Raw genomic sequence first — 115343 nt, 5'->3', positions numbered from 1 at the left:
AAGGGGTTGTGCTATTCTTCGCCATTGCAATTGCTTTTACTTTCATTATGGTTTGGTTGTTTTGTGGTAGCTTAAAGCTGACTATATTGCCTATTGCTTGCTCAATAATTGCTGTGGTGTGGCAATTAGGCTTGCTCTCAAGCTTAGGGTTTGGTCTGGATCCTATGTCAATCTTAGTGCCATTTTTAGTCTTTGCTATTGGTGTGAGCCATGGTGTGCAGATGATAAATGCGATAGGCAAAAAGGTCGCTGAGGGAAGTAGTACCCGTATTTGCTGCCAATCAAGCTTTAGGGCGTTACTGGTACCTGGTGGTATTGCTTTGCTGTCTGATACTGTTGGCTTCTTAACGTTACTTACTATAGATATTGGCATAATCCGCGAGCTTGCAATTACTGCTAGTTTAGGCGTTGCTGTTATTATTTTTACAAATTTGATTTTACTCCCTGTTTGGGCGTCGTACATGCACTTTGAGAACACAGTGAAAATTAAAGCGGGCAGTACTGATAAGCCAAACATGTTAGACACTCTACGTGAATTGTTAGTCAAAGCGACGGATCCTAAAATTGCAAAAGTCATCATTGCATTGACCTTGGTGCTGTTTGCGGTTGGTTATTGGCAAGCAGACAAAATGCGCATTGGTGATTTGCATGCTGGCGCGCCGTCGTTACATCAGGATGCTCGTTACAACCAAGATACCTTTTTAATATCGGACAAATACACAATTTCATCGGATATATTAAAAGTTATTGTTGAGGCGTACCCAGCAGCTTGTACTGAGCATGATGTAATGGAACGAATTAGTCGATTCCAATACAAGGTTGAGAACTTAAGCGGCGTTCAATCGGCTGTCAGTTTAAGTTCGGTCGCGCAATCAGTAAATGCAGGCTATAACGAGGGCAATTTAAAATGGCAAACCTTACCGCGCAATACCGCAAGCTTAGTTCAAGCCAGTGCGCGAGTAGAAACAAGCACAGGTTTATTAAATGGTGATTGCTCAGTTATGCCGGTTATTATCTTTTTAGATGATCACAAAGCAGAAACGATTGATAACGTAATAGCCCGTGTTAAACAATTTGCTGCTGAAGAGAAAACAGATAAATTGCAGTTTAAATTAGCCTCAGGTCCAGTAGGGGTGATGGCTGCAACTAATGAATCAGTTTCAGCTGCTCAGCTGCCAATGATGATTTATGTTTATGGTGCGGTCATCATATTATGTTTGATCAGCTTTAAGAGTATTAAGGCAACGATAGCAGTTGTTTTACCTTTGTATATTGTATCGACATTAGCGCAAGCGTTAATGGTGCAATTACAAATAGGCCTAACGGTATCAACATTACCGGTTATCGCGTTAGGTGTTGGTATCGGGGTTGATTACGGGATTTATATCTTGTCATCAATGATGGGGCAATTAAAACAAGGAGTCGCGTTACCTATAGCTTACCGTAATGCTTTAGCTGAACGTGGTAGTGCGGTTTTATTCACCGGCATAACTTTAGCGATTGGTGTGAGCACATGGATTTTCTCTGATTTGAAGTTCCAAGTCGATATGGGCATCTTGCTAACCTTCATGTTCTTGGTGAATATGTTGGGTGCTGTGTTGTTATTACCTGCAATAGGGAGTTTACTCTGGACTGACCAGAAAAAATAATGTGAATAATTTTGCTCCTAAATGGCCAGTAATGGCCATTTATATCTATATTTTGTGAATAGATGACCAAATAGCTGAAATGCTTAAAATGTTTTCATCGAAAGGGCTGTTTATTCGTTGTAAAAGGGTTAGAATTTAGCTGACTCCACACAATATAAATTGCTGTACAAATTTCCCCTCTGTTTTAGAAGGGTATAGATTTAAGGAACATGTAATGACACAAAATGAAGGGCAAGCCTCGGTTATCCTAGATAATGTCTGCAAGCTAATCCAGAAAAAAAGTTCACGCTGATAATGTGTTACTCGTTGAGAAATTTGCCAAGTCCTTGTACAGCAATATGTCTAGAGAAGATTTGGCACATCGCAACGATAGTGACTTATATGGCGCTGCACTTAGCCTATGGAACTCGCTAGAAAAAAATAACTCTGATGATGCGGTGATCCGTGTTTTCAATCCTGAAGTAGCAAAAGATGGTTGGCAGTCGTCTCACACGATTGTTGAAATCATTGCTAAAGACATGCCGTTTTTAGTAGATTCTGTTCGTATGGCCATGAATCGAGCAAATATCGCTTCGCACTTACTTTTACACTCTCCATTAAAAGTAAAACGTGATAAAAATGGTAAAATATCTGCAATTTCCAGTTTAAAAGCCGATCAAGAATCAACGTCTACTAAAACTGTTTTCTTTATTGAAATTGATCGTCAAACGGATTCGTCAGTGATTGACTCATTTAAGCAAGAGCTTGAATCGGTCATGGTTGATGTATCAACTGCTGTGGAAGATTGGCAGCCAATTCGCGAAAAGCTAATTGCAGTAAGTAAAGAGCTACCAAAGCGTAAAAATACTGATAATAAAGTAGAAGTTGAAGAAACCGTTGAGTTTTTAGATTGGTTAGTAAAAGATAATTTCACTTTAATGGGTTATCGCCAATACGACTTAGAACCTGTACAAGGCGATTACAAGCTTCAAGGCAAAATGGATACCAGTCTGGGTTTAATGAAAAACACCACAGATGAGCATGCCCGATTATTATCGGAGCTTCCTGAAGCCGCTCGTCTTGAGGCGCGTAGCAGTAACCATCTTATCTTAACCAAAACCAACTCGTTATCACGAGTGCATCGTCCTGCGTACATTGATTATGTAGGTGTTAAGCGTTTTGACGATAAAGGTAATGTGATTGGTGAAGACCGTTTTATCGGTTTATTTTCTTCTAGTTTTTATAATAACAGTGCCGTTGATGTGCCTGTATTAAAAAGCAAAATTAATCGCATAATGGATATGTGTGATTTTGCTAAAGGTACTCATGCGTATAAAGCGGTTTTAAATATTTTAGAGACCTACCCACGTGATGAATTAGTTCAGGCTCGTGAGCATGAGCTGTTAGAAGTTGCAATGGGCGTATTGCAAGTACAAGAGCGTGATATGTGTCGCTTATTTGTACGTAAAGATGCATACGGGCGCTTTTTCTCGTGCATGGTGTATGTGCCCCGTGAACGTTATAACACGGCGTTACGTCGTGAGACCCAATCAATATTAGCGAACGCATTTAATTCTGACGAAAAAGTCGAATTTACTACTTTCTTCTCTGAGTCTACATTAGCACGAACTCATTACACTGTGCGTGTGACTAACAACAATATCGAATATAAAGTGAAAGACATCGAAAACAATTTAATTGAAGCAGCCCGTACATGGGAAGATAAACTGCAAGCAGCGTTACTAGAATCTGCAGGTGAAGCTCGTGGAAATGACTTGAACCGTAAATATTGCAGTGCATTTGCACGCTCTTATAAAAGATGAAGTATTACCTAGTGCTGCGGTAGTTGATATTGAAAAGCTTGAATTATTAAACGATGAAAACAAGTTAGAAATGTTGTTTTATCGTCCTCAGGAAGAAGCGAATAGCAATATTGTACGTTTAAGTTTGTTCCATAAAGATGAGCCTATCCATTTATCAGATGTAATGCCAATGCTTGAAAACTTTGGCCTGCGTGTAATTGGTGAAACACCTTATTCAGTTAAAACCAGCGATGGTAGTTTAAACTGGATCATGGATTTCTCTATGTTACTTGATAATCAAGGAATTGCTGATTTTGATAAAGTGTCAGCCCGTTTTCGTGCAGCGTTAACCAATGTATGGGGTAATCGTTTAGAAAATGATGGCTTTAATCGCTTAGTGTTAATGGGTGGCTTAACAGGTCGTGAAGCGTCTATTTTACGTGCATACGCTAAATATATGCGCCAAATCGGTGTTACTTTCTCCCAAACTTATATTGAAAGTACATTTGCAAATTACCCGCATATTGCTACTCAGATTGTAAATCTATTCGCGAAAAAGTTTTCTGTTAAAAGTCCTGCGAGTGAAAAAACACTCGAGAAGCTTGCAGCGCAAATTTACCTTGAGCTTGAAAACGTCGCTAATCTAGATGATGACCGTATCATACGTTTATACGTTGATATGATCATTGCAACATTGCGCACCAACTATTTCCAAAAAGATGAAACTGGTCAGTTTAAATCATATGTTTCGTTTAAAGTTCAACCAAGCTTGATCCCAGATATGCCATTACCATTACCGGCATTCGAAATCTTTGTTTACTCACCGCGCGTGGAAGGTGTTCATTTACGAGGTGGTAAAGTTGCTCGTGGTGGCTTACGTTGGTCAGACCGTCGTGAAGATTTCCGTACTGAAGTACTTGGTTTGGTTAAAGCGCAACAAGTTAAAAATACAGTGATTGTACCCGTTGGTTCTAAAGGCGGTTTTGTTTGTAAGCAATTACCGAGCGAGCGTGAGGCATTCTTCAAAGAAGGCCAAGAATGCTACAAAATCTTCATCCGTGGTTTATTAGATATCACAGATAACATCATTCAAGGTGAAATTGTGCCGCCGGTTGATGTAACTCGTCATGATGAAGATGATGCTTATTTAGTGGTTGCTGCTGATAAAGGCACTGCAACTTTCTCTGACATTGCAAACGGCATTGCGAATGAATATAACTTCTGGCTCGGTGATGCATTTGCATCAGGTGGTTCAGTGGGTTATGACCATAAAAAAATGGGTATTACAGCCCGTGGTGCTTGGGAGTCGGTTAAACGTCATTTCCGCGAAATGGATGTTGATTGCCAGACAACCGATTTTACAGTGGTTGCCATTGGTGATATGGCGGGGGATGTATTTGGTAATGGTATGCTGTTATCTAAGCATATCCGCTTGCAAGTGGCATTTAACCATATGCATATTTTTGTGGATCCTACGCCAGATGCAGCTGCTACTTACCCAGAACGAGAGCGTTTATTTAACTTACCTCGTTCGTCGTGGGAAGACTTTAATAAAGATTTAATCTCTGCCGGTGGTGGTGTTTTCTCTCGTGCAGCAAAATCAATTACACTAAGCCCTGAAATGAAAAAAATGTTGGGCACTAAAAAAGCCAGCATGACACCAAACGAGCTGATCAAAGCATGCTTAATGATGGAATTCGATCTGTTATGGAATGGCGGCATTGGAACTTACATTAAGAGCAGCAAAGAAAGCGATGCTGATGTAGGCGACCGTGCAAATGATGCCTTACGTATCAATGGCGGCGAGTTAGGTGCTAAAGTATTGGGCGAAGGTGGTAACTTAGGCGCAACACAATTGGGCCGTATTGAGTTTGCAGCTAAAGGTGGTCGTGTTAATACGGACTTTATTGATAACGTTGGCGGTGTGGCGTGTTCAGATAACGAAGTTAATATTAAAATTTTACTGAATGGTTTAGTGACTGCGGGTGATTTAACACGCAAACAACGTGATGAATTACTTTACTCAATGACAAATGAAGTATCTGAATTAGTATTAGATGATTGTTATCGTCAAACACATACGCTTTCAATTACTCAATCTAAAGGTTCTTCAACTCTTAAAGAGAAAGTACGCTTTATTCATGCCCTCGAAAAAGAAGGTAAACTTAATCGTGCTATCGAATTTATTCCTACAGACGAAGAGCTTGCGGAACGTGCTGCAGCGGGTAAAGACTTAACGCGTCCAGAGTTATCAGTATTAGTGTCATACTCTAAAATGGTACTAAAAGAATCTCTAGTAACAGAAGAAATCACTGAAAATCCTTATTATCGTCAACTTTTAGTCAATTCTTTCCCTGTTCCACTGCGAGAGAAGTTTAATGACGCAATGGATAATCATCCACTGCGTAAAGAGATCATCGCCACTAAATTAGCCAATAATATTGTTAACGATATGGGCTTGAATTTCATGGTACGTATGCAAGAAGAAACAGGTGCAAACGAAGCTGAAATTGCTCTGTGTTATTCTGTTGCGAATGAAATTTTCCAAATGAGTGATACATGGGATGCGATAGTAGCGCTTGATAATAAGATACCTGCGGCGGTGCAAACAGAAATGTTATACCAACTTCGCCGTACTGTTCGTCGTGCTACACGTTGGTTCTTACGTCACCGTAATAAAGCGTTAAATATAGAACAAACCATTGCCTTCTTTGCACCAACATTTAGCGATTTAAGCGAAAATTTAAATAGCTATATGGTAGAAAAAGAAAGCGAGCGTTTAGTTCAATCTGCAGAAAAATTAACCCAAAGTGGTGTACCTGCTGATTTAGCAGCACGAATTGTTGCACTATCAAGCTTATTCTCAGTTATGGATTTAGCAGAAGTAGCGAATAATTCTGGACGCAGTATTGATATGGTGTCTAACACCTACTTCAAACTAGGCGCACGAATGGGGTTACATTGGTTCTTAGACCAAATAACCAACCAGCCCGTGGCAAATCATTGGCAAGCCCTTGCTCGTGCATCATATCGTGAAGAGCTCGATTGGCAGCAACGTACACTTGCTGAAGTGGTACTTAATGGCTTTGAAGGCGATGACAAAGACGTTGATAGTCAAATAGATCATTGGATGGACAGCCAAGATTTATTACTTAAGCGTTGGAAGCAAATGTTAGCTGAGTTTAAGACTTCGCAAAGTCATGACTTTGCCAGGTTCTCAGTGGCATTACGTGAACTTATGTTACTTAGCCATAACTGTGATACACCGGCAAAATAACTTACGCGTTTTCTAACGTGATAATAATGAGTTAATAGCTTACAATACCCCAGCCTAGTCTGGGGTATTTTATTATATAGAGGATTTTTTTAATGTTTTATGATCTTGCTCGCCGTTTTATGTTCACCCGTGATGCGGAATGGGCCCACGAGTTTGCATTACATAATTTACGCCGTTTTACTAATACACCATTTAGTGCAGCGTGGTCGCAATCAGTGGCTGATCGCCCAGTTGATTTTTTGGGGCTAACGTTTAAAAATCCCGTAGGTTTAGCAGCAGGACTTGATAAAAATGCAGAGTGTATTGATGCATTTGCGCAAATGGGTTTTGGTTTTATTGAAGTAGGTACTGTTACACCTCGCCCGCAAGCGGGTAACGATAAACCACGTATTTTTCGTTTACCTGAATCAAACGCAATTATTAACCGTATGGGTTTTAATAATAAAGGCGTTGATAATTTAGTAAATAACGTCAAGGCGGCTAAATATGATGGAATTTTGGGGATAAATATTGGTAAAAATAAAGATACCCCAAATGAGCAAGGCAAAGACGATTATATTCACTGTATGCGTAAAGTATTTGAACATGCGTCATATATTACAGTAAATATCTCTTCACCGAATACACCAGGGTTACGTGACTTGCAATATGGCGAAGCACTTGATGACCTTTTACAAAGTCTTAAAAACGAGCAGCTTGATTTAATTGCTAAATATAATAAGCAAGTACCTATGTTAGTTAAGATTGCACCGGATCTGGATGAGGTGCAAATTGGTCAAGTTAGTGAGTCTTTGATCAATAATAAGATCGATGGTGTGATTGCCACAAATACAACTCTTGAGCGTACAGCAGTGCAAGGACAGCAATACGCTAATGAGGCAGGAGGCTTATCTGGTCAACCTGTGCGCGCACGCTCAACCCACGTGGTTAAAGAGCTTAAGCGTCTTACTGAAGGGAAATTGCCTATTATTGGGGTAGGTGGGATTGACGATGCTGCCAGTGCAAAGGAGAAGTTTAGCAGCGGGGCTGACCTTGTACAGGTATACACAGGATTTATATATAAAGGCCCACAATTGGTAAAAACGATCGTCTCAGGCTTATAAGGATCAGTTATCTAAGCTTTTGATCGTTCAATAAATGTTCTAATAAAATATTTATTAAATGGTCAAAAGCCGCTATAATCCTCATTCATGCAGTAAATTTTAGGAGCAATGGGGAAGCACATGCTACAAGCATCAAAACAATGGAAATGGATAGCTTGTCCTACAAATAATCGCTTATTGGTCGACTTAGATCAAGATATGCAATTGTGCACGCCTTATAAACTTCGACAACTTACCGACAGTGTTTTATCTGAGCCTAATTTTAGTTTAGAAGATGCAGCCTTTTATCAGCAAGTCTATCAATACCTTGATGGTTTTAATTTATGGCAACCAGCCCAGCTTTGCCAGATTGCACTCAATGCAACTGCGGCAAAATTTCATTTAAAACCTGTTCTTGCTAAAAGTTGGTTTTTTGAACCCTACACAGGCCATGAGCCAAGTGTAGAGGCAATAATTAAGTTACAATCTCGTATTCAAGTGGGTGAGTTTTTAATAATCGACCACAGTGATGACGCATCTTTATGTATTAGTTTGTCTGAGCATTATCAACTAGATGAAAATCTAAGCTTGAACCAGTTTGAAGCTATTCGTGTACTTAACAATCGCGTACACCCAATTTATACCCACGCACAAAACAGTAAAACAGCCTAAGCAAATTTTTTATTGTTAATCCCTTTATCACGTGTTTGTCTGCCAACCTATGTTATAATCCCGCGTAATTAGCTACTAAGGGTTTTTACTTTGCAATTTATCGCGCTTACTTCTATCGGAATCGAAAATTTATTGGTTGATGAACTTACTGAAATTGGGGCAACTGTCACCAAGCAAACAGTGGGCTCTGTGCGTTTTGACGCGGATACAACACTAGCACAAAAAGTATGTTTAATGAGCCGTTTCGCGACCCGCGTTATGATGTTGATTGAAGAAAAAGAAGGCGTTAATGACAAAGATAGCCTGTACAAATTTGCCCGTTTACAACCATGGCAAGAATGGTTTGGGCCGACTCAGACTTTTGCTGTTGATTTTAACGGCACGAATGATTCATTGAAAAATACACAGTTCTCTGGCCTTGTGATCAAAGATGCGATTGTTGATTACTTCAATGATTTATATGAACAGCGTCCTAATGTTGATAAGCAAGATGCTAATGTGCGTGTGGTAGCGCGTTTATCTCGCCAAGGTGTAGCAATGTACATCGACTATTCTGGCCCGCGTTTGTCTGAACGTGGCTACCGTGAAGGTCAAGGTAAAGCACCTATCAAAGAGCATTTAGCTGCAGCACTTATTAAGCGCAGTGGTTGGCTTGATAATGTACAACAACCTCTATTTGATCCATGTTGTGGTGCTGGCACTATTTTAATTGAAGCTGCAGGTATGGCTCGAAATGAAGCTCCAGGCTTATTTCGCGAAGGATTTGCCTTTGAAAGATTACCAAGTTTTCGTGTTGCGAAATTCAATGCATTAAGAGAAGAGCTTATTGCTCAAATTACAGATCCTAAATTATGGTTAATTGGTCATGATTATGATGGGCAGGTGTTAAGTAAAGCTGTTGATAATGCAAAGCGCGCAGAGCTGGGTGATATAATTAAATTTAAGCAAAGTGATGCCACTAAGCTGACATCTGTTGCAAAATTACCCGGTGTAGTCATTTCAAACTTACCTTATGGTGAACGTATAGGTTCAATGGCAGAGTTGGTTGATTTACATCGTAGTCTAGGTACGGGGTTTAAAAAGCACTTTAATAATTGGAAGCTGGCTCTTCTGGGCATGGATGAAAGCCTCTTTAAGCTTTTAAAATTAGTTAAGCTTAAACGTTATAAATTTAAAAATGGACCGCTTGATGTGGTATTAAATTTATATCAGTTAGACGACAAGCAAGTCAGTCAAACAAGTGAAGATAAGCCTGCGCTTAATTTTGAAGGCTCAATGTCTTTTGCCAACCGTGTTAAGAAAAACAAACAAGGTTTAAAAAACTGGCTCAAGCAAAATGATGTGCAAGCGTACCGCGTATACGATGCCGATATCCCAGAATATAATGTGGCAGTAGACGTATATGGTGACTCAGCTGTTATTTTCGAGTATGCCGCGCCAAAAGAGATTGATGACGCAACAGCGCATAAACGCCTGCAAGATGTGATCACTTTAACCGCTCAGCAGCTTAAAATTGCCCCAGAAAATATCGCTGTAAAAGTTCGTAAAAAACAAAAAGGGGAGGAACAATACACCCCAATGGCTAAGCAAAACCGGACTCAAGTAATTGAAGAGTTTGGTGCTAAGTTTAAAGTCAATTTGTTTGATTATTTAGATACAGGTTTATTTTTTAGATCACCGCTTAGCGCGTCGATATATTCAACAAAATGCTAAAGATAAACGCTTTTTGAATTTATTTGCCTATACCGGAACCGCTTCTGTACATGCCGCCCTTGGTGGTGCTAAAGCGATTACGACTGTTGATTTATCTAAAACTTACTTAAAGTGGGGACAAGATAATTTTGAGTTGAACAATATTAGTAATACTCGCTACCGTTTTGAGCAAGCTGATTGTCTAAAATGGTTAGAATATGCAACAAGCCAGTATGATTTGATCTTTTTAGATCCGCCAACATTTTCAAACTCTAAACGTATGAAAGATGCATTTGATGTACAGCGAGACCATATCAAGTTACTAACCTGGGTTAAAAAGATTCTTAGCCCATCAGGCACGCTTATATTTTCAAATAACAAACGTGGTTTTGCGATGGATGAGGTTGGCTTAATCGGTTTAGGGCTCAAAGCGGTTAATATTTCAGAACAAACATTATCGCCAGATTTTAAACGTAATAAGCAAATTCATAATAGCTGGTTAATTACGCATGGCTAATTGGACTTTATACCATACTGATGGCTGTCATCTTTGTGAGCAAGCCCATGAGTTAATCGTCCCATTATTGCAAGACGAGCAGAATTTAAAGCTGGTGGATATAATGAGTGACGAAAAGCTCATTGCAGAATATCAAATCAGTATACCCGTTTTAAAAAGCGAAAAAGGCCAAATGTTATTTTGGCCATTTACTGCGCAACAAGTGCGTCAGTTATTTACGCAAACAGCATAAAAGAGTACTTAAACAACATGGATTTAATTAGAATTTCAAAAGCGCAGTTAGCTTATGGTACCCACCCACTATTAGATGACGCTGATGCGGTAATAGAAACCGGTGAGCGAGTGTGTATAGTCGGTCGTAACGGCGCAGGTAAATCAACCTTATTAAAAGTGTTAGATGGCCAAGTTATTTTAGACGATGGTGAAATCAACCAACTTGGCGGCATCAAAATTTCTCGTTTAGAGCAAGATCCGCCAAAAGGTGCCAGTGGCACTGTTTTTGATTATGTTGCTCAAGGTATGCCTGAAATTGCAAACTTACTTATTGATTATCATCATGTCAGTACTCAACTACAAACTGAATGCACCGATAAGTTACTAAATCAATTAGAGCGCTTATCTAATCAGTTAGAAGCAGCAGACGGTTGGCGGTTCGATAGCCGTATTCAGCTTGTTCTCACTCGTTTAGAACTTTCACCTGAAGCAAAACTTGAATCGCTTTCAGGCGGTTGGTTACGTAAAGTTGCATTAGCTCGTGCTCTTGTGAGTGAGCCCGACTTATTATTACTTGATGAACCGACTAACCACTTAGACATGGACAGTGTTATGTGGTTAGAGCAATTTTTAAAAGAGTTTAAGGGCGGAATTGTCTTTATTTCTCATGACCGTGCATTCATTCGTGCTGTTGCGACGCGTATTTTAGATTTAGACCGAGGTAAATTAATCTCTTACCCAGGTGATTACGCGACTTATCTTGAGCAAAAAGCGCATGATTTAAAAGTTGAAGAAACACAAAATGCGCTTTTTGATAAGCGTTTAGCTGAAGAAGAAGCGTGGATCCGCCAAGGTGTTAAAGCACGTCGTACGCGTAATGAAGGGCGAGTACGTGAACTTAAGCAATTACGCGTTGAACGAAAGCAACGTGTAGAGCAGGTAGGTAAAACTGACTTTAATATCGAAACTGCGGATAGATCAGGCAAGCTTGTATTTGAAGCGAAGCACATTCATCATGCTTTCAAAGATAAAGTGATTGCTGATGACTTTTCTACTCTAGTAATGCGTGGCGATAGAATTGGACTGGTTGGCCCAAATGGTATCGGTAAAACGACACTATTAAAGTTATTATTTGGTGATTTAGCTGCTGATAGTGGTGATATCAAACAAGGCGTAAACTTAGAGTTTGCCTATTTTGACCAATATCGTCAAAAACTTGATGAAGAAGCAACAGTACAAGATAACGTTGCTGAAGGTAAGCAGGAAGTTATGATGGGCGGTCGTTCGCGACATGTACTGGGCTACTTACAAGATTTTTTATTTCCACCTGCACGCGCACGTACACCCGTTAAAGCATTGTCTGGTGGCGAAAAAAACCGCTTATTACTTGCTAAATTATTCTTAAAACCTTCAAATATCTTGGTATTGGATGAGCCAACCAATGATTTAGACATCGAAACTCTTGAATTATTAGAAGATATTATTAATCAATATCAAGGGACAGTGCTTATTGTAAGCCATGACCGTGAGTTTATTGATAACACATGTACCAGTGTATGGGCGTTCGAAGGAAAAGGCAAAATCACAGATATAGTAGGTGGTTACAGTGACTATGAAGCCTATGTAAACTACCTTGCGCAAGAGCAAAAAAAGCAAGCGGCGGCACCCGTTAAAAAAGCTGAAAAGCCTGAGGTTAAAACAGCTAAAAACGACGAAAGTAAGGGCAATAAACTCTCTTACAAATTAAAGCTTGAATTAGAACAATTACCCAGTAAGCTTGAGCAACTTGAACAAGCAATAGATGATCAGCAAGCGGTTGTTAATGATGCAGACTTTTTCAAACAAGACGCAAACATTACGTCTCAAGCATTGAACCATTTAGCACAACTTGAGTCTGACCTTGAAACCGCGTTAGAGCGCTGGGAAGAACTTGAAGATTTAAAGAATCAGTAGTAAGGACTAAAATGAAATATAAATTACTCGCTGCCAGTATTTTAGCGACGATGAGCACATCAGCTTTAAGTGCTACTTACGAATTAACTGAACTTGGTTCATTTGATGAAGCAAAACATAGATATGTAACAGACGTAAGTGAAAACGGCCATATGATTGGCCTAGTAAATGGTTTATATAATTTACCTATTGATGTTAGTTATATTGATTTTACAGACAGTTTAATTGAAAGTGCTTATGAACAAGAAGAAGCCTATTTTGAGTTAATTAAGAAAGAAATTACTTTTACACTTGATGATATTCAAAATAAAAACGCTGCGGCAACGAACCCAGATGCACATAGCTTTATGCTTTCGTTTCTTACCGGTCAAGCAAATAACTCAGAATATCAAAAGCTCGCTAACCTTGCTGCAATAAGATTTTCAGAGGATGGTTCACCAGCACAAGAGCAAGTATTATTTGATACAGGCTCTGTCGATTTTGATGGTTTAACTCGGTCAGTCAGTAATATTTACAATGCAATTTCCGATGATGGTGTATCTGTTGGGTGGGGCAGTGCGCCCTATGATAAAGTGCTTTTTACCCCTGATGGTGAAGATGATGAAGAAACCCATTATGAACGAGAGTTTATTTCTCGCGGTGTTGTTATTTCTGACTCAGGTGTAGCGTTCCCATTGACTCCTGATTTTGATGAATATGGTGGTATTAGTTCAGCCGGTGATATTGTAAAGACGAATAGTGGTTACACAGTAGTAGGCCAGGTTTCAACGGGGATACCTGAAGATAGACAAGAAAATATTGATGATAACTGTGATGGAGAAGATGAATTAATCAGTGTTTGTATAGAAAATATACACAGAGGTTCATCGTCACAATTATTTGACTTACGTGCAGTCAAGTGGAAACTGGATTCTAGTTTGAATATCGTTGATACTGAAATACTCGGCCTTGGATTGACACCGGATGAAGATGAGGGTGCTGCATTTATAAGTAATGCGGTAGGGGTTAATAAAAACGGTATAGCAGTAGGCTATTCTTCAGTTCGATATGTAAAAGACTCTGACACCATTTTATCGTTACCCGTTTATTTTAAAGATGGTAATGTTACTGAGATAGTCGATCAAGAAGATGATTGGTTTGGTGGTAAAGCTATTAGCATCAATGAGAATGATGTAATAGTTGGCTACGCGACTAAATATATTGAAGGTGCCTCACGGTTTAAATTTTTCTATCATGATATAGCATCTGGTAGCACTGTGTTTCCTACAGATTATTTTAGTAGTTCTGCTTCAATTGCAAATGATATCAACGATAATGGCTATATTGTTGGTGAAGGTGAGACCGATGTTTTCAATGTTGGTTCTCGTCGTCGCGAAGGCTTTCTGTATAAGATAGGTGAAGACAGTATCACCAACCTGAATGATTTATTACCTTGTTATGAAGACGACGGTGAAACGCGATACAAATACGTTATTTCAGAGGCGAAGTCTATTAATAACAACAATGAAATCTTTGGTGTCGCAACGAAAACGGTTGAAAAAACAGATTCATTAGGCGGTGTTGTAACAGATATTAATGGTGACATTGAATACGAAAGTGTTGCTGTTGCGGTTAAGCTAACCCCAACTGATGGTGAAGTAGAACAGTGTTCAGATCCTGAAACAGAGACCTATGAGCGCCAGTCTGCTAGCTTCCCGTGGTATACGTTATTATTGCTTCCACTGGTTGGTTTGCGTCGTGTATTTCGCTAATTTTAACCAGTACTAAAAACAAAAGGCACGCTATTTAGCGTGCCTTTTGTGTCTCTAACCCTGCTATCTAGCGGCTCAGTTCACCACGTAAGTTATCTTGCATTAAATGGCGAATGGTTTCCACTTCAAGTTGTTGGCTAAATAAGTAATGTAGCTTTGTTAAACATGCTTCTAATGTCATATCATAGCCGCTTATTACCCCAATATTTAATAAGGCGTTTCCTGTCGCATAGCCACCCATATTAACATGACCTTTTAAACACTGAGTCAGGTTAATAATGACCATACCACGTTTACTGGCACTAGATAGTATGTCTAAAAATTCAGGATCCTGAGGGGCATTTCCTACACCGAAACTTAATAATACCAAGGCTTTTATGTTGTCGTTAACCAAGCTTTTAACTACTGCATGGCTAATACCTGGATAAAGGTATAAAACACCAATAGGTTGTGGGGTAATATTGGTCACTTGAAGCTCATTTTCAACATAAGGGCTAAGCTGACCTTTTAACAGTTGAATATTAATACCCGACAATGCTAACGGCTCTAAATTAGGTGATGCGAATGCGTCAAATCCATCAGCGTGTGCTTTAGTGGCACGGTTGCCACGAAATAGCTGGTTATTAAAAAATAAACTCACTTCTGCAATAGGGTAATTAGCTGCTAAGTACATGGCATTAAGCAAGTTCACTTGTCCATCAGAGCGCAATTGAGACAAAGGGATTTGTGATCCAGTCACTATAATTGGCTTAGTTAGATTCTCAAACATAAAAGACAGTGCTGATGCGGTATAGGCCATGGTATCAGTGCCATGAAGAACAACAAAACCATCATAATCGTGGTATTTACTTTTGATATCATCGGCAATGAGCTGCCAATGTTCAGGAGACATATCAGAGGAATCTATCAAAGGGCAATATTCGTGAATGTCAAAAAGAGGCATTTCATCACGGTTAAATTCTGCGTTATTAACCACTGTTTCGGTCAAAAAGCCTTCGGCAGGAATATAGCCGCGGCTTGATTTTTTCATTCCTATGGTACCGCCAGTGTAAGCGATATAAATACGTTTACGTTTCATAAAAAAAGCCCAGTAAAAAAACTGGGCTTAGTATAACCTGTGTAGGTATAGAGTACAGTCGAGAAGGACTGATTTACTGAATAACGTTACATACTAAACAACGAGAATAAATATGCTGTGGATCATTATAATCTTTTAAATCATTGATCTCAGTACTTAACTTTTTCACTATAGAGTTAAGATCTGTTTGACTCGCTAGCACACTTTGGGTGGTGGTTGAGCCGCCAATAAATGCTTTAACAGAGGCATTGCCAAAGATGTCCTGCATCATTTGTTCTTGTGGTGTTAAGCTATGTTTAATCGTTTTAACTTCATAAAAGTCGAGCTTTGCTAGGGCTGCGGCAGCTTCAATGGCATCTTGTTTGTTACCTAACTTATCAACTAGGCCTAGTTCTTTTGCTTGTGAAGCAATCCAAACACGCCCTTGTGCGATACTATCAACTTGTTCAGGTGTCATGTTACGTGCATCGGCTACAACATCTAAAAAGCGGCGATAAGCATCTTCAACGCTTAATTGAATAACCTGGGCCATTTTTTCGTTTAGTGGGCGAGTGATTGATAAACCAGCCATTTCAGTGGTCGCGACACCATCAGAATATACGCCAAGTTTAGCCATACTGTTTTCAAATGTCATAAAACTACCAAATACACCAATAGATCCAGTAATCGTACTTGGTGCAGCCCAAATTTCATTAGCGGCAGAGGCAATCCAGTAACCTCCTGATGCCGCAACAGAGCTCATTGAAGCAATAACAGGCTTACCAGCTGCTTTAAGTGCAAGTACTTCGGCACGAATAACTTCAGATGCAAACATGCTACCGCCACCTGAATCAATACGTAGTACCACTGCTTTTACTTTATCATCTAGGCGTGCTTTACGAAGTAGGGCTGCCGTTGAGTCACCACCGATTTCACCCGCTTTACGTTCACCATCCACAATAGTTCCTTTAGCAACAACAACAGCGACTTTTTCCGTAATTGGGTTGTCAAACTCCATGGGTGGTTTAACTAACGATAAGTATTCATGGAACGACACTTGATTGAATGTTTTACCGGTTTCTTCAGCGCCTACAATATCAATTAACTGTTGACGAATTTGCTGATTGGTTTTTAATGAATCAACCCACTGATTTTCTAATGAGTATTTACCAGAGTCACCATTGACCGCTTGCATTTTAGTAAGTAATTCATCCATCGTTTCATCAAAATTTGATTCATCAAAAGGGCGTACTGCTGCAACATCACGCTTATATTCTTGCCATAAAGCACCTAACCATACACGGTTAGCTTCTTTTGCTGCATCAGACATGTCATTGCGAATAAAAGGTTCAACAGCTGATTTAAACGTACCAACACGGAAAATATGTTGAGTGACGGCAAGTTTTTCTAAGGCATCTTTAAAGTACAGTGGGTACATGCCATAACCTTCAATTGCTACTCCACCATAAGGGTGCATAGCAATCTCATCAGCATGAGCGGCAATGTAATACTGCGCTTGGGTGTAATAATAACCTGTTGCAATAACTTGTTTATTTTGCGCTTTAAAACGTTCAATAGCGTCAGTGATTTGTTTTAACTTATTAAGGTGTGCACTGGGCATTTTTTGAAGATCAAGCAGCATTACGCTAATTCGCTCGTCTTTAGACGCTTGATCAATGACTTCAATAATGTCATCTAGTAGTATTTCAGCCGGAGCTTCGTTACCCATAGTGGCATCATTAATCGCAGCTTCAACAGGGTCGACATAGGTTTTCTCTTCAACGATTGGTCCGTTGAGGTTTAACCGTAATACAGACGTATCTGCAACTTTAATTTCATCCTCATCACTTGTTATTGCAACGATAAAAAGAATAACAAGTAATACGAATAATAAATTGAGAACTAAACGGCGGGAAAAATTTAACCCAGTCCAAAGTCCTTTAAATACCTTTGCTATCAAAATAAATCCTTAATTTGGTACAGCTTATAACTAGCACCATCTTAGCTCAGAATAAAAAATAATTTAACTGTTAAATCGTAACTAAGTATTTATGAAAGGCAAAACTAACCTAAACTTATTGACATATTTTACATTTATTACCTGATTTGTTGCTTATTGCTTGCCAATCAAGCAGAATTCACTAATGTATAGAGGTTAGACCAGTTGATTGGGGCACAGAATGTTAGAACAACAATTACAATTAAAGCACACACAATTACGCAATCGTTTAGTTATGGGCTCGATGCACACAGGCCTTGAAGAAGGTTGGCACAATCGAAAGCGTTTAAAAGCGTTTTACGAAGCACGGGCGAAAGGCGGCACAGGTATGATCATTACTGGTGGTTACAGCCCTAACCTAAGAGGTAAATTAACACCTATATCGTCTTCATTTAATAATTTTTATGATGTGATCAAACATAGAGCATACACCGATGTTGTGCATCAACATGGCGGAAAAATTTGCTTACAATTATTACACGCAGGGCGTTATGCATATCACCCCTTTAATCAAGCACCGAGTGCAATTAAAGCGCCTATTAATCCGTACAAGCCAAAAGCAATGTCATTGGGCTCAATAAAAAAAACCATCAAAGATTTTGCTCACTCAGCAAAACTTGCTGAAAAAGCAGGCTACGACGGTGTTGAAATCATGGGCTCAGAAGGTTACTTAATTAATGAATTCATGGCTCCTCATACAAACAAGCGGATTGATGAATACGGTGGCAGTTTAGAAAATCGAATGCGATTAGCAATCGACACCGTAAAAGCTGTACGTGAAAAAGTGAGTGATAAGTTTTTAATTATTTTTAGGTTATCAGTGGTTGATTTAATTCCTAATGGCTCGACTCCTGATGAAGTGGTAATTCAAGCAAAAGCTTTAGAGCAAGCGGGTGTAGACATATTAAACACAGGTATTGGTTGGCATGAAGCAAGGGTACCTACCATTGCCAGCATGGTTCCAGCAGGCGCGTTTAAAGAAGCATCTAAACGTTTAAAAGAAGCTGTTAAGTTACCTGTAATCGCGGTAAATAGAATTAATACTCCCGATATAGCTAATGATATCTTAAATGCAGGTGAGGCTGATTTGATCTCCATGGCAAGACCATTACTTGCTGATCCTGACTTTTTTTAATAAATATAAAACCCAACAAAGCAAGCAAATAAATATTTGTATTGGTTGTAATCAAGGCTGTTTGGATCATGTATTTAAAGGTAAACGCGCAACGTGTTTAGTGAATCCACAAGCCGGATTTGAGCTAGATTATCCACTACACAAAACTAATAAAACAAAAAATGTATTGGTGGTTGGAGCGGGACCAGCAGGACTATCTGCTAGTTGTTATTTAGCGCAAAAAGGTCATCAAGTAACCCTTATTGATAAGAAGGCAGACATGGGAGGGCAGTTTAACCTAGCAATGCGTATCCCTGGTAAAGAAGACTTTAACCATACACTGACCTATTTTATAAATGAACTTGAACGTTTGAACGTCACAATTGAACTAGGAAAAGCATATTCTCAGCAGATGCTAGAAGATTACGATGATATTGTTTTCGCAACAGGGGTAAGACCTAGAGAAGCTTCCTTTGAATGTACTGATGGTATGCGTGTTTATGCCTATGATGAAGTGATCAGAGGTGAAGTAGAATTAGGTAAATCAATTGCAATATTAGGTGCTGGAGGTATTGGTTTTGATATGGTCGCTTTTTTAACAGAAAAACGCGAGCAATCTATTAGTGAGTTTAAATCACAATGGGGCATTGAATGTGAACCATCGCCGCACAAAGATAGTCGTCAATTGTATATGCTCAAACGAAGTGCAGGGCGCTTTGGCAGTGATTTAGGCAAAACAACCGGCTGGATCCACCGCCAAGTAGCTAAACAACATGGCGTAAAACAAATTGCTGATTGCCAATATTTAGGCTTCAATAAGCATGGCTTAACTATTAGCGTAGGTGGAGAAGAGCAAGTATTACCTGTAGATACTGTAATTGCTTGTATAGGGCAGGTTTCAAATAATGAAGAGTTGAGTTCGCTTAGTGAAAACCCTAAGGTGCATGTAATTGGTGGTGCAAAGTTGGCTGCCGCTATAGATGCTAAACGCGCAATCTATGAAGCATTACAGGTTGCCCGTAAAATTTAACTGAAATAATCTCTCGTTTATAGCGGTCTTGTTGTTAGTACAAGTTAAAAAGGCGCGACCGCTATGATAAATACACTTCTCACTAGTTATAACTATTCAATTAAAAAATTAGCTATATTGGATGGTATACCGTCATTATTATTTCGCTTAATTCTCGCACCAGTGATGATTATTGCCGGCTATTCTAAACTTAACCTAAGTGGTGATTCAGTAGGGTTTAGTGAGCTGTTCCTAGCATCGCCAGATGTAGTTGCATGGTTTGGCAATGAGCAATGGGGTTTAGGTTTACCGTTTCCTGATTTACTTGCCTTCTTAGCTGGTTGGAGTGAGTTTTTAGGGGGATGGTTTTTATTACTTGGCTTATTTACTCGCGTTATTACGATTCCACTCATGTTCATTATGGTTGTCGCAGCAACCACAGTGCATTGGGGTAATGGTTGGTTTGCTATAACACCAACAAACCCACAAACGAGCGCAGCACAAGTATTAGATTGGTTGTCTATACCTGGGGCAAAAGACAGCTTAGCCAATTCTGTTGAGGCACAGCAACGTATTGATAAAATTAAAACCTTGGTTAATGAGCATGGCTACCCAGAGTATCTTTATGAAACAGGAACCCCCGTTATTTTGAATAATGGCATTGAGTTCTCCGCAATTTATTTTGTTATGTTACTCAGTTTATTCTTTACCGGCGGCGGCCGTTTTGTCAGCTTAGATTATTGGTTGTACTCAAAATTTAAGGCAAAATAGAGCTTAAACAAAGCGACTGTGAGTAAACTAATCATTAAGAAAAGGTAACCATGATTTAACGCCATACACTATTATTTGCTTTACTATTATTTGGTAATAATTATTTTACCGATAAGTCGTATTTGAGCACGAGCGCATCAATATATCGCGAGCGCAGAGTATGTTGCTTTTCATGATCAGCACCATGGCTCAATGCACGGTTTAATAACTTCATGGCGGGGTGTAGCCGTGTGCGTTCATCTTGATTAAGACACGCCTTAGTGCGAAGCTCGGTTATGTCGTCTACCACTAAACGGCCAATATCAACAGCCGCTATTTCGTCAATTAAGCCGTTTTGTGTTAGTACACCATACTTACTGCATAAAAACTGTTGCCATACTTGTTGTAGGTGTTTCTTCAACTTCACTACCAAATAGTTCCTCGTTAAACTCAAAACCTTGCTGTGCAAGCTTATTCAGTGCAGCCATATATTGCTGAGCAAAGTAATTAAATGCTTGGCTTGATGACGTTATTTTTTGCTTTGCTAAGCCTTGGCCCCAATTAACACACCCGCGCGGGTAATAGTCGTCATACTCTTCACATTCATAAAGGCCGGAATATGAGCTACAACTTAACTGATTTTTAATGCAATAGCTGGGTTTAGGAAATAGTCCCGACTCCTGCCATAGTAAGAGCGTGTCTTCGTCGATTGCTAGGGCCTGACAAAGCTCTTCACTGTGATAAAAATGGGTTGCTAAAAATCGTGATAAACGCATAAATTGATACTCGAAGTAAAAAAACAATAGCACTGTTTATTTGTACAGTTGTTTTATTTTGTCTTACACTCGGTCATAACACAAGTTATTTTATTAATTAGGCTTTGCAAAACTCCCAAAATAAGTTCATTTATGTTACAAATACGGCAAGTTTTTTTAAGAATATATTTTTATGCGCAGCCTAGAACAAATTAAACAAGCAAGTCTTATCACAGCAATTAAAACCCCATACTTATCAACGGGTGAAATTGACCTTGCAACCTATGATCAATTAGTTGAGCAGCAAATTGCTGGTGGCGTTGATGGCATCGTGGTCGGCGGCACAACCGGTGAAGGCCAGTTAATGAATTGGGAAGAGCATTTGATGCTTATTGCGCACAGCGTTAATAAATATTCAGATAAATTAATTATTGTAGGTAATACAGGAAGCAATAATACCCGTGAAGCAATAAAAGCAACGGAGTATGGTTTTGCTAGCGGTATGGATGCAGCGCTGCAAATTAACCCTTATTATGGTCGTACATCAATTGCGGGTGTTAAAGAGCACTTTAAACGAGTGTTGGCGATTGGACCTGCATTTATTTACAATGTTGCAGGGCGTACAGGGCAAGACTTGACCCCCGATATTATTGAACCTTTAGCTCAGCATGAGCACTTTATTGGTGTTAAAGAGTGTGGTGGTAATGAACGTATCGAACATTATGAGCAACAAGGAATAGCATGTTGGTCAGGTAATGATGATGAAGCTCATGATGCTCGTCATATTTATAAAGCACATGGTGTAATTTCAGTCACATCGAACCTAATACCAGGGTTGTTCCGCCAATTAATGGATACAAAAAACGTTGAGCTCAATCGTTCATTACAGCCATTAATGAATTGGTTATTCTGTGAGCCTAACCCAATTGCAATCAACACTGCATTGATGATGACAGCGGCGGTTAACCCAGTATTTCGTTTACCGTATGTACCATTAAGCGCCCAGCAACAAGCTGAAGGTATTGAGCTGATCAATGCACTATCTGTTGAAGACATTGTGGGAAACACGGCTAAGCTATTACAGCAAGATGATTTAATTATTGGTTAGTGATGTTTATGCGATTATTTTAAAAGTCACCTAAGGTGACTTTTTTGTACCATGCTGATTAGCCGTGTGGTTAAATCTGAATTTTGAATATAAAAAAACCAGCTGAATGAGCTGGTTTTTAAAATAAACAAATTACTTATTTAGTAAGTTGCACTGCCTTTGGTACGTGGGAAGGCGATAACATCACGTACATTGCCCATGCCTGTTACATAAGCAACTAAACGCTCAAAGCCTAGACCAAACCCTGAATGCGGAACTGAACCGTATTTACGTAGGTCGCGGTACCAGCTGTAGTCTTCTTTATTAAGACCCATTTCGTCTAAACGTGCATCAAGTACATCTAGGCGTTCTTCACGTTGTGAACCACCAATGATTTCACCGATGCCAGGTGCAACGACGTCCATAGCAGCAACCGTTTTTCCGTCTTCGTTTTGACGCATGTAGAATGCTTTAATATCACGCGGGTAGTTTTTAATAACTAATGGTGCTTTAAAGTGCTCTTCTGCAAGGTAACGTTCATGCTCAGACTGTAAATCTACACCCCATTCAACGGCATATTCAAATTTCTTACCGCAAGCTTTTAGTATTTCAACAGCGTCAGTGTAATCAACTTGAGCAAAGTCTTTTTCAACAAACTCTTCTAAGCGCGATATAGCTGTTTTTTCTACACGTTGTGCAAAAAATTCCATATCATCACGGCGCTCTTCAAGTACGGCTTTAAATACATACTTCAGCATGTTTTCAGCAAGCTTTGCAATATCTTCAAGATCTGCAAACGCAACCTCTGGTTCAACCATCCAAAACTCAGCAAGGTGGCGAGATGTATTTGAGTTTTCAGCGCGGAAAGTAGGGCCGAATGTATAAATCTTAGACATCGCAGATGCATAGGTCTCACCATTTAACTGACCAGATACGGTAAGGAATGCTTCTTTACCGAAAAAAATCTTCGCTGTAATCAACATCGCCTTTATCTGTACGCGGCAAGTTTTGCATATCAAGCGTAGACACGCGGAACATTTCACCAGCACCTTCACAGTCACTTGCCGTGATGATAGGTGTACTGATCCAGTAAAAACCTTGTTCGTGATAAAAACGGTGAATAGCTTGTGCTAAACAGTTACGTACACGTGTTACGGCACCAATAATGTTAGTACGCGGGCGTAAATGGGCGTGTTCACGTAGGTATTCGATACTATGGCGTTTAGCAGCCATAGGGTATGAGTCTGGGTTTTCTACCCAACCTAATACTTCAACCTTATTCGCTTGGATTTCGAATGACTGACCTTTGCCTTCAGATTTAACCAGTACACCAGTGACTGATACAGAGCAGCTTGCTGTTAAGCGGGTCACTTCTTCGTAATTATTCAGTGAATTAGGCACTACCGCTTGAATTGCGTCAAAACATGAACCGTCATGAACGGCTAAAAATGAAATTCCTGCTTTTGAATCGCGGCGAGTACGGATCCAGCCTTTTACTGTTACTTGGCTGTCTACCGCAACCTTGCCTTTTTAATAGCTCTGAAATCGCTAAGTGGCTCATCTTCACTCCAATGATATAAGTTGCCTACATTAATAAATGTGTGCTTTGTTGCACTTGAACCATGTATCTTACCTTTGAACGGAAAATAAAAAAACATGTGGATGCAACTCTTTGTCGTTTCTTTATGCTTTTTTTGTCGAAATTTGATATTTTTTTATAAAGCGGCGGATTATTAATCACCATTGTAAATTAATGTCTCTTAAATGTGCGATTAATGTCGCTTTTGTGGCATTATAGGTTTTTGATAATCTAGCTAATTAACCAACTAACAATTATAGGTTCCATGAAACAAGTTTTTATTTTACGCGGACTACCAGGCTCAGGTAAGTCTTATTATGCGCAAAACCTTGCTGATGAGCTCGTGCTGGGCGATCAAAGCCAATACTTGATATGCTCAACTGACGATTATTTTTACAACGAGCAGGGTGAGTATAAGTTTGATAAATTTAAATTATCACAATTTCATAATTTAAATTTAGCGCGCTTTATAAATGCGCTTTCGCAGTCAATTCCCTTGGTTATTGTAGATAACACCAATATAAAAAAATGGGAATTCATCGCCTATAGCCAAGCTGCGATAGCGCTTGGGTATCAAGTCAAAGAAGTGATTGTAGGCGAGGTGAAAGATAAATCGATGCAACACTTATATGCAAAACGCAATGAACATAATATTCCACTTCGTATGATCAGCAAAATGGCTTACATGTTTGAATGGTAAGCCATTCAAACATGGTAATTTTAAGCTATTTAAAGTGGCTGCCCTCTATCGCACAATAAATAGCGTTGCTGAGTGTGTTTATATCTGCTTTTGTGCTGATATACGGTGGCATTAAGTAAATAAGTTTACCAAATGGCCGTACCCATACCCCTTGACTGATAAAGTAAGCTTGAATTTTTTCAACGTTCACAGCATTTGTTAATTCAACAACACCAATAGCACCTAGTGTACGTACATTTTTAACGTGAGTTAGCTCAGTACATTTATGCAAGGAGCTTAATGCATCGTTTAAAAGTGCAATCTGCTTTGCCCAATCCTGTTCGATTAATAAGTCAATGCTTGCACAAGCGACCGCACAGGCCAGTGGGTTACCCATAAACGTAGGGCCATGCATTAATACACCTGCTTCTCCTTCACTTATACCAATAGCAATTTTGTCCGTGGTGAGTGTCGCTGAAAGCGTCATTGTGCCACCAGTAAGTGCTTTACCTATGCACATTATATCAGGCTCAATTTGGCTATGCTCAACGGCAAACATTTTACCTGTACGGCCAAATCCTGTGGCTATTTCATCGCAAATCAATAAAACGTCATACTTACTGCATAATTGGCGAACTGTTTTTAAATACTCAGGGTGATAAAAGTTCATGCCTCCAGCATTTTGCACAATAGGCTCAATAATAAACGCTGCTACATCTTGGTGGTGAGCAGCGAAGTACTCAGCTAATTGATGTGCCTCATGATGATCAAAGGTCTGGCCAAATTGACTAACAGGGGCTGGTACAAATACATGCTCAGGTAAAAAGCCGCAGTATAAGGAATGCATTGAATTTACTGGGTCGCACACACTCATCGCAGCAAAGGTATCGCCGTGATAGCCTTTAAGCGGAGTCATGAGTTTTTGCTTTGTTGTAATGCCTTGGCTTAACCAATACTGTAAGGCCATTTTAATGGCAACTTCAACGGCTACAGAGCCGCTATCTGCTAAGAATACTTTTTGTAAGCTATTTGGCGTAATTGCTACCAGCTTTTTACATAGCTCAATAGCAGGTTGATGGGTAATACCACCAAACATAACATGACTCATTGTATCGATTTGGTGATGCATAGCGGCTTTTAATACCGGGTGACCGTAGCCGTGAATAGCACTCCACCACGATGCCATGCCATCAATTAAACACTCACCGGTTGCTAAGTAAATTTTATTATCTTGAGTGTGGGTTACCGGATATACCGGCAAAGGCTGCGTCATAGATGTATAGGGGTGCCAAATGTGCTGACGATCAAAATCAAGGTCTATAGTTTGTTTTTTGTTCATTGGTAAACTTAATTGCGCTTCGGTTCGTTGACAATGTTACGCCAAGTCGTAGACTAAGCCAATATCCACCGTCATGAAAATAAAAAGAGAGAATTATGGAATTTGCAGCCGTTCGCCACGATTGGACACACAAAGAGGTAAAAGCACTTTTTGAGATGCCATTTAATGATTTATTATTTAAAGCTGCGTCAGTTCATCGCGCTAACTTTAACCCGAATGAAGTGCAAATATCGACTCTGCTCTCTATTAAAACAGGCGCCTGCCCAGAAGACTGTAAATACTGTCCGCAATCAGGCCATTACAAAACAGATTTAGAACGCGAACGCCTGCTTGAAGTGGAAAAAGTAGTTGAGCAAGCTCGGGTCGCAAAAGAAAAAGGCGCAACCCGTTTTTGTATGGGCGCTGCTTGGTCAGATCCAAAAGACAGAGACATGCCATACATTTCTAAAATGGTTAAAGAAGTCAAAGAGCTCGGCCTTGAAACATGTATGACACTGGGCATGCTTGATAATGACAAAGCCCATGCATTACGCGATGCAGGTCTTGATTACTACAATCATAACCTTGATACATCGCCTGAATATTACGAGCAAATTATTACCACACGAACATATCAAGACCGCTTAGACACCATAGGAAATGTGCGAGATGCAGGTATGAAAGTATGTTCTGGCGGAATCGTTGGCATGGGCGAGCAAGCTTCGGACAGGTTTGGCTTATTAATGGGGCTGGCAAATTTACCACAGCAACCAGAAAGCGTGCCTATTAATATGTTGGTTAAAGTAAAGGGCACGCCGCTTGAAAATGTTGACGACTTAGATCATTTTGATTTTATCCGTACCATAGCAACTGCGCGTATTATGATGCCACATAGCTATGTGCGTCTATCAGCAGGGCGCAACGCTATGAACGAACAAATGCAGTCAATGTGCTTTTTTGCAGGCGCAAATTCAATTTTTTATGGGGATAAACTGCTTACCACAGAAAACCCTGAAGCTGATGCCGATATGAACCTAATTAAAAAGCTGGGTATGAACCCTGAAAAACGCCACGATTATTCAGATGAAGCACATGAAGCCTCATTGATTTCACAAGTGGCAGACAAAGCTACGTCTGAGCTGTTCTACGAAGCATAATGGCCTTTACATACCTTAAAACGCATCTTCAACAACGCCAAGAAGATGCGCTCTTGCGTGAGCGACAGTTAGTCAGCCAATCTAATGCGCGTGAAATTACAGTCAATGGTAAAACGTATCTTAACTTTGCCAGTAATGATTACTTGGGCTTTGCTCAATTCGATACGCCAATTGAGGCTGCTCAGCTGGGCAGTCATAGCTCACCGCTTGTAACAGGGTATACTGATACAGCACAAGAGTTGGAAGCATTTTTATGTGGCAAGCTTGGTTATGAGTCGGCCTTATTATTTAACAGCGGGTTTAGTGCTAATAGCAGTGTATTAAAAGCGCTATTTCAAGATAAACACGCTGCGCAGCAAAGTGTGATGTTTCATGACAAATTAAATCACGCCAGTTTACTTGACGGTGGCTTGGGCTCTCACGCTGCAATGATGCGATTTAACCACAATGACATGCAACACTTAACATCACGCCTTGAAAAATCAAAAGCGATAAATAAATTGATTGTCAGTGAAGGCGTGGTTCTCAATGGATGGCGATAAAGCCCCCATAGCTGAGCTCGCTGCAATAGCTAAGCAGCATAATGCTTGGTTGATGATTGATGACGCTCATGGGTTTGGTGTGCTAGGTGAGAACGGACTAGGCAGCTGCGAGAAAATTAAACCCCAGCTTTTAGTTATTACGTTTGGTAAAGCCGCTGCAACTAGTGGTGCGTGTGTGTTAGGAAGTAAAGAAGTGATTGATTATATGCTGCAATATAATCGTGATTATATTTATTCTACTGGTATGTCACCCCTCATTGCACAGCACACATTGGCGAGGTTAAAACACATCACATCTGAGCGTGGTAATAAACAACGCGCAAAATTAGCGGCTAATATTAATCAATTTAAAATGCTTGCCAAACAACACAAAATTGCACTGATGCCATCATCTACAGCGATTCAACCGATTGTACTTGGTTGCGCCGAGCAAACCTTGCACGTGGCTAATAAGTTAAAACAAGTTGGTATTTGGCTCAGTGCTATTCGCCCCCAACGGTGCCATTTAATACAGCGCGATTACGAATCACACTCACGGCCGGTCATAATTGTGATGACATAGAACGACTTGTTAGTGAATTGGTGAGTAATTTATGAGTGCATTATTACGCAATCAAATATTGCAACCTTTGCAAGGCGATACATTAGCAAAAGTAAAACAGCCGTGAGGTTTTCTCAGGCCGTAACTAACTATGCTTTACATGCAAATGTGCAAAAGCGCGCCGCAAATGAATTATTTAAAAAAATTAATCCCCAGCATACACATACCTGTATAGACTTAGGTGCAGGGCCGGGGGTTAATCTTGTAAAAGCTCAATAAGCATTTTGATTACGTATTACCATTTGATTTAAGTATCGCTATGTTAAAACAAAGCAATGCAGATAAAACTGCTGTATGCGGCGATATGGATGCTTTGCCTTTTCAGTCTTCATCAGTTGATGCATTATTTAGTAACTTTGCTGTGCAATGGTCTGCTAATTTAGGCTATTTACTTAATGAGGTTATGCGAATATTAAAACCGGGTGGGCGGGTATATTTAAGCTGCGTGTGCGATGGTTCATTAAACGAAATAAAAACAGCGTTTAGCGCTGTTGATAACCAAACCCATGTTAATGAATTTCATTCGTTTGAACAAATAAAGCAGTTTGTTGAAAATACAGGTTTTATTATTGAGAATGCAGAACTAAAATGCTACCAAGACGTTTACCCAAGTCCTTTACATGCATTACGATCAATTAAAGCAATTGGGGCAACACACTTACACAGTCAAAATAAACGCCAAGGTTTACTGACTAAGTCAGCATTAAAAAAAGTGTGCGAACAATACCCATTGATAGCAAATCAGGTTGCGGTTAGTTACCAAGTAGGGTTGTTGAGCTTACAAAAAGAGTAACAAATTTATGAAACAATTTTTTATCACCGGTACTGATACCGATGCAGGTAAAACCCACGTTACCAGCTTGCTATTAAAACTACTTGCTCAGCATAAAAAAAATGCTATCGGTTTCAAGCCGCTAGCAGCTGGGTGTGAAATGGCCTTTGATCAACTGGTCAATGCTGATGCACTGATGCTGATGGAAAGCGCAACAGTGAGTGCTAAATATGATGTAATCAACCCCTTTGCATTTGCTCCACCAATAGCGCCGCACATAGCAGCTGAGCAAGTCGGTGTGACAATCACGCTTGATAAGCTTAGTAGTGCGTATACAACCCTTAAGCAACAAGGGGCAGAATATTTACTTACGGAAGGGGCTGGTGGCTGGGCATTACCAATTAATGACACCCATTATCTGTACGATTGGGTTAAAGCTGAGCAACTACCGGTTATATTAGTGGTTGGTATGAAGTTAGGGTGCTTAAATCATGCATTATTGACCGCTGCTCATATGCAAAGTTTGGGGATAAACTGCGTAGGCTGGGTTGCTAATCAGGTAGACCCGACGATGGATCAATACCAGGCAAACCTGGATTCACTTAAAGCACGTTTACCGTTCCCAATACTTGCTATTTGCCCATATAGTGAGCAAACACCTAAGTTACAAATATATAAAACCTTACTTAATACCTTGTCACTCAATGTTTAAGTGTTAAATGACAAAATGCTGGAGTGCAAATCTTGAAATAGCCTGCCTTAGTACACATATTAAGTCTATGACTACATTGCTATTGTTACTACGGAAACGACAACGAACATGACACACCCATTTATTCAAGGCCATGCTCAAAATACGCACGAAAAAGCCGATTTACAAGCACACACAAAAGCTATGCCTAAAATGCGGGTGGGTATTTTAGGTGGAGGCACTGCTGGGGCAACAATAGCAATAAGATTAGCTGCATTGGGTATTCATACCACTGTTTTTGAGAAAAAAAGTTCACTGATTGATGGCCCGCCTATGTGCCATTTACATGCAGGGGGAAATTTATATCGCGAAATCCCTGATGAGGACTGCATAGAATTACTCAAACAGTGTATAGATATTTTACGCCTTTACCCTTACACAATAGATGTACGCCCCACAGTATTTGCCGTGCCAACACGAGATGACGACTCACCAGATGATTTACTCCCTCGATTAGATAAGCTTACGCAGGTTTACAAAGAGCTGATAAAGCAAGATAGCAATAACCAAGTACTCGGTGAGCCTGAGGATTATTATCAGCTTTTCAGCTACGAACAAATGGTTGCGCTGTCAAAAAAGCAGCAAGTCACTGAGCCCAAAACACTTGAGCAATGGATGATCCCTGTTGCAAAACACTTAGACTTAAACAAAGTTAAATACCCACTTATTGTTGCCCAAGAGTATGGCTGGAATATATTTCGTTTATCAGCCAGTGCGCAACTTGCGCTTGCACAATATGATAGCGCAACAATACATACAAACACTCACGTCAAACAGGTAACAAAGGTAATTCCACAAGAAGGTGCTAAAAACCAAGCAATAAAGTGGAACATTGAATACCAAAGAGATCACAGCCACAACAGTGAAACCATTGAGGTTGATTACCTTATTAATGCCTGTGGGTTTCAAATCGGAGAAATCGACGATATGGTGGGTGTTGATACTAAACGTATGGTTGAGTTTAAAGCGTCGTATATTTCTCATTGGCAGGGTGCTGGTGGACAAATACCAGAAATTATTATTTATGGTAACCGCGGCACACCTCAAGGCATGGCACAGTTGACGCCATACCCTAATGGCTATTATCAAATACACGGTATGACCAATGCCATAACGTTATTTAACGATGGTCTTGTTGAAACACCCGCTAATAGTGCACAGCCTAAGCTGCCACATAAATACATAAATTATATTAGTGAAGGCTGGGATGAAGCGGCACTAAAAGCACGCAGTCAAAAAGCCATCGATTACGTGGCTGAGTTTGTTCCTGCGTTTAAAAGCGCAAATATACAAAATAATGCACTGTTTGGTGGCCAGCAAATTCCAGGAGAAGACGATACACTGCGAGTAGCCGATGTGAGTTTATATTCGCACTTAAGCTATGCTCGTGCAGAAAATGTAAAAGCTTCATCAACGCTCACAGCCGCAGATGAAATTGTTGCTGAATTTACACAGCTAGGCTTAGTTGGCAGTGAACCTGATATTAATCATCATCGAGTCAATCATCAATGGCCTTACTTAAAGCAAAGTAGTAATGAAGAAATAACTCACATTGCGCAAGTACTCGCAAAAAGAACGTGGATTTCCTGTTGCGATGGCAGGTATAAATAACAGCCTAAAAAATTCAATTTAAATAAAAGCTAACATGCAGTTAGCTTTCATCACTTCTAACTTCAATCCACCTAAAATATCTATTTATAAAGTGATAAATAACTCTTGCGTTATGACATAGTTTGTCACAGAATAGCCCAGATGTTGTGACATAATCTGTCATTACGCAGTAATTGCTATGGTCGATCAACAACGATTAAATCGCTCAGCAATAAATATTATTTTGGAGAACATGTATGAAACGTGTATTTTTGTTTTTATTAACTAACCTAGCGGTTATGTTGGTTTTAGGTGTTGTACTTTCAATAATAATGAGTGTGCTGGGCTTAAGCCATCGTAGTCTAGGTGGAATTTTACTGATTGCAATGGTATTTGGCTTTGGTGGCTCGTTTATTTCGTTGTATATGTCGAAATGGATGGCTAAAAAATCAACTGGTGCGCAGGTTATTGATCAACCACGCAACGAAACAGAACATTGGCTAGTAAATACGGTAGCTGAACAAGCAAAAAAAGCCGGTATAAAAATGCCTGAAGTAGCCATATACGACAGCCCAGAGATGAACGCATTTGCAACAGGCCCAAGTAAAAACAACTCGCTGGTGGCGGTAAGTACTGGTTTGTTACATAACATGAGCCAAGACCAAGCCGAAGCTGTACTCGCCCACGAAGTATCGCACGTAGCTAATGGCGATATGGTAACCCTTACGCTGATACAAGGTGTGGTTAATACCTTTGTTATTTTTGCCGCCAAAGTACTAGCAGGTATTGTTGATAACTTTATTAATAGCGATGAAGAAGAGGGCGGCAGTAGCTGGACTTACTTCTTATTCGACATGTTATTCCAAGTGTTATTTGGCGTGTTAGCGAGTGTAGTTGTGGCACATTACAGCCGTAAACGTGAATTTGCAGCCGATAACGGTGCAGCGCATTTGGTAGGTGCAGATAAAATGCGCTCAGCGCTTGAGCGATTAAAGCAAAACCACCCATCGCAATTACAAGGCTCAATGATGGCCTTTGGTATTGCAAGCGGTAAAGGTATGGCAGAGCTATTTTCATCTCACCCACCGCTTGATGCACGCATAGACGCACTTCGTCGTTAAGCTTATACTTTAAAAAATATAGATAAAAGCCTGCATGAGCAGGCTTTTCATATTTAAAACTGACTATTGTGCTTGAATGATTTCAGTAATCCCTTCAGGCGAGAGTATTTCAATCCAATAACCGTCAGGGTCTTTTATAAAAGCTAAGCCTTTCATCGAGCCATCATCTGGTTTTTTAACAAATTCTACATCAAACTTGGCAAAGCGCTCACACGCTGCGTACACGTCAGGTACGCTAATGCCAATATGGCCAAAACCTTTGGGTTCTTCATTACCACTTACATAGCCGGTAAAGCTATCATCGTTTTCAGTGCCCCAATTATGAGTAAGCTCAATAAGTGCAGGGCGGCCAAATACCCACTCGGTCTTTTCTTTATCATCACCCTTTGGCATGTCTTGTTCGTAGCCTAAAAAAAAACAGTGTAAATTTCATCGCAGGGAAGTCATATTTACCTAGTAGCTTCATACCTAATACGTTTTCATAAAATTCAAGTGATGGTTTGGGATCTTTAATACGCAACATAGTTTGTTGCATCACATAGCCCTCGGTGGCCTGTGCAACTTGCTCTGGCGTTTCGTTATAGCTCGACATACTTATCCTTAGTGAAATTACTTAAAAAACCTTAATGAATATTAAAAAGGTAGGGAATACGCACATCATAAGCAACAGCAGCAAAAATTAAAACCACCTAGCTAAATTTCTTGCCAATGAGTTGGATGTTCTATAAGCGAAAAATGGCATGCCTATCAAGGCTGGTTATTTATACAGTACTTGGTGTTTTGTCCAATAACATTATTAAAAGTCGTTTTGGTGTATTTTAGCAGCGGTGATTTTATAACATACGTAATTGCCTGTTTACATTGGAGTTGTTTAGTGGAATTATTAAGTCATGTAATATATGCCACTTTGGGGTGTTATAACCCCCAAAGTGGTGTTCAATAAGTTGTTAGGTGATTTACATGGATGGTTGGCAGTATCACGATATTGGATTTGAATCCCAAACTAAAAAAAATCAATGGTATTAATATTTGGAAGTATCCTTGGAACGACATGGACGAACCATCATTTGAAGTGCCTCATCCTCAATATCCAGATCAACGTCATAAAATCACTCCTTACTTTATTAAAACTAAAGGTGAAACTCTCACATTTGCTGCGGGTGAAGTTAGCAATTGCGTTTGGTGTATTTATGTAGCAAAATCAATCGCCTAATCGGGTAGCCGGAGGTCTCCTCCAGCCCCCATACCACCCATTATGCGCTTTTTATTAATAGGAGATGCAATGGGCGGTTCATCTCCCGTAATGAATACTGATCCAAATATCTCTCAATGACACTAAACCTTGTGATGCTAGATAGTCATTGCCTAGCGCAATGTTAATACTTTTTGTTTTTGAACTTCGACAAGGGCCCTCGCTTCCTAGCGCCTACTTTTGGTGCTAGTGATACCACAGGCTATGGCGAGTCGTTCGCTAACACCCAATTTCATTAAACTGCGTACTTTGGTGCGGGCTATTCCTTAATAGAGAGCGCCACTGCCGCCAGTAGCATATTCTTATCCTACCTCTCCAAATAAGCCACTCAAACACCTGTTATACCTTCCAAAACACCCATTAAAACAACAGCAAATCCTCTTTTTATATTTTATGTAAAAGTCAGTTGTCGATTGAATCAAAATAGGAACTCGGCTATGGTTAATCCATCAATAAAAATAAATTAAAAAACGAGTTATTCTACCAGCTTGTTAGGCATATACAGGACGTATTTTGATGGATTCAAATATTAATAAACCACTTATGTTTGGCGCTTTCTTTAGTGCAATTGCTGCTTTAGCTCATTTGGGGTGCATTATATTTGGTGGTGATTGGTACCGTTTTTTTGGTGCGGGTGAGCAAATGGCTAAAATGGCAGAAGCAGGTGAATCATATCCAGCCATCGTTACATCCGTATTAGTTTTAATCCTTTTTACTTGGTCTGTTTACGGGTTATCTGGCGCAAGGGTTATCGGTAAACTTCCACTTGTTAGAACCGCTTTAGTTCTTATTTCCTCTATTTATATTTTACGTGGTGTTTCATTTATTATATTAATGCCTATGTTCCCCGAAAATAGCATTGTTTTTTGGCTAGTCAGTTCAACAATATGTTTATTTATCGGTCTGTTATATTCTGTCGGTACTTACCAGAACTGGTCAAACTTACGTGTGAATATACTCAATAGATAAACTGCAGAGCTAAAGCTAGGCTTCAAATTAAAGCGACAACTTTATGAGCCATCATTTCACGCTGTTGGCTCAAAAGTGACACAATAATGAAGTTATAATTGGCTAATTATTTAGAATGCTTCAAAAATAGCGGCTATTCCTTGGCCACCACCTATGCACATAGTAACTAACCCATATTTACCATTAGTACGTTTAAGTTCGTATAGGCATTTGGTAGATAAAATAGCCCCGGTTGCACCAACTGGGTGGCCAAGTGCAATTGCACCGCCATTTGGGTTTACTTTATCAGCAGGAAAATCAAGCTCGTTAGCTACGCAAAGCGCTTGCGCTGCAAAGGCCTCATTTGATTCAATGACATCCATTTGCTCAATAGTTAAGCCTGTTTTTGCCATTACTTGTTGTACCGCAGGAATAGGGCCTATGCCCATTAAAGTTGGATCAACGCCTGCTCTGGCATAACCGATGAAACGCCCAAGTGGATTTAAACCTTGTTGAATGGCTTTTTTCTCCGACATCAGTACCAACATGGCTGCGCCATCATTTATGCCTGATGAGGTAGCGGCGGTCACTGTGCCATCATGTTTGAAGTACGGTTTTAGTGTGGCGAGCTTTTCACATGAGGTATCGGCGCGTACGTGCTCGTCGGTATCAAAAAAGTGCGTTCCTTTGCGTGTTTTTATTTCTACAGGCATAATTTGCTCTTCAAAGTATCCTGCGCTAATGGCTTTAGCGGCTTTATGATGGCTTTGTGCGGCGTATTCGTCCTGTTGTTCACGCGTTATGGTGTATCTATCGGCAATGTTTTCAGCGGTTATGCCCATTGGGTTGTTATCCCAAGGGGTCTTGTAATGTGGTTGTGAGCTCATCAATCATTATACTGTCACCCATTTTTTGCCCCCAGCGATTGCTGGTCAGGGTATAACTTGAGCTACTCATGCTTTCTGCACCACCTGCTAAAGCAGCATCTACATCTCCCAATTGAATTTGCTGCGCAGCTTGTATTATAGCCTCCAAGCCAGAGCCACATAAGCGATTTAGCGTAACTGCATGGCTGCTAATTGGTAGCCCTGCATCTAAACCTATAACTCTTGAGAGATACGCGTCCTTTGGCCCATTGTGGATCACTTTACCCACAATACAAGCACCAATTTTATCTGGTGAGAGTTGAGATCTGGTTATGGCTTCTTTTGCGCATAGGGTGCCTAGTTCAGCAGGCGTGAAATTTTTAAGACTGCCGCCAAAGCTACCGATGGCGGTACGTACCGCACTTACAATTACTACGCTGTGGGTATTTATTGTTGTCATGGTGATCACTTATTTGGTTAGCGATATGTGTCTAAACACTGATTAAGGTATTAATAAAACCACAATTTACCTTTAAACAAAAGGGAAGGAATCTTTTCGCTGATTATTAACCAAGAGTATTGGTTGTGTATCCAAAGCGCATATTGGGGTAGAAAAATGAGTGAAATTACACGGTGGTTAATCTTTGTTACACGACAGTTAATGTCGCAATATGTGCTCAGTGAACTAGTTAGAAGTTTTGTTGAGTTCCCTTGCTGCTTGGTTTGGTAACAGTACTTCAATAATTTCTCTTGCGGGGAGGGTGTAACGTACACCGTCAAACATCACCGAAGTGAATTCGTCGATACTGGTAATGCCAGTTAGGGTCCAGCCTTCACCTCTTTTTGGACAGTATACAGTTGTTGTTGGTTGAATAACTTTAAATTCTTCACTCATGGCAGTTACCTTAATACTTGTTAGTTGGCTATCTTAAGGTAATAATTAGCTTTGATAAAGTTTATTAACCCTTTTACTATGCAAAACCCTGTACTTTTAGAACGAGTCTCTCTTAGTTTAATTGCCCACAAACATGCTCCAGCACTTTTGGCTATTTTAACACAACCCCAAGTCGCACAATATAACGATTACGCGTTGCCTCTTAGCAGAGAGGAGGTTAAGCAAATGATCCAAAATGACATATCAAGTTATTACAATCAAACAGGCTTACGTTTAGCTATTTTAAATAATTTAGATGATTGTCTCATGGGCAGTGTTGGTTTTTACGATATAGGTGATGCACAAGCCTGGTTAGGTTTTGAATTATCGCACCAACATTGGAATCAAGGCTATATGTATGAGGTTTTAATTAACCTGATCAATAAGCTGGTATACACAAATTGGTTGGAAACCCCAATTACGACAATTTTTGCTCGTGTCGCAGCTGCCAACTGCAAATCTATACAGTTGTTAACTAAAATTGGCTTTAAGCAAATCGATGACGAAACTTGGGGTTTTGTTCAACAGCCCATGGAACAGTTTTAAATCAGGCTTAGCCATTTAGCTTAGAAATAATAAGCTCAGAAGCGATAACTTTTTGAGTTGAAAAAAACGAGGACTAATTGAGCTATAAATATCTAGTGTGTTTGCAATAGTTGATCATGCTAAAGTCGTGAGGTGGTTTATCTATGTAAGTACTGTGTCTTATTAGCTAGTTATCATTTGTTGGTGGTCAGTTTATGGAAACGTTCAGATTAGTTATTCTTATTTTAGCATGCCTTAGTATTCTTTTTGGTTATTTGCGTTTGCTCAGTGATGAAAATGGAAATGTGGATTTAAATAATTACCGCTTTACTGGTGGTCTTGGTAAAGTTCTTTATGGCGTATTTGAAGGCACCTGTGATTTATGTGCTTGCGAGCTCTCTAAAGAAGCTATCTGCGCAATAGCGATATATATGGGCGTTATACTTTTTGTATTTGGTTTTAACATTTAATAGAAGAAATGGTAGTTACCACTATACCGATTTTATTAGGCTTTGGTATAGCGCTATTCTCTGGTTAAACGCTTTGTATAGAGTGTCGAATGTAAAAATTTGAGGAGCTAATTAAAGCTCCTCTATAAAGCATAAAAGGCTGAAATAATTATATGACCCTAATGCCTAATCTAGCAGGGCATTCTTAAGAAAAAGCAGTTTCTTTTATGTCTTGTTGCATTTGCTCGCGCATTTTAAATTTTTGTAGTTTTCCGGTTACTGTCATTGGGTACTCATCAACAAAGCGGATATGCTTGGGGATTTTGAAGTAGGCAAGTTTGTCTTTTAAAAACAAACGAATCGCTTCCTCATTGAGTACTGCTCCTTCACTTGGTTGGATCCAGGCACAGACTTCCTCACCATATTTTTCATCACTAATACCAAATATAGCGGCATCTTGTATGCCAGGGTACGTATAGAGTACTTCCTCGATTTCCCGTGGGTAAATGTTTTCACCGCCGCGAATAATCATGTCTTTAATTCGCCCTACAATGGTTACAAAGCCTTCTTCATCCATAACCCCTAGATCGCCAGAGTGTAACCAGCCTTCATTATCAATAGTCGTTGCTGTTTTCTCTTCATCGTTCCAGTAGCAACGCATAATTCCTGCGCCTCTACTACATACTTCACCAGGGAGGCCTATTTTTTGAATTTCACCGACTTCATTAATAATTTTAACTTCAGTGTGGGCTAAGGCGCGACCTACTGTACTTACTTGTTTTTCTATCGGAGAGTCTGTTTCGGTGACATTGTTTATAGGGCTACATTCTGTTTGACCATAGCCAATCACTACCTCTTTCATATGCATTAATGTGTGTACTTTACGCATGACCTGCTCAGGGCAGGTTGACCCAGCCATAATACCAGTGCGTAAGCTAGACAGGTCGTAATTAGCGAAGTCTTTATGCTCAAGTTCTGCAATAAACATAGTTGGCACACCATGCAGTGCTGTGCAGCGTTCTTTTTCAACAATATCGAGTGTGGTTTTTGCATCAAATGAGTCACTTGGAAAGACTGCGGTGGCCCCTTTACTAATACACACTAAATTACCCAACACCATACCAAAGCAGTGATACAAAGGCACTGGGATACAAAGTTTGTCTTTTGCTGTTAGCTTCATCGCCTCGGCCATTAAAAAACCATTGTTAAGAATATTTTTGTGCGTGAGCGTGGCTCCTTTAGGGTTACCTGTTGTGCCTGATGTAAATTGTATATTGATATCCTGATCTGCATTAAGAGTGGCTGCAATGGCGTCTAGTTCATATTTATGCGTAGAGTTAGGCATTGATAAAACATCTGCAAAACTGAACATACCCGGCGCTGACTCGTTGCCAATACGAATTATATTTTTAAGATGAGGCAGGTTATGGCTATTTGTTTTTCCGGCGTCGGTGTTTTCAAGCTCAGGGATGAGTTCGTTAAGCATTGCAAGGTAATTGCTTGCTTTAAAACTGGACGCCGTAATAAGCGTAGAACACTCGACTGTATTGAGCGCATATTGTAATTCGTTCGGTCGAAATGCCGGGTTGATGCACACCATGATTGCGCCAATTTTAGCTGTAGCAAACTGGGTTAAAGACCATTCAAGGTTGTTAGGAGACCAAATACCAACTCTGTCGCCAGGTTTCACACCTAAAGCCAGTAAACCTTGTGCTAACTGATTAATTTGCTGTTGGTATTCTTTATAGCTGAGTCGAACATTCTGATGGCTTACAATTATGGCTGGGTGATCTGGGTTATTGTCGACAATGCTATCAAGATAGTCACCAATTGTTTGATTAATTAAAGGAGACGACTGTGATCCTTTATAGTAGCTGTGTTGTAACGGTAAACTGTTCTGTGTAACTGAGCCAGATTCAGTGGCGACTTTACTTACTTGCATGTGTGTGCTCCATGTCATTGTGTGAGAGTGTACAATGTTAGAAAAGCACAAATTGTCGACAAATAAAAGTCAGTTAAGACCAATGTCTCAATTATTATTTGTTAAAAATAAAAAACGCGAGGAACAAAACACTCTGTAAGTGGCTTATTCTCTCGCGTTTTAATGGGTAGCTTGAAAAAAATATTTAGCTATTTTTTATACATCATCACTGCGGTATGTTTTACGCATAATATAAACATAGGCATTAATAAATGCATTTTCCTGATATTTTTTAAGGCCGGTATCTTCAAAATCAATTGGCACAGGGTTACGTTTAAGCTGCTCTTTAATTGTGGTCGGGCTAAACACTTGAACGTCAAGGTTTTCAATTAGCTGGATGGCAGTTTCCATTTTGAAGCCTTTTGCACTACCTGCGAACTTACCTTTTGGCTGGCGTTCACGAATGGCGACAGAATCAATTTGATAATCTTGCATTAATTTAGCAAAATCAAACTGAAATTTACGCATGATCTCTGTGTCATTGCCATTACCAAGGGTAAAGCGTGTTTGGCGTACATCGCGAATATCAAATACGTCGTTGTCTTTACTTAAAATACACAGGAGTACGTCGCTACCTGTTATTTCTACACCGCATGTTCTCATTGGTTTTTCTCTAAAAATCTAGTTACTGTCATTATATCAATTAACTTTATTAAAAGCAGTGCATTTAATAAATGATTTCGATGCCAATTCCACCGTGGTCGCTTGAGCAAATATCTTCAGCCATTTGATCTGGTTTTAAGTGGTCGTTAAAACTTAAATAGTTTAATGAAGTTATATTTGATAACGCACAGTGGGTATTAAAGTGACCAGATAACAGAATGTAATCAAGTACGTTTGCTCTGCCACGATAATAGTGGCTCGGTGCTCGGGCTTTGTTTTGCCGATGTTGCTCACTTAAATTAAATGCATCAGTTAAGCCTACAATCGGTTGTGCTAACTCTTTACATGGCTCGCAACTGATAGGATGAAAGCCTTGTGTCATAAATGATAGAGCAGGGCTATCTATAGAGTCATTAAAGTCACCAATCACGATTGTTGCACAGTTTTGCTCTCGTTGGGTTTTAAGAGCATCGTAATAGATAATTGATGCCTCTAGTGAGCGGGAAATTTGCGATTGCATCATCCCAACTGTTTGCTGTAATAAATTGAGTAAAGGGTCATCTTGGTTGTGGATGTTTAACATATGGGCCATGGAATTGACCCGTTGTGATTTAAAGTGCACCACATAAAAGTACACTTTGCCAAGTCCTTTTAGTTCAACATAGCATTTTATGGGTGTGCGATTAAATTTAAATTCATTTTGATTATTAAGGTATTCGAGCAGCTCAGGACAAGGGCTAAGAGCTTGGCATTGTTGCATTGGGAACCTTGCTGCAATAGCGACTACAGGATTAAATAATACTTGTGGGTAAAGGTTATCGCTTTTAGGTGTTGCTACGGTGGTAAAATAATTGTAGCCGTGCTCTTTGCATAAGGTTTCCAATGGTTTAATACTGAATACTTCTTGAAAAGCCACAATATCAGCCTGACTGTTACTTAAAAAATCACTTATAAACGTTTGTTTTTGCCGCCATTGTGTTGCGTTATAGCGTTCATGTAATTGGTAAAAAGAATAGGGTGGGGCTGCAAAGTTTAGTAAATTGAGGCTGGCGATGCGTATCGATTTTTGACGACTCATAATGATTTCTCACAGCAAAAATTAGTCTAAGTATGAAATGCGCGGCTTATTTGTCAATTTGTCGGGTTAAATACTTGTATTTCATTGTTTCAGGCGCGACAATAGTGCTGCACTTAGCAAGACTCAACAGGTGCATTAACCGTAAATGGTTAACGATAACAATGCTTATTCGTAAAAGCGTTGTGGAGTTACTTATTTTTAATTTATTTAAATACATGTGATGCATTGTAGGCGTCACCACTGTACAAAGGATTTATAATGCCAGTTATTACCCTCCCTGACGGCAGTCAGCGTAGTTTTGAAAACCCCGTTAGTACTCTTGATGTAGCAAATGATATCGGCCCAGGCCTTGCTAAAGCGACCATTGCTGGTCGTGTTAATGGCGACCGTGTTGATGCATGCGATTTAATTTCTGAAGATTCACGCTTAGAAATTATAACCGCTAAAGACGACGATGGGTTAGAGATCATTCGTCACTCATGTGCTCACTTAATAGGTCATGCTGTTAAACAGTTATTCCCTGAAGCAAAAATGGCAATTGGCCCAACAATCGATAATGGTTTTTACTATGATATCGATATGGAACACTCACTAAGTCAAGAAGACTTAGATGCCATTGAAAAGCGCATGTTACAACTTGCTAAAACAAACTACGACGTAGTGAAAAAAACCGTCAGCTGGCAAGAAGCGCGCGATGCATTTGAAGCGCGCGGCGAAACATACAAAATTGAAATCTTAGACGAGAATATCGGCAAAGATGACCGCCCAGGTCTGTATCATCATGAAGAATATGTTGATATGTGCCGTGGCCCTCACGTACCAAATATGAAATTCTGCCAACACTTCAAAATTATGAAAGTGGCGGGTGCTTATTGGCGTGGTGATTCAGAAAACAAAATGCTACAACGTATTTATGGCACCGCTTGGGGCGATAAAAAACAACTCAAAGCGTATTTAAAACGCTTAGAAGAAGCTGAAAAACGTGATCACCGTCGTATTGGTAAAGCACTTGATTTATGGCACTGGCAAGAAGAAGCGCCAGGCATGGTATTTTGGCACAACGATGGTTGGAGCATTTACCGTGAGCTTGAAGAGTTTGTACGTGAAAAACTACGTGAGTACCAGTACGAAGAAGTAAAAGGTCCAATGATGATGGACCGCTCGTTATGGGAAAAATCAGGTCACTGGGATAAATATTCAGATGCGATGTTTACCACTGAGTCTGAAAAGCGTGAGTATGCAATCAAGCCAATGAACTGCCCAGGTCATGTGCAGATTTTTAATCAAGGTTTAAAATCTTACCGCGATTTACCACTTCGTATGGCTGAGTTTGGTTGTTGTCACCGTAATGAACCGTCAGGCGCATTACACGGACTAATGCGTGTTCGTGGTTTTACCCAAGATGATGCCCACGTTTTCTGTACAGAAGACCAAGTGATGGATGAAGTATCATCATGTATTAAAATGGTTTACGACACGTACGAAACGTTTGGCTTTGAAAAAATAGTTGTTAAGCTTTCGACACGCCCTGAAAAGCGTATCGGCGAAGACGAAATTTGGGATAAAGCCGAACAAGCGCTGGCTGATGCACTTAAAGCAAATGACATCGAATTTGATTATTTACCGGGTGAAGGTGCCTTCTACGGTCCTAAAATTGAATTTACTTTGTACGATTGCTTAGACAGAGCGTGGCAGTGTGGTACAGTGCAACTAGATTTTGCATTACCGGGTCGTTTAGGTGCTACCTATGTTGCTGAAAACAACGAACGTCGCACACCAGTAATGATTCACCGTGCTATTTTAGGGTCAATTGAACGCTTTATTGGTATTTTGACCGAAGAATATGCAGGTTTATTCCCAACGTGGCTTGCGCCTAAGCAAGTGGTGATTATGAATATCACCGATAAACAAGCGGATTATGTGCACGAAATTGTACAAAAAATTAAATAAACTTGGAATTAGAGCCGCTGCTGACTTGAGAAATGAGAAGATTGGCTTTAAAATCCGAGAACATACATTAAAACGTATTCCTTACTTACTTGTTGTTGGCGATAAAGAAGTTGAACAACAAGAAGTAGCAGTACGTACCCGCACAGGTGAAGACTTGGGCAAATTTAACGTTGATGATTTCGTCGCTAAAATTAGTGAAGAAATTAAAAATCGACAATAAAAATCCGGTGTGCAGGGCATTAACACAACTGCTAACTGCACACTTATTATTTGATATTCTTGGAGGAACGTACCATTAGAGGCGGCAAGAAAGGGCAACAAACAGCTCAAAAAAATCGTATCAACGATGAAATTACAGCTAAAGAAGTTCGTTTAATCGACATCGACGGCGAGCAAGCTGGCATTCAAACATTAAGAGATGCGCAAGCTATGGCTGATGAAGCAGGTGTTGATCTAGTAGAGATCAGCCCAAATGCTGAGCCGCCTGTGTGTAAGGTCATGGATTACGGTAAGTTCATCTTTGAAAAAAGCAAAGAACTAAAAGAACAGAAGAAGAAACAAAAGCAAATCCAGATAAAAGAAATCAAATTCCGTCCGGGTACGGATGAAGGTGATTATCAGGTTAAGCTTCGTAACTTACGTAAGTTCTTAGAAGCGGGTGATAAAGCTAAAATCACTATTCGTTTCCGTGGCCGTGAAATGGCGCACCAAGAAATTGGTATCGAACTACTAAACCGTATTAAAGCTGATTTAGAAGAACTTGCACAAGTTGAGTCTTTCCCAAATCGTGTTGAGGGACGTCAAATGGTTATGATGATGTCTCCTATTGCTAAAAAGTAATAAACGAGCTAGAATACGCACCGAATTTAGCTCAGGTCTACAAGTAATATGCAAGTATTCACCTGAGTTAACCGGTTTTAAAGTAAAACTGCAGCATTTATGTTGGGTTTTCACCGGAATATGGCAGTAAGTTAGGCCTAAAAGTGGAGCTATAGCAATATATCTCACGCCTGCTTACTAATTTTAAAGCAATACATTTGGAGTTATTGCAATGGCTTATAAGCTAAAAAGTCACAGAGGCGCTGCTAAGCGTTTCAAGAAAACTGCTTCTGGCGGTTTCAAGCGTAAACAAGCGCATCTTCGTCATATTCTGACTAAGAAAACTTCTAAGCGTAAGTTACACCTACGTCCTAAGATGATGGTTCATAAAAATGACCATGGTCTAGTTTCACGTATGTTACCATTCGCTTAATAGGGGTTTTTAGAAATGGCAAGAGTTAAACGCGGCGTTGTCGCACGTGCACGTCACAAAAAAGTTTTAAAACAAGCAAAAGGTTACTACGGAGCACGTTCACGTGTTTACCGCGTAGCTTTCCAGGCTGTTACTAAAGCGGGTCAATACGCTTACCGTGACCGTCGTGCTAAGAAACGTACTTTCCGTCAATTATGGATTGCACGTATCAATGCTGCTTCACGTCAAAATGGTCTGTCTTACAGCCGTTTTATCAATGGTCTTAAAAAGACTTCTGTAGAAATCGATCGTAAGATCCTTGCAGATATCGCTGTTTATGACCAAGTTGCATTCGCAGCGCTTGTTGCAAAAGCAAAAGAAGGCCTAGCGGCAGCTTAAGCTTTACATATAAGTAGTGAAAAGGAGCCTTAGGCTCCTTTTTTTTGTGCCTGAAAGAAAATTTTTTTGCGGTAAGCCTCTTGAAAAGCAAGACAAGAAGTAGTGATCATCACCTTGCTAAACCGATATAATAATTACAAATAATTGAGGTAAAGATAAATTTTGAATTGGCAATCATTAGTCGATAACCGTCAACGTTTTTTCTGGCTATTACAAGTAGCCGGTTGGATTGGTTATGCGCTGGTAAATTACATTGGCTCCAAAGTATTTGAAATGCGCGATATATACGTTTTTGTTATTTTGCTAAATGCGTACGCGGGTTGTTTAATGACTGTGCCACTTCGTTATATGTATCGCAAGGCATGGAATGCATCGCCTTGGATACTCATGTTAGTGGTATTTAGTGCGTCTTATGTTACCGGTACATTATGGGCGGTTGTGCAAAAGTTTAACTTATGGGAAATATACCGCCATGGCTATAGACCCAATGAGTGGTTTTATTATTTCCAACAAGGGCTTGACTCGGTTTACATCATTTTGTGTTGGAGCGGTTTATATTTTGGCATTAAATATTATCAGTTATTACAAAGTGAGCGCCAAAAAGCATTAAAAGCCACCACAATGGCCCACGAAGCACAATTAAAAATGCTGCGCTATCAGCTTAATCCTCACTTTTTGTTTAATACGCTCAATGCTATATCTACACTTATATTGGTCAAAGAAAATAAAGATGCCAACTTGATGGTATCAAAATTGAGTGACTTTTTACGTTATACACTTAATACTGATCCGATTAAAAAAGTCCCCCTCGAGCAAGAATTACATGCGCTAATGCTGTATCTAGAGATAGAGCGAGTACGTTTTGATGAACGTTTGAAAGTGAATATAGATATCAGCGATGAAGCAAAGAATGCATTGGTGCCAAGTTTGATATTGCAACCGATCATCGAAAATGCAATTAAATATGCCATAGCTCACTTATCTGAGGGCGGTGAAATTGACATCAAAGCACAAGTTTTTGCTAATGAACTATTATTGGAAGTAGGCGATAATGGACCAGGTACGGAGTTACTCAATGGTCAATTGGTTAATTCACAGGGTGTGGGTGTTGCAAACACCAAAGACCGTTTGAAAACCTTGTATGAGAATAACTATTCGTTTGTGTTATCACACAATACGCCAAGTGGATTAAAAGTGAATCTGCGCGTTCCGTTTGAAAAGGCTGTTAAGAAATGAGCAAGATTAAAACCCTGATTGTCGATGATGAACCGTTAGCCCGTAGAGGTTTAGCGGTAAGGCTTGAAGAGTTTGACGAGATAGAAGTCGTTAAGCTGTGCAGTTCAGGCCAAGAAGCGATTGATGAATGCCAAGCAGGGCAAATAGATTTAGTTTTTTTAGATATTCAAATGCCAGGTATGAATGGTTTTGAGGTTGCACGCGCACTCAGTGAAAGTGTTAGAGCATTACCTGCTATTGTCTTTGTTACGGCATTTGATCAGTTCGCGGTCAAAGCATTTGAAATACATGCTTTAGATTATATTCTTAAACCAGTCGATGACAACAGACTAAAACAGGCGGTAGAAAAAGTGCATACCTATTTAAAAACGCAACAAGACAACGCCCATAAAAAGAAATTAGCGAGTTTTGTAGCGGGAATAACCGGTAATAATTGCGAAGAGATCTTAAAAAAATTAGCCACCGGGGATACCTTATCAGATAAGCGTTACCCAGAGTCATTAGCTGTAAAAGAGCAGGGGGAAATTATCCGTGTTCCCGTAGCGACTATTCAATGGGTTGATGCAGCAGGCGATTATATGTGTTTGCACTGTCAAGACGGGCAGACTCATATATTACGCAAAACCATGAAAGAGCTAGAGCAAGAGTTAGATCCACAATTATTTGTGCGGGTTCACCGCAGTGCCATTGTTAATACAAAGCAAATCAGTAAATTGGTCACTCAAGTAAGTGGTGAGTATCTGTTAGTGTTAGATAACGGGCAAGAGCTAAAAGTGAGCCGAAGTTATCGTGATAAGGTAAAAGCTGCATTAGCAAGTTAGTATTGCTCAAAGCAAGTTAGTTTATAACGCGACTTTTAGTTAATTAAAAACGCGAGCATTTATGTGCTCGCGTTTTTTTATTTGAACTAATAGTTGAAGTGGCTAATTAAGCCACTGTTACTATTTTCATGGTGTTAGTTGCACCTACAGTTTCCATTGCATCACCATGAGTGATGATCACTGTGTCACCTGATTTTAATGAACCGGCAGTCACTAACGTATTTAGCGCATCTTTTACCATGTTATCTTTTTCACATTGTGTTGAGTCAAAAAACACAGGGTAAACACCACGGTACAGTGCCGTTTGTCCTAATGTACTTGCATGACGAGACAGTGAGAAAATTGGTAAGCCAGAGCTAATACGTGACATAAGCTTAGCTGTGCTGCCTGATTCAGTTAATGTAACAATTGCTTTTACTGAATCTAAGTGATTAGCAGCGTACATTGCAGATAATGCGATTGACTCAGCGTTTGAAGAAAAACGGCTGTCTAAACGGTGTTTAGATACATGTGTCTCTTTTTGTGATTCAGCACCTAAACAAACACGTGCCATTGTTGCAACGGTTTCTTCAGGGTAATCACCGGCAGCAGTTTCAGCTGAAAGCATTACCGCATCAGTGCCATCGAGTACCGCATTGGCAACATCCATAACCTCAGCACGCGTTGGCATTGGATTATCAATCATTGATTCCATCATTTGAGTTGCAGTAACGACCGTTCGGTTTAACGAACGTGCACGACGAATAATCAGCTTTTGTTTACCCATAAGCGCGGCATCACCGATTTCAACCCCTAAATCACCACGTGCAACCATAACTGCATCTGAAGCAAGTACGATGTCATCAACGGCTTCAACGGTTTCAACCGCTTCAGCTCGTTCAATTTTAGCTAGTAATTGTGCTTTAGAACCAGCAGCTTCAGCAAGTGAGCGTACATAACGCATGTCATCACCACTGCGTGGGAATGATACGGCGATGTAATCAACATCGATTTCAGCGGCTGTAAGTAAATCTTCTTTATCTTTTTCAGTAAATGCAGGGGCTGTTAAACCACCACCTAAACGGTTGATACCTTTATTATTCGATAAAACGCCGCCAACGGTAACCGAAGTATGTACGAGGTGGCCTTCAACACTTTCTACTGTTAATTGAATTAAGCCATCGTTTAATAAAAGTAGATCGCCAGGTGATACATCTTGCGGCAATTCTTTATAGTCGATACCAACGGCATTAACATCGCCTTCACCTTTTTCCATTTTTGCATCAAGGATAAACTTAGCACCTACATCTAAAGTTACTTTACCTTCTTTGAAGGTAGAGACACGAATTTTGGGGCCTTGTAAATCGGCTAAAATTGCGATGTGCTTGCCTAAATTTTTTGCGATATCACGAACAGCTTGTGCTCGGTCTTTATGATCTTGGGCTACGCCATGTGAGAAGTTCAAACGCACTACGTTTGCACCAGCACGGATTATTTTTTCTAGGTTGTTATCACGATCGGTTGCAGGTCCAAGGGTAGCGACTATTTTTGTGCGTCTAAGCATCAAATTCTCCTGTAGGCTTACAAGGTAAGCAGGTTGACGGTTATATTCGTTTTTAAATATTTGCGTTTATACACAAATATGGGGTTTTAAGGCAGTGTGAACACATTATATAAACAAAGTGTTATTTAATTGCTGCCAATATTTATACAAAATTAATATTACGACATTATGACACCGGTGTCAGCGTCAGTCAATGTTCTAATTGATGTTAAATAATCCCTGTGTTGCTCGTTGTTTGATATAATACCTAGGCGTGTATTTAGAGCGGTTACTTTAACTCAGGCTCGCATTTTTGAGCGGCTTGGGTATAATGCGCGCGGTATTATTTTCATTTACTAACCAATAGTTGTTACCGAGGAGGACACTAAATGCAAGTTGCATTAGTAGGGTTAGGCGTTATGGGTAAAAATCTGGCTCTAAACCTGATAGAAAAAGGGCTGACACTCGTAGCTTATGATAAAAACCCCGATGCGGGCGAAGAGTTATTAAGTTGTGCTAAATCTCAAGGCATGGCGGATCGTCTGCATATTGTGTCTGATTTAAATGACATGGTTAAAAGGTTAACAGCACCTCGTTCAATTTTACTGTTAGTACCTGCTGGTGAATTGGTTGATAAAGTGTGTACTGAACTAGTAGAAGCTGGTGTTGATTGTAACGATATTATTGTTGATTGTGGTAACAGTAACTACAAAGATGGCATAACTCGTAAATTAAAGTATCAAAACAAATTTGAGTTTGCCACGATGGGGATTTCTGGCGGTGCCGAAGGTGCGCGTCACGGGCCTGCTATGATGGCCAGTGGTTCCAGAGGGCGGTTGGGAGCGTGTCGAGCCATGGTTTGAAAAAGTGGCTGCCAGTTATAAAGGTGACTCATGTTTTGCTCGAGTAGGTCAATCAGCAAGCGGCCACTTTGTGAAGATGGTTCATAATGGTATTGAATATGCGTTAATGCAACTTATTGCTGAAATGTATCAGTTGCTTCGTTTAGGTACGAATCGTTCCCCAAAGGAAGTAGCTGCTATTTTTGAGCAATGGGCAGAAGGCGACTTAAACAGCTATTTATTATCCATTTCTAGCCATATTTTATCTTTAGAAACAAATAATGATGAGTCATTAGTTGATTTAATTGATAATAAAGTCGGTGCTAAAGGCACTGGACTTTGGACTGCACAAAACGCTCTAGAGCTTGGTATTGCAGTGCCATCGTTAGTTGCTGCTGTGCAAGCTCGTCACTTAACTAACACCTGCGATACTCATGCTGCAAAAGAAATGACTTACGCTGCAAAATCTACCACTGAGGTTAAGCTTGATTTAGATGAGCTTAAAGAAGCATTTCTACTGGCTAGTTTATTGGCTTATCGCCAAGGTCTTGCGTTAATCAAAGGGGCATCACGTGCGCATCAGTGGAAAGTCGATTTATCGAAAACGCTACAGACGTGGCGTGCTGGTTGTATTATTCGTGCCGATTACTTAGATAATATCGCACAAGGCGTCGAGTTCATTGATACACTTGAAAAAGAAGCTAATTCATTACGTAAAATTACAGGTCAAGCAATGATGACTGGCTTAGCATTCCCAGTTTTAAGTTCAACACAAACTTATTTTGCAACACTAACGACACCAAGTAATGGACATTTAGTCCAAGCTCAGCGCGATTATTTTGGTGAGCATGGCATTAAAACTCATGGTGGTGAAATCTGTCATTTAACTGATTTAGTCGAGATTGACGCTAAAGTACGTTAATACACTTTGAAACTCTAGCATCGCGGAGTCTACTAAAAAGCCAGCTAATTTAGCTGGCTTTTTTTGATCTTGTTCTATATTTGGTACAAATGTAGCGTTTGACTATAATTTATTAACTTAGTCTTTTAAGTGACGATTTAGCCACGCCTTACGTACTGAGCGTCGCCAAAGTAAATCAATGCCAAAGTAGCCTATTACCGAAGCGGCTGTTGCACATATCACAGAACCCAATAAAAACGCGGGACCAATAGTGGTAAGGCTTTCGATGAACCATTGCCAACTTGGTTCAAAAAGCAAAGTGTTGCTCAGGCTGTCCAAGTGCAATGGTACCAACTAAGTATGAACAATAAAAAATAGGCGGCATTGTTAATGGGTTGGTGATCCAAACAACGGCAACAGATATAGGCAGATTGACCCTTAAAGGAATAGCGAGAGCTGCAGCTAAAACCATCTGAAAAGGAACAGGGATGAAAGCAAAGAATAAACCGACAGAGAATGCGCCTCGCGCGGAACGTCGATTTAGGTGCCACAGGTTGGCATCGTGGAGTAAACGGCCAAAAATTTGTAAAAATTTATGCTGTTTAATCGTATTGTGATCGGGTAAAAACCGTTGGATCGTTTTCTTAGCCATTTAAAGCAACCATTTACATCAGTGTGGTTAAGCATTGGGTTTGTTATTGGCTGCGTTACAACCGTTTTTTATTATCAGACCCTTGTATTTACTCTCTTAACATTATCTATAGTGATAACGAGCGTGTATTTTAAGCCGTTTTTGCCCGTATTGTTAGGTTTTATTTGCGGGATTTTATCTGTTTGGGTACATTTTTCATGTTTTTATTCGATTTCTTATTCCAGTGTGACTGAAAATCAATCAAAACTTGTGACATTTGACGTTGTTGAGATTATTTCTAAGCGTGATAACTATTATTTAAAAGCTAAACTTCATAACCCACGAAACATAATTAGCTTTAAAGCTCCACAGGCATTAGTGAGTCTAAAAACCGATGCAGACATCGCTATAGGTGACAGAATAACTACTCGGCTTAAATTAACTAAGTTTCGCAGTCAAAAAAATTTTCATGGCTTTGATAGAGAGCGTTACTCGTTCAGTCAACGGTTATTTTTTAAGGCAAAACAAGCTTCCTCATCTATGCAAATAATAAAGCCGAATAAAGCCAGTAGCATTAAAGCATATCGTCATTTTATTAAAGCCACTTACGATGATACTCAGATGAGTTGGCTTTACTATGCTCTATTGACTGGAGATAGAGCATTAATGTCGTATGAACAAAAACAAACCATACAACAGTTTGGTTTAAGTCATCTGTTAGCTATCTCTGGTTTGCATATTGGTCTGATGTTTGGTATTGGCTATTTTGTAGCCAAACACATAGTGTATCTTTTTATAACTTTAATAAATCAAACCGTTAATCTTTCACTCATTTATAGCACAGGAGGGTTCATTTTTGCGTTTTGTTATGTGTATTTGAGTGACTTTTTAGTTTCAGCCACGCGTGCGTTAATTATGTTGGGGTGTTATTTGCTCGTCTATTTTTATTCTAAGCAAGCTTTGAAGTGGCATAGTCTATTATATGCGCTGGTACTTACCTTAGCGATTGATCCATTTAGCTTGCTAAATCCTGGGCTATATTTTTCATTTTGTGCCGTTGCGATTATTTTTTTAATTTTAAATATGTTATCAAGCTTTCGTGGTGGTTTTTTCGCATTATTGAAAAATTTAACTGTTATACAATGTGCGCTGTTTGTAGGTTTACTACCATTATCTTTATATTTTTTTAATGGGGTTAGCTTAATCGGTTTAGCAGTTAACTTGGTTGCGATCCCTTTATTGAGTTTTGTGATCATGCCATGTTTAGTACTGTTCACTTCGCTTAGTATTTTCATCAGCATTGAGCCAATAATTCAAATTTTAGATAGCTTATTAAACCTTTGTTTCAGCGTTCTTTTGAATATACCTAATGAATACCGCTGGCTTAGTTCGCATACATTGAGTTTGGTGTTAGTGCAGACATTTTATCTTAGTGGGATTATTTTCTACCTCTTACCTACAAAAAAATTATTGGCGTTAATTCCTTTGTTTTTAGCGTTAGTTGATACTCTTTTGCAAGTAAAGCCTACTTGGCAACTCGACGTGTTTGATGTGGGCCACGGCACTATGGTCTTGATAAGTAAAAATGGTAAAGGCTTTGTGTATGATTTAGGCCCTATTTATTTTAACCAATATACTCGTGTCCATTCGTATTTGTTACCCCACATTCAAAACAACGCCATTACAGTTGAGCATTCTGTGGTTAGCCATATGGATAAAGATCATGCAGGGGGGCTAAAGCCATGGTTAGCGCAGGGGTATTTAGAAACGTTTAATTTATTACAACCTAAAGGACCTGAGCAAGGGTGTTTAGCTAAACAGTTTAGGTTTCAAGGTTTAGAGTTTACAGTGAGCAAAAACTTAGGGAATTTTACTTCAGATAATGATAACTCATGTGTGATCCATATCTCAGATGGCGCATTTAGTGTGTTGTTACCTGGAGATATTACAATGCAACGGGAACATGAATTAATCAAGCAAAATGAAGACTTGAAAAGTACCATATTGTTAAGCCCTCATCATGGCAGTAAAACATCATCAAGCGACGAGTTTGTGAACGCTGTAAGCCCACAGGTTGTATTGCATTCAACATCCTATAAAGGGCAGTGGGGTTTACCCCATGAAGAAGTTGTAAAACGTTATCAAAAAAAACACGCTCAGCAGTATTCAACAGCTATACATGGCCAAATTAGTATCAAATTTTATCAAAGTGAATACAAAATTGACTACGCACGCGCACAAAGTTATTGGTTTCTAAAAGATTGAGTTTAGTTTTGTGTTGCTGGAGGCTACAATAGCCCCAGACTATGAATTAGAGAGTGTTATGGATCAAACTACATCGCAAATCTACAAGCGCTTATTAACCTATGTGGGTGATTATAAGAGTATCGCAATTTTAGCTGTGGTGGGCATGATTGGCTATTCAGCCATGGATGCTTTATTTATTCAACTAATGAAGCCTTTTATTGATCAGGGCTTAAATGAACGTAATAGTGACGTACTAAAATATGCACCATTTGTTGTGGTTGCACTCGTGTTTGGTCGTGGTTTTTTCAATTACATGTCATCATATTGCTTGAGTTATGTGGGCTCGCAAGTGGTGCGCTCATTACGGCAACAATTATTTGAGCATATTCTGCATTTACCAGTCTCTTTTCATGATAAAAATTCTACAGGTGATTTAATATCGAAAATCACCTTTGATACTGAACAAGTACAGCAAGCGATTACTAAAGCTATGTTAATCGTGGTACGTGAGGGCGCTTTTGTGGTGTTTTTACTTACTGTGATGTTCTACACCAGTTGGAAGTTGTCTTTAATATTTTTGATCATTATTCCATTAGTGGCGGTTATTGTCAGCGTGGTGTCAAAACGCTTTCGTCACATATCTAAAAATATACAATCAGCGATGGGGCAAGTGACCCGTAGCTCAGAGCAAATGCTCAGTGGCCATAAAGTAATACATGGCTTTGGCGGCCAAAAGCAAGAGATTGATCAGTTTGCTACTATCAATAACCACAATCGCCAACAACGAATTAAAATGGATGCGACAAAAGCGCTGAGTGTCTCAGTGATTCAAATTTTAGCTGCCAGTGCTATGGCCGTTATTTTATTTGTTGTTTCTATGCCATCGATGATCGACACTATCAGCTCTGGTGATTTTGTTGTGCTTATTTCATCAATGATGATGTTGTTACGTCCACCTAAGCAACTAGCTAACGTCAATAGCGATTTACAACGGGGTATTTCTGCTGCACAAAGTATTTTTTTAGTACTGGATGAAGAAGTAGAAAAAGATACCGGCTCAGTCACTGTTGATAAAGTAAAAGGGTTAATCGAAGTTAAAAATGTGACTTTTAATTACCCAACGAAAGAAGAGCCCGTGTTACGCGATTTATCGCTGACTATTAAAGCAGGGGAAAGTATTGCTTTAGTTGGCCGGTCAGGTTCGGGCAAGTCAACTATCTCCAATTTACTACCGCGTTATTATGACTTACAAGCACCTAGCGAAATATTATTAGACGGTATTGCACTGAGAGACTATAAACTTGCTGATTTACGAAGACAGTTTGCCTTGGTATCGCAACAGGTGGTTTTATTTAACGATACCATCGCCAATAATATCAGTTATGGCATTTCAAGAGAGTTAGCTGACGATGAACTGTTAGCGGTTGCTAAACAAGCCCATGTATGGGAATTTGTAAAAGATTTACCTGAAGGCCTAAATACCATGGTGGGCGAAAATGGGGTGATGCTCTCTGGCGGGCAACGCCAGCGTATCGCTATTGCCCGTGCTATTTTAAAAGATGCCCCTATTTTGATTTTAGATGAAGCAACATCAGCCCTTGATACTGAATCTGAAAAGCTGATTCAACAAGCGCTCGATAAATTAATGAAAGATAAAACATCAATCGTAATTGCCCATCGCCTATCAACAATTGAAAAAAGTGACCGTATTTACGTGATTGATAATGGCCAAGTTATCGAAAGTGGCGATCATCAGGCGCTACTAGAAAATGACGGCACTTATGCCGCTTTATGCAAAATGCAGTTTGGTGAGCAAGGGTGAGTAAAATAGAACAAAGCTGGTATAAAAGCTTTAGCTTATTAACCTTATTATTATTACCATTGAGCGGGCTTTTTTGGCTTATTTCAACGTTGCGAAGTTTATGCTACAAAGTCGGTCTATTGGAGCAATTCAAAGGCGAAGTACCGGTCATTGTAGTAGGTAATATTAGTGTGGGTGGTAATGGTAAAACACCGTTTGTTATTTGGCTTGCTCAATATTTACAGCACAACGATTTAAAGGTTGCCGTTATTAGCCGTGGTTACGGTGGCTGTTCTGAGATTTACCCTTTAATTGTTGATAATTCAACCACAACAGCACAAGCAGGGGATGAGCCTGTACTTATTCAGCGCCGATTAGGTTGTCCGGTTGTTGTGGGCCCTGATCGAAAAGCCAATATAAAGCTTTTAAATGCAAAATACGATTTAGATGTCATTATCTCCGATGACGGTATGCAGCATTATAAAATGGGTCGCGACATAGAGTGTTGCATAGTGGATAGCGAGCGCCGCTTTGGCAATGGTTTTTTGATGCCAGCAGGCCCACTGCGAGAAACTAAAAAACGTTTAAAAACGGTTGATTTAGTCATAGAAAACGGAGGTGCTGATAACTTTAATTATCAATTAGAAGCATCGGCGTTATTAAATGTGGCCACGGGTGAAAATGTGCAAAGTAAACTACATAGCGGCCATGCAATAAGTGCAATTGGAAACCCAACGCGATTTGAAAATACTCTGCAACGCTCGGGTGTTAAGTTACTTTCTACGGCTCATTATCGTGATCATTATGCTTATACAGCAGCTGATTTTGAAAAATATAACGATGAAGTTGTCATTATGACAGAGAAGGATGCGGTAAAATGCCGCGTTTTTGCTAAACCAAATTGGTACTTTTTACCCGTTGATGCAAAGCCATCAAGCGCGGTAATTAATAAACTCAATCTATTACTCAAAGAAAAAGGGATCCTCGATGGCCTTTGATACAAAATTACTTGAAATTATCGCTTGCCCAGTATGCAAGGGTAAGTTACGTTTGGACAAAGAAAATAATGAATTAATCAGCACGGCAGCAAAATTAGCTTACCCAGTTGTTGATGATATTCCTGTATTGCTTGAAAACGAAGCGAGAGAGCTAAGCCAAGAAGAGGTAGAAAAGTGGAATTCGTAGTTGTCATTCCTGCGCGTTACGCATCGACCCGACTACCAGGCAAGCCCCTTGCGGATATTTGTGGTAAGCCGATGATCCAGCACGTGTATGAAAAGGCACTTGCGTCCGGCGCAAGTAAGGTTGTTATTGCAACCGATCATCAAAAGGTTTTCGAGGCGGTCAATACGTTCACTAGTGATGTATTAATGACACGTGAAGATCATCAGTCTGGAACAGAGCGCTTAGCAGAAGTAATGGATTTACTTGACCTCAGCGATGACACCATCGTAGTGAATGTACAGGGTGATGAGCCATTACTTGCTGGCGAAAATGTTAGCCAAGTCGCTGCATTGTTAGCTGGTTCGGTTGCGCCAATGGCTACATTGAGTGTTGCAATTGAAGATATTGAAGAAGTATTTAATCCAAACGCAGTAAAAGTAGTGAGTGATGTTCATAAAAATGCGCTTTATTTTTCCCGTGCGAGTATTCCTTTTGATCGTGCCAACATGATGAATTCAGCTAATAATCATCTTGTAGATAAAGCAAGCTACCAACGTCATGTTGGTATATATGCTTATCGCGCAGGGTTTATTAAACAATACATTGAACTTAGCCCTTCACCGCTTGAACAATTAGAGTCTTTAGAACAGTTACGTGTACTTTATCATGGTCATCAGATAAAATTGAGCAGGCACACGTTGCACCTCATGCAGGTGTTGACACCCCTGAAGATTTAGCTCGCGTTGTGCACTATTTAAAAAGTAATTCTTTGAGTGAATAAGTCGTTACCTTTAACAGTTATTGCTGAACATAATGACTTTTATGTTATTGAAAAGCCGGCAGGGCTCAACTTCCATAGTGAAGAGGGGCCAGGTTTTGTGGTTTTAGCTGAGCAGCAATTGGGTGAAAAGTTATTTGCCGTCCATCGGTTAGATAAAGTTACCTCAGGGTTAATTATATTAGCGCGAAGTAGCCAGGCCGCTGCTGAGTTTACTCGGCTTTTCACCGCGCATGAGGTTGATAAATTTTATTTGGCTTTGTCAGATGCTAAGCCAAAGAAAAAGCAAGGCTGGATAAAAGGGGATATGGCTAAATCTCGCCGCAGTAGTTTTAAACTTTTGAAAACGCATACTAACCCAGCAATCACACGGTTTTATTCATTTAGTGTAGCAGCTAATTTACGCGGGTATATTTTAAAGCCGTACTCAGGTAAGACACATCAATTGCGCGTTGCATTAAAAAGCATTGCCGCGCCGATTTTAGGTGATGCATTGTATGGTGGTACTGAATCCCAGCGCACCTATTTGCATGCATATGCACTGTGCTTCACATGGCAAAGTGAGCACTTTGAGTTTATTTGCGAGCCAAACAGCAGCACGCAGTTTGGTCAATTAATAGAACATGATAACTTTCAATCTTGGCAAACGCCTTGGAACTTGGACTGGTAAATGACAGATTCTGTAACAGATATTCGTTTTGGTGGTATAAAGCGTTTATACGGACAACAACAATTTGAATGGCTCCAAAATGCGCACTTTTGTGTTATTGGTATCGGTGGTGTAGGCAGTTGGGCTGCAGAAGCATTAGCACGAACGGGCGTTGGTAAACTTACACTGATAGATCTTGATGATATATGCGCAACTAACGTAAACCGCCAAATTCATGCGCTAACTGGCACTGTTGGTGAAGCTAAAGTTGATGCAATGAAGGCGCGCTGTCAGCTTATTAACCCTGAATGTGATATTGAAGTTATCGATGATTTTATTACTGTGGATAATATTCGCGAGCACATCCAAGGTTTTGATTATGTAATTGATTGTATCGATGCAGTAAAAGAAAAAGCGGCGCTAATTGCTCATTGTAAGCGCAATAAACTGCCTATAATTACAACCGGTGGTGCAGGTGGACAAACAGATCCGAGCCAAATTACCTTTGGTGATGTGGCAAAGTCTACTCAAGATCCCTTACTCGCTAAAGTACGTTATATTTTACGTAAACAGTACAATTTTAGTAGCAACCCAAAGCGTAAATTTAATATTGATTGTGTGTACTCTACAGAGCAGTTAGTTTATCCGGGCACAGATGGTAGCGTGTGTCATGCAAAACAAAATGCTGATGGCTCTATGAACATGGATTGTAATAATGGTTTTGGCTCAGTGACTATGATCACAGGCAGCTTTGGTTTTTTTGTGGCAGCCAAAGCTGTTCGTAAATATTTAGATAAAAAACAACGGTTAGCTAAAGCTTAAAGCACCTTTTGTTTAGCCATTGTTTGAATACGTTCGACAATGGCTTTTATACCATTGCCACGTGATGGGCTTAAGTGAGATATCAAACCTAGTTTTTCAAACTCTTCAAATGCATTAATGGCTAAAATTTGGCTTGGAGTTAAGCCATTATATAATGATAGAATAAGCGCCAACAGGCCTTTTACAATACGTGTATCTGAATCCCCAATAATAACTAAACAGTTTTCTTGTAGATCAAAGTCTAGATATAGCCAAACTTTACTCTCACAACCAGGTACAAGCGCATCTGGTGTTTTTAAAACCTCGGGCATGGCAGGTAATTGTTTTCCTAGCAGCATAATTTCGCGGTATTTTTGTTGCCACGCAGGGGAATTATTTAGTGTTATAGTGAGTTCTTTAAACGTTTTATTCATGTCATATCTACTTTTAATCTAATAAAGCGATGGATTCTTGCAGTGCTTTAATAAAAGCATCAATATCTTGGACTGTATTGTAAAAGGCAAAGCTTGCTCTAACGCTGCCATTAATTCCTAAATGCGTCATCAATGGTTGGGTACAATGATGGCCGCTGCGAACTGCAACGCCATAGCCATCTAATAATGTTGCTAAATCAAATGGATGTTCGTCTTTATAATTAAAGCAAATTGTGCCTATGTTATTGTCTATATCACTGTAAATTTTGATGCCGTCAATATTTTTAAGTTTACTTATAGCGTAACTAAACAGCATTTGTTCATGTGCATGTACTGCGGCTTTATCTAAGCTATTTAAATAATCAATTGCGGCAGCAAAGCCAACTACACCGGCAATATTTGGGGTGCCTGCTTCAAATTTACCAGGTGCATCGCGAAATTTACTGTGCGTTAAACTAACACTTTCAATCATTTCTCCACCAGTTTGATAGGGAAGCAGCGCATTTAGTTGTTCATATTTCCCATAGAGCCCGCCAATACCTGTAGGGCCAAGCATTTTGTGAGCGGAAAACACATAAAAATCACAGTTAAGGCTTTGCAAGTTAGGTTGTAAATGCATTGCACTTTGCGCACCATCAATCAAAGTAATGGTATTAAACTCATCAACAGCGCGCAGTAATGGGACCAGATTAGTAATGTTCCCTAAGGCATTGGATGCGTGAGTGATAGCAAAAACAGTAGGTTTAACTGATTTTAGAAATTCCACACAGGTATTAATGTTAATTGTTGCATTACTTTGAATTGGCAGCACATGTAAGGATGCCCCTGCTTTCATGGCGAGTTGTTGCCATGGAACGATGTTAGCGTGATGTTCTAGTGGACTAATTACGATACTTGAATTTTTATCAAGTTGTTGACTAAGTCCATTGGCAACAAGGTTAATCGACTCGGTAGCGCCTTTGGTCCACACAATTTCACGACTGTGGACATTAAAATAACCGGCTATTTTGTCGCGGGCTGCTTCATAGGCACTGGTCGCTTGCTCGCTAAGTGTATGGCGGCCACGATGAACATTGGCATTTTGCTGTGTGTAAAATCGTTCAGTCGCCGTAATAACTGACTGGGGCTTTTGTGTTGTTGCAGCAGAATCTAAATAAACTAAGGGTTGGTTGTTTATCTGTTGAGTTAAAATGGGAAAATCAGCACGAACTTTTTCAACAGCAAACATAGCAAAACCAAACAATAAAAAGTAGCGGGAATTGTAATGGCTTTACGATATTTCTCAACCATTAATAATTGAAATAGGAATAAAAAAGGCCGCAAAAGCGGCCTTATAAACGATAATAATTAATTAGCGCTTGTCAGTTGATACGTAATCACGTTGTGTGTGACCAGTATAAAGCTGACGTGGACGGCTGATCTTATGACCAGGTTGAGAAAGCATCTCGTCCCAGTGCGTGATCCAACCTACAGTACGTGCCATTGCAAAAATTACAGTGAACATGCTTGTAGGAATACCGATTGCTTTTAAGATAATACCTGAGTAGAAATCTACGTTAGGGTAAAGTTTCTTCTCAACAAAGTATGGGTCTTCAAGGGCAATTTGCTCAAGCTTCATAGCAATATCAAGCAGTGGATCTTGAATGTTAAGCTCTTCTAATACTTCATGACACGTTTGACGCATTACTGTTGCACGTGGATCGAAGTTTTTGTAAACACGGTGACCAAAGCCCATTAAGCGGAACGGGTCCGCTTTATCTTTTGCTTTAGCAACGTATTCGTCGATACGATCAACTGAACCAATTTCTTCTAACATGTTCAAACATGCTTCGTTTGCGCCGCCGTGTGCAGGGCCCCAAAGTGATGCAATACCTGCCGCGATACATGCATAAGGATTTGCACCTGAAGAACCAGCAAGGCGAACAGTCGACGTTGAAGCATTTTGTTCGTGGTCAGCGTGAAGCATGAAGATTTTATCCATTGCTTTAGCTGTTACTGGGTTAACTTTATATTCTTCAGCTGGTACAGAGAACATCATGTGTAAGAAGTTTTCAGCGTAGCTTAGGTCGTTACGTGGGTAAACAAATGGTTGACCAATGTTTGTTTTGTAAGCCATAGCAGCAATAGTAGGTAGTTTTGCAACTAATTTAATTGCGCTTGTTTTACGTTGACTTGCATCAGTAATATCAAGATCTTCATGGTAGAAAGAAGACAAAGCACCAACAACACCACAAAGCATTGCCATTGGGTGTGCATCAAAACGGAAGCCTTGGAAGAAATTTGCAATTTTCTCATCAAGCATGGTGCTGTGAGTAATTTGTTTAGCAAATTCAGTGTATTGTTCTTTAGTTGGTAACTCACCATTTAATAGTAAGTAACATAGCTCAATGTAATCTGAACCTTCAGCTAACTGTTCAATCGGGTAACCACGGTGAAGCAGGATACCTTTGCCACCGTCAATGTATGTGATTGAAGATTCGCAAGAACCGGTCGACATGAAACCTGGGTCATAAGTGAAGTGGCCATGTGAACCTAGGGTACGTACGTCAATGACATCTTGACCTGCAGTACCTTGGTAAATCGGAAGTTCGATTGGATCTAGACCATCAATATGGACTGTGGCTTTTTTATCCGCCATCTATTTATCTCCTATTAAGATAACAACTCTGATTGTTATGTTCTGAATCTGTTTAAGCACATTCTTTTCATTTTAACGTGAAAGAGGGGGTTAAAGTCAATTTTTATAAACATTATGCACAAATGTATAATAAATATTCTGCTAGGATTAAATATTATACCATTGGCTAATTCGCAAACGTCTCTAACTAAACAAGAATTGTAAAAAGACCTTTGGCTATATATACTATCAAAGGTTTTATACCGTATTGTCTGTAGGTAAATGTTATTTTTACATGTAATTTTTGCATAAATGTGAACTTTACTCGTATTAAAAGGGTTTACTTAGATAGTTCCATTAAAAAAATTATTTTTTAGTGGGTTTTAGAAAAACAAGTAGATGAGCCCCTATGTGGGCAAGATGGGCAAGTAACTGTGAAAAAGCAAAGACCTGTAAATCTAGATCTAACAACTATATCTATGCCGGCAACGGCTAAAGCATCAATTTTTCACCGCGTCACCGGTGTTGCATTATTTTTTGCTTTAACGTTTGTCATTTGGGCTTGGTCTGAGTCTCTTTCTTCTGCTGAAGGTTTTGAATTCGTCAAGGGTCTGTTTAGCGGATTCATTGCCAAATTTATAGCTTGGGGCACCATTTCTGTATTGGCATACCACCTTATCGGCGGTATTCGTCATATCATTATGGATATGGGACATTGGGAAGAACTTGAATCAGGTAACTTCAGCGCTAAGATTGCTATGGCACTTGGCGTTGTTGCTTCTGTACTAGCAGGAGTTTGGATATGGTTTTAAATCAAGCAACTCTTAAACGTGATGGTGTACAAGATTTTGTCTCATTACGTACCACGGCACTAGTAATTACCGCGTATGCGATTTTTATTATTGGCTATTTTTTAGCGACGCCTGAAGTCACTTACGAAGCATGGCAAGGCCTGTTTTCAAACCTAGCAATGAAAGGGTTTACTCTCATCACCCTGGTTTGCATTATGGTTCACACCCGTATTGGCCTTTGGCAAGTACTAACAGACTATGTTAAATGCGCAAAGTTGCGTGCAGTTTTAGGGTTTGTTTTAAACCTTATGGCAGCAGCGTACGTAGCTATTGGTCTAATCGTTTTATGGGGTGTTTAAGTGAAATATTCTGTTCGTGAATTTGATGCCGTCGTGATTGGCGCAGGTGGTGCGGGTATGCGCGCTGCACTTGCAATCACTGAATCAGGTAAAACCTGTGCACTTATCTCTAAAGTTTTCCCAACGCGTTCTCACACTGTGTCTGCACAAGGTGGTATCACAGTTGCTTTGGGTAACTCACACGAAGATAACTGGGAATGGCACATGTACGATACTGTTAAAGGTTCCGATTTCATCGGTGACCAAGATGCTATCGAATATATGTGTAATACAGGCCCTGAAGCTATTACTGAACTTGAAAATATGGGTCTACCATTTTCTCGTTTTGAAAATGGCCGTGTTTACCAACGTCCTTTCGGTGGTCAATCGAAAAACTTCGGTGGTGAACAAGCTGCACGTACTGCAGCAGCAGCTGACCGTACTGGTCACGCATTATTACACCTTCTTTACCAACAAAATGTTAAAAACAAAACTAACGTATTCTCTGAGTGGTATGCGCTAGATTTAGTTAAAAATGACGAAGGTAATGTTGTTGGTTGTACTGCAATCGAAATAGAGACCGGTGAAGTTGTTTACTTCAAGTCTAAAGCAGTTGTATTAGCTACAGGTGGTGCAGGTCGTATTTTCGCATCAACCACTAATGCACACATTAACACTGGTGACGGTGTTGGTATGGCGACTCGTGCTGGTATTTCTATGCAAGACATGGAAATGTGGCAGTTCCACCCTACGGGTATTGCTGGTGCCGGTACACTTGTAACTGAAGGTTGTCGTGGTGAAGGTGGTTATCTTTTAAATAAAGATGGCGAACGTTTCATGGAACGTTATGCACCGAATGCCAAAGATTTAGCGTCACGTGATGTTGTTGCCCGTTCAATGATGACAGAGATTCGTGAAGGTCGTGGTTGTGATGGTCCTTGGGGTCCTCATATTAAACTTAAGCTTGATCACCTAGGTGAAGAAACGCTTAATCTACGTCTTCCAGGCGTTTGTGACCTTGCTAAAACATTCGCACACGTTGACCCAGCTAAAGAGCCAATTCCAGTAATTCCTACTTGTCACTATATGATGGGTGGCGTGCCAACTAACGTAAATGGTCAAGCACTACACATCGATGCCAATGGTAACGAAAAAGTAGTTGAAGGCTTATTTGCAGTTGGTGAGATTGCCTGTGTATCTGTACACGGTGCAAACCGCTTAGGTGGTAACTCATTACTTGATTTAGTGGTATTTGGTCGTGCTGCAGGTAACTTCCTTGGTACTTACCTAAATGATGTTGAAGTATCAAAAGATGCCTCAGAATCTGACCTAGAAGCGTCACTTGCACGTTTTAATCGTTGGGAAAACTCAACGCCAGGTCAAGGTGAAGACCCAGTACAAATTAAGAAAGACCTACAACAATGTATGCAGCTTAACTTCTCGGTATTCCGTGAAGGTGACTCTATGGCGTCAGGTCTACAAGAGCTTAAAGAAATTCGTGAACGCTTACAGCATGCGCGTCTTGATGATAAATCATCAGATTTCAATACTGCACGTATCGAATGTCTAGAGCTAGATAACCTTATGGAAACAGCTTACTCAACAGCAGTAGCTGCAAACTTCCGTACAGAAAGCCGTGGTGCACACTCTCGCTTTGACTTCCCAGATCGTGATGACACGAATTGGTTATGTCACTCAATCTTCAACCCTAATACGGATGAAATGAGCAAGCGTGATGTAAACTATGCGCCAAAACTGCGCGAAGCATTTCCACCTAAAGCACGTACATACTAGGAGCGAGACGATGGCACAAGTACAATTTTCTGTTTATCGTTACAATCCAGATGTTGATAATGCCCCACGTATGCAAGAATATACTTTGCAAACGGAAGAAGGCCACGACATGATGGTATTGGATGCACTTTTACTTTTAAAAGAGCAAGATCCAACACTTTCTTTCCGTCGTTCATGCCGTGAAGGTGTGTGGCTCTGATGGCGTCAACATGAATGGTAAAAATGGTTTAGCATGTATTACTCCTTTATCTACGCTACAAAAAAATGGCAAAGGTAAAATAGTAATTCGACCGCTACCAGGTTTACCTGTGGTACGTGACCTTGTTATTGACATGAGTCAGTTCTACACTCAATACGAAAAAGTAAAACCCTATCTAATAAATGACACGCCAGCGGCGGGTGAACGTCTTCAAACTATCGAAGAACGTGATAAGTTAGATGGTCTTTACGAGTGTATTTTGTGTGCATGTTGTTCAACATCGTGTCCTTCGTTCTGGTGGAATCCAGACAAGTTCATCGGTCCAGCTGGTCTTCTTCATGCTTATCGTTTCTTGGCTGATAGCCGAGATACAGCAACTGAAGAACGTTTAGCCGATTTAGACGATGCGTTCAGCGTGTTCCGTTGTCACAGTATCATGAACTGTGTTAGCGTTTGTCCTAAAGGTCTTAATCCGACTAAAGCAATTGGACAAATCAAATCAATGTTACTAAACCGTTCGGTTTAATAGTATTGTATAAATGTAAGATGGCTAATTCAGATTAGCCATCTTGTTATATAACAATTAATTTCTGCGCTAAAGAAAAGGGCTTATAAATGCACGAAGGTGTGATGAAGGCATGGCTAGAATCTTCACATTTAAACGGCGGTAACGTTGCTTATGTAGAAGAGCTTTATGAAGCGTATTTAGACGATGCGACTTCTGTGCCAGAAGAATGGCGAGAAGTGTTCGAACAATTACCAAAAGTAGATGGTGTGGATGTTGACGTAAAGCATTCAGAAGTTCGTTCACAGTTTGCGGCGCTTGCTAAAAACAAGCATAGAGAAGTAGTGGTAGCAGAAGGTGGAAGCGGTGACCCTAAACAGGTTAAAGTGCTCCAGCTTATAAATGCTTTCCGTTTCCGTGGTCACCAAAATGCTAACCTAGACCCATTAGGTATATGGCAGCGTGAACGCGTTCGAGACCTAGAATTAGAATACCATGACTTATCTAAAGCTGATTTTGACCGTGAATTTAACGTGGGATCGTTTGCCGTAGGGCGCGATACTATGCCTTTAGGTGATTTATATCAGGCACTCAAAACTACATATTGTGGTTCTGTAGGTGCTGAGTATATGCACATCACATCGACTGAAGAAAAACGTTGGTTACAACAACGTTTAGAATCGGTGCAATCACGACCAACATTCAGTAAAGAAGAAAAGTTGCGTATCCTTAAAGGTCTTACCGCAGCCGATGGTCTTGAAAAGTATTTAGGTGCTAAATTCCCGGGCGCTAAACGTTTCTCACTTGAAGGTGGTGATGCGTTAGTCCCAATGCTTAAAGAGCTTATTCACCGTGCAGGTGAAAGTGGCCAACAAGAAGCCGTTATTGGTATGGCTCACCGTGGTCGCTTAAATGTGCTTGTTAACGTACTTGGTAAAAACCCATCAGAGTTATTTGATGAGTTTGCTGGTAAGCACAAAGAGACGCTAAGCTCTGGTGATGTTAAATACCACATGGGTTATTCGTCTGACTTTGCGACTTCTGGTGGCAATGTACACATGGCGCTTGCATTTAATCCGTCTCACCTTGAAATCGTAAACCCTGTTGTTATGGGTTCTGTACGTGCTCGTTTAGACCGTTTAAATGATTCTACGGGCTCAAAAGCATTACCGATCACAATTCATGGTGATTCTGCTGTTGCTGGTCAAGGTGTTGTACAAGAAACCTTCAACTTATCGCAAACTAATGCGTTTAGTTGTGGTGGTAGTATTCGTATTGTTGTAAATAACCAAGTTGGTTTTACAACAAGCAAAACAAGACGATGTGCGTTCTACAGATTACTGTACCGACATCGCAAAAATGGTTCAGTCACCAATCTTCCACGTGAATTCTGATGATCCTGAAGCGGTTGCTTTTGTAACGCAAATCGCCCTTGATTTTAGAAATAAATTTAAACGTGATGTGGTTATTGACTTAGTTTGTTATCGCCGTCATGGCCATAACGAAGCGGATGAGCCAAATGCGACTCAACCGATCATGTACCAAAAAATCAAAAAACACCCAGTACCACGTTTGATCTATGCCGATCAACTTATGACTGAAGGCTCGTTTACTGAAAGTGAAATAAAAGCACTTGCTGATGACTACCGTAATGGGTTAGACGACGGCAATTGTGTTGTTGAAGAGATACAACCTGAAACATCACATTCATCTGATTGGGCTAAATATGTAGGTCATGAATGGAGTGTTGATTACGACGCCAGTGTTTCAGTTGAAAAACTAAAAGAATTGGGCGAAAAAGTAGCTAACTACCCAGAGCAATATAAAGCGCAATCACGTGTTAAAAAGATTTACGACGACCGTAAATTAATGGCAGCAGGTGAAAAAGCATTAGATTGGGGTATGGCTGAAACACTTGCGTATGCGACGATTGCAAGTGAAGGTACCGATATACGCTTAACGGGTCAAGACTCAGGGCGCGGAACTTTCTTCCATCGTCATGCTGTAGTTCATAGCCAAAGTGATGGTGCAACTTACACGCCGTTACAACACTTAAGTGAAGACCAAGGTACGTTCCAAGTATTCGATTCTGTGTTATCAGAAGAAGCAGTTGTGGCGTTTGAGTACGGTTATGCAACAGCAGAGCCAACGTCATTAGTACTATGGGAAGCACAGTTTGGTGATTTCGCCAACGGTGCACAAGTCGTATTTGACCAATTCTTAAGTTCTGGTGAGCAAAAATGGGGCCGTTTATGTGGTCTTACAATCTTGCTCCCTCATGGTTATGAAGGTCAAGGTCCTGAGCATAGCTCGGCACGTCTTGAACGCTTCTTACAGCTGTGTGCTGATCACAATATGCAAGTGTGTGTGCCTTCAACACCAGCACAAGTATATGCCATGCTACGCCGTCAATCTGTGAGACCACTGCGTCGTCCATTGATTGTTATGACACCTAAGTCTTTATTACGTCATCCATTAGCGACTTCTAGCTTAGAAGAACTGGCTGAAGGCGTGTATCACAATATGATTGATGAAATCGATGATATTAATGCTGATAAAGTAGAACGCGTTGTATTTTGTAGTGGTAAAGTTTATTACGAATTACTGCAAGAGCGTCGTAAGCAAGAAATTGATAACATTGCCATTGTACGTGTTGAGCAGTTATACCCGTTCCCACATGATGAAATGGATGCGATTATGTCGCGTTACCAACATGTGAAAGATTTTGTTTGGTGTCAGGAAGAGCCGCAAAACCAAGGTGCTTGGTATTGTTCACAACATCACTTTGTAGAAGCAATTCCTCAGGGTGCTAAGCTTAAATACGCAGGGCGTAAAGCGTCAGCATCACCGGCATGTGGTTACATGTCAGTGCATACTAAAGAACAACAAGCGCTCGTTGCAGATGCGCTTACTATTGAAAATAAAGGATAAGCAATGAGCACAGAAATTAAAGTTCCTGTTCTTCCTGAGTCGGTTGCTGATGCTTCCGTTGCAACATGGCATGTGAGTGTTGGCGACAAAGTAAGCCGTGACCAAAACTTAGTAGATATTGAAACAGATAAAGTTGTTTTAGAAGTTGTTGCACCTAATGACGGTGTGATCACTGAAATTTCACAAGAAGAAGGTGCTACGGTACTTGGCGACCAAGTTATCGGTCTAATTGGTGATGCTGATGCAGCAGCACCAAGTGACGAAGCTAAAGCCGACGCACCTGCTTCAGATAAACAAGAAAGCGCGCCAGAAGAGGCGCCATCAGCTCCAGCATCAGAAGGTAAAGAAGTGGACATTAAAGTACCTGTACTTCCAGAATCAGTCGCAGACGCGACAGTAGCTACTTGGCACGTTCAACCAGGTGACGCGGTTTCTCGCGACCAAAACTTAGTTGACATTGAAACTGACAAAGTTGTTCTTGAAGTTGTTGCTCAAGAAGACGGTGTTATGGGTGAGATCATCCATGATGAAGGCGATACAGTACTTGGTGAGCAAGTAATTGGTAAAGTTAAAGCCGGTGGTGCTCCAGCAGCGCCTGCAGCAAAAGAAGAATCTGCACCTGCTGCTGATTCTAGCGACAGCTCAGATGTATTAACACCATCTGTTCGTCGTTTAATTGCTGAAAAAGGCTTAGATGCATCTAAAATTAAAGGCACTGGTAAAAATGGCCGTGTAACTAAAGAAGATGTAGATACATTCTTAAAAGCGCCTGCACCAGCGGCTAAGAAATCTGAAGCTGCTGCTCCAGCGGCACCAATGGGTGACCGTACGCAAAAACGTGTACCAATGACGCGTTTACGTAAAACCATTGCTAATCGTCTTCTTGAAGCGAAAAACTCGACTGCAATGTTAACGACATTTAACGAAGTTAACATGAAGCCAATCATGGACCTTCGTAAGCAGTATCAAGAAGTATTCGAAAAGCGCCACGGTATCCGTTTAGGTTTCATGTCTTTTTTATGTGAAAGCGGTAACTGAAGCACTTAAGCGTTTCCCTGAAGTAAATGCTTCAATTGATGGCGACGATATCGTATACCACAACTATTTTGATATCAGCATTGCTGTTTCTACGCCGCGTGGTTTAGTGACACCAGTACTTAAAGATTGCGATAAGCTGTCTGTTGCTGAAATTGAAAAAGGTATTCGTGAACTAGCACTTAAAGGTCGTGATGGTAAGCTTTCGCTTGACGATATGACCGGTGGTAACTTCACAATTACTAATGGTGGTGTATTTGGTTCATTACTTTCTACACCTATTATCAACTTACCACAGTCGTCAATTTTGGGTATGCACAAAATCCAAGACCGTCCAATGGCTGTTAATGGCAAAGTTGAAATTCTTCCTATGATGTATTTGGCGCTTTCTTATGATCATCGTCAAATAGATGGTAAAGAATCTGTTGGTTTCTTAGTGACAATTAAAGAGTTACTTGAAGATCCAACTCGCTTATTGCTAGATGTTTAATCTAGTTGTATAAAATCTAAGCTGTGAATGTACATTCACAGCTTTTTTTTGCGCCTTTGGTCTAACTGGGGTTTTCATGTTAAGCCTTGGGATCTATACTAAGTGCGCAATTTGGGATAGCTGTCTATTTGCATAAATATTCAGCTCTTTTAGTATAAAAAATTGGATAAAGCATCATGAATTTGCATGAGTATCAGGCAAAACAACTTTTTGCCGAATATGGTTTACCAGTTTCTCAAGGTTTCGCTTGCGATACACCTGAAGAAGCTGCAGCAGCTGCTGAAAAAATTGGCGGCGATATGTGGGTTGTTAAAACTCAGGTTCACGCAGGTGGACGTGGTAAAGCTGGCGGTGTAAAGCTAGTTAAAACTATCGACGAAGTAAAAGAATTTGCTGCAAACTGGTTAGGTAAAAACTTAGTTACTTACCAAACAGACGAAAATGGTCAGCCTGTTGCTAAAATTTTAGTAGAAAGCTGCACTGATATCGCCAACGAATTGTACCTAGGTGCAGTTGTTGACCGCGCTTCTCGCAAAGTTGTTTTCATGGCGTCTACAGAAGGCGGTGTTGAAATTGAAACTGTTGCAGAAGAAACTCCAGAGCTTATCCACAAAGCTGAGATCGACCCATTAGTTGGTCCTCAAGCTTACCAAGCACGTGAACTAGGTTTCAAATTGGGTCTTAACCCAACACAAATGAAACAGTTCGTTAAGATCTTTATGGGTCTTGGCAACATGTTCAACGATTTCGATTTCGCACTTTTAGAAATCAACCCGTTAGTAATCACAGACGAAGGTAATCTTCACTGTCTTGACGGCAAAATCGGTATCGATGGTAATGCACTTTACCGTCAACCAAAAATCCGTGAGTTCCACGATCCATCTCAAGAAGATGCACGTGAAGCACACGCAGCAAGCTTTGAGCTTAACTACGTAGCGCTAGACGGTAACGTAGGTTGTATGGTTAACGGTGCGGGCCTAGCGATGGGTACTATGGACATCGTAAACCTACACGGCGGCAAGCCAGCTAACTTCCTAGATGTTGGTGGCGGCGCGACTAAAGAGCGTGTTTCTGAAGCATTCAAAATCATTCTTTCTGACGACAATGTTAAAGCTGTTTTAGTTAACATCTTTGGCGGTATCGTACGTTGTGACATGATTGCTGAAGGTATCATTGGTGCAGTTAAAGAAGTAGGTGTTAGTGTTCCTGTAGTTGTACGTTTAGAAGGTACTAACGCTGAACTAGGTCGTGAAGTACTTGCTAAGTCTGACCTTAACATCATTGCTGCTGAATCACTAACAGATGCTGCTGAGAAAGTTGTAGCTGCTGCGGAGGGCAAATAATGTCTGTATTAATCAATAAAGATACAAAAGTTATCTGTCAAGGTTTCACTGGTGGCCAAGGTACTTTCCACTCAGAGCAAGCGCTTGAGTATGGTACACAAATGGTTGGTGGTGTTAGCCCAGGTAAAGGCGGTCAAACGCACCTTGGTCTTCCAGTATTCAACACAGTTCGTGATGCAGTACAAGAAACTGGCGCTACAGCTTCAGTAATCTATGTACCAGCACCTTTCTGTAAAGATGCAATCTTAGAAGCTATCGATGCTGGCATCGAGCTAATTGTTTGTATCACTGAAGGTATTCCAACGCTTGATATGGTTGACGTTAAAGTTAAGCTTGACGCAACTGGTACGCGTATGATCGGTCCTAACTGCCCAGGTGTTATCACTCCTGGCGAAACTAAGATTGGTATCATGCCTGGTCACATCCACAAGCCTGGTAAAGTAGGGATTGTTTCTCGTTCTGGTACTTTAACGTACGAAGCGGTTAAGCAAACTACAGATGCTGGTTTTGGTCAGTCTACGTGTGTTGGTATTGGTGGCGACCCAATTCCTGGTACTAACTTTATCGACGTTTTAGAAATGTTCGAAAAAGATCCACAAACTGAAGCAATCGTAATGATTGGTGAAATCGGTGGTACTGCAGAAGAAGAAGCTGCAGAGTACATCAAAGCTAACGTAACTAAGCCTGTTGTTTCTTACATTGCTGGTGTAACTGCACCAGAAGGTAAGCGTATGGGTCACGCTGGCGCAATCATCGCAGGCGGTAAAGGTACAGCTGATGAAAAATTTGCTGCACTAGAAGCTGCGGGCGTACAAACTGTACGTTCACTTGCTGATATCGGTAAAGCACTTAAAGAAAAAACAGGTTGGTAATAACCTAGTTATTCTTTAACAAAAAGGCTCACTTAAGGTGGGCCTTTCTTCATTTTGGTGCAATAAAATAGATTCAATAGGTACACTAGTAATAATTTGTTCTAACGTTATAATAGCAATTGTATTAACAATTCTAAGCTTATGATGACATGCGGACAGTCAATTTATTTATTCTCATTTTATTTGCCTTTCTTCCGCAATATCTCTTGGCAGCTCCAGACGCTTATAAGCAGTATTTAAAACTAGAGCAGCAAGCACTAATAAATCCTAATAATTTTTTGAAAGTTTCATCTGCAGAGTCACCAGGTCCTAAAACCGTTACAGAACTCACTATATTTAGAAGAATATTAGTTGCGCGGCTTTATTATTTTCATGGTGATGTCACACTCTCCAAAACAACCTTTGAGCAGGCCTACCAAATAATACCAAAAAATAACGATTGGCTGCTTGGATATTGGATGCTTTATCGCAGTAGTTTATCTTTAGAAGAAGGACTGTTACCGGAATCTTTGACTCAAATTGAGCAAGCGATAGTTCTTTTTATACGTGCAGGAGATACTCAAATGCAAGTAAGAGCACGTGCAACAAAAGCCATTTTATTACTTTGGCAACAAGACTATGCTAAATCATTAGCCTTATTAGAAGATGTCTATTTAACGGCTAAACCAGCACAAATGTCTATCACGACCATGAACTATATCTATGAGGGATTAGCTGTTTATTATGGGGCTATGTCTTTATTTGATGAAGCAATAAAGTTTGCTGAACTAGCAAAGGATAATGCAATTAATAACGGTGATATAGTTGATGGCCTACAAGTGATCTCCACTCTTTGTTCTACATACGCTCAAGCGAATAAATTACAACGTGCCATAGCCTGCTATGATGAGTTAATTGAGCTTTCAGTAATGGTGAAAGCCCCGCGTTTTTTATTTTGGGCGCCAGCTGGTAAAGCAGCGGTTTCTCTAAAAATGAAAGACTACATTGAAGCTTTAAGGCTGCTTTATTTGGCTAAATCTTATTTAGATGAAGTCGTGATTAATCCTGCACATGTGGTTGCATTTTATAATAATTTTGCAAAGACGTTTTTGGGTTTACATCAAGCAGATGAAGCGTTGGAGTATTTAGCACTGTCACAAGGTATCCTTGAAAATTACGATCGACCATTAAACAATCGCTATAAACGTCAAACCTTTATTTTGAAAGCAAAAAGCGAAGAGCAAAAAAATGATTTTAAAGCAGCAAATACATCGCTTTGGCAAGTTATAGAACTTGTCGAACAAGCAAAACAAACGACGCAGTTTAAGTTGGAGCAAGAAGCACAGTCTAAGTTTGAATCAAAACAGCAAGAAATTAAGCTACAGTTGGCGGAAGAAAAATTAAAAAATCAACAAATCGAACTTACACAACTAGCTAAAGATGCTGAGTTACAAAATGCCTATTTATTAATAGGGTTATTAGGGTTTGTTTCAATATCCATTTTCGCAATTAATCAGCGTCGTGCCTATTTTAAGAGCCAACTTTCTGCTAATACAGATACGTTAACGGGTATATACAATCGTCGCTATATTTTAAATTATACCCTGAAACATTTAATTGATAAAAAGAAACCATTTTCATTAGCGATACTCGATATCGATCATTTTAAATATGTAAATGATAATTATGGCCATGATATTGGGGATCAAGCTTTAGTAGGGCTTGCACAGATAGTTACTAAATTTATTCAAGGTACTGATTGTAAATTTGCTCGCTATGGTGGTGAAGAGTTTTTGATTGTGATGCCGCAGTTTAGTTTAAACTCAGCACATGAATTTATATTTGCCTTATGTGGTGCTATTCGAGAGGCACAGTTCACTGATAAACAAATTTCAATTACAAGCAGTGCAGGGGTTGCAGAATTTAAGCAGAGTTTAACTCTAAACACGATATTAAAACATGCTGATACCAAACTTTACTTAGCTAAAAATACTGGGCGCGACAAAGTCTGTAGTTGATAAACCTTTTTAAATCCCGTACCTAAATAAACAATATTTAATTTCACCTCATTGTTTTGCTATTTAATCGTACTAACCTATTTATTGATCATAGAGCTGTTACACTTCGTACAATAACGGAAATAATAATTAACTAGGTGATGTTTTGAAATTTCGAGTTCTTTTATTTAGTGTCTTTTGTACTTTTTCTGGTATTAGTACACAAGCATTTAGCGCTAATGTTATTGCTGAGCATGTCACAATGGAGCGAGCAAAAGAGCAAGTACAAGCTGTCGGAAATGCTGAAGCAATCCGATCGGTTACCCTGTATCCAGCCGTGGGTGACAAAGTGACTGCGGTTCATTTTAAGCCTGGCGATAAAGTCACTGCAGGACAAGTGTTACTCGAGTTAGATTCACGCAGACAAAAAGCCGCGTTGCAAGAAGCAAGAATAAAATTAGCAGATAGCCAACGAATTCAAACTCGATTAATGCAAAGTCATGCAAAAGGGGCTGTACCTCAAAGTGATTTAGACGATGCTAAAACAATAACTGAATTGGCTAAAGTGACTGTTACTCAAGCCGAAACTGAGTTTGAAGACCGCCAAGTACGTGCACCTTTTGATGGCATTATGGGCCTTACTGATATTGAGGTAGGAGATCGGATCACACCGCAAACAGCAATCGCTACTATTGATGATACTCGCGCGTTGTATATTAATTTTAACGCACCTGAGTCTGCTATTAGCATGTTAAGAAACAAGGGCAGTGTGCGTGTTTTACCATGGCAAAGCAGCCAGTCAGTGGATGCTGAAATTGCGTATTTAGATTCTCGAATTGACCCGCAAACACGTACTCTTCGGGTCAAAGCAAAACTAGATAATTCAAATAATGAGTTTTTACCCGGAATGAGTTTTCGTGTTCACATTGAGGTGCTAGGACAAAGTTTTGCTGCTGTACCAGAAGCTGCTTTATTGTGGGGCGCAACAGGACCCTATGTATGGACAAGCGTTGATGATAAAGCAACACGGGTAGATGTTAAAATTGAACAACGTCTTGCAGGGCGCTTATTAGTATCAGGATCACTTGGGAAAGACGATATTTTAGTTGTTGAAGGTGTACAGCGTTTACGATCACAACAAGCGCTTAGTTTTCAATCGCCACTTGCAAACACTCAGGAGTAGCTATGAAACAGCAACCTATGATGCAAGATTTGCCTTCAATGGCAATACGTCGGCCTGTTTTAATCGTTGTCCTTAATTTATTAATTATAATTGCCGGTATAGCGGCAATTGCAGGTGTTGAAGTCAGGGAGTTGCCAGATGTTGATACACCTAGGATCACTGTCTCTGCTTCGTTCCCGGGGGCTCACCTGAGACCGTAGATACAGAGGTCACAGGTAAGCTTGAAGGAGCTGTTGCCCGCGTTAGTGGGGTTAAAACCATTCGTGCGCAAAGTGAAGAAGGTAACGCGCGTATTGTTGTTGAATTTAGACCGGGTATCAATTTAGATGATGCAGCAAATGAAACGCGTGAGTCTGTTGCACGTGTACAGCGAGAGCTTCCTGAAGAAGTCGAGCGAGTATCGATTATTAAAGCAGATAACGACGCCGAAGCCGTTGTTTCTTTAACTGTCTCGAGCGAATCCTTACCGCTTGAAGCTTTAACAGAATTGGTCGAGGTTGATTTAGCACCACAATTTTTAACCATACCAGGTGTAGCTGATGTGCGATTAAATGGTGACCGTCAACGGGTTCTGCGTGTTCGTCTTGATCCACTAAAACTCACCAGTTTTAATTTAACCGTGCCTGATGTAGCAGAAGTCCTGCGCCAAGCGCCGTTTGATGTACCTGCCGGGAGTTTAAAATCCACGGATCAGCAAGTTATTGTCCGCGCAGATGCAACTTCTATTACGGCTGAGCAAGTGGCAGACATTATAATAAGAGAAGATACTCGCATTGGTGACATAGCCGCGGTTTATTTTGGTCCTGCTGATCCACGCTCTATGGTACGTTTAAATGGCAAACCCGTCATCGGTATGGAAGTTATCCGACAGGCACAATCAAATACTATCGAAATTTCAGATGAAGTCCTTAGGTTGCTAGAAAAAATGAAAGTTCGATTTCCTGAGCTTGAGTTTACTTTAACATCCGATGACGCGCAGTTTATTCGTAGTTCTGTAGACGAAGTGATCAGTTCACTGATTTTAACCATTTTGTTGGTGGTGATTACCTTATGGGTATTCATTGGCTCATGGCGTGCAACCTTAGTGCCTGCTTTTGCCATTCCTGTTGCTTTAGTGGGCTCTTTAGCATTAATTTGGCTGCTTGGTTTTTCAATTAATATTCTTACTTTATTAGCTCTTGTGTTAGCTACTGGCTTGATTGTGGATGATGCCATTGTGGTCAGTGAAAATATTCAGCGTCAGCGAGGGTTAGGCCTTGGCCGTCGAGCAGCGGCTGTAGTGGAACGCGAGAAGTATTTTTTGCTGTTATTGCAACAACAGCTGTGTTGGCGGCGGTGTTCGTGCCGATTGCGTTTTTACCTTCTACAGCAGGGCGTTTATTTAGAGAGTTTGGTGGTGTGTTAGCCGGCGCAGTGATCATTTCTAGTTTTGTTGCGTTATCTTTAGTGCCTGCGCTGACTTCTAAACTTAAATTAAAGCAGGGGGCTGGCACCCATTTGCAAAATTTGGTCATTGGCTTGCGAGTATTTATACTAAAACTATTCACTGGGTGCTTGATCACGCATGGTTGACGTTTGTTGCATCTTTATTGGTCGCGGCAGGATCTGGTGCACTCTATTTAAATTTAGACAACGAATTATTGCCAAGTGAAGATCGCGGTAAAATCAGAATCTTCTCTCGAGGTCCAGATGGCGTAGGCCTAAACTTCATGGACCGCCAAGCTATTCAAATGGAAGATATTCTACTCCCTTATGTTGAAAGTGGTGAGATTGAATCTATTTATACAGTGGTGGGTCAATGGGATCCAAATATTGTGTTTATAACCGTTCCATTAAAACATTGGGATGAGCGTCATTTTACACAGCAAGAAATCATCGATAAAATTCGTGAACCGCTCGGCGCTATTCCTGGCGCTGCTGGTCGGCCTAATGGCTCTAATAGCTTAAATCTACGTGGCCAAGGTGGGGGTATTGAGCTTGCTTTATTGGGGCAAGATTACAAACGTATTTTTGCTGCTGCACAAGACTTTGCTGCACAGATTGAGCAAGCATTACCAGGTGTAGGCTCAGTACGAGTTTCTTATCAACCATCGCAACCTCAATTAAGAGTGAACATCGATAGACGCCGAGCTGAAGAGCTTGGGGTTGCACTGAGTGATATTGCCATAACATTACGTGCGGCTATTAATGGTGACGATGTTGCGGATTTGAACATCGGGGATCAATCTGTGCCTATTATGTTGCAAGCGCAAAACCAGACGATTCGTGATCCAAGTGATTTAGCCAATTTATATGTCAGTGCGAAAAACAACCAATTGGTTCCGTTAAGTAGTGTGGCGCATATAACCGAAGAAGGGGTTGCAGCAGAGCTCGAGCGTCATGCTCAACGCCGTGCTATAGAGCTGGATATGGAACTGCCAACGGATATGAGTATTGCTGAGCTTGTTACGCAATTACGTGATATCTCAGAGCAATCATTACCTAGCGGAATTAGTCTTGCGTTCAAAGGTGAAGCATTAACTTTTGAAGAAACCTCTAATGAAGTGCTCATGACCTATGTATTGGCCTTCTTAATTGTATTTTTAGTATTAGCAGCGCAATTTGAAAATGTAAATAGTGCTGTTGTGGTGATGATAACAGTACCATTTGGTATTACTTCAGCGATACTTGCCTTGTATTTAACAGGCACTTCCCTCAACATTTATTCTCAAATTGGCTTAGTTATGCTGATAGGGCTTATCGCAAAAAATGCGATTTTACTTGTTGAGTTTGCCGATCAGTTACGTGATCAAGGAATGACAGTTAGAAAGGCGGTGGAACAGGCTGCCTTAGTGAGATTAAGACCAATCACAATGACCTTGATCTCAACATTACTAGGAGCATTACCGCTTATTATGTCTAGCGGTGCAGGCGCCGAAGCGCGTAACGCAATAGGCTGGGTTGTCTTTGGTGGCTTAGCGCTAGCGGTGTTATTTACCTTGTATTTAACGCCGGTTATTTACCTTGGTTTAGCGCGTTTTACTAAGCCTCGTGGGGATGAAACGAAACAATTAGCGCAGGAGCTAGAGCAAGCCTAAAAACTTTGAGCCGGTGATCGGCTATTTTTCTTTGAAAAATAGCCGATTAAGCTCACAATCAACAAAATGCTTTAATAAACGGACAGTGTAATGCAAGCCGAACATGTTGATATCGCCAGTTTCCTCAGTGAGTATGCTCCATTTGATGACTTAGCAGAAGATGCTCTCAATCACATTGCCTGCCAAGTTGAGGTTTCGTATTATCGCGCGCAAACGACAATCCATGAATATGGCGATGATATCAGTGATTTATACGTGATACGCAGTGGTGCTGTAGAAACGTATCGTCGCGATGGTGAGCTTGATAATCGCCTGACCGTCGGTGGTATATTCGGCCAAATGGGCTTATTAATGAACCGAAAGGTTCGTTACCCAGCTAAAGCGCTCGAAGATACTTTACTGTATTGTATTAACATTGATATTTTCACTGAGTACTGTGATAAATATGAAGCTTTTGCAGATTACTTTGAAGCTAATGGCACAGTAAGGCTTCATCAGGCAATCGTAGAGCAAGCTGATGGTAATGATTTAACTACTGCAAAAGTAAAATCATTATTGCATAGAGATGTGGTTACTGTTGCAAAAGATGCCAGCATACAACATGTAGCCCAAATTATGACGGCCGAATCGGTTTCTTCGGTCCTCGTTACTGACGTCGATAAACCAATTAGCGATGATCCAGAAGACGATGATGGGCAAGTGGTCGGTATTATTACTGACCGCGATTTACGTAGTAAAGTCATTGCTCTTGGCTTAGATTATGCTCAGCCTGCCAAACAAATTATGCAAAAAGATTTGATACTGCTGGACAGTAATGCATATGTGTTTGAAGCGGTTCTTGCCATGTTAAGAGACAATATCCACCATTTACCTGTGGTCGTAAAGAAAAAGCCGATAGGTGTTATTTCACTGTCTGATATTTTACGCTACGAATCCCAAAGCAGCTTATTACTTGTTCGCGGCATTTTAGCGCAACCCTCGGTTGAAGATCTGGCTTACTATGCCCGTCAGCTACCAAATGTGTTTGTACGAATGGTGAATGAAGATGCAAATTCTCATATGATCGGCACTGCAATGGCTGTTATTGGTCGTACCTTCAAACAACGTTTATTAACTCTAGCAGAAGAGCAGCTTGGTCCACCGCCTGTGCCTTATTGCTTTATTGCTTTAGGTTCTATGGCGCGAGATGAGCAGCTTATTGTGACCGATCAAGATAACGCAATTATTCTTGATAATAGCTTTGATGAAGACAAACACAATGACTATTTCCAAAAACTGGCTGATTTAGTGTGTGATGGCCTAGCATTGTGTGGCTATAAATATTGTGATGGCGAAATCATGGCTTCATTTAAGAAATGGCGATTAACTCGAGAGCAATGGCAGCAGCAATTCGCAGGATGGATAGCAGAGCCTAAACCACAAGCATTGTTAAATAGCGCGATATTTTTTGATTTAGATGGTGTACACGGAAAAGTAAAGTGGGCGCAAGAGCTGCAACGCTTTATCGCTAAAGAAGGGCGTAATAATAAACGCTTTTTAGCAAATATGGCCGCTAATGCACGTAATCGCACACCGCCATTAGGCTTTTTTAAAGACTTTGTACTTGAACATAATGGCCAGCACAAACGCTCAATGAACTTAAAGCGTCGCGGTACAGCACCGCTGTCGGATGTTATCCGCGTGCATGCATTGGCTGTGGGCTCACGTAAACAAAACTCGTTTGAGCGTTTAGAAGATATTATTGATGCTAAACTGTTACCGGATGGCAAAGCGCAAGATTTACGTGACGCCTTAGAATATATAGCCATGGTACGTATTCGCCACCAAGCTTGGCAAATAGAGCAGCTGAATGAGGAACCTGATAACGACTTAGAGCCGCATTTATTATCTCCGTTTGAACAGCGCAATTTAAAGGAAGCCTTTGCAATTTTAGATAAAGCGCAAAACTTTCTTAAATTTAAATACTCCGCTAACTCAGGTATTAAATAACATGGTAGGGAATAAAGTCGATTGGCGTGAACGGTATTTACAGCTACAAAATGAGGCGCAAAACCGCTGTATACAAGCTTATTATCAAGAAGTCATTATTGACGGTTCTAGGCCAATAAGTGATGTTCCTTTAGTGGCGCTAGATTTTGAGACGACCGGTCTAAATTATGGTTCTGATGATATTGTCAGTGTAGGCTTGATCCCCTTTGATAGCCGCCGTATATATTGTCGAGACAGCCAACATTGGTTGGTCAAGCCGCAACAAAAACTAGCCGAAGAGTCCATTGTTATTCACGGTATCACTCATTCAGAGTTAATTAACGCGCCAGATTTTTCAGAAATTATTACACCGTTATTAAATGCACTTAAAGGCAAGGTAATAGTGGTACATTTTGCCCCGATTGAACGACACTTTTTATATCAAGCACTGAAAGCTCGGCTAGGAGAAGGACTTGAGTTTGCGGTGATTGACACCCTTGAATTAGAAAGGCGAGCATTAAAAGCAAGACAGGGACTAATTGGACGGCTATTTAATACTAAACTAGACTCTGTTAGGTTGGCTAATTCCCGTACGCGCTATTCATTGCCCGCGTACCAAAATCACAATGCGCTGAATGATGCGTTAGCTACCGCCGAATTATTACAAGCACAATTAGCCCATCACTATCGCCAAGACACTCCTCTTGGTAATTTATGGATGTAAAAAACGCCGCTAAAAAGCGGCGTCTTCATATTTTTAGTTACATAGCTTAGCTTCTAGGCTCAGTTCTAAGGCCTAGCAATAAACTTACGCACATAAGTAATAAGACCACGGTAAATGGCAAGCCTGTAGAGACCGCGCCGGCTTGCAGTGCCTCCATCGCTTTTGTGCCGCCAACCCACAGTAACGTTGCTGCAATTGCACCTTCAACTGATGCCCAGAAAATACGTTGTGGTACTGGCGCATCAACTTTACCACCCGCGGTGATTGAGTCGATAACCAATGAACCAGAATCAGACGAGGTAATAAAAAATACCAGTACTAATACTACAGCAGTGAAAGAGAGTAACTTGGCTAATGGCAGCTCATCAAACATTTCAAACATGGCAAGCGGGACTTGCGTTAAACCATCTGTACCAAGCTTACCAACACCACTGACTACTTGGTCAATTGCAATACCGCCATAAATAGACATCCACAGTATCGTTACCAGAGTCGGTATTAATAAAACGGCGATTAAGAACTCACGAATGGTACGACCTTCTGATACGCGGGCGATAAACATACCAACAAACGGGGACCATGAAATCCACCAAGCCCAATAAAATACTGTCCAGCCGTGCATCCAAGTTTCATCTTCACGGCCATGTGGGTTACTCAGTGGAATGATGTTTTCAACATACCCCATAACCGTGGTCGGAATATTTCCCATAGCAGCAGCAAAGCCAACTAAACAAACAAATGCCATCAAAGCAAAGGCGATTAACATATTAATATTACTTAATAATTTCACACCACCATCAATTCCACGTACCACCGAAATAATTGCTAATAATGTTACTACAGCAATCACTATAATTTGTAACCCTACACCAGATTCAATACCAAATACGTGGTTAATACCCGCAGATGCTTGTTGTGCTCCGAGCCCCAGAGAAGTAGCTAAACCAAATAAGGTGGCCAGTACTGCTAAAATATCAATAAGGTGACCAGGCCAGCCCCAGGTTCTATCACCTAATATAGGGTAGAAAATAGAGCGAATCGAAAGTGGTAAACCTTTGTTATAAGTGAAAAAGGCAAGAGATAAGGCAACGACCGCATAGATAGCCCACGGGTGTAGACCCCAATGGAACATAGTGGCGCCCATTGCTAGTTTAGCAGCCTCAGGGGTATTAGGAGTCACATTTAATGGAGTTTCGTACCAACCGGTAAAGTAGGCAACGGGCTCTGCAACCCCCAAAACATCAAGCCGATCCCCATACCTGCTGCAAATAGCATTGCCATCCAGGAAAGGCGAGAGTGAGTAGGACGTGAATTTACACCACCAAGGCGGATTTTACCGTATGGTGAAAAAATTAGACCAATACAGAATAATAAAAAAATGTTAGCCGACCACATAAAAAAACTATCAAAGTTATTTAATATGTTTAATTTGATTCCATCGAGTGTTGATTTTGCTGACTCAGGATCACTTACTAATACTGCAATTAAAAAAATTAAAATTAAGCCAGCGCTGGTGCCAAAAACAGGGTTGTGAACATCAAAGCCCCATTTTTGAATATTGTCTTGGCCTACCGTGTAGTCCGTATTATCAATACTATATTTGTCATGATTATCACTCATGAAAAACCTCTTTTGTTGTATTTCCGTTTATTTTAATGGTTTATTCAGCTTCAACCCACCAAGATATTATTTCGAAGATTAACTAAAAATTAGTGTCAGGTTACTTGCTAAAGTGTAGAAGCAAACGAAAAATTGTAAATGTAGAGTCGCTAAAGTGCTGAATTATAGCCATTACGGTAGTTAATAGCTTACAGGATCGGTATCTGGCTGTCATGGCAACGGATAAAAATAAATGTATTTAAATCAATAAACATATAAGTCTAATTAATATTTCATCTAAGTGTCACTTCAATGTGTTTTAACTAAAGTTAGACTATAGTAAGTCAATAGGTAAATGAGGGATGATATGACCGCAAACAGTACACAATCATTAATCGCGTACTATAAAAAAGTGAGACAAGATTCTTTATCTCTTATTGCACCATTGAGTGCGGAGGATTGTCAGCTTCAAGCTATGAATGATGTTAGCCCGATGAAATGGCACCTTGCTCATACCACGTGGTTTTTCGAAACTTTCTTATTATTACCTCATATGAACAACTACAAGGTGTTTGATGAGTGTTTTTCGGTGCTATTTAACTCTTATTATAATGGCATTGGTGAGCAATTTAGTCGCGCAAATAGAGGGACACTTTCTCGGCCAAGTTTAGATACAGTACTTGAATATCGAGCGTATGTTGATGATGCATTACAGACATTATTATCGGTCAATACTACCCTGAATGAACTATTGGAACTTGGCTTAAACCATGAACAGCAGCATCAAGAGTTGATGCTCATGGATATAAAGTATAACTTTTCGATTAATCCATCATTTCCAGCCTATCAACACATCGACAGTAAAATAGCTGAAAGTTCACCTGTAAAAAGCATTCATTATATTGATTTTGAGCAAAGTATTACTGAAATTGGGGCAACACAAGGCTGTGGATTTTCCTACGATAATGAACAGCCAACACATCAAGTTTTACTGCAACCATTTAGTGTGGCTAATCGCTTAGTTACTAATGGTGAATATTTAACGTTTATCAATGAGCAAGGCTACCAACAGCCGAAGTACTGGCTTAGTGATGGATGGGCTTTATTACAAAGCACAGGCGCAAGATGCCCTTTATATTGGCATTGTATTGATGAACAGTGGTATGAATTTACCTTGTATGGTTTGCAGCCCTTAGCGATGGATTTACCTGTCAGCCATGTTAGCTTTTATGAAGCGTCAGCATATGCTTGTTTTGCCAACGCAAGATTGCCCAACGAGTTTGAATGGGAGCATGCAGCACAACAACATTGCCCAGATTTAGTCCAATTACATGATAGCTGTTGGCAATGGACAAACAGTGCTTATTTACCTTATCCGGGGTTTAAACCGATTGCGGGAGTTGCCGGTGAGTACAACGGTAAATTTATGAATAATCAAATGGTGCTTAGAGGCGGTTGTGCATTAACTCCTAATGGTCATTTACGCACTACATATAGAAATTTTTATTATCCACACCAAGCGTGGATGCAAAGTGGAATTAGGTTAGCGAGGGATAATGTATGTGCCAGTTAAAGGTCGTTAGCGAACAGCATATAATAGATGAAAGCTTTTTAAATGATGTGTTGGATGGCCTAAGCCAACAACAAAAGTCATTGCCATGTAAATATTTTTATGATGATAGTGGCGCAGCATTATTTGAACAAATAACTACGTTAAGTGAATATTATGTCACCCGTACTGAGCTTGCTATTTTAGAGCAATATTCTCATGACATTGCGAAGATGTTACCAGAAAATTTATCAATCATAGAGCCCGGTTGTGGCTCAGGTAAAAAAGTGGCGTATTTACTTGCCCATCTAGCCAATGTAAAAACGTTCGTTCCGTTTGAAATTTCAAAAGAAATGCTTAACTACTCGCTCGCACATTTATCGCCTTTATTTCCTGAATTGGTTATTTCCCCTTTACTGGGGGATTTTACCCACAGCCAAATGGTTAAGCAGTTAACCAAAGACACCGCTTTAGATAATCAAACCAATCTAGTTTATTTTCCGGGTTCAACACTTGGAAATTTTGCACCTATTAAAGCGATTGAAATTATGAAAAACTTCCATCATTTATGTGGTGTAAATGGCTATGTGTTAATAGGCATAGATTTAGTTAAAGAGCGTCAAGTGCTGTTAGATGCCTATGATGATAAAGCCGGAGTGACGGCGCAGTTTAATAAAAATTTACTACAACGTATTAACAATGAACTCAATGGCACGTTTAATTTGTCGCTCTTTAATCATCAATCCAGATTTAACGAACAACATAGCCGAATTGAAATGCATTTGGTGAGTCAATGTGAGCAAAGTGTTGTTATCAATAATCATTTGTTTGAATTTGCTCAAGGTGAAAGCATACACACTGAAAATTCACATAAGTATACAGTTGACTCGTTTGCTCAATTAGCCGCACAAGCTAATTTAACACTGGCTCAGACGTGGCAAGACAGCAATAATTATTTTGCATTGTGTTTATTACGACCGCAAAATTAATACAGCAGCACACTTTGACAGGTTAAGTGATAGTTTAATCGTGCGCCATTTTTAGATGCTTGAATGAGGACGCCATGAGTTTGTGTTGTTAATTGCTTAATGATGGGGGCTATGATGCTAACGGTTGAACCCGTTGCTTGGTCTTCGTCTATACCGTAAAAAGGAGCGAAGTATCTAAAATACCATTGCTGTGTTTTGCTATCTTGTTGCAACACAATGAGAGCCGTCGCAACCGATAACAGCGGTTTGATTAATATCGAACGTGTACACAATGGCTGGCTGTCATCTAAAACGACGGTGGTGTAGCCACCTTCTTCTGCACTGGCGTAGCTGCGTAAAATAGTGCTATCAATTGCCTTTACGATAGCTTTATGCGGGGTAACTTCTTTGCTAGCTATTTGTGCGATACTCAGTCGTAATTGTTTTAATTTATAGGTTATTTTAAAGATTTCACCGCTTAGGCTTATAAATTGGTGAGGGCAATAACCTTGGTACTGCTGCAAAAATAATGCTGCCGCTAATGTCCCATGACCACAGCGTTTAATTTCATTACTTTGATTAAACCAGCGAATAGGGCAAAGAACTTGGGTGCTATATTTTACATTTATAAAAACTGTCGCAGGTTGCTGTGACGTGCGCGCAATTTGCTGCATCATATAAGCGCTTAGCCCAGTCTGATGTAACACAATTAGTGCTGATGAGCCCGTTTTTTTAGTGCTAGGGTGGGTAAAAACAGTTTGTTGCTGAGCCACCAGCACAAAACGCCTTGTTTTGTACTGGTGTAAATTTAATAGACCGTGAGGTTTATTATTTTTGTGTATAGGCATCGTTATGGATACCGGCCGCGCGACCAGATGGATCCGCATTATTTTGAAACGATGCATCCCATGCCAGAGCTTCAGGTGTGGAACACGCAACAGATTTACCATGCGGAACACATTTAGCAGCCGCGTCACCTGGGAAGTGAGACTCAAAAATTGAGCGATAAAAATACGCTTCTTTTGAGTCAGGCGTATTAATAGGGTATTTAAATTTAGCATTGGCTAAATCTTGGTCGCTCACTTGCTCAGCAACATACTCTTTTAAAGTGTCTATCCAGCTGTAACCAACGCCATCAGAGAATTGCTCTTTTTGACGCCATAAAACTTCATCAGGCAAGTAGCCGTCAAAACCTTCACGCAGAATGTGTTTTTCAATTTTTCCGTCTTTACACATTTTAGCTTCAGGGTTGATACGCATGGCCACATCAACAAATTCTTTATCAAGGAAAGGGACACGTGCTTCAACGCCCCATGCGGCCATTGATTTATTCGCACGTAAACAGTCAAACATATGCAGCTTAGATACTTTACGGTTTAACTCTTCATGAAATTCTTGCGCATTTGGTGCTTTGTGGAAATACAAATAACCACCAAATAGCTCATCAGCCCCCTTCTCCAGATAGTACCATTTTAATACCCATGGCTTTGATTTGGCGTGCCATTAAATACATAGGTGTTGATGCACGTATGGTGGTTACATCATAGGTTTCAATGTGATAAATCACTTCTTTTAACGCATCAATACCTTCTTGAATGGTAAAGTGAATAGGGTGGTGAACAGTCCCTATCATATCGGCTACTTTTTGTGCAGCAGCTAAGTCAGGCGAACCTTCAAGCCCGACAGAGAAAGAGTGAAGTTTAGGCCACCAGGCATCGCTTTCGTCATTATCTTCAATACGTTTTGCTGCAAAACGTTGTGTTATTGCAGAAATAACCGATGAATCTAAGCCACCCGATAGTAATACACCATAAGGTACATCACACATTAGTTGGCGTTTAACGGCACTTTCTAATGCATCCTTCACATCTTCAGGGTCTGCGCTGTTGTCTTTAACAGCGTCATAGGTTTCCCAATCACGTTTATAATATGGGCGTAATTCGCCGTCTTTACTGTATAAGTAATGGCCCGGAGGAAACTCTTCGATATGTTTACAAATCGGTGAAAGTGCTTTTAACTCAGAAGCGACATAAAAGTTACCGTGCTCATCATGTCCCGTGTAAAGTGGAATTATACCAATATGATCACGACCTATAAGATACGCATCTTGCTCTTCATCGTATAAACAAAATGCAAAAATACCATTTAAATCGTCTAAGAATTCAGGGCCTTTTTGTTTATAAAGCGCCAGAATGACCTCGCAATCAGACTGGGTTTGAAAGGTAAAATCAGTATCTAAATTTGCAGCTAACTCTTTGTGATTATAAATCTCACCATTAACCGCTAAAATATGAGTTTTCTCAGGGTTATAAAGTGGTTGAGCACCGCTTGATACGCCAACGATGGCTAAACGCTCATGCACTAAAATCGCTTTTTCTGATGAATATACACCTGACCAATCTGGCCCTCGGTGACGTAATAACTTTGACATTTCAATTGCTTGACTACGCAACTGTGTGGCATCAGACTTTATGTCTAATACACCGAAAATCGAACACATAGTAACTCCTCATTCCTATCATGTGTGTAATTAGGCAGGCTTTGCCTAATTACGAACCTTTGTTTTAACAGAAATATTTAACTAAGTCACATAGCTTTTACAATATTTTTAGAATAATTTATGCACCACCATGATTTTCATTGCACCAAAGTGGTCACTGAAGCTTGTTAACGAGTTCTTTTAATGCAATGAAAAACACAAATAACCACTAATCAATAATGTTATAGCGCTAATCCTCACAGGATTAAAGCTTGAACGCTCCATTTTGGTGCATTAATGTTTTGCATTTTTAAGTGCTAGAGAAAGCTGAGCCAGATGAGCATCTAATTTTGCCTTCGCTTTATTGGCCGTGGCTATATCTACGTATTCAAAGCGAATGCTATCGCCAGGTTTTAATTGTGCGAACAGAAATAGATCAGCTTCGATCACTGTGCCAAGTAGTGGATAACCACCTGTCGTTTGGCCATCATTTAATAATACAATTGGCTCACCATTCGGAGGCAGTTGAATTGACCCCGGTGCAACAGCGAGTGAAGGTAATGAATGACTGTGTGATAATGGTTGTGATTGAGTATTCAAACGAACCCCCATTCTGTTACTCTGTGGCGTTACATGCCATTTTTTACTGCTAAATTCATTGATAACGTGCTGTGTTAATAATTCATTATGAATACTTGGGTGTATGCGGATCACTTCACGTTTTGCTGGTGAAATAGCACCTAGTTTAGGCCAGTGTTCAGTAAATGGTTTTATTGCGAGTGTGTCATGCTCTTTGAGAGCGCAGCCAGTGGCGCCGCCAAATCCTGCGGCTAAATCAGTTGAGCGAGAGCTCATTATTTTTTCACACTGAATCCCGCCTTTGCAGGCTAAATAAGCCCTAAACCCATTTCGAGCTGATGCAAAGCGGATGGTTTGCCCCTTTTGATGGTGTACGTCCAACCTGGGTAAATAGCTGTATCGTCTAAATGAGCTTTCATATCAGTGCCAATCAAAGCAATAACTGTATCGCACTCGAATTTGAGTTGAGCCAACCCTAAGGTAATTTCAATTACTGCATCGTTATCAGCATTGTCAAGTAATCGATTGGCTATTATCATCGCATAGCTATCTATTACACCTGATTGAGCAACACCTAAATGGCGAAAGCCTGTACGCCCTTTATCTTGGATACTCATTAATAAACCCGGCTTAATAATGGTGATCATGATAAAGCCTCCGCACTAACAAACGATAAAGTGTCACCAGGTTGTATAACACTTGGTGGATTATTAAGGTGATCAAATAAGTTGAAATCAGTATGACCTATTATGTGCCAGCCGCCAGGGGAGTCAGCAGGGTAAATGCCTGTTTGATTAGCACCTATTGCCACAGAGCCTTTTGGCACTTTAGTTCGTGGATTATCTCTGCGTGGGGTATGTAATTGCTCTGTTAAGCCATGTAAATATACAAAGCCTGGTTGAAAGCCTAAAAATAGTACTTGATACCGCGCATTACTATGCAGTTGTATAACTTCATGAGTGGTTAAATTATGTGCTTTCGCGACAAAGCCGAGATCCGGTCCATTTTCACCGCCATAATGAGTGATCACTTTATGGTGTGTGCCTTGATGTTGCATGACATCAACTTCTTGCCACCAATTCATTAGCTCATTCTGCCAATGTACTAGTTCATTCGGGTTGTATAGGTATACACACAGGGAGTTCATAGCGGGTACTACATCTGTAAACGCATTGCTCGCTTTACATTTAGCAACTAATGCCCAGATTTTTTTTGAATCGTTAGCGTGTCTTCACATAAATGTGTTGCATCCAAAATTAGGCTATTGCTACTGAGGATTACAACAGATGCCGTTGTTTTAAAGTCCATTGACGATTATTATTTTTAATTATTAATAACACCAAGCTATCACACTCAACTAAAAAATGTTTACACCTATGCGACTAGAATAATGGGGGCTTTATGTAAATACAAAGCAGAAGTGGGTAGGTGCACAAGTAGACGACTGTACTTATGCACCATATGGTTAAGACTTAATTAAAAGCTTAGTTACTTAACAGCCACTCACTTAAAAGTCGCACGCCAAAGCCAGTACCGCCTGGTGAGATTTCATCTTTGCCTTTAGTCGCAAGTGCATTGCCTGCAATGTCAATATGTACCCAGCGGGTTTCACCAGCAAAATGCTCTAAAAAGCTTGCTGCTGTTGTTGCACCGGGCCCGCTTGAACCTAGGTTTTTGAGATCTGCAATGTCAGAACTTAACGTACTTTTGTAGCCTAAAGGCAGGCGCCATAGGTTTTCGTTTACATGTTTACCCGCTAAAGTAAGTTGCGAAATAAGCGCATCGTCTTGCGAAAAAACACCAGCGTAGTCATTACCGACGGCTTTAATTTTAGAACCCGTTAGTGTTGCTACATCAATCATTATTTCTGGCTTAAAGTGCTCACGGGCATACCACATGGCATCACTTAACACTAAACGACCTTCGGCATCTGTATTGACTATTTCAACACTGAGGCCTTCAGCAGTGCGCACAACATCGCCAGGGGCAACAGCAAATTGTGACACCATATTAGCCGCCATCCCCATAACGGCCACTACATTTTTATCCGCTTTAGCTAAAGCCATTGCTTTAACGGTACCAAGCACTGCGGCGGCACCCGCCATATCCGATTTCATTCGCGCAATTGATGCGCCAGTTTTGATACTATAACCACCTGAATCAAAAGTGATCCCTTTACCAACTAATGCAATGGGTGTTGTGTTTGAGCCTTTATAATGTGCTACAACCAATCGTGCACCTTGTTCACTGCCACGGCCAACTGCTTCAAGCGCACCCATACCTGGTTCTTTTAATTGTTTAGGCTCTAAAACGGTAATTTCAACACCGAGTGCTTCTAATTCTTTTGCCGCTTTTGCAAACGCAATGGGCGTCATTTGTGTTGCCACTTCAGAAGTCAGATCTCGGGCTAAAAATACGCCTTGTTCTATGCTCTGTAGCGTAGAGTATGTGTTGTTGGTTTGTTTCTTGTCATCTACATCAAAGTAGTAGTTTACAGTAGCTGTGTTTGGCGTTTGTTTGTATTTCTCGAAACGGTGATCTCGTAAATTTGCTCCGTGGGCAAAATTAGCAGCAAGCTCTGGGTTACTGATAGCACCTTTTACGCTATCAAATACAATGCTTGCAGATTCAACTTTGTTTTGTAGTAGCGTCGCATGAACATTACCACCCAGTTTAGCGATGGTTGATTTATCTAGTTGTTGTTGCTTGCCTGTCCCAACGATAAAAACCCGCTGCTGCTTACGTGAGTTAGTTGGAATAACTTCGAGTATATCGCCGTATTTACCATCAAATTGCTTAATATCAATAGTGTGAGAAAGCTGATTTTTGAACTGTTTATCAACGTCATTAAATGCACTGTTATTGGCATCTTGGCTATAAAAAACCACTAATGTTTGTGCATTATTATTAATTTTTGTCGAAAAGTTAATCTCTGCCGCGGTTACTTGCGTACTCATTGCAAGCGCAAAGGCAATTGCAGAAGCGTTAAAAACGTTTTTCATGTTTAGCACCCAGTTTTAATATCAAAAGTTAAAATAAAAAAGACTTTTTACCTTATCTGGGCTCAAACTTTAAGTTAAACACGATAGATATAGGGTTTGAAGCGTTAAGGCTGAAATTAATACGTCAATAGATAGGTCTAGTAGATTAATAACGCATTTTAGGAGTTTTGTATGTTCAAACAACCGTTAGCAATGATGCTTTGCACAGTACTAGTGAGTGTAAGCATTGGTGTATATGCTTTAGCGAACGATGAAAAAACAGCGAGTAAAAATGTTCAAGCCAGCATGCATGTACAAACACTGGTGTTAGGTTCTGGGTGTTTTTGGGGAGCTGAAAAGCGCTATGAAGCAATGCCCGGTGTGATAGATGCTGTTTCGGGCTACGCTGATGGCCGTGGCTTTAAAGCTACTTATAGAAATATAACAGCCTCATCTAAACGTTTTGACGATAATAACTACGCTGAAGTGGTCAAAGTTACCTTTAACAGCAATGTATTATCAGCTGATGATTTACTAAAGCGTTATTTTGAAAGTCACGATCCAACACAGCTTAATCGTCAAGGTAATGATATTGGCACGCAATACCGTTCTATTATATTAACCAGTAATGAAAAACAACTTAATGTAGCAAAGCAATTAAAAGCACAGTATCAACTTAAATTAACGGCAGCAGGCTTCGATTCAATCAAAACAGTGATAAAACCGCTGGATAAGTTTTACTCTGCTGAGGACTATCATCAAGATTACATAGCGAAAAATCCTAATGGTTATTGTCCAGATCATTCTACGGGTGTGGTGGTTTCTCAACCCAGCCAAAGAGCGAAGTAGATAATAAAGCTTTACTTGCAGGTAAGCAGATTGTGATTATTGATTCGCATGATTACTGCCCGTATTGTGAAAAGTTAAAAAAAGAAGTAACAAATGACTACAAAGGCACAATACCTTTGAGTTACAGAAAAGCTGATCAGCTAACAGGCCTTACTATTAAATCTCCAACGTGGGCGACACCCACGATATTATTTTTAGAAAATGGTGAAGAAGTATTTGGTCGCCAAGGGTATGTGACAAATACTGAGTTTTACAAAGCATTGGGGGCATTTAAATTAGGAGATAGTGAAGCGTATCGTGTTGCTTTTAATGCCCGAACTGATAGTCCTTTTTGTAAACAGTACGATATTTTTAAAAACACACCCGATGGTCAATTTATTGATAAGCTCAGTGGCGAACCTTTATTCGACACACGCGATAGATTTAAATCAGGCACAGGTTGGCTTTCTTTTTACACACCCAATCAAAGACAGTGTCACTGAACATGAAGATAACAGTTACGGTATGCAGCGAATAGAAATCAAATCTAAATCAACGGGGATACATCTGGGGCATATGTTTCCAGGGGAAGGGCCAAATGGTCAAGATAGGTATTGTATAAATGCAACGGTTTTAGAATTTGCTGCCAGAGGTGATAGCTAATTAAAGTGAACGGCACACTGAACATCTTAAGTGTGCCGCATTAAAAACAACGCATTTATAACGCTAAGTTTTGTTTTGCACGATTTAAGTTATGGTTAACTAAATCATTGTTAGACATTTGGTTAGCTTCATAAAAGTCTGAAATTGCTGCTGTCTCATTGTTTGACATAATACGGGCAACCCCACGGTTACTTAAAGCAAACGAGGTTAACTCATTACGCTTATAACTAGGCACTTTACTTGATTTAAGTAAAGTGATTGCTTGAGTACACAGGCTTTCAGCATCAGCGTAGTTGCTTAATTTTACATTCGCAGCACAGCTATTAAAAGGGATCTCATAAGCGCGATTAGGGTTGTTCTTAATAACTTCGTTGTCTTTAGTCAACGCCATCATTTCACCATTTGAAAGTGCGCTCGCAGATACTTCATTTTCAATAACCATTAATTTATAGTCTGTTTGATCAGCAAGTACCGCTGTAGATGATGTTAATAGTGTCGCAACTAAAATTCGCTTTGTTAGTATATTTAACATGATAATTTCCTCTGAGTTATTTGGTTGTTCATAATGAACACGTTAACTTTAGTCAGAGCTGGCGAGCGGTACAAACGATAAAAAGACACCTTACAAGTGAAATTTATTTACGTATGTAAGAGAGTTAACAGCAACCCCAGAGTTGCTGTATAAAGAATTATTTTAAATGTTTATATGTATCTAGTAGCCACTTAATAAATAACTCAAGTGAAGCATTAGACTCGCTGGGTTCGTGATGAACTAAGTAATACTTATCTTTTGTTTTAAGCGGTAAGTTTGTGAAGTTAAATAGCCACTCTTCTTCAAACCATGTTTGGCTAATAGGCAAGGGTATAAGTGCAATCCCCATGCCTTGTTGTGCAGCGCGTGCTACACCAAACATACTGTCGACTTGGATTATTTGTTTCGGCGCGAAGTCTTCAATACCTGCATGCTCAGCCCATTGGTGCCAAGCCCACGGGCGCGCCTTATGCAATATTAGAGGTACTTCATTGAGGGCTTGTAAAGGTTCATCTTTCCATGCTTCCCAATTCTTTTTGTTACAGGCTGGAGAGTATGACAACGAAAATAGCTCATGCACCACACCTTCAATAGGCTTAGAGGATGATAAAACAATAGAAAGATCACTTTGCTTAGTCAGCTCCTTACGCGTTTTCATGGTATTTAATTGTAAATTTGTATTTGGATGCTCTGTGGTCCATTCACTGAGTTTAGGCATTAATAGTTCACTGGCAAAGAACTCAGGTAAGGTAATACTTATATTTACATTTTCTTGCAGCTGACTAAATTCGGTTATGGTCTTTTCAAGCGCTTTTATCAGAGGGGACACAGAATCATAAAAGTTTTTCCCCGCGGACGTTAACCGAATTGAACGCGTTTGGCGCTCAAAAAGCTCAATACCTAGCTGCTCTTCCAATTGTTTAATTTGGTGACTCACAGCAGATGGAGTTAGATAAAGCTGGTTGGCGGCTTCTTTAAAGCTTAACGTTCTTGCCGCAAAACAAAACGAACGTAATCCTCTAATAGGTGTTTGCATAGTCGATGTTAGTAATTCTCAATAAGGTTAGTTAAGCAATAAATAACCCAATTTGCAAAGACTTAGCTAAAAGAGTTCATTAACTGATTAATTTTTTCTCATATTAATAAAAAATAAACATATTACGCTTATTAAAATTACAATTGCGTATATTTTTGAGTAATCATTGTTACACTTGATTAAATTGCAATAATTAGTGGCATAGATAATATTTCAGCGATTTTACTACTTTGGGGCAACGAAAACGGCTTTGCTATAAAATGGTGCAGTTAATTTTGCGCAAAAAAAATCCCTCGTAAGAGGGATTTTGGGTAACTCAGCGCCATTGGCACTGGGAATGAGGTCGGTACAAGGTGATTGGGAGGTAAAGTTAAAACACCATCTCTGGAACATCACCGTTAACAAGCAATTTGCCTGCCGTTTTATTAATTATTTCATCTACAGACACACCAGGTGCGCGCTCTAGCAAATGAAATGCGCCGTCTTTAACTTCTAACACGGCTAAATCTGTCACTATTTTCTTTACACAGTTAACACCAGTTAACGGTAAATTACAACTTTCAAGTAGTTTTGAATCACCATGTTTACTCGCATGGGTCATAGTAACAATAATATTCTTTGCACCAGCTACAAGGTCCATCGCGCCGCCCATGCCTTTAATCAGCTTTTTGGGGATCATCCACGAGGCGATGTTGCCGTTCTGGTCAACTTCAAATGCACCTAAGACTGTTAAGTCTACATGACCACCGCGGATCATTGCAAAACTATCTGCACTATTAAATATTGCAGCTCCCGTTGCTGCTGTCACGGTTTCTTTACCCGCGTTGATCATATCAGCATCAAGTTCAGCTTTAGTAGGGTATGGGCCCATACCTAATAAGCCATTTTCTGACTGTAGCATAACTTCAATACCATCAGGTACATAGTTAGCAACAAGGGTAGGAATACCAATACCTAAGTTTACGTAGTAACCGTCTTGTAATTCTTGCGCAACACGCATTGCGACTTGTTCACGTGATAATGCCATGATGATGCTCCTAATCGCTGGTGGTGACGCGTTCAATGCGTTTTTCAAAGCTGCCTTTAATAACGCGATTAACAAAAATACCTGGGGTATGAATTTGGCTCGGCTCAAGTTCACCTGGTTCAACAATTTCTTCAACTTCAGCAACGGTAATTTTACCTGCAGTAGCGGCCATTGGGTTAAAGTTCATAGCCGTATGGCGAAATACAAGGTTACCGTATCTATCTGCTTTCCATGCTTTAACAATGGCAAACTCACCGGTGATTGATTCTTCTAAAATATAAGGGCGACCATCAAACTCTTTAACTTCTTTGCCTTCTGCTACCGGTGTACCGTAACCTGTTGCAGTGTAAAAAGCAGGAATACCAGCACCGCCAGCACGCATTTTTTCAGCGAGTGTGCCTTGTGGAGTGAGTACTACGTCAATTTCACCGTTTAGTAGTTGCTGTTCGAACAAGGCATTTTCACCGACATACGAGGCAATTATTTTTTTGATTTGTTTGTCATGTAACAAAATCCCTAAACCAAAGTCATCCACGCCGCAGTTATTTGAAACTACAGTAAGGTCTTTAGTTTGTTTACGTTTAATTTCGCTGATTAACCCCTCAGGAATTCCACATAAACCAAATCCACCAGCAATTATTGTATCGCCGTCTTTTAACCCTTCCATTGCAGCTTCATAGCTTGAAACCACTTTATCGAAACCGGCCATGGGCCCACTCCTCATTTATAATTATATGACTATTTGTTCAATACTAAATATAGATTATTGATCAATAGTTTGATTTTTAAGTGCCAAGGATACCTTGCTCACAGGTTGTTTATTTAATGCTGTGCAAATAGCCCAACCAGCTTGAGCCAGTCTTTGTAAATCAATACCATGCTCAATGCCAAGCCCTTGTAGTAAGTAAACCACATCTTCAGTGGCAACATTTCCTGACGCACCCTTGGCATAAGGGCAACCACCAAGGCCTGCAACCGCACTGTCAACCGTTGCTATACCTCGCTTTAGAGCGGTGTAAATATTTGTGAGCGCTTGCCCGTAGGTGTCGTGAAAGTGAACAGCTAACAATGACTTATCAATATGAGTAAGGAGTAAGTCTAGTAGCTGATCAACTTTTTTGGCAGTACCAACACCAATGGTGTCGCCAAGGCTAATTTCATAACAGCCAAGTGCTAATAGTTTTTCAGATACCTCAAGCACAGCCAGAGGATCAATGTCACCTTCGTACGGACATCCCAGTACGCAGCTTACATAACCACGTACACGAATGTTGTGCGCTTTGGCAAACGCCATGACATCAGCAAAGCGAGCAATACTTTCGTCAATAGAGCAATTAATGTTTTTTGGCAAAACGATTCGCTGGCAGCGGTAAATATAGCAAACTCTTTAATGCCCACAGCATTCGCTGCTTCTGCACCTTTTAGATTTGGGGTGAGGGCGGTTAGATTGCAATCAGGTAAAGAAAGGGCGCTAATTACTTCACTTGAATCGGCCATTTGCGGTACCCATTTAGGTGATACAAAAGCACCTGCTTCAATATCTTTAATACCAGCAGTGGCAAGTGAATTGATAAGCGCTACCTTGTCTTGGGTACTCACAGCGCTTTCGTTTTGTAAACCATCACGTGCACCTACTTCTACAATACGCACATGGCTTGGTAATTGGTCTAAATTACTCATCAGTTGCGCTCTCATCAGTAACTATTGCCAATAGGGCACCATGACTTACTAGCTCACCTTGCGCAAAACAATAACTTTGCAATATGCCATCGTGTGGTGCATTGAGGGTATACTCCATTTTCATTGCTTCAATAATAACAACTGCATCACCTTTTTTAATTTGCTGACCTACTTCGACGAGGTGTTTAACCACTGTGCCATTTAAAGGGGCTGCAAGAGGCAGAGCTTCACTTTCATGCTCACTTACATAGTGCTTGTCGGTTAATTCAAACGTAGTCTGTAGCGCTTTGTACATAACGGTAATAGTGTTAGCTGTATTAACAACATGACAGGTATGCTTATCACCATTAATAAACACCTGGCACAGGTTATTTTCAATCGTGCCTGTGATTGTATAGTCCACTGAGTTTAGGTGAATTGTAAAGCCGTCATGCAACTTAGTTGCCGTGATAGGGCTGTTACTAAAAGGAATCGTTATGACGGAGTCACGGTTTAACATAAAACCAGAGAGTTGATCCCAAGGGCTTACACCGCTGCTGTTTAAACCTGTTAAGTGGCAAAATGCAGCAATAACTTTGCTAAAGGTATTTAACGCAGCATCATTTGAGATCAATGCATCGCCTTGCTCTTCAATAAAATGCGTATCCGGTGCACCTTGTTTGAAGGTTTGATGATTGGCTAAGTTATGTAAAAAGCTTACATTGCAGCTAAATCCAGATAAATGAAATTGCTCAAGTGCAGTACTTAAACGTGAAAGCGCTGCAGTACGCGTATCGTCATGAACAATGAGTTTCGCGATCATTGGATCGTAAAACGGGCTTATTTCATCCCCTTGTTTAATACCTGTGTCTATTCGTACAAACTCAGATTCAGCGGGTGTATATAAGCCATTAAGGGTGCCAGAGCAAGGGATAAAGTCATTACTTGGATTTTCAGCATAAATACGCGCTTCAAAACTGTGGCCTTGCAGCACAATGTCCGCTTGCTCTAAAGGTAGGGTGTTACCTGAAGCTACATTAATTTGCCAATTGACTAAATCAACACCGGTCACCATTTCGGTCACTGGGTGTTCTACTTGCAGGCGAGTATTCATTTCCATAAAGAAAAACTCATCGCCACACAATAAAAATTCTACTGTACCGGCGCCACGATAGTTAATCGCTAATGCACAACGCACTGCTGCTTCACCCATTTCTTTGCGCAGTTTATCGCTAAGTCCTGGGGCAGGGGCTTCTTCAATGACTTTTTGGTGACGACGTTGTAAAGAGCAATCGCGGTCGCCTAAATACACGCAGTTACCGTGATTATCTGCAAATACTTGTACTTCAACATGGCGAGGCTTATTCACATAGCGCTCTAGCAATACGAGATCGTTACCAAAACCGGCAATGGCCTCACGCTGCGCACCTTGCAATGCAGTTAAAAAGTCTTTGGCGTGCTCGACAATACGCATGCCTTTACCGCCACCGCCAAATGCTGCTTTGATAAGCACAGGGTAGCCAATTTTTTCAGCCTCAGCTTGTAAAAACTCAGGTTCTTGTTTATCACCGTAATAACCTGGCACCAATGGCACATTGGCCGCGGCCATGATCTCTTTTGCACGGGTTTTTGAGCCCATAGCTTCAATGCTTGACGCTGGTGGACCAATAAAAGCGATGTTGTGCTGTTCACAGGTTTCGGCAAATTCACTGTTTTCAGATAAAAAACCATAACCTGGGTGAATGCAATCTACATTTGCATCAAGTGCCACCTTGAGGATTTTATCAGCCACTAAATAAGAGTCTTTACTTGGTGCTGCGCCGATATAATAAGCTTCGTCAGCTAATTTTACGTGTTGCGCGTGTTTATCCGCGTCAGAATAGACAGCGACCGTGGTTAAACCCATTTGCTTGGCAGTGCGCATTACCCGACAGGCAATTTCACCACGATTAGCAATAAGAATTTTTTGTAATGATTGTGTGCTCATGATGAATCCTATGCTTGCCAACTTGGTGGGCGTTTTTCAAAAAAAGCGGTTAAGCCTTCTTGACCTTCTTCAGATACGCGAATTTCTGCAATACGCTCAGCAGTTAAGTTTATTATTTGACTATTAATGTCATGACCTGCCACATCGTTAATTAACTGCTTCGCAGCACGCACCGCAACCGGGCCATTATTAATGAGTGTTTCGAGTAATTGCTCAACGGCACAGTCAAGTTTGCCTGTAACCTGATGCACTAAACCAAGCTGCTTTGCTGTATGGGCATCAAAAATTTCAGCGGTTAAAAAATAACGACGTGCGGCTCGTTCGCCAATGGCTTTGATAACATAAGGGCTAATTACCGCAGGAATGAGGCCGAGTTTGACCTCACTTAAACAAAACTGGGCATTATCTTGGCAAATAGCAATATCACAACAGGCAATTAAACCCAGTGCACCACCAAATGCAGCACCTTGTACAGCGCAAATGGTTGGTAATGGGCTGGTTGCTAACACATGCATTAATTTGGCAAGTTGTTTTGAATCAGCGAGGTTTTCACTAAAATCGTTATTTGCCATGGATTTCATCCATGCTAAGTCAGCGCCAGCAGAGAAATGCTCGCCTTCGGTTTTTAAAACTAAGGCGCGGACATCTAAGCTATTAGCGTGTTCAATACATTGAATTAGCTCTTGAATTACTTGCTCGTTAAAAGCATTACGCTTTTCTGGGCGGCTTAAAACGAGGACAGCCACATTTGATTTAGTTATTTGTAGTGTTACTGACATACTCACTTCCTTACATTCTAAATACGCCGAATTGCGAATCACGTTGCGGTGCATTGGTGGCTGCACTCAGCGCCAAGCCAAGCACATTACGAGTATCAGCAGGGTCGATTATACCGTCATCCCAAAGTCGTGCACTGGCGTAATACGGGTGACCTTGTTGCTCGTATTGATCAATGATTGGCTGTTTAAACTCACTGATTTGTTCATCAGTCATACTATGACCTTTACGAGCTAAACCATCTTGTTTAACTTGTGCCATTACACCCGCAGCTTGCTCGCCGCCCATCACAGATATACGCGCATTCGGCCACATCCACATCATGGTTGGTTCAAAGGCACGGCCACACATGCCATAGTTACCAGCGCCATAAGAGCCGCCAATTAATACGGTAAATTTAGGCACGTCAGCACAAGATACCGCCATCACCATTTTAGCACCATGTTTTGCAATGCCTTCAGCTTCATACTTTTTACCCACCATAAAACCTGTGATGTTTTGTAAAAACACCAGTGGAATTTTACGTTGGGCACATAGCTGAATAAAGTGCGCGCCTTTTTGCGCAGATTCACTAAATAAAATGCCATTGTTGGCAACAATGCCAACAGGGTGACCATATATTTTCGCAAAGCCTGTCACTAAGGTATCGCCAAAGTAACGTTTAAATTCATCAAAAGATGAGTCATCAACGGTTCGTGCAATGACTTCACGGACATCAAATGGCTTTTTAAGATCAGTACCTACAATGCCATATAGCTCGTTGATGTCATAACGTGGTGCTTTAACTTCATCAAGTAAAGGCTGAGTAGGGCGCTGATAATTAATGCGCTCAATACATTGGCGCGCAATGGATAATGCGTGCGCGTCGTTTTCAGCGTAGTGATCTGCCACACCCGAGGTTTTACAGTGCACATCAGCGCCGCCAAGTTCTTCTGCGGTTACCTCTTCACCTGTAGCCGCTTTTACAAGCGGCGGGCCGGCTAAAAAGATAGTGCCTTGCTCTTTAACGATAATACTTTCATCGGCCATTGCAGGCACGTACGCACCACCTGCGGTACATAAACCCATCACCACTGCAATTTGCGGGATGCCTTTACCTGACATACGTGCTTGGTTATAAAAAATACGACCAAAATGCAGTTTATCTGGGAATACGTCGTCTTGTTCAGGCAGGTTTGCACCACCTGAATCAACTAAATAAATACACGGTAAATGACAGCGTTCAGCGATATCTTGTGCGCGTAAATGTTTTTTAACCGTCAGCGGGAAGTAAGTGCCGCCTTTTACAGTTGCGTCATTAGCGATGATCATACATTCAACGCCTTTAACGCGACCGATACCTGCAACAACACCGGCGCACGGTATAGCTTGGTCATACACACCGAATGCAGCAAATTGCGAAATTTCTAAAAATGGTGAGCCTTCGTCAATTAACGTACTTATACGATCGCGTACAAATAATTTACCACGGCCTTCGTGGCGCTCCTTTAATGCAGTGCCTCCGCCTTGGCTAATTGTGGCTACTTTATCGCGTAAATCATCCACCAGCGCTGACATGTTTTTATGGTTTTGTACAAACGTTGGATCGTGAGGATTAACGCTCGATTTTAAAATCGTCATGGCTTAATCCTTAACGGCTTTCAGTGAAAAGTTCGCGGCCAATAAGCATGCGGCGTATTTCTGATGTACCTGCACCTATTTCGTATAGTTTTGCATCACGCAGTAGGCGGCCTGTGGCGTATTCGTTGATGTAGCCATTGCCACCTAAAATTTGAATTGCATCTAGCGCCATTTTAGTTGCAAGCTCTGCGGCGTATAAAATGGCACCAGCGGCATCTTTACGGGTGGTTTCACCACGGTCACACGCTTTAGCTACCGTGTATACATATGAGCGCGCAGCATTCATTTGTGTATACATGTCGGCTACTTTACCCTGAATTAACTGAAATTGACCAATAGGGGTATCAAACTGTTTACGCTCATGAATATACGGCACAACTATATCCATACACGCTTGCATTATGCCAAGTGGGCCTGCTGCAAGTACTACGCGCTCGTAATCAAGGCCACTCATAAGTACCTTAACGCCTTCGTTTAAGTTACCTAAAATATTCTCCTGGGGCACTTCGCAGTTTTCAAATACCAGCTCACAGGTGTTTGAGCCGCGCATGCCCAGTTTGTCGAGCTTTTGCGCCGTTGAAAAACCAGGGAAGTCACTCTCAACAATAAACGCGGTAATGCCTTTAGCGCCGGCGTTTAAATCTGTTTTAGCGTAAATTACTAACGTGTGTGCGTCAGGACCATTGGTGATCCACATTTTGTTGCCGTTTAAAATGTACTTATCGCCTTTTTTCTCAGCTTTGAGTTTCATCGATACCACGTCAGAGCCCGCATTAGGCTCACTCATTGCAAGGGCACCAATGTGCTCACCACTAATAAGCTTAGGTAAGTATTTTTCTTTTTGAGCTTGTGTGCCGTTACGGTTAATTTGATTAACACACAGGTTTGAATGCGCGCCATAGCTTAGGCCAATAGAGGCACTTGCACGGCTAATTTCTTCCATAGCAATAACATGTTCTAAGTAACCTAACCCTGCGCCGCCAAGTTCTTCAGATACGGTCATACCTAACAATCCCATTTCGCCTAATTGCGGCCAAAGTTGATTTGGAAACGCATTATCAAGATCGGTTTTCTCTGCTAAAGGGGCGATTTCTTGACTAGCAAAACTATTAACATGATCGCGGATCATATCTGCTGTTTCGCCAAGGCCAAAGTTCATTTCTTTATATAGTGAAATAGTGCTCATGATTCATTCCTGTGTGAGAGTCTGTTAATGAATGTATTTTTGATTTAGTAATTATTCATCTAATTGATTTAAGGTATCGCGACATCGTCGCTCTGCAGTTACCAGCTCCATTAAGACAACTTTTATGTCATCCATCTGCTGGCTTAAGTCGGCTTTTTTGTCAGCAATTAAGTCAAGCATAGTAACTAGCTGTTTTGCACTCGATTTATCCGCATCGTAAAGCTCAAACAAACGACCCGTTTCAGCCAAGGTAAACCCTAATCGTTTACCACGTAAAATTAATTTTAAGCGCACTTTATCGCGCTTAGAGTAAATACGTGTTTGGCCATTACGCTCAGGTGAAATTAAGCCTTGATCTTCATAAAAGCGAATAGAGCGGGTAGTAATGTCAAACTCTTTAGCTAATTCACTAATACTAAAAGTTTGTTCATTACTGGCGGGCTCAGTGGAAGAGCTGGCGAAGTTTGTTTGATTATCTTGATTCATAGTGTTTTTACCTCATTCGAATAACTCCAATATAAGTGAAGTTTACGTAAAGGTAAAGTGGATTGTGAAAGTTATACTTTAGACGTATGTCATTAGTAGTAATTACGGTAGGGCATCTAGTTAAATCAGAGTCTGTAGCGCTGTTGTGATAATTTCACTACAGTAAAATAAAGATAAGTTTACACTTTTGTTGAGCGCAAAAACCTTGATTTTGGATTTACGTTGGCGTAAACGTAAATATTATGTATGCTCATATACAGATTAATAAACATATTGTTTGGCGTATCTTAACACACAGTGAGAGTGCCAATGACCAACTGGAGCCTTTTTATGACTACCGAAGCCGTTGTTATTGTAGCAGCAAAACGCACCCCTATGGGTGGTTTTATGGGAGCACTTAGCAGTGCAGACGCAACTGAACTTGGCGCAACAGCAATTGCTGGCGCATTGGCCGATACTGGATTAAATGAGAGCGCAATTGATGAAGTGATTATGGGCTGTGTTTTACCCGCGGGTTTAGGTCAAGCTCCTGCTCGACAAGCGATGTTAAAAGCAGGCCTTGCTCGCTCAACCGGGGCAACAACAATTAATAAAGTCTGTGGTTCTGGTTTGAAAGCAGCGATGCTTGCTCATGATTTAATTAAAGCAGGTTCAATTAATAGCGCGGTTGCCGGTGGCATGGAAAGTATGACTAACTCACCGTACTTTATTCCAAAAGCGCGCGGTGGTATGCGCATGGGTCATGGTGAAATTAAAGATCACATGATGAATGATGGCCTAGAAGATGCCTACGATAATAAAGCGATGGGGTGTTTTGCCCAAGACACCGCTGATGAATATGGTATTGGTCGTGAGCAAATGGATGAATTTGCTCTTAACTCGCTAAATAAAGCTCTTAATGCAATTGAAAATGGTGATTTTGTTAATGAAATTGCCCCTCATACAATGACCTCACGTAAAGGTGACGTGACTGTAAGTATCGATGAACAACCCGGTAATGCCCGTCCTGAAAAAATACCCAGTCTGCGCGCTGCGTTTAAGCGTGACGGCACCATTACCGCCGCTAATTCATCGTCAATTTCTGACGGTGGTGCAGCCCTTATTTTAATGAGTGAATCACACGCTAAAGCACAGGGGTTAACGCCACTGTGTCGTATTGTAGCCCACAGCACACACGCACAAAAACCAAGCGAATTTACCCTTGCACCAGTAGGCGCTATGACTAGCTTGCTTGCTAAAGCGGGTTGGACAACTAACGACGTTGACCTTTGGGAAATTAACGAAGCCTTTGCGATGGTGACCATGCTTGCTATCAATGAGCTAAAGCTAGATGAAAACAAAGTAAATGTTAATGGCGGTGCCTGTGCCCTTGGTCACCCAATTGGAGCAAGCGGTGCACGGATTTTAGTTACCCTAATACATGCATTGAAAAACCGCGGCCTTAAAAAAAGGTGTGGCGTCATTATGTATTGGCGGTGGCGAAGCGGTTGCCCTTGCTGTAGAAGCAGTTTAAACAATTAGAATAATAATTTTAATCTCTCACAGCCGTAGCTTCTTTTAATTATAACAACTGCGGCTTAATCAAATACCCTCTGGGGAGGAGTGCGTTATGCACCAAGTACCATTATTTATCAACGGCGAATTTATTCAATCAACATCAGATCAATTGATTGACGTTATTAATCCAGCAACCCAAGAAGTATTAGCGCAAGTTCCATGCACCACAGACGCAGAAATGGATGCCGCCATTGCATCAGCAAGCGAAACATTTAAAACATGGAAAGACGTACCAATTACAGAGCGAGCGCGCATTATGATGAAGTACGCAGCGCTTTTAAAAGAGCATCACGATGAACTTGCTACGATCATTTGCCATGAGCTAGGTAAAACATTCGAAGATGCCAAAGGCGATGTCTGGCGTGGTATTGAAGTGGTTGAACAAGCTGCCAATGCGCCATCATTAATGATGGGCGAAACCATGGAAAACGTAGCGCGCAAAATTGATACTTATTCGTACATGCAACCTTTAGGTGTGTGCGCAGGCATTACGCCATTTAATTTCCCTGCCATGATCCCACTGTGGATGTTCCCACTGGCAATTGTGTGCGGTAATACCTTTATTTTAAAACCGTCTGAGCAAGATCCACTGACTCCGATGCGTTTAGCAGAGCTTTTTGTTGAGGCGGGTGCACCTAAAGGTGTTTTACAAGTAGTACATGGCACTAAACCTCAGGTCGACCGTTTACTTGACGATGCCGCAGTTCGCGCAATTTCGTTTGTTGGTTCATGTGGCGTAGGTGAATACATTTATTCAAAAGGCACGGCTAATTTAAAACGTGTACAAGCCTGTGTTGGTGCTAAAAACCACATGGTGATCATGCCTGATGCAAGTCGTTCTCACGTTGTTAATAATCTTGTTGGTGCGTCGGTTGGTGCGGCAGGTCAGCGTTGTATGGGTATTTCAGTTGCAGTGTTTGTTGGCCAAGCGAAAGACTGGGTTGAAGATATCAAAGCAGGCTTTGCTAATGTACGGCCAGGTGTTTGGGACGACAAAGATGCAGCATACGGCCCGCAAACATCAGCGGCAGCCAAAGCGCGTATTTTATCATTAATTGAAAGTGGTAAAGCCCAAGGCGCAACATGCTTAATTGATGGCTCGGATTTTACAGTAGAAGGATATGAAAAGGGCAACTGGGTAGGTCCTACCTTGTTTAGTGATGTCACAACCGAGATGGATTTATACAAAGAAGAAATTTTTGGCCCTGTATTGGCGTGTATGTTTGTTGATTCGCTAGATGAAGCAATTGCCCTGATTAATGAATCTCCATTTGGTAATGGCACATCATTGTTTACTTCAAGCGGTGCGGTTGCACGTAAATTCCAACATGAGATTGAAGTAGGCCAAGTGGGGATTAACGTGCCAATCCCTGTGCCGCTGCCATTCTTTTCGTTTACCGGTTGGAAAGGCTCATTCTACGGTGACACTCACACTTATGGCAAACAAGGTATTCGTTTTTATACCGAGACCAAAACTATTACATCTCGTTGGTTTGAGGATGATATTGCCTCAGGTCCAAACATGAGTATTAATCTTAAATAACAATAATAAAAAAGAGGGGCACGAAGGTCACTTCACACACAATGATGCCTTCGTAGCCCTTCACTAATTTTGACAACAAACATTTTTAAAGAGGTCTCCTATGGACTTTAACCTAACTGAAGATCAACAAGCATTTGCTGATACAGCACGTCAATTTGCACAGTCAGAGCTTGCCCCCATGCAGCTAAATGGGACCGTGAACATATTTTCCCTAAAGACACAATTAAAGCCGCAGGCGAGCTTGGCTTTTGTGGTTTATATACACCCGAGGAAGCCGGTGGTTTAGGTTTATCTCGTTTAGATTCAAGTATTATTTTTGAACAACTTGCAATGGGCTGTACAGCAACCACTGCGATGTTAACCATTCATAATATGGCCACTTGGATGATAGCAAGCTTTGGGACAGAGCAAACTAAAGAGCAGTATTGCGATCAGCTTGTAATGGGTGAATTACTTGCCTCTTATTGTTTAACGGAGCCAGGCTCTGGATCAGATGCCGCATCACTTAAAACCAAAGCCGTGCTTGAAGGCGATGAGTATGTGATCAACGGCTCAAAAATGTTTATCTCAGGTGCTGGTGAAACTGAAGTATTAGTGGTTATGGCGCGTACTGGTGGCGAAGGCGCTGCGGGTATTTCTGCATTTGTTGTACCGGCTGATGCCAAAGGCGTTGAGTACGGTAAAGCAGAAGAAAAAATGGGTTGGAATGCACAGCCTACACGCTTAATAAGCTTTGAAGATGTGCGTATACCAGCGCATAACTTACTAGGTGCTGAAGGCGAGGGCTTTAAGTTCGCGATGCAAGGCTTAGATGGCGGACGTATTAACATTGCAACTTGTTCAATTGGTACAGCCCAAGCGGCACTTGAAACAGCCCGTGAATACTTAAAAGAGCGAACTCAGTTTGGTAAACCGCTGGCTGCATTTCAAGCGCTGCAATTTAAAATTGCCGATATGAACACTGAGCTGGTGGCTGCGCGCCAAATGGTGCGTTTAGCCGCCTTTAAACTTGATGCAGGTGACAGCGAAAAAACCACTTATTGCGCTATGGCAAAACGTTTTGCCACCGATGTTGGTTTTACAGTCTGTAACGATGCCCTGCAAATTCACGGCGGTTACGGCTACATAAAAGAATACCCGCTTGAGCGCCATGTACGAGATGTACGCGTACACCAAATTTTAGAAGGCACTAACGAAATTATGCGTGTGATCATCGCACGTCGTATTTTAGCCGAATCAGCCGCTGATATTTTATAAGGAGCCAGTCATGTCAAACCCAAGTATTGATTTAACCATTGAAGGTCACGTAGCGATTTTAACCATGTCTAATCCGCCAGCGAATACCTGGACCAAAGACACGTTAATTGCATTAAAAAATACCGTAAATGAGCTCAACGATAATAAAAACATCTATTCATTAGTGATCACTGGCGAAGGCGAGAAATTTTTTAGTGCCGGTGCTGACTTAAACGTATTTGCTGATGGCGATAAAGGTATTGCCGCGACTATGTCGCAAGTGTTTGGTGAAGCCTTTGAAGCATTATCAGCCTTTCGCGGTGTGTCGATTGCCGCAATTAACGGTTATGCCATGGGCGGCGGTTTAGAAGTGGCCCTTGCTTGTGATATTCGGATTGCTGAAGAGCAAGCACAAATGGCATTACCCGAAGCGAAAGTAGGTTTACTCCCATGTGCTGGTGGCACGCAAAACCTAGCTTGGTTAGTCGGTGAAGGCTGGGCAAAACGCATGATCTTATGTGGCGAGCGCTTAAAAGCCGATAAAGCCCTGCAAATTGGTTTAGTTGAGGAGGTGGTTGCGCAAGGTGAAAGTTTTGCGGCGGCACTTAAATTAGCGAATCAAGTGGCAGAGCAAAGCCCAGTTGCAGTATCAGCATGTAAAACGTTAATTCAAAAAGGCCGTACTCAGCCAATGGCGCATGCATTACCCCTTGAGCGTGAGCTATTTGTTGGTTTATTTGATACTGAAGATCAGCGCGAAGGTGTAAATGCCTTCTTAGAAAAACGTAAAGCAAACTGGGTGAATGGCTAATGGTTGACTTAACACAATTAAATTCGCCTGATGCGCCTGTGGTATTTGAAACCGCAGCCGCTGAAAATGGCTCATTAATTGGTTTTGCCACCCTTAATGCGCCAAAGTCATTAAACGCACTTAATTTTGCGATGATCAAACTATTAGAGCCGCAGTTATTAGCGTGGGCAGATGATAGCAATATTGCCATGGTCATCATCAAAGGAGCCGGGGAAAAAGCATTTTGTGCCGGTGGTGATGTAGTAAGCTTGCACAGCGCCATGAAAAGCGGCGAGCCTGCCAACCTTATTGAAGATTTTTTTACTCAAGAGTATCGCCTCGATCATTTAATTCATTGTTACGAAAAGCCTATTTTGGTTTGGGGTAACGGCATTGTTATGGGGGGCGGTCTAGGATTAATGGCCGGAGCGAGTCACCGCGTGGTAACAGAAAACTCACGTATTGCGATGCCTGAGCTTACCATTGGTTTATATCCTGATGTTGGCGGCAGTTACTTTTTACATAAAATGCCCGAGCACGTTGGGGCATTTTTGGGTTTAACCGCAGCGTCTATAAACTGTGATGATGCGATGTATGTGGCATTGGCTGATCACTACCTCAAAGCGGATAAATACGACACTCTGATTGAGCAATTGTGCAGTATTAAGTGGGGTAAAACGGCTTCATTGAATCACGATAAGCTGACCAGTTTACTTACCGAACTTGATAATGTTTCTGGGCGTATGCCAAAAGGTAATATAAAAGCGCATTTAGCCACCATTCAAAAACTGGGTGAATTTACGGTTCTACGCGATAAAGTAAATTATATCTTAAACCTAGAAACTGAAGATACATGGCTTACCCGCGCTCAAAAATCATTGAAACATGGTTGTCCATTAAGTTGTGCTTTAGTTGAGCGTCAGCTCGCTAACTCAAAAGGTAAGAGCTTGGGCGAATGTTTTCAAATGGAGCTGGGTATGTCTGTACGCTGTGGCGAAGTCGGTGAATTCCAAGAAGGGGTGCGGGCGCTTTTAATTGATAAAGACGGTGCGCCTAATTGGCAGTTCAAATCAATTGCCGAGTTACCTGATGAGCTGGTAGAAAGCTTTTTCACACCACGTTGGACTGCTGACACGCATCCACTAATACAACTCACACAAGGATAATGTTATGTCACTTTCAATTGGTTTTATTGGTTTAGGTAATATGGGTGGCCCAATGGCGGCTAACCTAGTTAAAGCAGGTCATCAAGTCAAAGTGTTTGATTTAAACCAGTCGGTCGTAAATGACTTGGCTAGCAATGGGGCGATTGCCGCAACGGATGCTAAACACTGTGCAACCGACATTGATGTATTGATCAGTATGCTACCTGCTAGTAAGCATGTGAAGTCGCTTTATCTTGGTGAGACAGGGCTTGTCCATGTGTTAGCTAAAACTACACTGGTTATTGATTGCTCTACTATTGATGCTGCATCGGCACGTGAAGTGGGCTCAGAGCTAAGTGAACACGGTATCGCTTTTGTTGATGCACCGGTCTCTGGTGGTGTTGCTGGTGCAACGGCTGGCACATTAACCTTTATTGTTGGTGGCGATGATGCACATTTTAATCAAGCACAGCCAGTGCTTGCTGATATGGGCAAAAATATCTTTCATGCCGGTGATATTGGCGCAGGGCAAGTTGCAAAAATTTGTAATAACATGCTGTTAAGCATTTTAATGGCAGGCACCAGCGAAGCGCTACAAATGGGCATTAACAATGGCTTAGATCCAAAAGTGCTCAGCGATATTATGACTGCAAGCTCGGGCCGTAACTGGACACTTGAATTATATAACCCATGCCCAGGTGTGATGGACACAGCACCTGCCAGCAATGATTATAAGCCAGGCTTTATGGTTGATTTAATGGCTAAAGATTTAGGTCTAGCTATGGAAGCCGCGCAGCAAAGTAATTCAGCAACCCCAATGGGGTCAATGGCGAAAAACCTTTATACCATGCTACAGCACCAAGGTGCTGGCAGTGATGACTTTAGCGCCATTTTTAAATTATTCTCGAAGGAGTAACAGGTGGAAATTAAAAATAATACAGTCGTGATCACCGGCGGTGCGCAAGGCTTAGGTTTTGCAATGGCGCATAAATTTGCAGCCCTTGGTGCTAATCTCGCGTTAATTGATATGCAACAAGATTTATTAGATACAGCCGTTGCTGAGCTTAGTCAGCAAGGGACAACCGTTAAAGCCTATGTAGCCAATGTTACTGATGAACAAGCTATGGTTGATACCTTTACTACCATTAATGCCGATTTTGGCCACATTGGTGTGCTAATCAATAATGCCGGTATTTTACGCGATGGTATGTTTATCAAAGCCAAAGAAGGCAAAGTGGTTGCTAAAATGGCGCTTGATCAATTTAAGTCAGTGATTGATGTAAATTTAACCGGCGTGTTTTTAGCGGGCCGAGAAGCTGCATCCCATATGATTGAATCAGGCAAAGGCGGCGTAATTGTTAATATGTCGAGTGTTGCGCGTGCAGGTAATATTGGCCAAACTAACTATGCGGCTTCTAAAGCAGGTGTGGTTGCTATGACCACAGGCTGGGCAAAAGAGCTTGGCCGTTTTGGTATTCGAGTAGGCGCTATTGCTCCTGGTGTTATTCGTACTAACATGACCGACGCTATGAAACCCGAAGCTAAGCAACGTATGCTTGCAGTCACGCCAGTAGGGCGCTTTGGTGAAGCAGATGAAATTGCTCATACAGCGCAATACATTATCGAAAACGACTTCTTCACCGGTCGTGTAGTTGAGATAGACGGCGGTATTCGTCTGTAATTGATAAGTATTGTTTATTTAAGTAACAAAAAACACCGTTACTGTATACTTATACAGTAACGGTGTTTTGCTGATAACAAAACTATTTTATTTTTTATATAAACATGCTAAAAATAATAAAAATCTGTTATTTGTTGATATTAAAGGAAATAAGATAACAATGAATGAAAATGTAGAAGTTTCTATAAAAAAAGGGATGTTATTTAAGTTTTATTATAATAACAGGCTAATAACTTATGATTGCTCACCTGTATCGGGCAAAGAAGTTGTAATGATTGATGGTGAAGTTATCAGTGAATCAAAAAGCTATAAAATGTCATCGAGTCATGAGTTTGTACTTGATGGCAAAGCAGCAAAAATAAACTTAAGCCTCAAAGGGTTCACAAAGAACGTAACAATATGTGAGTTCTTTGTTGCGGGTGAGCTGATAAATGCGTACCAACTTACCTATGGCACCAAAGGCAATATACCATTAATGGCAAGAATTATTATGCTTATAATAGCTGCAACGATAGGGTGGTTTTATGCCGCTCAAGTAATTGATGAATGGTTAGCATTTTCGATAGTCTTTATACTCGGTTTAGCGATTATGTTTAAATTTGAAAAACCAAATTGGACATGTGAAGATTTACTAAAGAGTTAATGATTGTCACACTAATGTGTAATTTAGTTTTAAAGAATGATCAAACGGTTGGCGTATGTTGTCAGCCGTTTTTTATTTTACTTCAGAATAACATTGGACAGGCACATTTAATTTACACATTTTTAGGACTAAAAATTTTTTGCTTATCCTGTCGAATTTAAATAAATAAAGGACACGCATAAATTTTTTTGCAAAATGCACAGCATTAACTACTGTTATTATATCCAGTAATTGTGAGGTGGTACTTTATGACACGCGCAAGAAAAAACCTGATTGATTTAGCATCTACATCATACTACCACTTAGTCGCTCGCTGCGTCAGACAAGCATTCTTGTGTGGTAATGATAAACACACAGGTAGAAACTTTGATCATCGTCGAGAGTGGCTAGTAGATCGGATAAAGTTATTAAGTAGTGTATTTGCCATAGAAATTGCCGCCTATGCGATAATGTGCAATCACTACCATCTTGTTGTGAACGTCAATAGGCGTCAAGCACTTGGTTGGTCTGATGATGAAGTAATTAACCGCTGGTATCAGCTTTACAAAGGTCATGTTTTGGTGGATCGCTACTTAAATGGAGAGAAGTTAGATAAGGTAAGTGACCTATTTTTTAATGAAATTATCGCAAAATGGCGAGAAAGATTGTATGACATCAGCTGGTATATGAAAAACCTCAATGAGTACATTGCCCGTGAAGCCAATAAAGAAGATAATTGTACGGGCAAGTACTGGGAAGGTCGCTATAAGTCACAAGCATTATTAGATCAAACAGCAGTACTTAGTTGCATGGCCTACGTTGATTTGAATCCTATCAGAGCAAACATAGCTGAAACACTTGAAGACAGTGACTTTACTTCTATCCAAGAGCGAATAGCGCATTTCAAAGCCTTCACTATGGACAAAGTTAAAGTGGATCAGCCCCTCAAACAAAAAGATAATATTCAGCATGAAAGCCAGCCATCCGAGCTAAAACCATTTGGTGGTAACCACATCAAAAACACGATCCCTTTTGCCTTAATTGATTACATTGAATTAGTTGATTGGAGTGGCCGTCATATAGATCCAAAGAAAAAAGGGTATATAAAGAAAGCTATGCCAAAAGTGCTACTCACTTTAAATATAGAAGAAGCGCAATGGCTTGAATCAATAATGCGATTTAGGCAGCAGTACTCAAATTTCGCAGGCAGTAAACAGCGGTTAAAGCTGCACGCGGCAACCAACGATGTCAAATGGTACAAAGGGGTAGGTTAGCACTAAGTTCGTCAAGTAATTGAAAAACAATCTCATCAAAAAAGCATACGTCTTTAGCCAAGCTTTGTTCTGCAGCTAAATATCCAATCCAAGAATGTAAAACTTTTAATAATCATCAAATGGTGAATTTGATAGTGCATAAATGCTGGGGGATTAGTAATTCCAAAGACGATTTTTGATGTTAGGCAATAATTAAAATATGCCTGTCCTTTTATTAAGGTAGTCCTTTTATTAAGGTAAGTGTGGCTCAAATGTTCAGAATAGGATCTCCGCGTAGCGGCTTAGTTCAACATTTAATCGTGCGCTCATCGCGCATTTTTCTGCTGACTGAACGCTCATTTATCTACTTTATACTGTTTTAACAAATAACTTTACGCATTACTACCAATAAGTTTTTTAAAGCTTAAAGTTAAACTTAATAAAGTAATCTGCGCTCATCGCTCATTTTCGTGAATATATGCGCAAAGAGCAGTTTGACCATTCAATTAACTATTAGCCAATCTCAATAACCGCTAATCACTCCAAGCTATTATTCAGCTTTAATTTTTTAAGCTTGGGTTTTGTTGCTCTCAACCACAACCTACGGTGATACATTTAACGCAGTTGCTAAAAAATTTATCGCTTACAGTTTACGGCTTACAGCTTAATTTCAACTGCTTTTAAACCCAATCCTAAAGCCGCCCCAATGCTTGCCATTTACATAAATAGGTACTGATAAGTCATGTAAAATTTCACCGGTATCACGTTTGTATGTTTGCAATAAAAAGCTTTCAGTGTGACTGCCACAGCGGCTGCCTGTAGGATCGTTGAAAATACGTTTAGTGCGGTTGTTTACTAAATCTTGCTGGTAGTTACCGGTTAATGGCTGGCTGTAGCGTTTATTGTGGGTAGGGAAGTAACCTTTTTTGTCTACCGCTCCGGCAAATAGGATTTGTTTATTTTCTAGAATAGGCTCTTGAATTGGCGGTAAAATTTTATCGGTTAAGCTGTCGTAGTCGGTGCTGTATTTAGTTGGGTTACTATTAGGTATTTCTCTATAATCTTGAGAAAACAACTGTTTTTCGCTAAGTTGTGATGTTGCCAGCAGCTCAGTAAATTTAGTTGATATGGCTGAGCTTGCCTGTAGTGCCGCTGCTAAAATAGGTTTAAAGAATGCGTTATGTTCTACTTTATTAAGCTCTCTAAAAATAGTTTCTGATCCTATTGATAATTTAGAGGCTTGATCTGAGATTGAAGTACTTTTTGTGGCAACTTCAGCTAGTAGGTGGCTAATACTACCCACCGAGGTATTAATTTGTGTGGTTGCGTGTTGAAACGCACTGACTGATTGCTGCATGGTTTCTCAAGTGTTGACGATGATTCGGTAATATCTTGGTGGATTGCTAAAAATGAGAGGGTAACGTTTTCTAGTTCTTGCTTTACTGACTCACTGCGCGTTGATACTTGTTTCATATCGTCATTTGTTTGCACACTATTGTCATTAATTTCGCTGAGCATTTGTGCAATTTGTTTAGTTGCTTGATTGGTTTTATTAGCAAGATTACGTACTTCATCAGCAACAACAGCAAAACCTCGGCCTTGTTCACCAGCGCGTGCCGCTTCAATTGCCGCGTTTAATGCGAGTAAGTTAGTTTGCTCTGCAATGGTTTGAATTACTTGGGTGATGCTTTGAATATCTGTGGCGCTTTTTAATAGTAGGTCTAATTGCCCAGAGACTTTATCAATCGAGCCAGACAAAGAGTCTATTTGCTCTGTAGCCAATTGCAGGCGTTGATCAGCAGAGGTCGATGCTTGTGATGTTTGCATCATTGCTTGGCTAACGGTAGTTATGTTATTAGTCAGCTCACTGCTATTATGGGATAACGCTTGGGTTGCTTGGCTAACCGCTTCACTTTCGCTATGACAGCCATCAATTTCTTTAGCTAAACTATCAACATAGAATGCAACTTCTGCTGCACCAATGGCATTTTTAGACGTTGCCTTTGTTATATTATCAGCAACCTTAATAATAACTGCATGCGGGTTTGGTTCTGGTTCAGCTTGGGGGTTTTTAGTAGAAATTATCTGTTTAAAAATATCAGTGCGCTTAATGTTGTTAGCAATAGTGCGCTAGTTAGTGTCAGCTGTGCAAAAAAGTACAGTGCAGCAATAGTGCAATAGAATGCTGTATAAAAGAGTGAGTTTAAATTCATGCGGCTAACCTTTTTTTATTATAATTTTTAGTCTTGAATATAAAACAAACTAAATCAATTATAAAAAGGTCTTATAGGCGACTTTAATTTTTTACATAATGAATACTAAGTAAATCCTTTTCTTGTATTTAACGGTGATAAAAAGAATAATCTGCTAACTGAATAAACCACGCTAATTTAAGTTTAGAGACCTGTAGTGAAAGCCAAAGAGATCCGCAATTTTTACATCAATGAAGAGCAATCCGTGTATTTGCTTTCGCATCACGATGCTAAAAAACACCGCCAATGGCTTAATATCTGTATAAAAAAACTAACGAATTTGGGTTACTCCGACGTTGAAATGATAGGCTCTGGTGCATTTGGTTTTGTATTTGCAGGGCTTGATGAACATAACCAACCTTGGGTGTTTAAGTTTTCACGGATCACTTTAGCACAAAGCGTACGGGACAGGTTAGAAGATGAAGCCTATATGCTGTCTCAAGTTAATAACCCTTTAGTGCCGAAGTTTTATGGCTTTGAGCGAATAAAAAAGCAGGGTATTTTGATGATGGCCCGTGCTCTAGGTGAAGACCTAGAGAAAGTGTCACTCAAAAGAGGGCGTTTTAGTGCAGCTGCAATCATGAACCTAGCGCTTAAATTACGTAACGTATTAATTGACTTACGTAATCATAAAAACGGGATCAGCCCACAGCCAATAGTACATGGTGATATTAAACCATCAAATTTGGTGTGGGATGAAGCTACACAAGGGCTATCTTTAGTTGATTGGGGCAGCTCTGTATATGCTCAAATAGACAGTGATGGTGATCCTGTTACCAGCAATTTTATGGATTTAATGTCAGGTGATTTGAGCAGCACTAATGCCCGAATGGGAGATGTTTATTTTATTGGTGATGAGCAAATGTCTGGGGCAAAATCATCCCCGCGTTTTGATGAGCAAGGTGTAGCCTCTACACTTTATGCACTTGCCTCAGCACAGTCTTGTCGATTTGG

71 protein-coding genes and 25 pseudogenes (2 of these 96 cut by a window edge) are annotated in these 115343 nt (G+C 40.5%); 62 read left to right on the top strand and 34 right to left on the bottom strand.

The features are described 5' to 3' along the window. The 8 genes and pseudogenes from ACU8V8_RS08640 to ACU8V8_RS08605 form a co-directional block, all read left to right on the top strand. Nucleotides 1-1649 carry the 3' portion of an efflux RND transporter permease subunit gene (locus ACU8V8_RS08640; RefSeq protein ID WP_446889482.1) on the top strand. Its footprint begins 673 nt before the window's first position, so the window shows 1649 of its 2322 coding nt (coding positions 674-2322); the start codon falls outside the window, past its left edge; it ends in the stop codon at nt 1647-1649. Between the two features lie 214 nt (nt 1650-1863). After that, nucleotides 1864-6707 (top strand): annotated as a pseudogene (locus ACU8V8_RS08635) (NAD-glutamate dehydrogenase). 92 nt (nt 6708-6799) lie between these two features. Next, a complete protein-coding gene (gene pyrD / locus ACU8V8_RS08630) occupies nt 6800-7810 on the top strand; it encodes a quinone-dependent dihydroorotate dehydrogenase (RefSeq protein WP_446889481.1) in 1011 nt (336 codons plus the stop codon). A 120-nt stretch (nt 7811-7930) separates the two neighbouring features. After that, nucleotides 7931-8461: a cell division protein ZapC domain-containing protein gene (locus ACU8V8_RS08625; RefSeq protein ID WP_446889480.1), complete on the top strand. Its 531-nt coding sequence runs from the start codon at nt 7931-7933 to the stop codon at nt 8459-8461. A gap of 90 nt (nt 8462-8551) precedes the next feature. Next, a pseudogene (gene rlmKL, locus ACU8V8_RS08620) lies at nt 8552-10670 on the top strand (bifunctional 23S rRNA (guanine(2069)-N(7))-methyltransferase RlmK/23S rRNA (guanine(2445)-N(2))-methyltransferase RlmL). Continuing rightward, the gene (locus tag ACU8V8_RS08615) at nt 10663-10902 is read left to right on the top strand and encodes a glutaredoxin family protein (protein WP_446889479.1); all 240 of its coding nucleotides are present in this window, start codon (nt 10663-10665) and stop codon (nt 10900-10902) included. Before rlmKL ends, ACU8V8_RS08615 begins: the two are co-directional and overlap by 8 nt. Before the next feature lie 17 nt (nt 10903-10919). Further along, a complete protein-coding gene (gene uup / locus ACU8V8_RS08610) occupies nt 10920-12836 on the top strand; it encodes an ATP-binding cassette ATPase Uup (RefSeq protein ID WP_446889478.1) in 1917 nt (638 codons plus the stop codon). 11 nt (nt 12837-12847) lie between these two features. Beyond that, nucleotides 12848-14587 (top strand): DUF3466 family protein, encoded by a 1740-nt coding sequence (locus ACU8V8_RS08605; RefSeq protein ID WP_446889477.1) that lies wholly within the window; start codon nt 12848-12850, stop codon nt 14585-14587. 67 nt (nt 14588-14654) lie between these two features. Here the strand turns inward: ACU8V8_RS08605 and ansA are convergent, their stop codons facing one another. After that, the gene (gene ansA, locus ACU8V8_RS08600) at nt 14655-15665 is read right to left on the bottom strand and encodes an asparaginase (RefSeq protein WP_446889476.1); all 1011 of its coding nucleotides are present in this window, start codon (nt 15663-15665) and stop codon (nt 14655-14657) included. Nucleotides 15666-15738: 73 nt separating this feature from the next. After that, nucleotides 15739-17604 carry a signal peptide peptidase SppA gene (gene sppA, locus ACU8V8_RS08595; RefSeq protein WP_446889475.1) on the bottom strand — a complete coding sequence of 622 codons (1866 nt, stop codon included), beginning with the start codon at nt 17602-17604 and terminating at the stop codon, nt 15739-15741. 220 nt (nt 17605-17824) lie between these two features. Here sppA and ACU8V8_RS08590 point away from each other — a divergent pair. Continuing rightward, nucleotides 17825-19787: pseudogene (locus ACU8V8_RS08590) on the top strand (oxidoreductase). Nucleotides 19788-19850: 63 nt separating this feature from the next. Beyond that, the gene (locus tag ACU8V8_RS08585; RefSeq protein ID WP_446889474.1) at nt 19851-20537 is read left to right on the top strand and encodes an HvfX family Cu-binding RiPP maturation protein; all 687 of its coding nucleotides are present in this window, start codon (nt 19851-19853) and stop codon (nt 20535-20537) included. Nucleotides 20538-20637: 100 nt separating this feature from the next. Here the strand turns inward: ACU8V8_RS08585 and ACU8V8_RS08580 are convergent. Then, nucleotides 20638-21292 (bottom strand): annotated as a pseudogene (locus ACU8V8_RS08580) (DUF6058 family natural product biosynthesis protein). Between the two features lie 172 nt (nt 21293-21464). Between ACU8V8_RS08580 and dapA the strand changes: the two are divergent. After that, on the top strand, nt 21465-22379 hold the full coding sequence (dapA, locus tag ACU8V8_RS08575) for a 4-hydroxy-tetrahydrodipicolinate synthase (RefSeq protein WP_087532263.1): 915 nt from the start codon (nt 21465-21467) through the stop codon (nt 22377-22379). Nucleotides 22380-22519: 140 nt separating this feature from the next. Here dapA and asnS read toward each other — a convergent pair. Continuing rightward, nucleotides 22520-23919 (bottom strand): annotated as a pseudogene (gene asnS, locus ACU8V8_RS08570) (asparagine--tRNA ligase). A gap of 283 nt (nt 23920-24202) precedes the next feature. On the opposite strand from asnS, the gene ACU8V8_RS08565 reads away from it, so the two are divergent. Then, complete coding sequence (locus ACU8V8_RS08565; protein ID WP_446889473.1) at nt 24203-24637, top strand: AAA family ATPase; 435 nt, start codon at nt 24203-24205, stop codon at nt 24635-24637. Between the two features lie 25 nt (nt 24638-24662). Here the strand turns inward: ACU8V8_RS08565 and bioA are convergent, their stop codons facing one another. After that, nucleotides 24663-25955 carry an adenosylmethionine--8-amino-7-oxononanoate transaminase gene (bioA, locus tag ACU8V8_RS08560; protein ID WP_446889472.1) on the bottom strand — a complete coding sequence of 431 codons (1293 nt, stop codon included), beginning with the start codon at nt 25953-25955 and terminating at the stop codon, nt 24663-24665. 95 nt (nt 25956-26050) lie between these two features. On the opposite strand from bioA, the gene bioB reads away from it, so the two are divergent. The 6 genes and pseudogenes from bioB to htpX all read left to right on the top strand — a co-directional run bounded on the left by bioB (nt 26051) and on the right by htpX (nt 32468). Continuing rightward, nucleotides 26051-27091: a biotin synthase BioB gene (bioB, locus tag ACU8V8_RS08555; RefSeq protein ID WP_087532259.1), complete on the top strand. Its 1041-nt coding sequence runs from the start codon at nt 26051-26053 to the stop codon at nt 27089-27091. Beyond that, nucleotides 27091-28230 (top strand): annotated as a pseudogene (locus ACU8V8_RS08550) (8-amino-7-oxononanoate synthase). Before bioB ends, ACU8V8_RS08550 begins: the two are co-directional and overlap by 1 nt. A 263-nt stretch (nt 28231-28493) precedes the next feature. Then, the gene (locus ACU8V8_RS08545; protein WP_446889471.1) at nt 28494-29027 is read left to right on the top strand and encodes a methyltransferase domain-containing protein; all 534 of its coding nucleotides are present in this window, start codon (nt 28494-28496) and stop codon (nt 29025-29027) included. 7 nt (nt 29028-29034) lie between these two features. After that, on the top strand, nt 29035-29718 hold the full coding sequence (gene bioD, locus ACU8V8_RS08540; RefSeq protein WP_446889470.1) for a dethiobiotin synthase: 684 nt from the start codon (nt 29035-29037) through the stop codon (nt 29716-29718). Nucleotides 29719-29826: 108 nt separating this feature from the next. Then, complete coding sequence (locus ACU8V8_RS08535) at nt 29827-31368, top strand: FAD-dependent oxidoreductase (RefSeq protein ID WP_446889469.1); 1542 nt, start codon at nt 29827-29829, stop codon at nt 31366-31368. A gap of 236 nt (nt 31369-31604) precedes the next feature. Next, nucleotides 31605-32468, top strand: a complete 864-nt coding sequence (htpX, locus tag ACU8V8_RS08530; protein WP_446889468.1) for a protease HtpX — start codon at nt 31605-31607, stop codon at nt 32466-32468. A 63-nt stretch (nt 32469-32531) separates the two neighbouring features. Here htpX and gloA read toward each other — a convergent pair. Continuing rightward, nucleotides 32532-33060 (bottom strand): annotated as a pseudogene (gloA, locus tag ACU8V8_RS08525) (lactoylglutathione lyase). Nucleotides 33061-33519: 459 nt separating this feature from the next. Here gloA and ACU8V8_RS08520 point away from each other — a divergent pair. Together ACU8V8_RS08520 and ACU8V8_RS08515 are read left to right on the top strand one after the other, a co-directional pair. Beyond that, nucleotides 33520-33681: a hypothetical protein gene (locus ACU8V8_RS08520; RefSeq protein ID WP_446889467.1), complete on the top strand. Its 162-nt coding sequence runs from the start codon at nt 33520-33522 to the stop codon at nt 33679-33681. A gap of 555 nt (nt 33682-34236) precedes the next feature. Further along, a complete protein-coding gene (locus ACU8V8_RS08515; RefSeq protein ID WP_446889466.1) occupies nt 34237-34689 on the top strand; it encodes a hypothetical protein in 453 nt (150 codons plus the stop codon). 110 nt (nt 34690-34799) lie between these two features. Here the strand turns inward: ACU8V8_RS08515 and bktB are convergent. Both bktB and ACU8V8_RS08505 read right to left on the bottom strand, forming a co-directional pair. Beyond that, nucleotides 34800-35994 (bottom strand): annotated as a pseudogene (bktB, locus tag ACU8V8_RS08510) (beta-ketothiolase BktB). A gap of 225 nt (nt 35995-36219) precedes the next feature. Next, nucleotides 36220-36429 carry a hypothetical protein gene (locus tag ACU8V8_RS08505; protein ID WP_446889465.1) on the bottom strand — a complete coding sequence of 70 codons (210 nt, stop codon included), beginning with the start codon at nt 36427-36429 and terminating at the stop codon, nt 36220-36222. 51 nt (nt 36430-36480) lie between these two features. On the opposite strand from ACU8V8_RS08505, the gene ACU8V8_RS08500 reads away from it, so the two are divergent. Next, a complete protein-coding gene (locus ACU8V8_RS08500) occupies nt 36481-37014 on the top strand; it encodes a GNAT family N-acetyltransferase (RefSeq protein ID WP_446889464.1) in 534 nt (177 codons plus the stop codon). Nucleotides 37015-37208: 194 nt separating this feature from the next. Next, nucleotides 37209-37463 carry a MetJ regulator of methionine regulon gene (locus ACU8V8_RS08495; protein ID WP_446889463.1) on the top strand — a complete coding sequence of 85 codons (255 nt, stop codon included), beginning with the start codon at nt 37209-37211 and terminating at the stop codon, nt 37461-37463. Between the two features lie 184 nt (nt 37464-37647). On the opposite strand, the gene ACU8V8_RS08490 is transcribed toward ACU8V8_RS08495, so the two are convergent. From ACU8V8_RS08490 to ACU8V8_RS08480, 3 genes are all read right to left on the bottom strand, one after another. Then, nucleotides 37648-39384 carry an AMP-binding protein gene (locus ACU8V8_RS08490; protein ID WP_446889462.1) on the bottom strand — a complete coding sequence of 579 codons (1737 nt, stop codon included), beginning with the start codon at nt 39382-39384 and terminating at the stop codon, nt 37648-37650. A 195-nt stretch (nt 39385-39579) separates the two neighbouring features. After that, nucleotides 39580-40026: a DUF3010 family protein gene (locus ACU8V8_RS08485; protein ID WP_087534174.1), complete on the bottom strand. Its 447-nt coding sequence runs from the start codon at nt 40024-40026 to the stop codon at nt 39580-39582. A gap of 64 nt (nt 40027-40090) precedes the next feature. Next, a complete protein-coding gene (locus ACU8V8_RS08480; protein WP_446889461.1) occupies nt 40091-41104 on the bottom strand; it encodes an endonuclease/exonuclease/phosphatase family protein in 1014 nt (337 codons plus the stop codon). A gap of 258 nt (nt 41105-41362) precedes the next feature. Here ACU8V8_RS08480 and thrS point away from each other — a divergent pair. From thrS to ACU8V8_RS08450, 6 genes and pseudogenes are all read left to right on the top strand, one after another. Next, nucleotides 41363-43274: pseudogene (gene thrS, locus ACU8V8_RS08475) on the top strand (threonine--tRNA ligase). A gap of 59 nt (nt 43275-43333) precedes the next feature. Continuing rightward, the gene (infC, locus tag ACU8V8_RS08470; RefSeq protein WP_087534172.1) at nt 43334-43894 is read left to right on the top strand and encodes a translation initiation factor IF-3; all 561 of its coding nucleotides are present in this window, start codon (nt 43334-43336) and stop codon (nt 43892-43894) included. A 211-nt stretch (nt 43895-44105) separates the two neighbouring features. Then, nucleotides 44106-44306 carry a 50S ribosomal protein L35 gene (gene rpmI / locus ACU8V8_RS08465; RefSeq protein WP_004587840.1) on the top strand — a complete coding sequence of 67 codons (201 nt, stop codon included), beginning with the start codon at nt 44106-44108 and terminating at the stop codon, nt 44304-44306. A 15-nt stretch (nt 44307-44321) separates the two neighbouring features. Then, on the top strand, nt 44322-44684 hold the full coding sequence (gene rplT, locus ACU8V8_RS08460; RefSeq protein ID WP_008110477.1) for a 50S ribosomal protein L20: 363 nt from the start codon (nt 44322-44324) through the stop codon (nt 44682-44684). Between the two features lie 162 nt (nt 44685-44846). After that, a complete protein-coding gene (locus ACU8V8_RS08455; protein WP_446889460.1) occupies nt 44847-45920 on the top strand; it encodes a sensor histidine kinase in 1074 nt (357 codons plus the stop codon). After that, nucleotides 45917-46741, top strand: coding sequence for a LytR/AlgR family response regulator transcription factor (locus ACU8V8_RS08450; protein WP_290209013.1), 825 nt, complete (start codon nt 45917-45919; stop codon nt 46739-46741). Before ACU8V8_RS08455 ends, ACU8V8_RS08450 begins: the two co-directional genes overlap by 4 nt. Before the next feature lie 106 nt (nt 46742-46847). Here the strand turns inward: ACU8V8_RS08450 and pyk are convergent, their stop codons facing one another. Next, complete coding sequence (gene pyk, locus ACU8V8_RS08445; RefSeq protein WP_446889459.1) at nt 46848-48284, bottom strand: pyruvate kinase; 1437 nt, start codon at nt 48282-48284, stop codon at nt 46848-46850. Between the two features lie 368 nt (nt 48285-48652). Here pyk and gndA point away from each other — a divergent pair. Further along, nucleotides 48653-50027 (top strand): annotated as a pseudogene (gndA, locus tag ACU8V8_RS08440) (NADP-dependent phosphogluconate dehydrogenase). Nucleotides 50028-50144: 117 nt separating this feature from the next. Here the strand turns inward: gndA and ACU8V8_RS08435 are convergent. Continuing rightward, nucleotides 50145-50658: pseudogene (locus ACU8V8_RS08435) on the bottom strand (DUF2062 domain-containing protein). Between the two features lie 21 nt (nt 50659-50679). Between ACU8V8_RS08435 and ACU8V8_RS08430 the strand changes: the two are divergent. From ACU8V8_RS08430 to tcdA, 7 genes and pseudogenes are all read left to right on the top strand, one after another. Beyond that, nucleotides 50680-52902, top strand: coding sequence for a DNA internalization-related competence protein ComEC/Rec2 (locus ACU8V8_RS08430; RefSeq protein ID WP_446889609.1), 2223 nt, complete (start codon nt 50680-50682; stop codon nt 52900-52902). A gap of 58 nt (nt 52903-52960) precedes the next feature. Further along, nucleotides 52961-54706: a lipid A export permease/ATP-binding protein MsbA gene (gene msbA / locus ACU8V8_RS08425; protein WP_446889458.1), complete on the top strand. Its 1746-nt coding sequence runs from the start codon at nt 52961-52963 to the stop codon at nt 54704-54706. Next, on the top strand, nt 54703-55683 hold the full coding sequence (gene lpxK / locus ACU8V8_RS08420) for a tetraacyldisaccharide 4'-kinase (protein ID WP_446889457.1): 981 nt from the start codon (nt 54703-54705) through the stop codon (nt 55681-55683). Before msbA ends, lpxK begins: the two co-directional genes overlap by 4 nt. Next, the gene (locus ACU8V8_RS08415; RefSeq protein ID WP_087534164.1) at nt 55673-55870 is read left to right on the top strand and encodes a Trm112 family protein; all 198 of its coding nucleotides are present in this window, start codon (nt 55673-55675) and stop codon (nt 55868-55870) included. The genes lpxK and ACU8V8_RS08415 overlap by 11 nt, the downstream gene beginning before the upstream one ends. Then, nucleotides 55858-56630, top strand: a pseudogene (kdsB, locus tag ACU8V8_RS08410) (3-deoxy-manno-octulosonate cytidylyltransferase). Before ACU8V8_RS08415 ends, kdsB begins: the two are co-directional and overlap by 13 nt. Then, a complete protein-coding gene (locus tag ACU8V8_RS08405) occupies nt 56623-57297 on the top strand; it encodes a TIGR01621 family pseudouridine synthase (RefSeq protein WP_446889456.1) in 675 nt (224 codons plus the stop codon). The pseudogene kdsB and the gene ACU8V8_RS08405 overlap by 8 nt, the downstream one beginning before the upstream one ends. After that, nucleotides 57298-58098 (top strand): tRNA cyclic N6-threonylcarbamoyladenosine(37) synthase TcdA, encoded by an 801-nt coding sequence (gene tcdA, locus ACU8V8_RS08400; protein ID WP_446889455.1) that lies wholly within the window; start codon nt 57298-57300, stop codon nt 58096-58098. It abuts the gene before it with no gap. On the opposite strand, the gene ACU8V8_RS08395 is transcribed toward tcdA, so the two are convergent. From ACU8V8_RS08395 to ACU8V8_RS08385, 3 genes are all read right to left on the bottom strand, one after another. Beyond that, the gene (locus ACU8V8_RS08395; protein ID WP_446889454.1) at nt 58095-58511 is read right to left on the bottom strand and encodes a SufE family protein; all 417 of its coding nucleotides are present in this window, start codon (nt 58509-58511) and stop codon (nt 58095-58097) included. The two genes, tcdA and ACU8V8_RS08395, sit on opposite strands and share 4 nt — an antisense overlap. Before the next feature lie 13 nt (nt 58512-58524). Beyond that, nucleotides 58525-59739 carry an aminotransferase class V-fold PLP-dependent enzyme gene (locus ACU8V8_RS08390; protein ID WP_446889453.1) on the bottom strand — a complete coding sequence of 405 codons (1215 nt, stop codon included), beginning with the start codon at nt 59737-59739 and terminating at the stop codon, nt 58525-58527. A gap of 123 nt (nt 59740-59862) precedes the next feature. Continuing rightward, nucleotides 59863-61149, bottom strand: coding sequence for a citrate synthase (locus tag ACU8V8_RS08385; protein ID WP_446889452.1), 1287 nt, complete (start codon nt 61147-61149; stop codon nt 59863-59865). 413 nt (nt 61150-61562) lie between these two features. On the opposite strand from ACU8V8_RS08385, the gene sdhC reads away from it, so the two are divergent. The 13 genes and pseudogenes from sdhC to ACU8V8_RS08320 all read left to right on the top strand — a co-directional run bounded on the left by sdhC (nt 61563) and on the right by ACU8V8_RS08320 (nt 80354). Continuing rightward, a complete protein-coding gene (gene sdhC, locus ACU8V8_RS08380; RefSeq protein ID WP_087534157.1) occupies nt 61563-61940 on the top strand; it encodes a succinate dehydrogenase, cytochrome b556 subunit in 378 nt (125 codons plus the stop codon). Further along, the gene (gene sdhD, locus ACU8V8_RS08375) at nt 61931-62278 is read left to right on the top strand and encodes a succinate dehydrogenase, hydrophobic membrane anchor protein (RefSeq protein WP_256825905.1); all 348 of its coding nucleotides are present in this window, start codon (nt 61931-61933) and stop codon (nt 62276-62278) included. Before sdhC ends, sdhD begins: the two co-directional genes overlap by 10 nt. After that, nucleotides 62279-64051, top strand: coding sequence for a succinate dehydrogenase flavoprotein subunit (sdhA, locus tag ACU8V8_RS08370; protein WP_446889451.1), 1773 nt, complete (start codon nt 62279-62281; stop codon nt 64049-64051). Nucleotides 64052-64061: 10 nt separating this feature from the next. Next, nucleotides 64062-64776 (top strand): annotated as a pseudogene (locus tag ACU8V8_RS08365) (succinate dehydrogenase iron-sulfur subunit). An 89-nt stretch (nt 64777-64865) separates the two neighbouring features. Then, nucleotides 64866-67686 (top strand): annotated as a pseudogene (locus tag ACU8V8_RS08360) (2-oxoglutarate dehydrogenase E1 component). 3 nt (nt 67687-67689) lie between these two features. Further along, nucleotides 67690-69211 (top strand): annotated as a pseudogene (odhB, locus tag ACU8V8_RS08355) (2-oxoglutarate dehydrogenase complex dihydrolipoyllysine-residue succinyltransferase). Between the two features lie 176 nt (nt 69212-69387). Next, complete coding sequence (gene sucC, locus ACU8V8_RS08350; RefSeq protein ID WP_421961684.1) at nt 69388-70554, top strand: ADP-forming succinate--CoA ligase subunit beta; 1167 nt, start codon at nt 69388-69390, stop codon at nt 70552-70554. Further along, nucleotides 70554-71426, top strand: a complete 873-nt coding sequence (gene sucD, locus ACU8V8_RS08345; protein ID WP_087534150.1) for a succinate--CoA ligase subunit alpha — start codon at nt 70554-70556, stop codon at nt 71424-71426. Before sucC ends, sucD begins: the two co-directional genes overlap by 1 nt. A 206-nt stretch (nt 71427-71632) precedes the next feature. Continuing rightward, nucleotides 71633-73423: a diguanylate cyclase gene (locus ACU8V8_RS08340; RefSeq protein WP_446889450.1), complete on the top strand. Its 1791-nt coding sequence runs from the start codon at nt 71633-71635 to the stop codon at nt 73421-73423. A gap of 145 nt (nt 73424-73568) precedes the next feature. Further along, nucleotides 73569-74585 carry an efflux RND transporter periplasmic adaptor subunit gene (locus tag ACU8V8_RS08335; protein ID WP_446889449.1) on the top strand — a complete coding sequence of 339 codons (1017 nt, stop codon included), beginning with the start codon at nt 73569-73571 and terminating at the stop codon, nt 74583-74585. 2 nt (nt 74586-74587) lie between these two features. After that, nucleotides 74588-77662 (top strand): annotated as a pseudogene (locus ACU8V8_RS08330) (efflux RND transporter permease subunit). Nucleotides 77663-77752: 90 nt separating this feature from the next. Then, the gene (locus ACU8V8_RS08325; RefSeq protein WP_446889448.1) at nt 77753-79651 is read left to right on the top strand and encodes a DUF294 nucleotidyltransferase-like domain-containing protein; all 1899 of its coding nucleotides are present in this window, start codon (nt 77753-77755) and stop codon (nt 79649-79651) included. Between the two features lies 1 nt (nt 79652). Beyond that, entirely contained in the window at nt 79653-80354 is a 702-nt protein-coding gene (locus tag ACU8V8_RS08320) for a 3'-5' exonuclease (RefSeq protein ID WP_446889447.1), read from the top strand. Between the two features lie 46 nt (nt 80355-80400). Here ACU8V8_RS08320 and ACU8V8_RS08315 read toward each other — a convergent pair. Then, nucleotides 80401-81974, bottom strand: a pseudogene (locus ACU8V8_RS08315) (BCCT family transporter). A gap of 334 nt (nt 81975-82308) precedes the next feature. On the opposite strand from ACU8V8_RS08315, the gene egtB reads away from it, so the two are divergent. Further along, nucleotides 82309-83526, top strand: a complete 1218-nt coding sequence (gene egtB / locus ACU8V8_RS08310; RefSeq protein WP_446889446.1) for an ergothioneine biosynthesis protein EgtB — start codon at nt 82309-82311, stop codon at nt 83524-83526. Continuing rightward, a complete protein-coding gene (gene egtD, locus ACU8V8_RS08305) occupies nt 83514-84491 on the top strand; it encodes an L-histidine N(alpha)-methyltransferase (protein ID WP_446889445.1) in 978 nt (325 codons plus the stop codon). Before egtB ends, egtD begins: the two co-directional genes overlap by 13 nt. Here egtD and ACU8V8_RS08300 read toward each other — a convergent pair. The 5 genes and pseudogenes from ACU8V8_RS08300 to ACU8V8_RS08280 all read right to left on the bottom strand — a co-directional run bounded on the left by ACU8V8_RS08300 (nt 84488) and on the right by ACU8V8_RS08280 (nt 90530). Then, a complete protein-coding gene (locus ACU8V8_RS08300) occupies nt 84488-85243 on the bottom strand; it encodes a PhzF family phenazine biosynthesis protein (RefSeq protein ID WP_446889444.1) in 756 nt (251 codons plus the stop codon). The two genes, egtD and ACU8V8_RS08300, sit on opposite strands and share 4 nt — an antisense overlap. Before the next feature lie 55 nt (nt 85244-85298). Then, nucleotides 85299-86970: pseudogene (gene asnB, locus ACU8V8_RS08295) on the bottom strand (asparagine synthase B). Nucleotides 86971-87243: 273 nt separating this feature from the next. Then, a pseudogene (locus ACU8V8_RS08290) lies at nt 87244-88175 on the bottom strand (5-oxoprolinase subunit C family protein). After that, nucleotides 88172-88836 (bottom strand): annotated as a pseudogene (gene pxpB, locus ACU8V8_RS08285) (5-oxoprolinase subunit PxpB). The pseudogenes ACU8V8_RS08290 and pxpB overlap by 4 nt, the downstream one beginning before the upstream one ends. Before the next feature lie 176 nt (nt 88837-89012). Next, a complete protein-coding gene (locus tag ACU8V8_RS08280) occupies nt 89013-90530 on the bottom strand; it encodes a leucyl aminopeptidase (protein ID WP_446889443.1) in 1518 nt (505 codons plus the stop codon). A 192-nt stretch (nt 90531-90722) separates the two neighbouring features. Here ACU8V8_RS08280 and msrA point away from each other — a divergent pair. Further along, nucleotides 90723-92000 (top strand): annotated as a pseudogene (msrA, locus tag ACU8V8_RS08275) (peptide-methionine (S)-S-oxide reductase MsrA). Between the two features lie 55 nt (nt 92001-92055). Here msrA and ACU8V8_RS08270 read toward each other — a convergent pair. The 10 genes and pseudogenes from ACU8V8_RS08270 to ACU8V8_RS08225 all read right to left on the bottom strand — a co-directional run bounded on the left by ACU8V8_RS08270 (nt 92056) and on the right by ACU8V8_RS08225 (nt 102310). After that, nucleotides 92056-92532: a hypothetical protein gene (locus ACU8V8_RS08270; RefSeq protein WP_446889442.1), complete on the bottom strand. Its 477-nt coding sequence runs from the start codon at nt 92530-92532 to the stop codon at nt 92056-92058. Between the two features lie 157 nt (nt 92533-92689). Further along, nucleotides 92690-93568, bottom strand: a complete 879-nt coding sequence (locus ACU8V8_RS08265) for a LysR family transcriptional regulator (protein WP_446889441.1) — start codon at nt 93566-93568, stop codon at nt 92690-92692. A gap of 370 nt (nt 93569-93938) precedes the next feature. Then, nucleotides 93939-94595 carry a 3-oxoacid CoA-transferase subunit B gene (locus ACU8V8_RS08260; RefSeq protein ID WP_446889440.1) on the bottom strand — a complete coding sequence of 219 codons (657 nt, stop codon included), beginning with the start codon at nt 94593-94595 and terminating at the stop codon, nt 93939-93941. Nucleotides 94596-94605: 10 nt separating this feature from the next. Then, a complete protein-coding gene (locus ACU8V8_RS08255; protein WP_446889439.1) occupies nt 94606-95304 on the bottom strand; it encodes a CoA transferase subunit A in 699 nt (232 codons plus the stop codon). 54 nt (nt 95305-95358) lie between these two features. Continuing rightward, nucleotides 95359-96275: pseudogene (locus tag ACU8V8_RS08250) on the bottom strand (hydroxymethylglutaryl-CoA lyase). After that, the gene (locus tag ACU8V8_RS08245; protein WP_446889438.1) at nt 96268-98241 is read right to left on the bottom strand and encodes an acetyl/propionyl/methylcrotonyl-CoA carboxylase subunit alpha; all 1974 of its coding nucleotides are present in this window, start codon (nt 98239-98241) and stop codon (nt 96268-96270) included. The pseudogene ACU8V8_RS08250 and the gene ACU8V8_RS08245 overlap by 8 nt, the downstream one beginning before the upstream one ends. Before the next feature lie 8 nt (nt 98242-98249). After that, on the bottom strand, nt 98250-99020 hold the full coding sequence (locus ACU8V8_RS08240) for an enoyl-CoA hydratase/isomerase family protein (protein ID WP_446889437.1): 771 nt from the start codon (nt 99018-99020) through the stop codon (nt 98250-98252). A gap of 10 nt (nt 99021-99030) precedes the next feature. Then, nucleotides 99031-100638, bottom strand: coding sequence for a carboxyl transferase domain-containing protein (locus tag ACU8V8_RS08235; protein ID WP_446889436.1), 1608 nt, complete (start codon nt 100636-100638; stop codon nt 99031-99033). Nucleotides 100639-100648: 10 nt separating this feature from the next. Further along, a complete protein-coding gene (locus ACU8V8_RS08230) occupies nt 100649-101824 on the bottom strand; it encodes an isovaleryl-CoA dehydrogenase (protein WP_446889435.1) in 1176 nt (391 codons plus the stop codon). A 51-nt stretch (nt 101825-101875) separates the two neighbouring features. After that, a complete protein-coding gene (locus tag ACU8V8_RS08225) occupies nt 101876-102310 on the bottom strand; it encodes a MerR family transcriptional regulator (protein ID WP_446889434.1) in 435 nt (144 codons plus the stop codon). A 330-nt stretch (nt 102311-102640) separates the two neighbouring features. Here ACU8V8_RS08225 and ACU8V8_RS08220 point away from each other — a divergent pair. From ACU8V8_RS08220 to ACU8V8_RS08180, 9 genes and pseudogenes are all read left to right on the top strand, one after another. Beyond that, a pseudogene (locus ACU8V8_RS08220) lies at nt 102641-103823 on the top strand (thiolase family protein). Between the two features lie 96 nt (nt 103824-103919). After that, a complete protein-coding gene (locus ACU8V8_RS08215) occupies nt 103920-105410 on the top strand; it encodes a CoA-acylating methylmalonate-semialdehyde dehydrogenase (RefSeq protein WP_446889433.1) in 1491 nt (496 codons plus the stop codon). A 100-nt stretch (nt 105411-105510) separates the two neighbouring features. After that, nucleotides 105511-106667 (top strand): annotated as a pseudogene (locus ACU8V8_RS08210) (acyl-CoA dehydrogenase family protein). A 10-nt stretch (nt 106668-106677) separates the two neighbouring features. Beyond that, nucleotides 106678-107457, top strand: coding sequence for an enoyl-CoA hydratase (locus ACU8V8_RS08205; protein WP_446889432.1), 780 nt, complete (start codon nt 106678-106680; stop codon nt 107455-107457). Beyond that, nucleotides 107457-108602: an enoyl-CoA hydratase/isomerase family protein gene (locus ACU8V8_RS08200; RefSeq protein WP_446889431.1), complete on the top strand. Its 1146-nt coding sequence runs from the start codon at nt 107457-107459 to the stop codon at nt 108600-108602. Before ACU8V8_RS08205 ends, ACU8V8_RS08200 begins: the two co-directional genes overlap by 1 nt. A gap of 4 nt (nt 108603-108606) precedes the next feature. Continuing rightward, a complete protein-coding gene (mmsB, locus tag ACU8V8_RS08195) occupies nt 108607-109497 on the top strand; it encodes a 3-hydroxyisobutyrate dehydrogenase (protein ID WP_446889430.1) in 891 nt (296 codons plus the stop codon). Between the two features lie 3 nt (nt 109498-109500). Further along, complete coding sequence (locus ACU8V8_RS08190; RefSeq protein ID WP_446889429.1) at nt 109501-110262, top strand: SDR family oxidoreductase; 762 nt, start codon at nt 109501-109503, stop codon at nt 110260-110262. A gap of 160 nt (nt 110263-110422) precedes the next feature. Further along, nucleotides 110423-110905 carry a hypothetical protein gene (locus ACU8V8_RS08185; protein WP_446889428.1) on the top strand — a complete coding sequence of 161 codons (483 nt, stop codon included), beginning with the start codon at nt 110423-110425 and terminating at the stop codon, nt 110903-110905. A gap of 248 nt (nt 110906-111153) precedes the next feature. Then, nucleotides 111154-112158, top strand: coding sequence for a transposase (locus tag ACU8V8_RS08180; RefSeq protein ID WP_446889427.1), 1005 nt, complete (start codon nt 111154-111156; stop codon nt 112156-112158). A gap of 649 nt (nt 112159-112807) precedes the next feature. Here ACU8V8_RS08180 and ACU8V8_RS08175 read toward each other — a convergent pair. Both ACU8V8_RS08175 and ACU8V8_RS08170 read right to left on the bottom strand, forming a co-directional pair. Continuing rightward, the gene (locus tag ACU8V8_RS08175; RefSeq protein WP_446889426.1) at nt 112808-113494 is read right to left on the bottom strand and encodes a hypothetical protein; all 687 of its coding nucleotides are present in this window, start codon (nt 113492-113494) and stop codon (nt 112808-112810) included. Continuing rightward, on the bottom strand, nt 113416-113967 hold the full coding sequence (locus tag ACU8V8_RS08170; protein ID WP_446889425.1) for a methyl-accepting chemotaxis protein: 552 nt from the start codon (nt 113965-113967) through the stop codon (nt 113416-113418). Before ACU8V8_RS08170 ends, ACU8V8_RS08175 begins: the two co-directional genes overlap by 79 nt. Before the next feature lie 579 nt (nt 113968-114546). Between ACU8V8_RS08170 and ACU8V8_RS08165 the strand changes: the two are divergent. Further along, nucleotides 114547-115343, top strand: a pseudogene (locus ACU8V8_RS08165) (protein kinase domain-containing protein); it runs 1026 nt beyond the window's last position.

It is taken from the genome of Pseudoalteromonas sp. SaAl2, assembly GCF_052947895.1.
This window is presented reverse-complemented; position numbering and strand designations above follow the sequence as displayed.

Excerpts from the sequence above, each read along its gene's own strand:
- pyrD (WP_446889481.1), top strand. The coding sequence starts at position 6,800 with ATGTTTTATGATCTTGCTCGCCGTTTTATGTTCACCCGTGATGCGGAA.
- ACU8V8_RS08625 (WP_446889480.1), top strand. The coding sequence starts at position 7,931 with ATGCTACAAGCATCAAAACAATGGAAATGGATAGCTTGTCCTACAAAT.
- ACU8V8_RS08615 (WP_446889479.1), top strand. The coding sequence starts at position 10,663 with ATGGCTAATTGGACTTTATACCATACTGATGGCTGTCATCTTTGTGAG.
- uup (WP_446889478.1), top strand. The coding sequence starts at position 10,920 with ATGGATTTAATTAGAATTTCAAAAGCGCAGTTAGCTTATGGTACCCAC.
- ACU8V8_RS08605 (WP_446889477.1), top strand. The coding sequence starts at position 12,848 with ATGAAATATAAATTACTCGCTGCCAGTATTTTAGCGACGATGAGCACA.
- ansA (WP_446889476.1), bottom strand. The coding sequence starts at position 15,665 with ATGAAACGTAAACGTATTTATATCGCTTACACTGGCGGTACCATAGGA.
- ACU8V8_RS08585 (WP_446889474.1), top strand. The coding sequence starts at position 19,851 with ATGATAAATACACTTCTCACTAGTTATAACTATTCAATTAAAAAATTA.
- dapA (WP_087532263.1), top strand. The coding sequence starts at position 21,465 with ATGCGCAGCCTAGAACAAATTAAACAAGCAAGTCTTATCACAGCAATT.
- ACU8V8_RS08565 (WP_446889473.1), top strand. The coding sequence starts at position 24,203 with ATGAAACAAGTTTTTATTTTACGCGGACTACCAGGCTCAGGTAAGTCT.
- bioA (WP_446889472.1), bottom strand. The coding sequence starts at position 25,955 with ATGAACAAAAAACAAACTATAGACCTTGATTTTGATCGTCAGCACATT.
- bioB (WP_087532259.1), top strand. The coding sequence starts at position 26,051 with ATGGAATTTGCAGCCGTTCGCCACGATTGGACACACAAAGAGGTAAAA.
- ACU8V8_RS08545 (WP_446889471.1), top strand. The coding sequence starts at position 28,494 with ATGTTAAAACAAAGCAATGCAGATAAAACTGCTGTATGCGGCGATATG.
- bioD (WP_446889470.1), top strand. The coding sequence starts at position 29,035 with ATGAAACAATTTTTTATCACCGGTACTGATACCGATGCAGGTAAAACC.
- ACU8V8_RS08535 (WP_446889469.1), top strand. The coding sequence starts at position 29,827 with ATGACACACCCATTTATTCAAGGCCATGCTCAAAATACGCACGAAAAA.
- htpX (WP_446889468.1), top strand. The coding sequence starts at position 31,605 with ATGAAACGTGTATTTTTGTTTTTATTAACTAACCTAGCGGTTATGTTG.
- ACU8V8_RS08520 (WP_446889467.1), top strand. The coding sequence starts at position 33,520 with ATGGACGAACCATCATTTGAAGTGCCTCATCCTCAATATCCAGATCAA.
- ACU8V8_RS08515 (WP_446889466.1), top strand. The coding sequence starts at position 34,237 with ATGGATTCAAATATTAATAAACCACTTATGTTTGGCGCTTTCTTTAGT.
- ACU8V8_RS08505 (WP_446889465.1), bottom strand. The coding sequence starts at position 36,429 with ATGAGTGAAGAATTTAAAGTTATTCAACCAACAACAACTGTATACTGT.
- ACU8V8_RS08495 (WP_446889463.1), top strand. The coding sequence starts at position 37,209 with ATGGAAACGTTCAGATTAGTTATTCTTATTTTAGCATGCCTTAGTATT.
- ACU8V8_RS08490 (WP_446889462.1), bottom strand. The coding sequence starts at position 39,384 with ATGCAAGTAAGTAAAGTCGCCACTGAATCTGGCTCAGTTACACAGAAC.
- ACU8V8_RS08485 (WP_087534174.1), bottom strand. The coding sequence starts at position 40,026 with ATGAGAACATGCGGTGTAGAAATAACAGGTAGCGACGTACTCCTGTGT.
- ACU8V8_RS08480 (WP_446889461.1), bottom strand. The coding sequence starts at position 41,104 with ATGAGTCGTCAAAAATCGATACGCATCGCCAGCCTCAATTTACTAAAC.
- rpmI (WP_004587840.1), top strand. The coding sequence starts at position 44,106 with ATGGCTTATAAGCTAAAAAGTCACAGAGGCGCTGCTAAGCGTTTCAAG.
- rplT (WP_008110477.1), top strand. The coding sequence starts at position 44,322 with ATGGCAAGAGTTAAACGCGGCGTTGTCGCACGTGCACGTCACAAAAAA.
- ACU8V8_RS08450 (WP_290209013.1), top strand. The coding sequence starts at position 45,917 with ATGAGCAAGATTAAAACCCTGATTGTCGATGATGAACCGTTAGCCCGT.
- pyk (WP_446889459.1), bottom strand. The coding sequence starts at position 48,284 with ATGCTTAGACGCACAAAAATAGTCGCTACCCTTGGACCTGCAACCGAT.
- msbA (WP_446889458.1), top strand. The coding sequence starts at position 52,961 with ATGGATCAAACTACATCGCAAATCTACAAGCGCTTATTAACCTATGTG.
- ACU8V8_RS08415 (WP_087534164.1), top strand. The coding sequence starts at position 55,673 with ATGGCCTTTGATACAAAATTACTTGAAATTATCGCTTGCCCAGTATGC.
- tcdA (WP_446889455.1), top strand. The coding sequence starts at position 57,298 with ATGACAGATTCTGTAACAGATATTCGTTTTGGTGGTATAAAGCGTTTA.
- ACU8V8_RS08395 (WP_446889454.1), bottom strand. The coding sequence starts at position 58,511 with ATGAATAAAACGTTTAAAGAACTCACTATAACACTAAATAATTCCCCT.
- ACU8V8_RS08390 (WP_446889453.1), bottom strand. The coding sequence starts at position 59,739 with ATGTTTGCTGTTGAAAAAGTTCGTGCTGATTTTCCCATTTTAACTCAA.
- ACU8V8_RS08385 (WP_446889452.1), bottom strand. The coding sequence starts at position 61,149 with ATGGCGGATAAAAAAGCCACAGTCCATATTGATGGTCTAGATCCAATC.
- sdhD (WP_256825905.1), top strand. The coding sequence starts at position 61,931 with ATGGTTTTAAATCAAGCAACTCTTAAACGTGATGGTGTACAAGATTTT.
- sucC (WP_421961684.1), top strand. The coding sequence starts at position 69,388 with ATGAATTTGCATGAGTATCAGGCAAAACAACTTTTTGCCGAATATGGT.
- sucD (WP_087534150.1), top strand. The coding sequence starts at position 70,554 with ATGTCTGTATTAATCAATAAAGATACAAAAGTTATCTGTCAAGGTTTC.
- ACU8V8_RS08325 (WP_446889448.1), top strand. The coding sequence starts at position 77,753 with ATGCAAGCCGAACATGTTGATATCGCCAGTTTCCTCAGTGAGTATGCT.
- ACU8V8_RS08320 (WP_446889447.1), top strand. The coding sequence starts at position 79,653 with ATGGTAGGGAATAAAGTCGATTGGCGTGAACGGTATTTACAGCTACAA.
- egtB (WP_446889446.1), top strand. The coding sequence starts at position 82,309 with ATGAGGGATGATATGACCGCAAACAGTACACAATCATTAATCGCGTAC.
- egtD (WP_446889445.1), top strand. The coding sequence starts at position 83,514 with ATGTGCCAGTTAAAGGTCGTTAGCGAACAGCATATAATAGATGAAAGC.
- ACU8V8_RS08280 (WP_446889443.1), bottom strand. The coding sequence starts at position 90,530 with ATGAAAAACGTTTTTAACGCTTCTGCAATTGCCTTTGCGCTTGCAATG.
- ACU8V8_RS08270 (WP_446889442.1), bottom strand. The coding sequence starts at position 92,532 with ATGTTAAATATACTAACAAAGCGAATTTTAGTTGCGACACTATTAACA.
- ACU8V8_RS08265 (WP_446889441.1), bottom strand. The coding sequence starts at position 93,568 with ATGCAAACACCTATTAGAGGATTACGTTCGTTTTGTTTTGCGGCAAGA.
- ACU8V8_RS08260 (WP_446889440.1), bottom strand. The coding sequence starts at position 94,595 with ATGGCATTATCACGTGAACAAGTCGCAATGCGTGTTGCGCAAGAATTA.
- ACU8V8_RS08255 (WP_446889439.1), bottom strand. The coding sequence starts at position 95,304 with ATGGCCGGTTTCGATAAAGTGGTTTCAAGCTATGAAGCTGCAATGGAA.
- ACU8V8_RS08245 (WP_446889438.1), bottom strand. The coding sequence starts at position 98,241 with ATGAGCACACAATCATTACAAAAAATTCTTATTGCTAATCGTGGTGAA.
- ACU8V8_RS08240 (WP_446889437.1), bottom strand. The coding sequence starts at position 99,020 with ATGTCAGTAACACTACAAATAACTAAATCAAATGTGGCTGTCCTCGTT.
- ACU8V8_RS08235 (WP_446889436.1), bottom strand. The coding sequence starts at position 100,638 with ATGACGATTTTAAAATCGAGCGTTAATCCTCACGATCCAACGTTTGTA.
- ACU8V8_RS08230 (WP_446889435.1), bottom strand. The coding sequence starts at position 101,824 with ATGAGCACTATTTCACTATATAAAGAAATGAACTTTGGCCTTGGCGAA.
- ACU8V8_RS08225 (WP_446889434.1), bottom strand. The coding sequence starts at position 102,310 with ATGAATCAAGATAATCAAACAAACTTCGCCAGCTCTTCCACTGAGCCC.
- ACU8V8_RS08215 (WP_446889433.1), top strand. The coding sequence starts at position 103,920 with ATGCACCAAGTACCATTATTTATCAACGGCGAATTTATTCAATCAACA.
- ACU8V8_RS08205 (WP_446889432.1), top strand. The coding sequence starts at position 106,678 with ATGTCAAACCCAAGTATTGATTTAACCATTGAAGGTCACGTAGCGATT.
- ACU8V8_RS08200 (WP_446889431.1), top strand. The coding sequence starts at position 107,457 with ATGGTTGACTTAACACAATTAAATTCGCCTGATGCGCCTGTGGTATTT.
- mmsB (WP_446889430.1), top strand. The coding sequence starts at position 108,607 with ATGTCACTTTCAATTGGTTTTATTGGTTTAGGTAATATGGGTGGCCCA.
- ACU8V8_RS08185 (WP_446889428.1), top strand. The coding sequence starts at position 110,423 with ATGAATGAAAATGTAGAAGTTTCTATAAAAAAAGGGATGTTATTTAAG.
- ACU8V8_RS08180 (WP_446889427.1), top strand. The coding sequence starts at position 111,154 with ATGACACGCGCAAGAAAAAACCTGATTGATTTAGCATCTACATCATAC.
- ACU8V8_RS08175 (WP_446889426.1), bottom strand. The coding sequence starts at position 113,494 with ATGCAGCAATCAGTCAGTGCGTTTCAACACGCAACCACACAAATTAAT.
- ACU8V8_RS08170 (WP_446889425.1), bottom strand. The coding sequence starts at position 113,967 with ATGATGCAAACATCACAAGCATCGACCTCTGCTGATCAACGCCTGCAA.